Consider the following 115,343-nt stretch of genomic DNA (forward strand, 5'->3'; position numbering starts at 1 on the left):
AGTCTCCAGGATTTTTTGACGAAACTCCGTCGAATAGGCTTTCATAATGGCATTTCTAACCTTCTCTTTGACTGTACCTCACTCACGTGAAAATTGCTATATCCATACTATTAATAAATTAGTCAGTGTTATGTTGCCGAACCCTGCGGTTTAGCACCTTTATAGGTTATTTTATCCCGCCTATTGCTGTTTAGTATCCTTTTTTTTACAGAATTTTCACGCTCGTCATCGCCAATCTGTAGGCTGATGGGGCAAATTTCCGCGATCGCATTCCTCACTTTATTGTAACTCGAAGGAATTTCGGCTCCTCCTTAGTGCTTCGGTATTGAAGAAATGTTTCGAGACTTTAAGAGTGGCGGCTATAATCTAGAATCAACCCCTTAGATCCCAATAAAAAACTGTTCCGGTCGAAAATAAGGAAAATTGCCTCTAGCAGTCCGCCATTTTCCAGCCTAATCTAGGGTAAGCCGCACGAAAAGCCTAGAATTTGTCATGACTGAAACAGACTCGCAATTGTTCGATAAAACCGATCGCAATACGGTTAAGAGACTTCCCCAGCGTAGCAGTTACGATCGCGAGCTTGCCTATCAAATCCTCGATGAAGGGCTAATCTGTCACGTTGGTTTTGCGATCGAGGGGCAACCTTTTGTTATTCCAACCGCTTACGGCAGAATCGGAGATAAAATCTACATTCACGGTTCGCCCGCCAGTCGAATGCTTCGCTCGTTGCAAGGGGGTTTACCCGTCTGCTTGACTGTGACTTTATTAGATGGTTTAGTCCTTGCGAGATCGGCTTTTCACCATTCCATGAACTATCGGTCTGTTGTCATTTTTGGCAAGGCTGAAGTCGTATCGGAATTGCAAGAGAAGCTCATTGCGCTCAAAGCCTTTACAGAACATATCGTTCCGCAACGGTGGGATGAAGTGCGATCGCCAAATCCTCAAGAACTCCAAGGAACTTTGGTGTTAGCATTACCCCTTAACGAAGCTTCGGTAAAAATGAGAACGGGCGATCCGTTGGACGATAAAGAAGATTACAACTTACCCGCGTGGGCGGGTCAAATTCCTTTGGCATTAACGGCAAAAACGCCAATTCGAGATAGCCAACTCCCCTTGGAAATTGCAACTCCAGATTATCTTTTAAGTTACACTAGAGGTTGTTAAATCGAGCTATCTCGAACTTAAAACTAAGATCTGCCCCGTGTTAGAACTGCACTGCCATACGACCTTTTCCGACGGAACCCTGACCCCTACTGATTTAGTTCGCACTGCCCTCAATGCGGGCGTTCGCGCTTTGGCGATTACCGACCACGATACGCTGTCGGGCTGGGAGGAAGCTTATGCAGCGGCGGCGGCGGATTTAGAAATCGTGCCGGGAGTCGAACTGAGTACGGTTCATAACGATCGCTCCCTTCACGTTCTCGGATTTTACCCCAACCCGGAGAAGTTGGAGCCACCCCTGCGCGATCGCGTGGAAGGGAGAAAGCGCCGCGCCCAAAAAATGGCCGACCGCTTGGCTTCCCTCGGCTACCCCATCGAACTGCCCCAACTCGGCGAGGGGATGGCCCCCGGACGACCTCACATCGCCAAAGCCTTACTCAATGCCGGTCACGTCTCTTCAATGGAGGAAGCATTCGATCGCTGGTTGGGCGATAATGGCCCCGCTTATGTCTGCTACGAAAAGTTTTCTGCCGTCGATGGCGTTCGCTTATTGCGAGATTGCGACGCAGTGCCGGTTTGGGCGCATCCTTGTTTATTTCGCGGCGGCAGCGTCGAGGAGGTCTTACCGGAGTTGGTGGCGGCGGGCTTAATGGGGGTTGAGGTTTACCATCCCGCCCATAGTCCCAGCCAGGTTGACAAATTGAAAAAAATGTGCAGCGAGTATGGGTTGTTAATGACGGGAGGCAGCGACTACCACGGCCCTAACCCCGGTATTAGCGGTAAGGAAGAGACGAAACTCAATCAGTTGAAGTTACCGTTGGCGTTGTTGGAACCGTTGCAAGAGGCGGCGCGCGAGTTAGGAAGGGCTTCGCTGGGCGGCTAGGGCGATCGCCAGCGGAAAGATGCGGTGTTCTTGCACCTGAACGCGGGCGTGCAGCGTTTCGGCGGTGTCGCCTTCGAGAACGGGAACGACGGCTTGGATGATAATTGCGCCGCTATCGACTTCGGGGGTGACGTAGTGGACGGTGCAACCGGCAACTTTTACGCGCGCTGCGATCGCTTGTTCGATCGCGTGCAGTCCCCGAAAGCTCGGTAAAATACTGGGATGGATGTTGAGTAGGCGATCGGGGAACGCATCGATGAGGACGGGCGTGACGATGCGCATCCATCCGGCTAAGATTGCCCAGTCTGCCCCGTATTCTGCTAGGGTTTGGATGATGGCGCGGTCTAAGTCTTCTCGCTTTTTGTAGTTGCGGTGGTTGAGAAGCACGGCGGGAATGCCGAATTGTTTGGCGCGTTCTGCTGCTTTAGCGCTGGGGTTGTTGTAGATGAGAACTTGGATTTTGGCGTTGAGTTCGCCGTTTTGAATCGATCGCGCGATCGCTTCAAAGTTACTCCCACTTCCCGATGCGAGTACGCCGAGTTTTAAGGTTTGCGTTTGAGGCAGTTCTTTTAAGGTTATTGAGGGGGAAATTAAGGCGGGCGATTCGGGGTTAGCGGTCATAGGTTAGAATGAGTTAAAACCTCGATTGTAGGGGATTGGCAAGGGTTAAAAAAAGGAATTTTTTTTGAAATTTTGGGCTTTACTTTTTCTCAAAGTTTAGGTATTATATTTTTAATAATGGAGTGGTTGCGTTGTTCAAAAAGTGCCGATATTCCCATTTTCTAGATAATACCAAAAAGTCAAGCAAAAATCAACCAAAAAGCGCACAAAAAAGGCGATTTTTGTGAAGTGATTGTAACAAAAAATAGAGCTAAGCAAGACGAGCAAGACAGCGCAAGCTGCCAGTAAGAGCTTGCAATCATGATGAGTAACGAATTACATTTCGGCAAGCGTTCGACTGAAGTTCGACAGGCTCATACCAATTCTCCGAGTTCGGACGACACATCTTGAGGCTGAAACCCCTAATATATCTAGCTTTTTTAATTTTTAATTTTTAATTGGTATCACTTGCCGAAGTCTCAATGACCGCGAACTACGAATTACGAATTACGAATTACGAATTACATATTACGAATAGCGTTATAATTTTGATTCCTACAAGAAATCGGGTCTTTCCCGTCGAGCAACCATAAACAATCCGGTTATGAGTAAAGGAACGCTGTTCGATAAAGTTTGGGACGCGCATACCGTCAGTATCTTACCTTCAGGACAAACGCAACTATTCGTGGGCTTGCACCTCATCCACGAAGTCACCAGTCCTCAAGCCTTCTCCATGCTACGCGATCGCAGCCTCACCGTACTATACCCCGATCGCACCGTAGCCACCGTCGATCATATCGTCCCCACCGACAACCAAGCGCGCCCCTTCGCCGACGACATGGCAGAAGAAATGATGCAAGCGCTCGAAACCAGCACCAAAAACCACAGCCTGCGCTTTTATAACATCGGTTCCGGCAGTCAAGGCATCGTCCACGTCATCGCCCCCGAACTCGGACTCACCCAACCCGGAATGACCGTTGCCTGCGGCGACTCCCACACCTCCACCCACGGCGCATTCGGCGCAATCGCCTTCGGGATTGGGACTTCCCAAGTCCGCGACGTTCTCGCCTCCCAAACCCTCGCCCTCGCCAAACTCAAAGTCCGCCGCGTCGAAGTCAACGGCACTCTCCCCCCCGGCGTATATGCCAAAGATGTCATCCTCCACATCATCCGTCACCTCGGCGTGAAAGGCGGAGTCGGTTACGCCTACGAATTTGCAGGCAGCGCCATCGAAGCCATGTCAATGGAAGAACGGATGACGATTTGCAACATGGCGATTGAAGGCGGCGCGCGTTGCGGTTACATCAACCCCGATGCCATTACTTACGACTACCTGAAAGGACGCGACTTTGCCCCCAGCGGGGAAGATTGGGATAAAGCCGTCGCTTGGTGGGAAAGCTTGCGCAGCGATCGCGATGCCGAATACGATGACGTTATAATCTTCAACGCCGCCGACATCCCCCCGACCGTCACTTGGGGCATCACGCCGGGACAGGGAATTGGGGTGAATGAAAGCATTCCCGTATTAGAAAGCTTAACCGAAGACGATCGCGCGATCGCCTCCGAAGCCTACCAATACATGAAACTCTCCCCCGGAAGCCCCATCCAAGGCACGCAAATCGACGTTTGCTTCGTCGGCAGTTGCACCAACGGACGCATCAGCGACTTGCGCGAAGCCGCCAAATTCGCCAAAGGTCGTCACGTCGCCAACGGAGTCAAAGCCTTCATCGTCCCCGGTTCCGAGCGCGTCAAACAGCAAGCCGAAGCCGAAGGACTGCATCGCATCTTCACCGAAGCAGGCTTTGAATGGCGTGAAGCCGGGTGTTCCATGTGCCTCGCCATGAACCCCGACAAACTCCAAGGCGACCAAATCAGCGCCTCTTCCTCCAACCGCAACTTTAAAGGACGGCAGGGTTCTTCTACCGGGCGTACCCTGTTGATGAGTCCGGCGATGGTGGTTGCAGCAGCGGTGAACGGTAAAGTAACCGACGTGCGGGAGTTAATAGAAGCCTGAACTGCTGGGGGTGGAGGCGTGCGAGAGAATGGAGACCGACATTTCGATTTGTAAAGTTTAGGTCGATGCTGCGTAAAAATGGCCGCGATCGCCAGAGATACTCATAGCACCTATCATCAGTATCTCCGTAGCAGCCCATGAAACGCGGCAACCTGCATCTCCTCGCTCTCCTTCTCCTTCTGCACCCCTTTAGCACCAACCGTGCTACCGCCCAACTCACCCCCGATAACACCCTCGGTGCCGAAAACTCCATCGTCACCCCCGAAGCAACCCGCCAACTCATCCAAGGCGGAACGACGCGCGGTAGCAATCTCTTTCACAGCTTCACCGACTTCAACGTTGGCGAAAATCAGCGCGTCTACTTCGCCAACCCCACCGACATTACCAACATCCTCACCCGCGTCACCGGAAACAACCTTTCTAACATCCTCGGTACATTAGGCGTAGACGGTGCAGCGAACCTCTTCCTACTCAACCCCAACGGCATTATCTTCGGCCCCAACGCCCAACTCGATATACGCGGTTCCTTCGTCGCTACGACTGCCGACAGTATTTTATTCGATAACAACGTTGCATTTAGCGCCAGCGACCCGCAAGCCCCGCCCTTACTCACCATTAACGTCCCCATTGGATTGCAGTACGGCAGCAACTCCACCGCCACAATTAGCGATCGTGGCAGCTTATCGGCAGGCGGAAATTTAAAACTCGGTGCAGCAAACTTAGACTTACAAGGACAATTGCAAGCCGGGGGAGATTTAACCTTACAAGCTACCGATACCATAACAATTCGAGATAGCGAAACCAGCCCCTTTATCGCCGCCGCCAACGGACAATTATTAGTGCAAGGGAACGAGAAAGTCGATATTTTTGCGCTCAATCATCCTGATAGTGGCTTGTATTCCGGAGGCGATATGGTGTTTCGTTCTGCCAATGCGGTTGGGGGCGACGCGCATTATCAGAGTGGAGGCAATTTTCGGATTGAAGATTTGCAGGGAAAGTTGGGAGGTTTATACAGTCCTTATGACCCGATTATTCTAACAAAAGAAGATGTCTATATAAGTGACTATGTAGGGTCTTCTCTGCATATTTTAGCGGGGGGAAGAGTCAAAATCGGAAACGTCACAATTACGGAAGCAGATCCATCGAGTTTCACAATTTACCCCGGTCATCCCGACCCTGAAATTTCCAAGCTAGCTTCAGTCTCTTTGCCTGATGGAACAACGCAAATTATTGATGGCAGAAATCGTCCTACTCTTGATATTCGTGCGGGCATAAATCATCTAACTATTAATGATATCTCGAATAGCACTATTAATCCCAAATTAGATAGAGCCTTTAATGCAGATTCAAACGTTACACCTCCACCCGACCCATCAGGAGTTGGAAATTTAGATCAAAGATTTACCCCAGAGATTCCAGTGGACAAACGCTCATATGTTGAGATAGGTTCAATCCAAGTAATGGACAAAAACGGTCTTGTTTTCATTAGCAATAATAGTAGGCTTGCGCCTGTATTACCTAATAATAATATTCAAATAAATGGTACTATTACAACGCAAGGCGACAAAAATAGCGACATTATTATCGATAGTCGAGATCGAATAATATTTACTGGAGATGGAACACAACTTAATACAGGAAATATAAAATTATTTTCAACTGGTGGTATACGTGCATTCAATGATGTCAGTTTTGTGGCGAGTGGGAGTGCAACATTAAATGGCAATCTCGATACGAGTTCTCAAGTGTCAAAAGGGCGAAATGTTCAGATCGATACAGGAGAAAGCTTGACTATCAATGGTAATTTAAATACAAGCTCAAAAGCAGGAAGTGCAGGAAGCATTAATTTAGAAAGCGATCGAAATGTTATTCTAAGCGGAAACTTATACGCTCGTTCTTCACAGAGTTATGGTGGTGACATAAAAATTGAAGCTAATAATGACATTTTCATCAATAGCGATAATAAAAGTATTGATTCTTCTTCATCAGCTTCTAATGCTGGAGCAATTGATATTTTCTCGAGATTGGGTAACATTACGATAGATAATAGTCAGCTTTCTGCTGAAGGATTTACTACAGCAAGTGGAAACACAATCACTTTGACAGCAGAACTTGGAAAAATCGATCTTCTTAATGGTTCTCGCATATCTGCCAGCACTTATGGAATAGGCAATGCAGGGAAAGTATCTTTAACAGCTTTAGAAACTATTGGCATTGATAATAGCCAAGTTTTGAGTTCATCATTATCTTCTTCTTCTGGTCAGGCGGGAGATATCGAAATTAACGTCACAGCAGGTACTCTTACCCTCCGTAATGAAGCAGGCATATATACCAGCACTGAAAGTTCAGGAGACGCGGGAAATATCTCGATTTATTCCAGACAATTTAACCTTGAAGAGCGAGCGAGACTATCGGCAAATACTAATCATGATGGCAACGCAGGAAAAATCAACATCCATTCCTCTGAATCGGTCAATCTTGATAGAGGTTTTGTTTTTGTAAATTCTTTTGATAATGGCTTGGGCAATGCAGGACAATTAACAATTAACACTGAAAACTTAACAGTGAAACAAGGTTCTATTATTTCTGCTGCTAGTGATAGTCTGGGATTAGGCGGCGATATTCATCTAAACGTGCCTAATGGAACTGTTAATTTTGTTGGTAATGATTTTATATCTTTATCACCTACCAATGAAATCACTCCGACAGCTTTGGCAGTAGGTTCTTTTGGAAATGGTGCTGCTGGGAGTTTGACAGTTGATGCTAAAAACTTCATCGTTCAGAATGGAGCTTTAATCTATGGCTCCGCTAATCGGGCTTCCGGAGGTAATGCTGCTAATATCACGATCGCAGCATCAGAATCCGTGCAAATTTTGGGGACTACACCAAACGGTCAACTTCCTAGTAGTTTATCATCAGATACATTCGGTGCTGGCAATGCCGGAAACTTAATAATTTCTACTCCGAATTTACTGGTTCGCGACGGAGGTAGGATTTCTGCGGGAACGACTGGAACGGGAAGTGCAGGTACTTTAAATATTACGGGTGCAAACCTAGTTGAAGTTACAGGTACTTCTCTTGACGCTCAGCGCTCAAGCCAGTTACTTTTTAACTCTTTTGGGTCAGGAAATGCGGGAGAGTTAAAAATAGAAACGCGACAATTACTTTTGCAAAATGGTGGTCGAATTATAGGTACAACAGGAGGAAGCGGTCAAGGAGGTATTATCGATGTCAATGCCACTGAGTCGATAAGTATTTCTGGGACATCAGGAAACTTTGCCAGCGGTTTAATCTTCGATAGCAACGGTTCGGGAAATGCGCGAGGGATTCGCCTGCAAACTGCTGGTGATTTAGCCGTGAAAAATGGCGGTCAAATAACCGTGAGCGGTACGGGGGCGGGCGTGTCGGGAGATTTAGATATTGCGGCGCGCAACATCTTTTTAACCAACCAAGGACAGCTTTCTGCTTCGACACGGGCGGCGCAAGGTGGGAATATCCGACTCCAAGCGAGCAAAAATCTGATTCTCAGACACAACAGCGAAATCACCGCAGAAGCATTTGGCGCTAGTACGGGGGGAAATATCCATATGGATGTTGGCGGCGTAATTAGTGCTGTATTATCGGAAAACAGCGATATTGTTGCGAGTTCGGAGTCCGGTCAAGGGGGAAAAATCTATTCGGATGCTCCCGCTTTGGGTTTTCGCCAGTACAACGGTCGCCGCACCCCAGAAAGCGATTTTACTGCGATTTCCGAACAAGGAGGGCCGGATTTGTCGGGAACGGTGGTTGTCACGCGCAACGTACCGCCCCTCGTCGAACTGCCCAATCGTTTCGCTCCTCCACCGCTGAACGAAGGTTGCGATGGAGGTCAGACGAAGGAAAATTCTCGTTCTGGACGTGCTGCCTTATACATTCCGGGGCGCGGCGGATTGCCTCCCCAGCCCACAGATATGTTAGGTAGCACGACAGTGGAAATTCCTTGGCTGATGTCAGAGGAGAACGAACCAACGGCTTCATCGCCAGAATTGGTGGAAGCGACGGGATGGGAAAAGTTGCCGAACGGAAGGATTCGTTTAACGGCCCCTGATTCTGAAAAGTTGGGAAATTTACCGTTGGCTTGTCGGTCTAGAGAAGAAGAATCGAAGAATCGTTAAAGAATGTCAATCCTGTAGGGGCGTTATATATAACGCCCCGATGGGGAAATGCGTAGGGTGCGTTAGGCGCGAGTTGAATTTTCAGGGGAAGGAGTTGATTTTTTGATTGCGCCGTAACGCACCAAAAACTTAAATTGGTGCGTTACGCTTCGCGCTCCACACCCTACAGTTGAAGAATTCATTACCCAATTTTGCCATCTCTAGCGAAAATCCTGGTAGGAAATGCGTAGGGTGCGTTAGGCGCGAGTTGAATTTTAACCGAAGGAGTTGATTTTTTGATTGCGCCGTAACGCACCAATTTAAGCCTTTGGTGCGTTACGCTTCGCGCTCCACACCCTACAGTTGAAAAATTCATTACCAAATTTTTGTTATCCTCAGCGAAAATCCTGGTAGTTCCGGTTCGCAGCTAACGGATTCTGGATTGTCCAAAATTTCGGGTTCTCGGTCAGTTCGATAAGTATGAACTGTACGATTTTTGCGATCGATTAATAACCCCAACCGTACCCCGTTGGCGATATATTCCTCCATTTTTTCTTTGAGACTTGCCAACGTATCGCTGCTAGAGCGCAATTCTACTACAAAATCCGGCGCGATCGGTGCGAAAGAGGCTTGTTGTTCTGGGGTTCAAGCATTCCAGCGATCGCGCCGAATCCAGGCCGTATTGGGCGAGCGAATCGCACCATTCGCCAAGGTGAAACCCGCACTGGAATCAAATGCTTCTCCAGTTGCATCGGCTTCCGACCACACAAAAAGCTGCCCAAAAACCCTACCATTACGGTTTCCTGTATCAGAAAATACCGGAGCCATAACAATAATTTCTCCCCGGGCATTCCGTTCGATTCGCAACTCAGGATTCGTTCGACAAAAATCATAGAACTGCCGATCGCTCATCTCCGACATTGGAGTCAGCGAAGAAAGATCGATCGGCAATGAGATTTGCTCTGATTTGACCAAAAGGCTAGTCATTGGCAATCTAGCTCTATTGAATAAAGTCTGTTCTGATTATAGCGAAGAGCTTTAAAAAAAGGATGTAGGGATGCTTTGGGAAAACCCCTTACCGGCTAGCGCTGGACAAGTACGAAAGTTTACAATTTTGGTCTGCGCCATAGTTTAACACTCAAAGCTGTTACTCCTACAATTAAAAAACTGATAATGGAATTAGGTTCTGGTACAGAACGGGAACTAATTGGCGTAACTTCTATAGAGCCAATTTCTCTTGTGAAACGAGTATTGACACCAATTTTCTGAAAAAATTCCCAGCTTTCTTTCTCGAATCCAGTGATTTTAAATTCTTTCACTCCCAGCTTCTTGGTTATGGGGTCTTCAATTAACAAGTTTCCAAGTTTGTCCTCATATTGACTAAAATCGAGAGGGTTTCCAGGGCTAAAGTTTCCTAGCGTAATATTTCCAACAATAACATCGAATTTGTATGGTGTTTTAGAGGGATTAGGTAAGCAGGGAAAGTTCAATATTTCCGATATTAAAGTGTCACCAGTTCCCTTAACGTTATAACCCATTGAAGGGTCGGGATCGTACCATTGGTTGCTGAGAGTATTCTCAAAAACTTTGATCTCCCCATTTACTCCTTCAGTGCGCGTTGGTCGCAGGAGATAATCTTGGTTTTGTCGAAACGCAATATCGCATAAGAGTGGGGCTGGCGGCGGCGCTGGTGTCGGAGTTGGGGGCGAGACAGTGCCAATCAATGCTACGCCCTCATTAATACATTCTTGGAGCAGCGAGGCGATAAAATCACCTGCCATTTCTGCTGTTTTTTTGAAACTAAACCCGAAGATATTAGCGCCAGTTTGGAAAAACCAATCGGTTTTAAATCCTTGCGTTTGTAATTCGGCTTGACTTCTGATGGTGACATCGCCTAATCTGTTGCCCGTCGCAATAATGTTGGGCATGAGCGTTTGGGGATCGCTCCAACTTCCGCGACTGGTGTAAGGCGCGTAGTAAGGATTATCCCAAGCGAGATCGCCCATCCAGGGTTCTAAGTCGCCGATGTTACCCAGAGTCGGATCTTTGAGAAAGCGGCGGTTTTGTTCGAGGTTCTGGAAGCCTGCATTTTGTCCGGCAACGTTGGCTCCAGCCGTGACTTGATAAACGCCGGTTTCGAGGCGGGAACCGTCAGGCGTTCTGGAGTCGTTGTTGGGGGCAAAGCGCACGCCGAAGAGTTTGTTGGTGTCGAAGGCTTGTTTGAAGTTGCCGGTTCCGGAGAAGTCGAGAAACAAGTCGCCCCAAGCAATACTGTCGTTTTCCACTGGGAAGCAAGGCCCGTCATTCAAACACAATTCCGGGCCGGTTGGGTTGCCGGTGATGGGCATATCGGTGTTGAGGGCAACCCAAATATTGTTATCGGCATCTTCGTGAATAGCGATGCCGTAAGTTTCGTAGATGGTGCCGCCTGCTTTGATTACGCCGTTGACGGAGCCGTAACTGTCGTAGCCCGGATCGATCGCGTATTGCCAGCCATCGCGGAAAACGGCAGCGTTAGTCGGTTGAACGGCAGCAAACATTAACGCGATCGCGCCGAGCAATCCGCTGGCGCGCGCGGGAATAGCCTGTATTTTCATCAGTGGTAGATTTCTCCTTAGATAGGCGATCGCGATAACTTCCTCCAATCGCGACTCTCCTTACAAATCGCTCTCATGCGTTCTATCGTGAGAAGGAAGTATAACAAAATGCTGTTTTCAGATGTAGCATACGCGACTTTAATTTTTCAAGCCCTTCATTAAATCTTTAAACTCTGTGCGAGATTGCACGGAAGTTTAGCCTCATTAAGACTTTCTTCACCTAAAGCCTTACTGAGAATAAATATCACTTTTTTATTAAACGTGAGAATTAAGTTTTGAGGGGATTGGAGTGCGGACAGCGAAGATGGAGCGCTCCCGCAGAGAAGATATCCGCTTCGCGGCGCGCGAGAAATCATTAATATTACAGCGCTGGCAGTAAGAACCTTTAATAAGGCAGTTCCCGAGATTCTTGTTTAACCGCACCACTCATGGCAGCTTGTTGCAATTGCACGAACGCTCGCAAGTCCTCGCCGTCATACTTGGTTTTTTGTAACAACCACCGCAATTGGTTTTCAGCTTCTCTGCTTAAATAGCCCGTCGTCAGCGCTTGATTCACAACTTCACGAATTAAAATCATCTTCAACACCTCGATTTGCTCTGTTTCTCGCTGAAGGATTGTGGAACTTCACGGAATCTTTACATTAGGTTCTCCAAAAGTGTGGGTAGATTTTACGCAAGACAGAGATTTTTGTAATAGAAAGTAATACTCCGTCGCCTGCTTCTCGCTCTAAGCCTCTGCTGTTGGGGGTTTGGGTTATCGGGCGATCGCGCTTTAATGTAAAGAAATATTAAAATCAGCGCGATCGCGCGTAAAAACTCCCTCGAAACCCAGAGACATGAGTAGAAGCAGCCCCAAAACTCTCGATTTTACTTAACATTGAGCGTAAGCCAAACAATGTGCCAACTGAACCAAACACTGAGGGAACTCGCCTTAGAAGCCAAACAGCATCGCTTCGGAACGGCAAAACGAAGAAGGATACTGAGTCTTCTATTCCAAAAAATTCAACAATCCGGGCAACTTCCCCGGTGCAACTACACCTACCTTCCCAGCAAACTACGCGAGGAATGCACTCATGTTGCCACTCAAAAACTCTTCAGTTACCTCAGCGAAAAAATCGAGCTTTATCAACCCGAACGCGAGTTCATGGCTTGGGTAATTTTCTTGATGCAGCAACGATTTTTTGGGGATGCCGAACGAGAATTGCGCGGCAAGAATTTTTCAGAATTTCGGTTTCAAAGTTTGACAGAACTGTTTCAGAGTATTCCCGCCCGCCGACTAGAAGAAATCGAGAGAGAAGAAACAAATCGTAATTTTTTAGAAGAACTTGTGAGAGAAATAAAGGAAGATATGCAGGGTGTCTTTAAAAGCAATTACATCACCAATCGACCCGATGCAAATCTCCAATATATTCTACTTCAGTATTGGGAGGGATACTCCGGTAGCGAAATCGCGCGCGGCTTAGCCGTCCCTATCTCTACTTTAGATTCATTTTTGAAGCGAAAACGTCCTTTATTACAACAATATTTTCAAGATTGGAAAATCCAATAAATTAATGCTAGCCCCTTTATTGTTTTGGTTGAACATCATGACGAACTCCGCCCAAAATCCAGAAATAACCGCTCCCCTAACTTTGACAGTTCACCAAACTGCTAAAGCATTATTCGACCAATATCAGCATCCTAAAAAAGCACAAAAAGTTTACTTAAATGCTTTGGCAGTCGGTGCGGTCGATTATTATCTCAGTTGTTTGGGCATAAAAACAGCAAAACCCACTCCAGAGCTTAATACTATGGTTGATGCGGCTTTCACGGACTCAGCGGTTTTAAATATCGCCTCGAGTGGGAAGATTGAATGCCGTCCTTTACTGCCGGAAGAAACAGAATGTTTCATTCCTTTAGAAGTTCGGGACAATCGATTGGGATATGTTGCAGTGCGGCTGAACGCTGAGTTAACTGAAGCCGCTTTAGTTGGATTTCTATCTCCCCAAAAGTTAGCAGAACTGCCGTTGCAAGAACGCATCGACTTGGAAGAATTTGACCCGGTGGACAATTTATTTGACGCTCTCGAACCGGAACCCATTTCGGCAACTCAGAGGCTGCACAATTTTGCGGAAGAACTGCTAGCATTGGGCTGGAAAAAGTTAGCCGAACTGGTAACGATTCCGGCGAGCGAGCCAGCTTTCAGCGTCAGAAGTCCCACGACGCTTCCAAAAAGTCCGTTGTTGAATGAGTCTTACTCTGGGATTAAGCTGGGGAAGGTTCTCGATTTTGAGAACGATTGTCATGTGGTTTTAGCGATCGGAATTAGACCGGCAGAAAATGAGGAAGTCGAAGTCAATCTCGATTTTTTGCCGGAGGAGAAAAAGCCTTATCTCCCTCCCGATTTACAGGTTAGCATTTTAGACGAACAAAATGAAGTGGTAATGTATAAAAAAACCAAACAACGGCATAAAAATTTCCCGTTTCAATTTTTTGGGGAAGCGGGTGATTCTTTCCGTATCAGAGTGGTATTTGGCGATCGCTCGACTTTAGAATCGTTTTACCTGTAACGCGCATAGAGGGTGCTATGGCAGAGAAGTTGGTGGTATTAAAGTTTTACGGCAACTTACACTCACAAGGGTTTACCGTTGCGTTGGAAGTGAGCGAGGAACGGCAACGCGCTACGACGGATTGTTCCGCAAACTTACCTGCCGATCCGGAATTAGCCGCCGCGATTTCCTCCTACTGGCAGGAGCATTACCAGCCGCTTGCCGGAGACCAGTCTCGGGGGATACGCCCCGGAGCGATGCCTTACGGTGGCTCGATTAGCCCTAAAATTGAGGAGTGCAAGCGCTCTGGAAAAAAGCTCAAAGCTGGCATCAACCATTGGCTGCAATCTTCCAATTTTCGTCCGCTTCTCGACTCTCTCCTGCAACAACTGCAAGCTGAGGATGAAGTTCGCGTCTTAATTCGTACTGATGACGAACTCTTGCACAAATTGCCTTGGGAATGTTGGAAAATCTTCAACGATTACCCAAAAGCTCAGTATTGCTATAGTTCTCATTTTTCCGCGCCCCCTCCCAGACGGCAGGATTTACCGCGTAGAAATAAAGTGAGAATTTTAGCGATTTTGGGAGAGAGCGATCGCATTAATGTCGATGCCGATCTTATGACTTTGGAACAACTCTCCGACGTGGCTGAGATCGTGGTGCTTTGCGAACCGAGGAGCGAAGAAATTAACGATGAGTTGTGGGCGCAACCGTGGGATATTATCTTTTTCGCCGGACATAGTTATACGGAGGGAGAAACGGGCGTTATTCGCATTAATCCCGATGAAGCTCTCCCCATCGAACAGGATAGTCAAGTGTGGTTTGGCTTGCAAAAGGCCGTTCAACAGGGCTTACAACTGGTGATTTTTAACTCTTGCGACGGTTTTGGCTTGGCGAAACAATTGGATATTCTCCACGTTCCTCAAGTCATTTTTATGCGCGAGTTTGTGGTTGATTTTGCGGCTCAGAAGTTTTTGCAATACTTTCTGCGCGCTTATATTGGGGGGGATTCGTTATCTTTAGCCGTTCGGGAAGCGAAGGAAAAATTACGCGGTATAACCGTTGAAATCGACGGTTGCGATGAAAAGATTGAAGTGCCGTATGCGGAATGGTTGCCGGTGCTTTGGCAAAATCCTGCGGTTTTTCCGCCGAAATGGGAAGAGTTGCTTCCTCCAGTGACGAAAAGAACTTTCCCCGCGAGGCGGCGATGTAAGATTGGGACGGTTGCGATCGCGAGTTTGGCGATCGCAGCGCTCGTTTTTGGGGCGCGCTGGCAGGGAAAATTACAACCGTTAGAGTTGAAAGCGTATGATTTTTTTATGCAGCAACGCGCGATCGAACCGCGCGACAATCGCCTCCTCGTCATTCGTATTACCCCCGACGATCGCGATCGCTTAAAACAGTCTCCCGACAAAACAGGACAAGGTTCGAGAACGTTGAGCGATCGCAACTTGGATCGTTTGTTTGAGAAGCTCGAAGGGCTGCAACCCGCCGCGATTGGCTTGCTTATCGCGCGCGAAGGCAGTATTAGTTCCCAATATCCTCACTTTAAAGCAGCGTTAGAGGGCGATCGCACGATTGTGATGTGTCAGTTTAAAACTGAGTCCCAGCAGGGAACAGCGGCTCCGGAGCCGGTGGCGCGCGATCGCGTGGGATTTTTTACCACTGTTCCCGATGCGGACGGTGTATTGCGCCGCCATCTTTTGTCTCAGAAAGTTAGCGATCGCTTCCCTTGTAAAGGCGACTTGATTGATTCTTTTAGCCTTCAAGTTGCCCAGCATTATCTCCAGAAACAAGGCGGCTATCGCTTAGACCTCTCAGATGATAATTTCATTCAAATTGGAAGCACCCGATATGAACCCCTAAAACTGCATCGCGGCGGCTATCACCATCCAGATTCTGGCGTTGAGGGAGGGATTCAAACCATGTTGAATTATCGCCCCTATCGGGATTATCAAACCGATATCGCGCGCGTCGTTTCGCTGACCGATTTCTTCGACGACCAACTCACGCCCAAAGATGTTCGCGATCGCATCGTTTTAATCGGCAGAAACTTCAAAGATGAGGGCGAACTCACGCCCTACAACCCGACAGCAAAAAGTTTTATCGACAAAACTCCCGGTCTTTTTATCGTCGCCCAAGAAATCAGTTCGATTTTAAGCAACGTCGAACAGAAAATCCCCTTAATCTGGGCTTGGGATTGGTGGGGAGATGCGCTCTGGATTTGGGGCTGGTCTTTAACCGGAGGATTACTGTATTGGTTTCTAAACCTGTGGAAAACAAGTCCGATTAAAGGGTTAGCACTCCTAATACTTTCCTATGGTTTAGCTTGGGCTACGCTTTACGGTCTTTGCCTCTTATTTTTCTTCAACGGCGGCTGGCTTCCGTTCGTTCCTGCTACGCTCGGTTTATTCCTAACCGGCGCGACAATTTCACTTTACCAAGCACTCAAAAACATCAAATTCAACCCATGAAAACTCGCTCCACAGTAATTGAGAAACTGGTGATTATTTTGGCGATCGCCGGTATTGCAGCCTTTTTAAAAAATGCTCCAATGCAGGCACAACCCCAGCCCGAAACGAGTCCCGCTTCGACGCTGCCAACGCCAGAACGCGATCGCATTATTTTTACGCCCCGCCCCGAAGCAAAAGATGATGATGAATCGCGCGGTCCCGTTAATCCCCCACCTCCCTACGGCGAATCGCTCTGTCCTATTGCTAAAATTCCGTTAACCGCGATCGCTCCTAATAAAGACGGAAACACTAACATTATTCTCACGGCTCAAACTCATCCCAGCTTATGGTTTTATAACCCTTACGAAAGTCAGTTAACAGGAGAATTTAGTATCAGTCAGCAAGGCAAACAAATTTACCAGCAAACTCTTCAACTTTCAGGAAAAGCTGGATTGATTGGCATTACTTTACCGACCGCGCTTCCGGGTTTAAGCTTAAATGAAGAATACAATTGGAATTTGACGCTGATTTGCAATCCACAAGATCGTGCTGAGGATTTGTATGTTGGAGGAAGCATAAAGCGAGTCAATTCTACGCCAAACTTCACTCCTCAGCTTACCGCAATGCCTCAAGACAAAGCAAAACTTTATGCTCTCGATGGATTATTACCGGAAACATTAACAACCATCGTTCGAGATTTATCTCCAAAAGATAAGGCAACCGCTCAGTTGTATTGGACGCAGGTTATGCAAGAGTTAGGATTAGAAAAATTGAGCGAAGAATCGCCCGCAGAACAAGAAACCAAGCCTTTGTAAAGGTTTTGTAGATCGTTCAAAATCCGACTAGAATCAACGAAGCCCAATAACCAGGACTTTTGACCAAAGTATCTTTTGAATTCGACGTAATGATATCCATCTGAGCGAGACGCAATGCTTCTGCTTTACTCACTTTGCGATCGCTCAGATTTTTGTAGAAATTAATCATTAACTCATTGGCAGCATCTTGTTTAACTTTCCATAAAGAACCAATCGTGCTGTTCGCGCCGGATTTTATGGTAATTCCAGCCATTCCTAATACCGCCCGACGATCGCCCGAAGCCGTTTCGCAGGCACTAAAAACTAATAATTCAAGGGGTTGCGCGGCAGGAGTGTTGTGGAGGATACCACTTAGCTCGTTAATGTCGAGGGTATAATTGCGGCGATCGCTCGATTTATCGTCTGTAAAAATATAAGTCTCTTCAAAGCTGGAACTAAATTTACCGTGAGTGATAATGTGAACGACATTGTAATATAAAGAACTCATCCGCTCTTGCAACGCCTGCTTTGTGAACTGCCCGTTGCTTATCACTTCAAAATTCTTTAAAATTTGACTGAGTTTCTCGATCTGATTGGGAACTGCTGGGGTTAAAGGTTCCCAGCCGGTACGAGTTTCTGTCGCTCCTAAAATCAGCGTTTTTGTCGCTTCAATCTTAAACGGTTTTGGTTCAATTAGTTGAACGCTAGGCGCGATCGATAAACTATAACCGCGCTCGATTAAAAACTTTTCTCCGTCGTGGAAGGCTGCCATCGGCACTGAGCGTAAATTGCTATCTAGCACCGTAACTAAATGAGTTATACCGTTGTTTTGGAATTCTTGTACGAACGGTGCGATCGACCATTTATATAACTTTTGTAAGGGAGCGCGATCTGTGTCAAGAAAATTTGGCTTTTTTGAGCTTTCGGAGGCTTTTTGAAGTGTTTCTTCAAACTCACTTGCTTCAATTTCTTCAACGTGGGATAATAACGCTTGCTTTTGGGGTAGTTTTACGATTGTTGCCAGTTGATGGGGCAAACTAATCGTATAAAGAAAGGCTGAATTTGGGTCAAAACTGCTAATCTTTTCGAGATGTTGGCTGAAATCAGCGATCTGTCCTTGCAGTGAGTTTGTCTCTGAAGAAGGGGTAACTTTTGACTGAAGATTGCAGCGTAGAAAATCCTCCAATTCGGCGACTTGCAGCGCATCGATGTAATAGAGGGCTTTTTTCAAATCGTCTTGAGGGATGTTAGCTTCCTCTCGCGATAACAACAAACTCACTAACTCTCGATAAACGGGTTCCACGTTATCTCGGAAGGTAAAGCGCACTTCCGGATTGGGTAAACTGAGTAACTCTTTCCGAACGCTATCTACGGTTTTAATGGTCTCTTCATAAGCAATAACTGCTTCGCTTTTTTGACCTTGTTTAACTAAAAGTTTGCTTAACTCCCATTCCCATTGATACAAAAGATCGTTAGCGTGGACTTCTTGCGAGCCTAAAATTGCATTCCGAAAAAGCTCATTTGATTGCGCAGTTTGACCTTTAAACTGATAAATGCTACCTAAATAACCTTCGGTGTAAGCAGAGATTTTAGAATCGTTGACTATTTTTGCTTGCGATTGCGTTTCGAGCAATAATTGTTCGACGATGGGGAAGTAAGATTCAAGATTTCGATCGATTAAAAGGGCAGCGAGCTTAATCCGAAATAACAGGGTTTGATGTTGGACGGGAAAGGCATTGAGCCGAGCGAGTAACTCGTTTAAGTTCTGCAATCCCTCGTCGATTTGTTGGGTAGGAGTAGGATTGAGTGGTATATCGGCTTGTTTTTCTAAGTCAATAAGAAGGGAGAGTCGATTGATATTAGCTTGAAACTTGGTGAGTTCGGAAGGAGAACTATCTTGCGCTTTTTGATAAAAATCTAGAGCAGTTTTAGCGATCTCGATTTGTTGAGCGATGGGATATTCTTTGCTATTACTACGCTCGAAAGCATCTTTAGCACGAGAGTAAACGATCTTTTTAAGGTTGCCTAAAAGGAGGTAGGATTCGGCAATGTCTTGGGATGAATTAAGCGATCGCGCGACGGTTAAGCTTTGTTGCAATAACCATTCCGCAATTTCAAGCTCGTTACGCTGTTCTAATCCCAACGAACTAAACAACGGTGTTGATTCTAAGGTTTTGCGATCGCCAGCGATCGCAATAACTTCCCCTAAATGTCGCAGGGCGGTCGCTTTGAAGGTAGAATCGCTAAGCTGAAGAATACCCCCGGCATTATTCAGCGAAAGCTCGAGCATCTCCCGATAATTGCCCGATTCTTTCAGCGCGATGCTGTGGTTAATTTTGCACCTTAACTCTGAGGTGGTATCGTTCAGTTGATGATAAATGTTTGTGGCTTGCTTCCAATCTTCTATCGCGCTTTCAAGCTGGTTCAGGCTGAGTTCGAGTTTACCCCTAACTTCGAGCAGCCGCGCAAAAATTTTATCGCGTTCTTTCCCCCCAATATTCGGGAGAAAACCCGAGCTATTTTCGATCGCGTCTCGAGCCTCCTGCCATTGTCCGACGGCTTGATACACTTGGGATAGGTTAATACAAGCGATCGCGGCTTTCGGGAAATCTCCAGCGGCGGTAGAAGCGGCGAGTGCTGATTGTAAAATCGCGATCGCGTCCCCATATTTCCCTTGCTGGTATAATATCTGACTGCGACGCTGCCAATCGTCTATCGTTTCGGGCTGCGGGGTTGTATCGCCCGACGAAAAAGCACTAGCATTTTCTGGCACAATCGCGATCGCAACTCCCAAACAAAAAAGCAAAAAATATGCGATCGCTCGACGTTTCCCCCTCCCAATCCCTGCTCTCAAACCCCGAACAAATCTCGAAAGTAGATACATATTCCCTTCGTAATTCGTAATTCGTAATTCGTAGTTCGTAATTTTACCCTTTATATAGCAGTTTTCACATGGGTGAGGTACACTCAGCGGGCGAATACCATTCGCCCCTACCGATTTGATTTTTGGAACTGTACCTCGCGCAAACGAAAAACGCTATAACTCATAATTCATAATTTATAATTCCCCCCTCGTCGCGATGGGCAAAATTCAAAATTATCAATTGTCCATTATTAATTATTCATCATTCATTATTCATTAATAACCGTGTTCGGCGAGAAAAGCTAAACTGATTTCTTCCTCTTTCGCTGCTGCGGAAGAATGCCGAACTAAGAGTTTATCGACATACTTCCCTAAAATGTCGGCTTCTAAATTCACCCAACTGCCCGGTTGTAAATACTTGAGGTTAGTGCGATCGTAAGTGTGAGGAATGACGGCGACTTTAAACCAATTGCCGCCGGGATCGCATTCAGCAATCGTTAAGCTGATCCCGTTGACAGAAATGCTACCTTTATCCACTAAATAACGCGCGATCGCGTCTTCCCATTCCAACCGCAACGAGGACACCGAACCAAAAGTCATCTCCCACGCTTGGGCAGTACGAACGCTTTCGAGCAAACAACCCACGCTATCGACGTGACCCGTTACGAAATGCCCGCCGATTTTGCTGCCAACGCGCAAAGAGGTTTCTAAGTTCGCCCAATCCAGCGCCGGATCGATTTGACCGAGGCGAGTGCGGCGCAACGTTTCTGGGGAAACGACAGCAGTAAAGCCGTTCGGCGAAATCTCCTCAGCCGTCAAACAAGCGCCATCCACCGCAACGCTATCGCCGATCGCTAAGTCTCCTAAAATTAGCTCGGAATCGGCGCTCGCGGGCAAAATTTCCCAGCGATCGCTTCCGAGAGGCCGAACTCGTCCTAAAGCTTGAATTAATCCTGTAAACATAGTTTTTCGTTAGAAAGAGATAATATAAGCGGCGGCGCGCCAGGGGAATTTTTCCGATCGAGTACGTCGCATTCACCCCTTAGTGAGGCATACTTGGAGAAGATAGGTTTTTGATTTAGCCTTCAGTTTAGCTCCTAGCCGGAAGCACAACGCGCTCTTTGGCGCTGCCCGAGCGTCGGAAGTAAAGCCACGTATCCTCGCACCTTGCGGACGAGATTCTAGAGACGAAGCCGATGATTGAAATGAAAGTTGCTGGAATTGCGTTGGATGCCATCACTCGCAGTCCCATTGTATTGCTTAAAGATGGCTCCGATCGGCGGGCTTTGCCGATTTATATCGGGCAGGAGCAAGCGAAGGCGATTATCGGCGCTTTGGAAGGACAAAAACCGCCTCGTCCTCTCACGCACGATTTGCTTAATAATTTGCTGGAAACTTGGGAAATGCGTTTGGAGCGCGTGATCATTCACTCCCTGCAAGATAATACGTTTTATGCGGTGCTGTGTCTATCTCAAGGCGAAGTGAAGAAGGAAGTCGATTGTCGTCCCAGCGACGCGATCGCGCTAGCATTGCGAACCGACAGCCCGATTTGGGTGATGGAAGAAGTCGTCGCCGATGCTTCGATTCCCGTCGATCGCGAAGCGGATGAAGAAGAACGCCAAGCCTTTCGCAATTTTGTCGCCAACTTACGCCCGGAAGACTTTACCGAACGAGGGCGCAGCAGTCCCAACGAATCCTAAGCGCTTTTTCCATGCAGTATCGACGCTTCGGAAGAACCAATCTGCGGTTATCGGTTTTTTCTCTGGGGACGATGCGCTGTTTGAGTTCGGCTGCCAACGTCCGCGCTACCTTGGAACGCGCGATCGCCCTCGGCATCAACCATATTGAAACCGCTCGCGGCTACGGCAAAAGCGAGGAATATTTAGGTTTAGCGCTACAAGCCGGACTTTCCGTTCCGCGCGATCGCCTCCACATCACCACCAAACTTCCTCCCGCCCCCGATGCCGCAACAATGCAGACTTGGATCGACGAATCCCTAGAACGCCTGCACCTCGACTCCCTCGACACTTTAGCCATTCACGGCATTAACACCTGGGAACACCTCGAAGCCGTGCTGCGTCCCGATGGCTGTATGCAAGCCGCGCGTGCTGCCGTTGCCGCCGGAAAAGTCAAGCATCTCGGTTTTTCTACCCACGCCCCAGTTGACATTATCCTCGCGGCGATTAACACAGATTTGTTTGATTTTGTCAACCTCCATTATTATTACTTTTTTCAGAGAAACGCTGCCGCAATTCGCCTCGCCGCCGAGAAAGATTTAGGCATTTTTATCATCTCGCCAGCCGACAAAGGCGGACAACTTTATCAGCCCCCGCCCATGCTGCAACAGTTATGCCACCCCCGCACGCCCCTCGCCTTAAACTATCGCTTCCTGCTAGCCGATGCGCGGATTGCCACCCTTAGCGTCGGTGCGGCGAATCCCGAAGAATTGCTCGAACCCCTCTCGGTGGCGGACGAGACACAGCCTTTAACGGAGGCAGAACGGCAGATTTTCCAACGTTTAGAAGCGCGATTGGATGAGGAATTGGGGACGGATTGTTGCCGACAGTGCGATCGCTGTTTGCCTTGCCCGGAAGCGATTAACATCCCCGAAGTCCTGCGCCTTCGCAATCTAGCGGTTGCTTACCAGATGACAGAATTCGGAAAGTACCGCTATCGGATGTTTGAAAACGCCGGACATTGGTTTCCTGGACGCAGGGGCGATCGCTGCACCGACTGCGGCGACTGTTTGCCGCGCTGTCCCGAAAATCTCGATATCCCAAAACTGCTGCGCGATACCCACGAACGCTTACAAGGATCGCCGCGCCGCCGACTTTGGGGTAATTCGTAATTCGTAATTCGTAATTCGTAATTCGTGGTTTCTAGTCAATTTAGTAGGGTGGGCAGCGCCCACCAGCCAAGGCTTTGGTACGTTTAGTAACCTACATTCGCGCTCGAGTAGCACTATAATTCATAGTTCGCGATCTGTATTAGCGGATTTATTTTCACCTTTTAAAAATCGATAAATTCAATAGTGGGTAATGGCTCGTGAATAATCAAGTTTATACAAGCATTCTCTTAAAACGCAATCTTTGCTTTCTGTTGAGCCTTCTCGCCTTTTGTCCTCCTGCCCTCGCTCAAAAATCCCCCAAATTCGCAGCCTGTAACTTTGATGCGACTGCCCTCACTGACGAAGGATTGCCCGCCCGCGAAGGAATTGTAACTGCCTATAGCTTCTCTCAAAATGGGATGACGAACCCTAGCTTGTGGTGGACTCGCGAGCAGTTTGGAGAAGGAAAATTACTGGTTAATTGGATCGCAAAGACCGCAGAAAAACAAATCGATCTGGTTGTAAACTGGCAACTGTGGTCGGTGATGGGTTATGTCGAACGCTACAGTTTTATCAATCATTTCGGGACGGTAGCGCGGGAGTATGGCTATCAACTCCGCGTTTTCAATCAACGCCAAGAATGTTTAGCGATTTATAATTGCGATCCGAATGCTGCTACCCTACAATGCGCGATCGATTTCGATCCCGCTCGCCGCAGCCGATTTCGACTTTAGTAATGAATAGTGAATAGAGAATAGGGAATAATGAATAGAGAATAGTAGTGGGTAGCGCTTTATTTGATGATTATGTTAATGCCACTGTTAATTCTCAATTCTCGGCTATCAATTCCTAATAATTTCCCCGTCTTAGCTCAAGTTCGGACAATGCCTCAAACCCTGTCCCCTCAAGCTGCGATCGCACGATTGTTTACCAGTCCTCAAATTCAGAGTGAATGGTTTGCACCCTCATTTTTATCCGTTGCACCTCTTACACAAATTGAGGAAATTGTCAAGCAAATTAACGGAAGTTTGGGGAAATATCGAGAAGTCCAACAAGAAGGCGATCGCTACCTAATAATATTCGATCGCGGCAGCGTCCCCGCTAGCATACACCTCGACGAGCAGGGGCGCTTTGTCGGACTCTTTTTCGGGCCGCCGCGCCTCAATGCCATCAGGCTAGAAGATGCGATTTCGCAACTGAAAACGCTACCGGGCGATGTTAGCCTGTTCGTCTCCAAAAACGGCACAGAACAAGCCAGTTTAAACCCAGAACGCCCCTTAGCCGTCGGTTCTGCCTTCAAACTCGCCATCCTCAACGCCCTCACCCGCCAAATCGCCGCCGGTCAACATCAATGGTCGGAGGTCGTCGCCTTAAAATCAAACTGGAAAAGTTTGCCCACCGGAATCCTCCAAGATTGGCCCGAAGGTTCGCCCCTAACGCTTTCAACCCTCGCCTCCCTAATGATTTCCATCAGCGACAACACCGCTACCGATGCGCTACTCGAAGTCGTGGGGCGCGATGCTGTCGAAGCATTTTCGCCGCACAACCGCCCCTTTTTAAGCACCCGCGCCGCCTTTATTCTCAAAAATCCCGAAAACGCCGCCCTACTGCAACGCTACCGCCAAGGCGACGAAACCACGCGCCGTCAAATCCTATTGGAACTGCAAAGCTTACCGCTACCGGGAGTTGAGATGTTTGCAGCCGGAAAACCCCTGGCGTTAGATGTGGAATGGTTTTTTTCAACGCGGGAGTTGTGCCAGTTAATGGAGAACGTTGCACCCTTACCGTTAATGCAAATCAATCCCGGCATTGCTAGTCCTGCCGATTGGAAGAGTGTCGCTTATAAAGGCGGTTCGGAACCCGGTGTCCTCAACTTTACCGCTCGCGTTGAAGATGAAGCCGGTCAAAGCTACTGTATCAGTGCGACTTGGAATAATAAAGACGCGATCGACCAAACGCGCTTCCAAGGGATTTATAATGGCATCCTTTTGGGTTTGAAAGTGAAATAACTTAACTGTCCCAGCGCTAATTTCGCCCGAGCGATCGGCAACAGTTGCATATATTCTACTCAATTGTTATTTCTGAGTCGGTCTGTAAGATAATCGCTATACCAGAAATTCCCCACAAACAATAGTGTAACTTTAATAAGCTTTGTCAATTTTTTTTACGGGATTGGCGCTCTGGAGAGCCGCTCATCCAAAATCCAGATTGTCGAGCTTGAAAAAATCTGTTGTGCTTTTACCGAGCAGATCTTTTCTGGCTAAATTTACTCCCTAAGCAGTAAAAAGTCGGAAGTTCGTGAAGTCGGAAAAGTCGGAAGTTCGTGAAGTCGGAAAAGTCGGAAAAGTCGGAAAAGTCGGATCGACCGTATAAACTATTACTACTTTTTTAACTTTTAGTAAAAAAAATCCACCTTTTTCAAAAAACTTCCGCAAAATTCTTGACGTTTATTATTTTGATGGCATACTAAAAATTGAGCATACCCCAAACGCTAGCTTTAAGGCTCTCTGCCGTGGCTGATGAGATAGACAACGATCGCATACCCAAACATCCAAGCCTGCTTTAGAAGGAAGGGTCAAAGTCTGCTTTGTCCTTGCCATTTCCCTTAGTTTTACGATTCAGAAAAGGCACTGTTGTCTATAAATTGTTAAGAACACTTATCGATGAAGACTCAAATTTTTCTTGTGGGTGTATTCTAGGGCGAAATAAAAATGACGCTAAAACCATACTGTGCATACTCAAGACTGTCGCAAGCCAAAAGAAATAACAATTGTATGCCAAATCCCGTTTCCTTTAAACGTGAAAGCCTTTTAAGTCGGGGAACTGGGTGAAGACAAGCTCTCGTTAAGGGATGAGAGCAATAACTCAATAGAGTTTATTAATTCAGTCAATCATTAAGGTTTCAAAGAGCGAGTTTCTTCTAGCAAGAGAGCGGATTAGCTCGGCCATTTTTACGAAGAAGCCGCTTGAGTTCTCAGCTTTAAAGACTCGACAATCGCCTTTTTGTTCCCATGTTAATTTAGTACGCTCGCACATTTGGAGCGTTGCTATAACTTGTCATGCTGGCAAACTATCAGCAGCTTAAATATAACCCTGAAATCGGAAACCTAAATCAAGAGCGACGAACATGACACAAGACCAAAAATCCCAGGTTGCAATTCAAGCCACAGCCGAAGGAAAACGGTTAGCTGAAGATCGCGAGAAAAAGCAAAGCTGGAAACGTTGGGGACCCTATTTAAGCGATCGCCAATGGGGAACAGTACGAGAAGATTACAGCGATAATGGAACCGCTTGGGAATATTTTTCCCACGACCAAGCACGTTCTCGCGCCTATCGTTGGGGCGAAGACGGGATTGCAGGCATCTCCGACGATACCCAAAATATTTGCTTCGCGATCGCGCTTTGGAACGAAAAAGATGCCATCCTCAAAGAACGACTCTTCGGCTTAACCGGGAACGAAGGCAATCACGGCGAAGACGTTAAAGAATACTACTTCTATACAGACAGTACGCCCACGCATTCTTACATGAAATGTCTGTATAAGTACCCGCAAAAAGCCTTCCCCTACGAAGATTTGCTCGAAGAAAATCGGAAGCGAAAAAGCAATACAGCGGCTTTTGAATACGAATTGCTCGATACAGGAGTCTTTAAAGAAAATCGCTACTTTGATGTTGCGATCGAATACGCGAAAAACGATCCCGAAGACATTCTCATCCAAATCTCAGCCAGCAATCGAGGGCCGGAAGCCGCCAAACTTCACCTACTCCCTACCCTTTGGTTTAAAAACACCTGGGCTTTAGGATATCCCAATCATAAAAGAGAGGAACGATCCTTAAAAACCCTTCAATCGTCTCCGGACTTAAGCGTTGTCGAAGTGTTATGTCCAGAAAAAGAATTAAAACTCGCACCTCGCCGACTGTATTGCGAAGCTCCCCAAGAACTTCTCTACACCGAAAATGAAACAAATTTAGAAAGATTTGGCTGGGGGAAAAATACCTCTTATGTCAAAGATGGGATTAACGATTACATCGTCTCTCGCGGCGAGAAAAAAACCGTCAATCCTGAAGGAACTGGCACCAAAGTTTCAGCCCATTACGACCTCACCATTCCGGCAGGAGAAACCGTAACAATTCGACTGCGTTTAAGCACGAGCGAATTAAGTTCTCCCTTCGCAGAATTTAATAACATCGTCCAGCAGCGGCGGCAAGAAATGGACGAATTTTACGACGCAGTTTGTCCGCACAACCTTTCCGATGATATGCGCTCCGTCCAGCGCCAAGCCTTTGCTGGGATGCTGTGGAGCAAGCAATTTTATCACTACGTCGTCTACGATTGGCTCAGTGGCGATCCCCGTCCCCCGAAACCGCCTCAAGTTCGCAAACAAGGCAGAAACCACGAGTGGAACCACTTATTTTGCGAAGATATTATTTCCATGCCCGATAAATGGGAATATCCGTGGTTTGCAGCTTGGGATTTAGCCTTTCATACGATCCCATTTGCCCTCATCGATCCCGACTTTGCCAAGAAACAACTTTATCTCTTCACGCGAGAATGGTATTTGCATCCTAACGGTCAAATGGCCGCTTATGAGTGGAACTTTGGCGATGTTAATCCTCCCGTTCACGCTTGGGCGGCATGGCGCGTTTACAAAATTGAGAAAAAAATGTACGGTCGTGCCGATACAAATTTCCTCGAAGAAGTATTCCAGAAGCTTTCGCTCTACTTTACTTGGTGGGTAAATCGCAAAGATGCAAACGGGAAGAACATTTTCCAGGGTGGATTTCTGGGGCTGGATAATATTGGCGCGATCGACCGGAGTAATATTAATACTCCCGGCGTGAGTATCGAGCAATCCGACGGAACGAGTTGGATGGCAATGTTCTGTCTCAACATGATGAAAATTGCCACAGAACTTGCAAAACGGGATAAAGATTTGACGCAAGTGTATCAACAACTGCGTCAAAAATACGAGCAAGTTGTTTTAGAGCAGAAAGATGAAGAACTGATCGAAACTTATCAAACCTTGATGAGAATTTCGGGCAAGTCTAACTATGAAGATATGGCCTCAAAATTCTTTCAGCACTTCCTCTTGATTGCCGATGCCATGAATAAAATTGGCGGCGAAGACCAGGTTGATATCTGGGACGAGGATGATAATTTCTACTACGATATTCTGAATGCTCCTGAAGGTCGAGTGTCGGATGGAGTCAATACGGGAGGCGCGCTCTCGATGAAAGTGCGATCGATGGTGGGGTTAATTCCTCTGTTTGCTGTCGAAACTATCGACCCAACAGTCGTGAATGACTATTTATCCTCGGACTTTAAAGAGCGAATGATGTGGTTTGTTAACAATCGTCCCCAACTGACGAAACATAACAACATCGAACTTGTCACTACAAAAGGAAAAGGATTGTATCTTTCACTCGTGAATAAAGAGCGACTTAAATATATTTTACAGCGAATGCTAGATCGGAATGAATTCTTGAGCGATTATGGGATTCGAGCGCTGTCTAAATACCACGAAGAGCATCCTTATACCTTATGGGTTGATGGCAATAAAAATGAGGTCAAATATGCCCCGGGTGAATCCATAACTACCATGTTTGGCGGTAATTCCAACTGGCGCGGACCAATTTGGATGCCCGTGAACTTCTTAATTATCGAATCGCTTCAGAAGTTTTATTACTACTGGGGAGACGAGATTAAAGTTAACTGTCCCAATGAAAAAGGCGAAATGCAAGAGATGAACCTCTGGGAAGTCTCGATGGAATTGTCGCGTCGGGTTATCAATATCTTTCTCAAACAAAATCGTCCCAACCCCTTTAATTCCGATCTGAAAGATTGGCGACCCGTTTATGGGGGAACGGCAGAATTTCAAAGCGATCCTCACTGGCGCGACTTGATTCTCTTCTATGAATATTTTCACGGAGATAACGGCGCTGGAGTCGGTGCAAGCCATCAAACCGGCTGGACGGGAGTTGTAGCGAAACTAATCCAACAATACGGACAATATACCCTCTCTAAACAAGCGCCAGAGCGTTAGTCCGTTCGAGATTTAGCGATCGCGCCCTCCCAAATTTGAAGCAAAAATACCCTTTCAAGGAGTCATCCATGAGTGAACCTCAACCCTCGATTACCAATGTCAAACCCGAAACCGTCGCGGAAACGGTTTACGATGCCGTCATTGTCGGTTCTGGCATTGCCGGAGCGATTGTTGCCAAAGAATTAAGCCAACAAGGCAAAAGAGTTTTAATTCTTGAAGCCGGACAAAACAAAGACTTAACCCTCGCCGGTTTTCAAAGCTATGTCGATACCTTCTACGGAGCGACAGAGAAAAACGCCAACGCCCCCTATCCCGAAAACCCCAATGCCCTCAGTCCCACCGACGACGATATCTACTTCGTAGAAAAAGGCCCGATGCGGCTGAGCGGTTCCTATACTCGCGTTCCGGGCGGCACGACCATGCACTGGGAAGGCAAAACCATCCGAATGTTACCGGATGATTTTAAAATCAAAACGCTATACGGACAAGGACTAGATTGGCCGATTTCCTACGAAGATTTAATGCCCTACTACCGTAAAGCCGAGCAGGAAATCGGCGTATCCGGGGATGTTGAAGAACAGAAACAACTGGGCGCTAAATTTGAAGAAGGCTACGTTTTCCCAATGGAAAAACTTCCCCCCTCTTACTTAGACCAAAAAGTAATTGAAAAAGTGGGAGGCACAAAAGTCGAACTGCACGGCGAAACAATCCCGTTAAACTTCAGCACCTTTCCCCAAGGTCGCAACGGCGTACCCAATCCAAAATACGATCGCGGCAACCTCTTCACCCCCGATGGCGTAGCCGCTACCGATCCCGTTCAGTACGGCGAACGCTGCCAAGGAAACGCCAACTGCGTGCCGATTTGTCCGGTACAAGCTAAATACGACGCGCGCCGAACCTTAATTAAAGCCTTCAGAACCGAGCGAGTTCACTTCCTCGCCCAAGCGGTTGCCTCTGCCATCAAATTCGACCCCCAAACCGGTCACATCACTGAAATTCACTACAAGCATTACGACGAACCCCATTCCTCAAAATATACCTGGGGAGTTGCTAAAGGAACCTTATTCGTCCTTGCGGCGAACGCCGTTGAAAACGCTCGGTTGTTGCTCTCCTCCGACCTGCCCAACACCAGCCGACTCATCGGGCGGCATCTCATGGATCATCCCTTCACCCTAGCATGGGCATTGATGCCGGAAGTCACCGGAACCATGCGCGGTCCGCTGGTGACATCAGGTATCGGAAGCTTTCGCAACGGGACTTTCCGTGAAAAACAATCAGCCTTCGCCGTAGATATCCACAACGATGGTTGGGGCTGGGCAACCGGCTCGCCGAAGTCAGAAGTCATCGATGCAATAGACGGCAAAAATAAATACGGCAAAGAACTGCGCCAAACCTTAATCAGTCGGATTTCGCGACAACTCCTGCTGGCGTTTATGTGCGAACTTCCCCCCGATCCCAACAACCGAGTCACTATCGACCCGAATTACAAAGATAAGCTCGGAAATTACCGACCGGTTATTAACTTCAACCTGCCCGATTATAGCCTTCGTACCCTCGCTTATACCCGCAAACTTTCTCGGATTATCTTTCAGCGTTTAGGTGCTGAAGATTATACCCATTACGACGCTTCAGACCCGGCCTATTTTGAATTTGAAGGGGAAGGTTACTTCTATCGCGGCGGAAACCACTTTTCTGGAACCCATATTATGGGAACGGCTAAAGATAACTCTGTCGTCGATCGCAACCTGCGCTGTTGGGATCACCATAACCTTTTCCTCCTCGGTTCGGGGAGTATGCCGACAATCGGTAGCTCGAACACAAGCTTGACCATTGCTGCCCTGAGCTTCATTGCTGCCAAGCAAATGCTCGAAGAATTAAAAGGTTAAACTTGCCCGCCTATACTGCACGGACGTTGCTTGAAGCATCCTTACTCATAACTAAAACGCCCGCAAATACACGATTGAGAGCAGACACTAACAATGACCGAAACCAAAAGTTTAACACCCATTAAAACCATTGACGATTTGCGTTATTACCTAACGCAAGCGATGGCATTAGAACACGCAACAATCCCCCCTTATATCACCGCCCTTTACTCTCTTAAACCCGGCACGAACTTAGAAGCATTTCATATCATCCGGGCCGTCGCCGTCGAAGAAATGCTCCACCTTACCCTCGTGGCAAATATTTTCAATGCTGTAGGGGGGAATATTAAAGGGGTTCTCACGGCAAAGGATTTTATTCCCGTCTATCCAACTTATTTGCCGACAGGAGAAACGGACTTTCAAGTCGGATTAAATAAATTTTCGCCTGAGACCATTAAAACCTTTATCAACATCGAACGAACGGAAGAAGAAGTTGATGAAAGTAAGCCTTTAATTGTCTCCGAACCTGGAAAAAGTAAAGTCGTAAAAATACAAGGGGACGAATCTAAGAGTTTTTATAGCATCGGCTTGTTCTATGCGGAAATTATTCGGGCGCTTTACCAACTCCATAAAGAGATGGGCAGCGCACTATTTTGTGGCGATCCGGCGCGCCAAATTACGCCCGCTTATTACTACAACGGCGGCGGCGATATCATTCCCGTGACCGATCTGCGATCGGCCATTCGCGCCTTAAAAGTGATTCAAGAGCAAGGCGAAGGCGCGCGACTGGGAACAATTTACGATGCCGAACGCGAACTCGGTCATTACTACCGTTTCCAACAACTGGAACTCGGACAATATTACGTTGTTGATAAAGACGAACCCGAACAATCTGACGAGCCAGGTTCCCCATCGGGAGCCTCATTTACCGTCGCTTGGGATGATGTCTATCCGCTCATCGAAAACGCTAAGTTGAGCGATTACCCGGAAGGCTCAGAAGTCTACAACGCCGCCCGTGAATTTCAGGCGGCTTACAGCCAATTTCTCGCTGATATTGAATTTGCTTTTGACGGAAATCCCGATCGACTCATTCCCGCTGTTGGGGGAATGTTCCGCTTGAAAGAACAAGCTAGCGCTCTGATTCGGAATCCGATTCCGGGTGGCAATGGCCTTCATGCCGCGCCGATTTTCCGATTAGACTAATCGGACAATATTGCTCGCACAATCTGTCACTAGAACGGTTCTGCGCTGAAAAAATCAAAGCAACAGAACCGCTCTATCCAGACTCATTACTTTTCTTTACCCTCTAATTTTTGAGAGATTGATAACGCATGGATATAAACGCTTCCAACTCTATGAAATCTTTTCTGGCTCTATCAGCGCTCCTGACGGGTTTTTCCGAATTTCAACTGCAAGGGACAGGACAAGCCCAGCTTTACTTCGATACTGTTCTGAGCGTTGTTGGCGAAGAGATATTAGCAGAACTCTTTCAAACCTTCGATCGCATTAATACCAACTCGGATGCGTCTAATTTAGAGAGTCAGCTTCGGAGCGAAATTTTGGGTTCTGAGAAACTCGGCGCGATCGCGCGTAATATCATCAAACTTTGGTATGTCTCAACCTGGTATCAACTTCCAGCCGCTTGGCGAGACGAGTTTGGAACCAAAGCCAACGATCGCACCTTTATTCCCAGTCCCGCCGCTTACCCAGAAGGGCTTTTGTGGCCTGCAATTGGGGTGAACCCGCCCGGAGCTAAAGGGTTGGGATATGGGGTTTGGAGCGAACCTCCCACCGTCAGTCTGACGCAGAGTTGAAGCCTCGCTCATTCTCTAGAAATCCTAACTTTCTACCTAACAAATATTGCCAAAGTTTTTGAGTTTTAAGGACAAAAATGAAGCTTAAATCTTGCTTTCATGGACTCGCAACAATCGCCCTCTCAATTTTTCTGAGTTTAACCCTCTTTAATTTGCCGGCTAAGGCCTTTGTTACCCCAGAGTACGAGCAATTACTCTCAACGGGGAGTTGCGTTAGATGCGATTTATCGGGAGCCGATTTGTCGAATAAAAATTTGCACGGCAGCACCCTCGATGGCTCAAATCTCTCCAAAGCCAACCTTTCCCACACCGATCTTTCCGATTCGCTTCTCAATGATACCAAATTCGATGAAGCCGATCTGACAGAAGCGAATCTATCGGGCGCTTTTTTAGAAGCTAGCACTTTAACGGGTGCGAACTTAACAAGTGCGAACTTGTCTAAGTCAGATTTGTATAACGCCTTAATGAGTAAGACGAAGTTAATGAAGGCTAATTTAACCGAAGCCGATCTAACCTCCGTTGTTCTCTCTGATTCAGACTTGTCTGAAGTTTTGGGAACGAATGTCAAGTTTCGAGGTGGAGTTCTTTCTCGCTCCAACTTATCAAATGCTAATTTCTCTCAGAGTTTCTTGAGAAATACAAGATTATCGGGAGCCACTCTTAAAGGCACAAATTTATCGGAAGCCGATCTGTCAAATGCAGTCATGCCAGATGGAACGACATACAACGGCGATGTCTCTCGCTTTGGCGCTGTTCAATAAGGCCGAAATCTTTACCCAATCTAATTCAAGAATTTAGGAATCGCTCGCTCATGTTTATAAATCTAGAACGCCGGATGAAAAAATTAACAATTGTTTGGAGCAAAATAGCGCGTTTGTCCGCGTTATTGGGGATATTTCTCTTCGTTGGTTTAACAGGCTTTGCCCTCCCTGTCAATGCAGCCGCCCGCGCTAACGCTTCGGTAGACTCTTCTGTGTTGGTTTCTTTAGTTCCCTCTGCCTCTAAACCCGCATTAAACCCAACTTTTGACCCCAAAAAAGTTGATTTGGGAATTACGCCAACGGGTTGGAGTAACAGCGACGATCTCAGTATCGATCTCAAACCTCCCATTCCCCGCGAACAAATCCTGAGTGAGATTGCACTGTCGGGTTTCAAAGGGACGCAAATGTCGCCGAAATTTCCTCCTTACCCGAAAGAAAAAGACCTCTTAAAAAGCGAGTTGGAGCTTCGAGGATTAAAAATTTCTGAACCTTGGGTCGGCACCGAGTTTACTCAAGGGAAATCGAAAGAAACCCTCGAAGAATTTGACAAGCAAGTTGCTTTCATGAAGGACATGGGCGGTAACAAAGTTGTTGTCGCTGAGTTAGGAGGAGCCGTTCACCAAACTCCTGTAGACCCGTTAAAAAAACGCCCTGTTTTCACAGACGAGCAATGGGCAGATTTAGCGAAAGGGCTGAATCAATTGGGCGCTAAAGCGAAGGAAAGCGGGATGCAATTGGTTTATCATCCTCACATCGGAACGGGCGTTGAAAACTTCGCAGATATCGATCGCCTGATGGCTTCCACCGATCCCGATACGGTTAAGCTGCTGCTGGATACCGGGCATTTATACTATGCGGGAGTCGATCCCCTCGCCGTCGCCGAAAAATATGCCGATCGCATCGAGCACGTTCACTTAAAAAATATTCGCCAACCCGTCTTAGATGAATCGAGAAAAACGGGTCGCAGCTTCTTAGATTCGATTCGTGCTGGTATTTTTACCGTTCCCGGCGACTCAGCGGGCGCGATCGATTTTAAGCCCATTTTACAAGCACTCGCAAAAGCAAAATATGAAGGCTGGTTGATGGTTGAAGCCGAGCAAGACCCGCACAATACGAATCCCTTAAAAGATGCCCTTGTTGCCCGCAGTTATCTCCGCGAAGTGACCGGACTCTAGCAGACTAATCAATCTTGCTACTTTCTGCCTCATCGCAGAAAAAGCATCTCAAATCGATCGGAGTGCGGGGTGACTTCCTCGTTGAATTTACACCCGCACTACTGAATTGTTTCTCAAGTTTATAGGACTAATGAAATCATGTACCGCGACAAAGAAGAAATTCTAGAGATTTTTGAAGAAATCTATGCCCGCAATGTTCAATCGAAAGATGTTGAGGGCTATGCAAATATGTATGTAGAAGATGCCCTCTGGATGGCACCAGATGCCCGCGATCGCTACGGAATTCCCGACATTATTGAAGGGTTTATTGAGATGATTTCCAGCCAAGATATCCACCCAACTTTTACGGCTAGTGAAATTGAAATAATCGCCTATTTTGGTTATGTTATTGGCACATCTGAAGCCACAATTTATCCGCACAATGGCGGCGAGCCGAAAGTGAAAAAGTTTACTGCGATGTGGCTGATGAAAAAAGAGCAAGATTCCTGGAAAATTGCTCGACAAATGTGGAACGGTACGCCTCTACCAACTCCCTGAGACTGAAAAACAAAAAAAATTATCAAAATGGAAGAACAGATGTTAGGTTGCCCGGAGATTTATATTAGCTTCTTTATGTTTACAACGAATCTGAAACCTCACGACTCCGAGGCCAGAAAAGTTGCAATTCACCACATCAAAGCGCTAAAGAAATTTGGTTACAACGGCTTCGAGTTTCCCATCGCACCGGGAGCGCTTGAAGATGCTCCCCAAGAGATTGAAAATTATGCAAACCTGCGCCGGGAGATGGACGCGGCGGGATTGAACGAGGTTCGAGTTGCAACGAATGTCGGTGCGACTCCACAATTCGATCCGAGTTCTTCTAACCCCGCGCAACAACAAGAGGCTTTAACGTATTTAAAATCGCGGGTTGATATTACGGTAGCCCTCGGGGGGGAAATTTTGATGGGGCCGATTGTCGTGCCTTACGGTGCGTATCCGGTGACGGCTTCCGATTCCGATACACCTTTGTGGTCTGACAAGCTACAAGACGAACTTGCTATTCGCTATGCCAACGCGCAGCCCATCCTCAACGAGTTAGGGGAATATGCAGAACAGAAAAAGGTTAAATTAGCGATCGAACCCATCACTCATTGGGAAACGCCGGGACCGAATACTTTAGCGCAACTCATCGAGTTTTTGAAGGGGGTTCCGAGCAAACAAGTTGGCGTTGTTATCGATACCGCTCATGAAATTCTCGATGGTGCTGGGCCGGAAATTTTTCAACAACAGGTTAACTGGTTAGCGGAAGAGAATCGGCTGCATTACGTGCAAGTTTCGCCACCCGATCGCGGTGCAGTTCATACCAGTTGGATTCCTTGGCAAGCGTTACTTAAACCGATCGTTAAAGTGTACGACGGCCCGATCGCGATCGAGGTGTTCAATGCAATCCCAGAGTTTCAACCCTCTCTACGCCTCACCCGTCGCAAGTTCTGGATTCCCGGAGAAGATGCGGAAAATCAGTACCCCAGTGCCTACGACATCGCGCGAGACGCGATCGCGGTTACTCGCCAAGAATTAAATCGGTTAACTCCTAATCATAAAACAGCTTAGATATGGTAAACCTCAGCAAAAATATAACTAAGATTTCCGAAATTATTACCAGTTTTGACGAATTTGAACACGATACTTTACTGGCAGAAATTCAAGGAAATATCCTAAAATCTCACGGTCGCAACCATTCTGTTTATCTATTCTTAAAATTTTCAGACAAAGAAGCCGCAAAGCGATGGATAGGAAGGTTTGCTCACAAATATGTAACATCCGCCTTAGCTCAAGCCGAACAAGCAAAACAGTACCGTCAAAATCAAGCCGCAGAGGGTCAGATCTTTGCAAATTTCTTTTTAACGCGATCGGGTTATGAATTCTTAGGCTATCAAGGCGAACAAATCCCTCAAGACCAGCCTTTTTTGAACGGGATGAAGCATCCGGAGATTCAAAAAGCCCTCGGCGATGATGTCAATCAATGGGAGCCTAGTTATCAACAGGAAATTCACGCGTTTGTTCTACTCGCTGCCGATAAAATTTTAGGGCCGAGAACTGAAGATGCAAAGCACCTCGAGCGCAAGAACCCCGAACTGCTGCGCAAGCATCCCGTACTCCTGGCGCGAAAAGCCGCAAAACTCGAAAAGGAAATAGCTGGATTCGCCGAAGTCGTTCATAAAGAAATTGGCTACGTGCTAAGAAGTGACAAAACGGGAGAAGAAATCGAACATTTCGGCTTCCGCGATGGGGTAAGTCAACCGCTATTTTTTAAACGAGATATCGATCGCGCTAGAAAGCATAGCGATTTTTCCCAATGGGATCCCCGCGCCCCGCTGAACTTAGTCTTATTCAAAGACCCATTAGGGACAAAAGAAGAAAGTTACGGCAGTTTTTTCGTGTTCCGCAAGCTAGAACAAAACGTTAAAGCCTGGAATGAAGATATTAAACAGTTAGCCGAAAAACTCAAAGGGACGGGCGAACCTAACCCCGAACTTGCTGGTGCTTACACGATGGGGCGTTTCCAAGATGGGACACCAGTAATTGTTTCTGAAAAACCCCTTTACAGCGAGTCTGAAAAAGAAGAAGAAGAGGAAGATAATTTTAATTACTCACAGGATACTGAAGGCTTAAAATGTCCTTTTTTCGCCCACGCTCGCAAGGTTAATCCTCGGGGTGATACGGGTAATTTGGAACGGGAAAAAATGAATCGGATCGTGCGTCGCGGCATTAATTATGGCCCCCTCCCCAGTGAGGAACCCGAAACAGATGCAGGTCTACTTTTCTCTTGCTTTCAAGCCGATCTTTTAACGCAGTTCCATGTCATGCAAGAAAAGTGGGCAAATAACTGCGATTTTTACCGCCAGGGTTGTGGAACTGACCCGGTTGTTGGAGTCGAAAAGAAAGATGAAAACGGTCAATTATGTACTGAGACTTATCAATGGCCGAGCAAGTGGGGGGAACCTGAAAAAACTCAAGTCGATTTTATTCATTGGGTTTTAATGAAGGGTGGGGAATATTTTTTCGCCCCCAGCATGAGTTTCCTCAAATCTCTTGCACCCGCACCCAGCCGCAATATCATCTTTCGTGGGGTTCCCAAACAGGAAATTGAAGCAGCACAAGCCACAATCGCTGAACTTGAAAAGTGTCGGGAGACGAATTGTGGGATTGGACTTTGTGGCGACCCGCTCGAGCCGGATGAATTATTGACTTTCTTCTACCAACGAAATCTTCCTTTTAAGGCTTACCTCATTGAAGGGTTAGTTTTAGGAAGTGCTAGCGCTTACCAGCAAAATATTACGACTCTCGAGCAATATATCGAAGATTTGTGCAATCAAGAAATTGAAGCGAGCGAATATAAAATTGCCGAACTCGAAGAATATAAGGAGTTGTATTGGGCAATTGGTCTGCAAGGAGATACGTTAGAACCGGACGATTTTGTTAACTTTTTTGGCGAGCGAGATCTACCCTTTCAGTTTTTTGTGCGAGGCGAAAATGTTTTGTTGGGCGATGAATCTGCCTACGACCAGAATATCAAAATATTGATTGAATACATTCATTCTCTCGAGCGATCGATTTAATGGCAAAAAATGGAGCGAGCAAGGGTTGTTAAACGCTCCATTCGCATTCACAATCCGTTATCAAAAAAAGTGCTATGTTTCCCACTCAACCGCTCGTGAAATCAAAAATTGTCTCAGTTTTTGTGGTTTTTATCTTAACACTTGCGATCGCCTTCTGGGGATGGAAACCCGCGATCGCAGATTCCCTCCCCAATTCCCCAGAAGTGAAGGGCGCGTGGGAAAGTATTCCCCTAGCAGCCCCAAAAGACCGGATGCAATCGGTACATACCATCCTACTTCCGAACGGGAAAGTTCTGAGCGTTAACGGTAGCAGCTTTCGCAATACCCTCACCGAAAACGAAGATGGAACCAAAACCTTCGTTGAAGGCGTTGGCGTGGGCGAATACAGCGCAATTGATAACACTTCTCTGTTCGATCCCGAAACTCAAAAATTCGAGCGCATTCCTTCGCCTCCTGCCATCCAATATAATGAGAGCAATGACTTATTTTGTGCCGGTCATTTGCAACTTGCTGATGGTAATGTTTTATTCGTCAGCGGTACGGGACGATATTATCCCGGCGGGCGCTTTACGGGTTCCAGACAACTCAACCTTTACAACTGGCAAACCGGTAAATGGACGGCGCTCGGTCAACTCAAAGAGGGTCGTTGGTATCCCACTTTAGTATCTCTCGCCGATGGTAAAGTTGTGATTTTTTCGGGTCTTAAAATTAACGCACCCAATCAACTTAACCCTAGCATTGAAATCTACGACCCCAAAACCCAAAAAATTCATTATATCGATCTAACTAAAATTGACGATAGTCCTTTTAACACCTATGTAGAAGGTGCCGATGGTTACGACACGATTGACTTATATCCTCGCGTTTTCCCCACAGCAGATGGGAGACTGTTAATTACAGGAGATGAGGCAGGAATTGGTAATGTTTTAGTCCAGAGTAAGAGCAAAAAAAGTTATTTAATGTCTGTCCATGAAGAGGCGACAGGAGCATTATCGGTCAGCTTTGAAGTGGGGCCGGAACGATTTGAAACCTCAAAAGCTTACGGAACGGCGATTCAAGTTCCTAACTCAGAAGATGTCCTCTTAATCGCTGGGATGATTGGGACGAACGATATTAACTTTGGACGCGGTGGAAAAACCGATAATTATCCCGGCGCTAAAATCGCTTCAAGTTTGCAGCGTTGGGTTCCTTCCGAACGAAGCGGAAAAAAGAATGGTGAATGGAAAACGGTCGAGAAGTTTTTCGATAAACCGCGTGCCAATGTCGAAGCGGTAATTTTGCCCGATAAAGAAATTTTAGTGCTGAACGGCGGCGAATATCCGGAGTACAAACCCATTTACGAACCGCTACTGATGACTCCGAATTCGCAAGTTCCGGGCGGTTACAGCACTCAATCGATGAATCCAGCTAAACTGCCGCGATTATATCATAATGGTGCGATTTTATTGCCGGATGCGCGCGTTTTATCGATTGGAGGAAATGGCAACCGAGCAACATTGGAAAAGGATGGAACGATTCGGGTAGATATCGGTCGCGATGCGAAGAATAATTTCATATTAGCGAAGTTAAACGATAAGTCTGGTAATCCGAAAGAATTCACGATTGAAGAGTATTACAAGTCTCCTCAAAGTTATTTCTCTCCAGACGATAAAGAACAACCTTTTGTACCGGCAGAAATTTGGCAAGCAGAGATATTTAGCCCGCCTTATTTATTCAAACCCGGAGCGAGACCTGAAATTGCTAAAGCACCGAGTAGCCTTAAATACGGTCAGTCGGATAAGGTATTGGTTAAAGATGCAACCCAGAACGGTTCTTTAGTTTTGGTTAAGCTCGGAGCGGAAACTCATTCCTTTGATTTCGGACAGCGTTTAGTTGAGTTACCGATCGCGAATGTTGCGTTAGGCGAGCCGTCAGAAATTGACTTTAAAGCCCCTACGAATGCCAATCTTTACCCGCCGGGATATTACATGATGTTCTACCTCAACGAGGTTGGCAAACCTTCCCATTCCAAAATGGTGAAACTCGAAGCAGCGTAAAATTTTTACTGGAGATAGAAGGAGTTAAAAAGTATGAGTTTAACGGAAGAAGATTTACGCGCTTTACCGGGAGATGGAGAAGGAATCGACCCCGATAATCCCGGTAAATACGCCCCATTGCTGGAAGATTTGCAGGGAAATATCCTGAACTCGCATGGCAGAAATTACAGCGTTTATTTGTTGTTGCAGTTTAAGCCAGAGCGAGTTGCTGAGGTTAAGCAATGGATTAAAAAATTTAGCATCGATTTCATTAAATCTGCGAAACAACAGGCAGAAAATGCGCGGCGATTTCGGGAAGAGGGGATTGATGGAGGCGTTTTTGGTAACTTCTTTTTATCGCGGAAGGGGTACGAGTTTTTAGGCATTTCTCCGGCAAAAATTCCCGGCGATCGCCCGTTTCGGTTTGGGATGAAGAATTCCGCGATCGCGGCATCTTTAGGCGATCCGAAGGTAGACACCTGGGAAACCGGCTATCAGGGCGATATTCATGCCTTAGTTGTCATGGCCGATGACGATCTCGTCTGTTTATTGCAAACCGTTAACAGAACCGTTCAATCGCTGCGGCAAGCGTCAGAAATTCTTAACCGGGAAGACGGCTTTATTCTCAAAAATGCTCGCGGACAAATTGTCGAACACTTTGGCTTTGTTGATAATATCAGTCAGCCCTTATTTATGAAGCGAGAAATTGCCATCGCTAAGGAGAAAGGCAGCGATTTCAGTAAATGGGATTCTCGGGCTTCTTTGGATTTAATTTTAACTAAAGATCCCAACGGTAAAACGGAAGATAGCTATGGCAGTTATTTGGTTTTTCGCAAACTCGAACAAAACGTCAAAGGATTTCGCGAAGACCAGCGACAGTTAGCTGAAAAGTTAGGCATCAATGAAGATTTAGCGGGCGCGCTAGCGGTCGGTCGCTTCTTTGATGGAACGCCTGTTACAGTCCAGGATCGCCCCGTATACGCGAATCCGATCCGATCGCTGGATACAATGAACGCCTTTGATTATAGCGATGATATGCAGGGTTCTCGGTGTCCGTTCCACGCCCACGTTCGTAAATGCAACCCGCGCGGGGACACCGGACGCATCGAATCTTCCGTGAGTTACGAAGAATCGCTCGCAATGGAGCGCGGACACCGTATCATACGTCGTGGCGTTAGTTTTGGGGACAACGATCTGACTCAAGAACCCGAATCCGGCTCGGGAATGCTTTTTTTGTGCTTTCAAGCCGATCTTGAAAATCAGTTTAATTTTATGCAAGCTTCTTGGGCGAATCAGAAGAATTTCCCCAAAATCAATGTGGGACCCGACCCACTGATCGGTCAACCTCAAGGAACTCAAAAATGGCCGAAAAAGTCGGGGGAAAACGATGTTGAAGAACATAATTTTAGTCTTTGGGTAACAATGAAAGGGGGCGAGTATTTTTTTGCTCCAAGTTTGAGTTTTCTGCTCAATTTGTAATTTAAATAATCGCCCAAACTTATTGTTTTTTTTAACAAACTAGGGGGAGTTATTAAGTTCAATGAAAAAAATAAGTTTCGCTCGAAATCAGGTTTTATTGCTAGGTTTTATCCTCCTGTTTTTAGGATGGGAACTGGCAATTCCGTCAAAGGTTTACGCTCAAACCGAAACGCTGACAGAACCCACTCAAATTACGGTGGTGGGGATGCGCGGCACGGTGGTGACTCGCAATCTCTTTTTAAGAACGGCAACCCCAATTACTAAGTTGGATTTAATTCCTTTGGATCTCAATCGGGGCGATGGCGGTTCGGTTTTTCCGGCGCAAGCGATCGCGCTAGAGAATATCTCTCGGGATGAAACCAAACCGAATGCGATCGCGGCCCGCTTGAAGTTCAATCTTCAGCAAACAAGCAGCGGTGAATTCACAGGAAAGTTGAGACTCAGCTATGAAAATGGGGAGGAGGCAATTCCCGTCACAATTAAAGTCAAAGATCCTTGGTTTTTACCCTTATTAATCCTCGTACTCGGGACGATATTAGGAGTCAGCGTTTCTATGTACCGCTCTCAAGGAAGACCGCGCGATGAAATTTTAGTGCGAGTCAGTCAGCTTCGCGCTCAAATGCAAGAAGATGCAGAATTTGCGGAGTTTAAAAGCTTTAAGTCGCGGTTAGATTCGTTCTTAGTTGATGTCAGAATGGCGCTTCAAGGCGAGCGGTGGGAGGACGCACAAAATACGCTGGCACAAGCCGAGTTAGTGAGTAATAAATGGATTAAAGGTCGCGAGGATTGGTCAGCCCAACTCGATTATTACAAGAAAATCGAGCAACGGTTAGACGGTTTGGATGAAAATCTGCCTTTCGTGCAAGGTGTGGCGCGCGGGCTGGAAGATGCGATGCGAGATGCGCCCGATTTAGAGAGTCCGGTAAAATTGCGCGATCGCTTGCAAGAGATTGCCGAACAAGTGAATGTTTATCTCCCCTTGCAAACTCAGTTGAAAGAATTGTTGGATTTAAGCACTCAGTTATCGGAAGAGTCAGCCCAATCTTGGCAGCCTAAAATCCAAAGTTTACAAAAACAGATCGTCAACTTGAAACCCGCAGATTTAGCCCAATCCGCAGCCTTGGAAGCGGAATTAGAAACAGCGATCGCGGAGATCGCAGAACAGATTGCTCGGCAAACCGATTCCCTTTCCTTCGGAATCAATGATATGGAAGACCCCAGAAAAGGAAGTCAATTTCGCAGTGCGGTTGTTAATCTGCTCGCGCCTGCCCCCTCAACTCGCACTCTCAGTTGGGAGGAACAAGCTTCGGGCGCAAATAAACGCTTGCAGATCTTTACCGTCACTAGCTATGTCATCGCGATCGCATTTTTAGCCGGAGCCGGATTCAGCCAACTTTATATCGACAAACCCACCTTTGGCGATAACCCCTGGAAGGATTATTTTGCCCTCTTAGCTTGGGGTTTCGGCGCAGAAGCAACCCGAGATGCTGTCACCAAAGTCGTCCAAGGATGGGGTTTGCCGGGATTAAAGTAATGCCAACTTCCCGCTAAATATTAATGCTTTGCGGGATTCTGGAAGGCAGCAAGAACGGATAAGGAAACTGACGGGAAGCGTTTCGCTTCTTTATCTCCTCTTCCGCCTCGTGGAGTTGGGTTTTAAAAACGTCTAACGCAGGTTTGACCTTTTCATCCTGAAAATATCCTTTTTCATACTGACCGAGTTGGGTGTAGTAAATCGAACCCAGCAAATAAGTAACCCCGATTTGAGTCATCGCTTGCTCTAACGGCGGTAGCACGCTCGCGAGATCGCCAATCGGGGTGTCGCGGGTGGGCGAGGGAGCGTAAGCGGCAAGCGGAAACGCTGGCGCATAACTCATCAGTTCGTTCTGAGGAAAGTTAACGGCGGCGTGTTGGGCGCTAGCGATGAAGATGACGGTGGAAACAGCCTCAATTAAATAATCTAAGGTTTTTATCGCACCCGAGGCATCTTCCCCAAACTGCTCGAGTCTGCCCCCAGCGGGAGAAACTAACTCCTCCGCCCATGCTTGCAAAGCGCTATCCCCGACAATCTGCTCGTTATTTGGGTAATAAATTTTGAGATAGGCGTTAACCCAGGTCTGAATCGCATTCCAAATCAGCAGTCCATCATCCCGATAGGGGTACTCCGGCAATTTTTCGCGATCGCTAACTTGCCGTTTTTCTAAAGTTTTGGGGAAGGCAATCTCATTGAAGTTCAAGAGGCACGCTTTAGCACCTTCAATAGCCAGTTTGCGATCGTCTTGAATGGTTGCCGCCAGGAGAATATCAACTTTTCCTTCATCGGCAATTAGCATTTTATGCGCGCCGTAGTTGATTAAGATCGTTCCTTGCAAGTGAGGCGCAAGTAAGATTCTTAAAGGGTGATTGCGAGGCAGCTTGCGCTTGGTTGCGATCGCGAAAGGTTCGATAACTAAGTGAGTTTGACCGAGGTGAGAAACCAGTTCGTGGTAATTGGCATCCGCCATTTGCACGATGCTCTTTGCTACTGCCCAGCTTTCGCCGCTTAAGGGCGTAAATAGCGATGAATTTCCATCGGTTGAGTCGGAAGGCGGTAAAAATTGAATGGCGACTGGAACTAAGGAACGGGAGGAATGACCCGTTGGAGGAACGGCAAATAAGGTCAAGGGCGCGCCAACATATTTAGACTTATTGGAGGAGTTGGGGTAAGTCCCATTTTTCATATCTCGCAGCTTGGAATAATCTGCCTTATAAAGGCGACCTTCCTGGGCTGCAACTTCCAAGGAATCTGAAGTCTGAATAATTCGCTCGTACTCGCCCTCTTTTAACTGTTCTTTCACAACCTTTAAAAATGCGTCTTCTGCCGAGACTCGTTCGAGCATGATGGGGTTGGGGCCAGCAAGTCGCATATAAGCAAAGATTGAGTCTTCTTGGAACCGTGAACTTAGCTCCGGCACGGGAATTGTGCTAAATAATCGGTTATAATCTTCTAAGTTGAACTCAGCGACAGAACTTCCGATTCCAAAGCTCACTTCCTCCGAATCAGTATCCGATTCTCCTTCTATTTCCGCTAGTTTTGCATTCGCCCTGATTATTTCTTTGAAATCAGACTCTACTGCTTCTAAATTTTCAGGCTCTGCGTCTGAAGATATATCAAAAGAAACATCCGAGGATGTTGGAGTAGAGACCTCAGAGGCAATCCGAGCGTCGATTTCTCGAAGTTCGCTTTCAATCTCAGAGTTTGCAATTTCGTCGGAATGATCGGTCGTACCGAAGGAAACTTCAGATCGATCTGTTGCCGCAATCCGTTCTACAATATCTTTGGTCAAAGAAGCTAGCTTTGCCGTGGCGCGTTGAAGGTCTTCTGGGCTATCGGCTGCTTTAATCTCTTGTTCTAAAGCTTCGAGATGTTGAACTTGTAATTCAACTGGCGAAGGTGGTACTTTTTCTACAGCGTTAACATCAAAAGATAGGCTTTCTAACAAAAATTTTGGTTTATACAAAATTTTATTAAGCGAGAAAATCGTTATCGATTTGAGAACGAGCAGTAGCCATTTTAAGGTCGGAAGCTCTTCGTTAGGGAGCTTGATATTTTCAATCAGTGGAGTGCTTAAAGGCGGCCCAGTCATGGCAAGGCTGGGGACATAATCGTAACAATACTGGTATTCTTTCGCATCAGATTGAGGTTCTTTATGCTTCCTGAGTTTATAGAGTTTATAGATAGAAATTAATATTTTATAGATATCTTGGGGATTTAAAGAAGCCTTTTTTTGTGAAGACGATTCAGTCATATCTTCTATTGCTTTTTCAGAAAACTACTGCCTCAAGGTTACTTTTTGAGGAGAGAGATGTCAAGAGAAAATAGTCGGAAAAAGCAAAATCAAAGTTAAACTCTATTGGAATATTTTTTCTTAAAATAAAAATAATTGTAAATTTTTGTTTCATAATACTACAATCTTTTCAATTATAGGAGAGAAAAAGTGTCATACTCTTGACGCTATCTAGTTCCGATATGCTAGATTGCTGTGACTTAGATACCCAGAATTTGTATGCCAATTGAAACCGTACCGGGGACTTCATTAAAATACTACCTGATTGCGTTTGATAAACACGGCAACGAACGCAACGAGCAAGATGGGAAGAAATTGAGCGAAAAAATCTTAGCAGTGTTGGCTGAGGAGCCGATTTCAGATGTGTTCGTCATTAGCCACGGCTGGCTGGGCGACGTTCCGGCGGCTAAGAATCAATACAACGCTTGGATTGGTGCGATGGCCAAGCAAACGGCAGATCTCGAAAAAATCGACCAGGCGCGATCGGGATTTCGCCCCTTGTATATTGGGTTGCATTGGCCGAGCAAACCTTGGGGCGATGAAGAGTTAACCGAGACAACCGTATCATTCGATGCGAACGAGGAAGATCCGGTCGATCGCCTCATTGATGAATATGCCGATCGCATCGCCGATACTGAATCCTCGCGACAAGCGCTGCAAACCATTCTCCGAGCCGCGCAAGAGGACAGCAGCCCAGACTCTCTACCCCCAGAAGTCTTAAGTGCCTATGAAGACTTAAATCGAGAAGCCGATTTAGGCAGTGAAGGCGAAGCTGGAGCGCCCGGTTCGGACTGGGAAGGTTTCGATCCCGAAGGAATTTATCAAACCAGTCAAGAAGAACAAGAAGAAGTCAGCTTTAGCATCGGCAGTGATTCGCCTTTAAACAAAGTGCTAGAGCCCCTGCGCGTCCTGTCCTACTGGAAGATGAAAGAACGCGCTCGTCAAATCGGCGAGAATGCGGGTTTTAAACTCTTAACAACCTTGCAAGAGAATGCAGCAGAAACAGTACGATTTCACCTCATCGGTCACAGTTTTGGCTGTATCGTTGTTTCTTCAACCTTAAACGGGCCGAAAGGAACGGGCGTTTTAGTACGTCCGGTCGATTCGCTGTGCTTGTTACAAGGAGCCGTTTCGCTCTGGTCTTACTGCGAGAAGATTGCTTACGAGCGCGATCGCCCCGGCTACTTTCACCCCATTATCAAACAAGGGAAAGTCAAAGGCCCCATCGTCGTCACCCACTCCCAGTACGATTACGCCGTCGGTAAAATGTACCCCCTCGCCGGAAAAGTTTCCCTCAGCAGCGTAGACTTTGCACCGGGCAGCTTGCCGAAATACGGCGGCATTGGCAGCTTTGGCATCGGCGGCGACGACCTCGGCACCACAGAAATGAAGATGCTCCCCCGCGATGCAACCTACAATTTCCAACCCGGAAAAATCTACAACCTGGAGAGCAGCCAATTCATTTGCGACGTAGAACAGGGAGGGCGCAGTAGCGGCGCTCATAGCGATATCGCCAAACCAGAAGTCGCTCACGCTTTGTGGGCCGCCGCTTGCACCGTTTAACTCACACCCGCTCTTTAACCCGTTTCTAACCGTAGAGATGTTCAATTGAACCTCCCTATCTCATCTGTTATTTCCGCCCGGTCAAACAACACCGTTACAACCCTTCTGACACAATCGCTAGGAAATTTAGAACGATGAACGAAGAAGATCTACTATTTTTCAATGGCATTAATGGCGCGAGCGGCGATTATTTGCTCCCACCCATGAGCGTCGAGCAAGTCTCCAGAATCGCTCAGGGCGAAGAATTTACGCCCGAACAACTCCAAGAGTTCGATGAAAAAATTAATCCACAAGACCATTTCGCCCCAATGGAAGGGGTAGATGCTAAAGACATTGCACAAACGGGTTGGGGAGTCATTTTTGCCTTCGATGCCAACCCCGCAATCCGCGAAGCCCTCAGCGAACTCCTCGACCATCGCAAAAAACAAGCCACCCAAAACCACGAACATTTCTACAAAGAATACACAGGTCCCCAAGGCTATCGTTACAACAAAGCCAAGAATCAGTACGAGTCGAAACGAGACTTCCTCGCGCGTCAGGGTGCAAGTTCCGGGCCTGCCGACCCGGATAAAGTGCCATACTACCTAATGATTGTCGGCGACCCTACCACCATTCCCTATCGCTTTCAGTCCCAACTCAGCGTTCAGTATGCCGTCGGTCGAATTCACTTCGATACGCTCCAAGAATACGCGCAGTACGCTCACAGCGTCGTTGCAGCAGAAACGGAAGATTTAGCGCTCTCGCCCACCGCCACCTTTTTCGGTGTGTGCAATCCCGGCGATGCAGCCACAAATCTCAGCACCCAAGATTTGATTCTGCCCTTATCGGAATGGGTGACGAAGGAGCATTCCGACTGGGAAGTGAAAACTATCATTAAAGAGGAAGCCACCAAAGCTCGTTTGGGGCAGGTTCTCGGCGGCAGCGAAACGCCGAGCTTGCTATTTACCGGCAGCCACGGGATGGGTTTTCCAAATGGCGACCCGCGTCAGTTAGCCCATCAAGGCGCGCTTTTGTGCCAAGATTGGCCGGGACGAGAATGGGGACGACAACCCATCCCGGAAAGTTTTTATTTTTCGGGGGACGATATCGGGGAAGATTCGCGCTTGCTAGGGCTGATTGCCTTCCACTTTGCCTGTTATGGGGCGGGTTGCCCGCAATACGACGAGTTCGACGGTCACAAAAAAACTCCCGGTCAGCGCCCAGAAATCGCGCCCTACTCGTTTCTCGCCCGTTTACCGCAAAAACTGCTTAGCCACCCGAAAGGAGGCGCTCTAGCGGTTATCGGTCATATCGATCGCGCCTGGGGCTGTTCTTTCTCTTCCTCGGCGATTCGCGGAACCAATGTCGAAAAACGGCAAATCGCTGTTTTCCAAAGCAGCGTCAAGCGTTTGCTCGAAGGTCATCCTGTCGGCTCGGCAGTGGAGTATTTCGACGAGCGCTATGCAGAAATTTCCTCGGATCTCAGCGGGATGCTTGAAGATATTAACTTCGGCGAACCGGCCAACAACACCGTATTAAGCGGGTTGTGGACGGAGAATAACGATGCGCGCAACTATGCGATTATCGGCGATCCGGCTGTGCGGCTGAAGGTTAGTCAGAAGGGTAGCACCGCAGAGCGCGCCACAATTGACACCGTGCATCTAGCTGGCGACCTCGGACAACAGCAAGCAGCAACCACTGGGGAGGCGGCAGCAGCGGCGGCGGAAATCAAGGCAGCGCAGACGCAGCTAACTTCATCATTAGATGCTTTTGTCAATACCTTGCAAAAGGCTCCGCCGGAGAGTACCGCTAACCTGCAAGGGGCGTTGGAACAAGCGATCGCGCTATCGAATACGTTGAAAGGAGTTTAAAACTTGAAGGTAGGGACGCTGTATGCAACATCCCTACCCTCTAAAACGGATTAGATTGCGAATCTAATCCGTTTTTGTAACGTTGTCCATTATCGATTCTCAATTGTCAATTATTCACTCAAAGCCCTACTTCTGACTTGCATCCTCGCTCGGAGAAATGCCATCGCAAATCTCGCGCTCCTTATCCGGGAGTCCGTTATTAGGATTTTTCAGGTAATCGCGCAGCCAGTTACAGTTCATGGCCATCAGTTCGTCCATTCCTTTAATTCTCCACACATGGTCGATGCCATCCTCTCCATAAGTTAAAACTAGCTCGCCATCATAACTCAAGTAGGGATAGTCTTGAGGGGTATCGGCATCAAAGACTGTCAACTCCTGACCAGAAGTCTTCCAGATTGCAACACTGCCGTCCGAGCGTGCTACTGCTAACAAATCCCCCTTTAAGTCATAGCTTCCCTTACTGTTCTGATTGGATGACTCTGCTTCATTTTTCTGTTTGGAAACATCCAACTGTTTGCCTTTGGTATCCCACAAACGATGAGTCCCTTCTGAGTCGGTCGTTATGACCAATTTGCCATCCCCACTGAAGGTAGCATATTCAGTGTTCCGATCCCCTCGGAGGACGCTCAAAAGCTTACCAGAAGCGTCCCAAAGGAAAGTAGCGCTATCGTCTGTTCCGTAAGTGAGAATGAGTTTGCTATCCGGGCTGAACGCTGCTTTTACTTCACCTTTATGCCCTTCCAGAATTTGCAACTGCTGACCCGAACTACTCCACAGGTGGGCAGTCCCATCTCCCCCCAGCGTAATGACACGCTTACCATCAGGACTAAATTGGGCATGGACTTTGCCTTGATGCCCTTTAAGAACGGCTAACAGCTTGCCAGAATTGCTCCAAAGATGGGCATTCCCTCTCTGTCCGAAAGTAACGATGCGTTCCCCATCCGGACTAAACAGACCTGTAGTCTCGCCTCGATCTCCTCTCAGAATCGCTAACTGCTTGCCAGAACTATCCCATAAAAGAGCGCTGTCTTTAGTAAACGTGAGGATGCGCTTGCTATCTTTACTAAATGGGGTCGGGGTCGAGGTCGAGTCTAATAAATACTCTGGATTTAAGACTTCTCCATTGGGCTTTCCTTCTAAAACAGCTAACTGTTTGCCAGAACTATCCCATAGAACCGTCATGTTGCCCCCAAAGGTCAAAACTCGCTGGCTGTCTGGACTAAAGTCACCCCAAACTACGCCTTCATGCCCTTCAAGAACAGCTAGCGGTTTGCCGGAACTCTCCCATAAATGAGCAATACCCTTGTCTTTCCAACTGAGAACGAGCTTGCTATCTCGACTAAATCTACCAAAAGCTTTCCTTAAGTTGTAACGGACTTTGGCATTACGAGTGTCTTCGAGAAGGGTTAACAACGTACCCGCACTATTCCACAAGTTGAGAGAATCTCCTTGTCTAAACGTGAGAATTAGTTGACTGTCATCGCTAAACATACCCCATTCCTTATATTGTTCGCCTTCACCCTCAGATTCCCTCCCCGACTCCACGGGTTGAAACTCTCCGAGAGTCGCTAACAGTTGACCGGAGGATTTCCACAAGCGGTGAACATCCTTCTCTCCCACTGTGAGAATCAGTTTGCCATCTTTACTCAACCAACTGGATAACCATCCCGTTCCCTTGAAAACGGTATACTGCTTACCTGTGCTATCCCAAAGACGAATCTTTTCATCTTCCCCCGCTGTTGCTAAAAACTTCCCGTCAGGACTCGCCGCAATTTGTTTCTGAATGCTCGGCATTCTCAGGGTGCGTAACAGCTTGCCTTTTGTATCCCACACGCGAATGCGTTCGTCATTACCAGCCGTGAAGAGATTGCCTCCTTCTAGGAATCCGACTTGATAAACATCGCCCTTATGCTGTGTTTTGTTATCATCTGCCCCCAGTCTAGCCCCTTCAAATTTATCTTTTACCGGTGTGTTATTGCCTTCAATCGTATTATTTCCTCCAAGTTGGTTATCTTTAACAAGAGCCTGTGGCTCGTTATTTTCCAGATTGGGTTTATCGATTTCAGCCGTTTCCATCAAAATGCCTTGATTATCTTGCCCGCCCGTAACGAGATATTTACTATCTGGACTAAAGGCAACGCTATTGACTCTACCTTGATGAACTTCATGTTCAGTCGGTCGTTTGCTAGCAAGATTCAAGACAACGATGTTTTTGTCGCCGGTAGCCGCGACTAAATATTTGTTATCCGGGCTGAAAGCGAAGCTGTGGATTCCGATACCTTTGTTAGAAGTTTTAGAATTATCGCGCCGTCTGCAATAAATTTTTGTGCCGTTAATCGACCAAAGACAGAAACCATATTTGACCGAGCGGGCAGCGACGAACTGACCATTTGGACTCAGGAGCGCACTGTCAACATTTCCAGGAAGCCCTTTAAAGACTTGATTGAGTTTGATAACAGACTCATTATTTTGCTGGTCTTTTGTCTGTCGCCATAGGCAAACCATCCCCTTGTCTCCGGCAGTAACTAAATTCTGGTTGTTACTGCCGAACGCTACACTATTAAATTGGTCAAGATCGCAGCGAGGTTTGCTATTATCTGAATCAAACTCAGCCTTAATAATTGTTTTGTCATCAATATCCCCGATAATAAGCGCAGGCTTTTGTTGAGAAGAACTATTGCTTCCGGCTACAGCAAGGAACTTACTGTCCGGGCTAAAGGCAATGCTGTTAATCTGGAGTGGGGCTGGAACCTCCTGCAAAATCTCTCCTGAAGTATCCCAGAGAACAATCGACGATGGCAAAGCCGGATCTCCGCTCCCACCGCTGCTCGCTAGCATCTTTCCATCCCGACTAAAGACGAGATTTTGGATGACTTTTTGCTGGCTTTGGAAACGATTCACAAGCTGCCCCGCATACGCTGTGCGGCTCAGTATCCCCGTAACTCGCTCTTCTAAGTCTTCGTCCTTCCATATGGCCAGCAATTTAGCATCTTTGAAAGCTTTAGCTGCCTGTAAGCTCGCCATTTTAGCGTTTAGAGCTCGATTTGCCGTGAAGCTGGCATCAGCAGAGCCGATTAAAGCATCGGTTTGATGGATTTCTGCTTGGCGCGCCTCATATCCAGCGAGGATAGCAAATCCGGTCGAAACAATGGTTCCAATAGTGGCAAGGAGAAGTTTCCGCTTTAAGAGTCGTTTCTCTTTTAAGCGCCGATGCTCTCGCAACGCCACAGACGCTTCGATATAGTCTTTCTCGTCTTGGTTGAGGGCGAGGGTAGAACTGAGCAACAATTTTTCCGCGATCGCTAAGCGCCCTTCCTGAGAGATGAGATAATCGTCGCGATCGCGTTTGCCCTCGTTGGCTTTCCATTGTTCGGCAGCATCGTGGATTTCGTTTCGCAGTTGCAAATCGCTGCGGTTCTCGTTCAACCACGTTTGTAAAGTCGGCCAGTTGCGGATTAAGGCTTCGTGGGTCACTTCCACTTCTTCTTTGCCCGTAACGCTGTTAATCGAAGTCACGACGAGCCTTGCGCCTTCCCCTGCGAGCTTCTGCACTAACTTTTTGGTTTCTGCCGCAGTCTTGCCTGTCGGCACTAAGTCTTCTAACTCTACGCGCTGGCGGGTATCCCGTCGCCGCTCTCCGTCTGTCGCCTTAGCATCCAGGCGAGTTAAGCGCAAAAAGATATTCTGGAACTGCTCTCTTTCAGCAACCGACAAGTCCTCGTAGAAGCGATCTGCTGTTTTCGCGATCGCCTGTTCCACTCTCCCAATCGCTTGATACTCTTCGGCGCACAACCACCGCCCCCGCCGTCGCTGCCACAGTTCTTGCAGCGCATATTGCAGCAGCGGCATCGCGCCCGGTTCCCCCTGCACGTCATCGAAAATCTCGTGGCTCAAGCCGCTTTCAAACGCCAAACCGCCTTCATTTGCCTGCATTGTCATAGCAGAAACGAGTTCGGAGGGTTCCATTGGCCCCACCAATTTCTGTTGGGCTTCAATGCGCTTTCTCAGTTCGGGATAAAACGTACATTCTCCCAAAAAGTCGGCTCGGATCGTAATAATAACTTTCCGTTGTTCTGCTAAATTCAATAACGTTGCAATAAACTCTTTACGCTCTTCCTCTTTTTCACAAAGGGTAAAAATTTCCTCAAATTGATCGATAACCAGCAACAAATACCGATCGATATCCTTAAGGAATTTCTCCAGCTTGGGGAGCGGAGCGCTGCCCGGTTTCATAATATAAGCCTTCTTCAGTCTTACATCTTCTTTTTCCAATTGCGGAATTAATCCCGCCAAAACAACTGAAGATTTTCCACTCCCCGAAGGCCCAAGGACAGCTAAGAAATTATCTTTTTCGAGTTGCTTTTTTAAGTCCTTAATCAGTTCGTCGCGCCCAAAGAAAAATTTGTGGTATTGGGCATCGGCGAAGGAAGATAAACCCGGAAAAGGACATTCGGCAATGTAAAAAGGCGGCTCTTTCCCTAATGCCAGAGCATCGAAACTAATCTCGAGAACTTGCTGACAGAGATTGTTGAGTTCGACTAAAGCATCGTGACGCTCTTCTCGGGCGCTAGCTAATTCAGAACCTCGGGTATTTTTGAGCGTTTTAACCTGAGTCTCGACATTTTTCTGGAGAATAGAGGCATTCGGGGCGCGTTCTTGCAGGAGTTGTTCGAGTTTTTCAATCGCCTCTTCGATTTCGAGGTCGCTCAGTTCCCGCTCGTTCAAGTTATCCGTAAACAGAGGCCGTCCGCCCAAGCGACTGAACAGGGCGGGAACGGTGACATCGTGGCGCGCTCCCAATCCGGCGGTGGCTTCTTGCAAGGCTGTATCGACTTCGCCGGATTCTCGCAAGCGTCGGTAAAAGTTGCGCCCCAAGGTCAAACCCGTTTCGATGCTGACTTTGCGAGTCATAGCGACGACGGCGGGCATTCCCAGGTTTCTGACTAAGCGCTGGGCGAGGCCGCCCAATGCGCCTTCGGCTCTGGGATCTGCGCTTTCGCAGGTACAAAGGAAGGCAAAGTGGGGCAAACTTTTTTGTGCGTTGCCGATATTTTTCAGTTCTCCGATTAAGTTCTCAGCGGTGACAATGGAGACTTGATTGTCGGCTTGCGCCCAATACAGGGCAGTATCGCCATCTTTGAGCAGCATCCCGTGGGAGATGATGTGCAGCAGGGTGTAGGGTTTTTTGGTGTTGGTGAGTTGCTTGGAGAGTTCGATCAGGGTTGGCGGCCCGATCGCGCCGGTGATATCGTTGGCGAGAATGTCGTAAGGGATATCGCCTAGGGATTCGACAATGCCCGAGATTGCAGCTTTAACATTGAAGGGTGCGAGTTGAAACTTGCCGATATTGGAAGGACTGGCAACGATAATCAAAGCGCGCAAATCGCGTCGTCCGATGGTGGGAAAGCGGCGATCGATGATGGTGGGGATATACATCGAAAACGGCACGCGCTGGTTTCGAGCGAGGAGTTGCCATTCGCTGTCGCTATCGAGGGGAGCGCAGAGTCTTTCCCAATGCAAGGTTTTAATTGAGTCGTTTTCGGCGACTTCAATCGAGAGCAAAATTCGCAGGCGGCGATCGCCATCGCTCATGGAGAGGGCGCGCATCAGGGTTTTTTGGACATCTCCTTTAAAAAGGGCTTTTCCTAAGAGGATGCCGTATTGCTTTTCGTTTTCCTGGAAGGCAGTGAGTTGATTGCGATCGCTCTCGCCCAGTTCGAGGGTTTCTTGAACGTGGGTATTGAGTCCGTCGGGTTGTCGGCATCTGACCACAATCGGCCAGCGACCCGCGCCGGGAGATAATTCGCTTTGGATGGTAATCTCAAACTCAAAAGTATTCATTGGGTAGGGGATTGTAGGGTTGAAAACTTAGGTGGAAATCTGGGGTTAAAATCGAGTTTTAGAGCGCCGCAATTTTGCCCGCTCATTTCAGCTTGAGGACATCTATATTTTGGGTTGAATGACCGATCGGAGGAACTCCATTGCAGAGCGCGCGATCGTCTGAGTTATTAGTCTTGTTCAGGTAATCGCGTACTTTCTGACAGTTCATCGCAATGAGTTTGTCCAAGTCTCGTTCGATTTGATAAATATTTACTCTCTGCTCCTCTTTATTCTTTTCGACACTAATGAGTTGTTTACCATCTTGACTGAAGCCGATGTCTGGAACAGAGTCCTGATGGGTTTGAACCTCGAACAATTTGACCAGCTTTCCAGCGGGAGCGTTGCGTAACTGCGCGACGGGGCTGCCGCGATTACTCCATACCTGAATCGAGCCATCGTAGGTTCCTGTAGCGAGGAGATCGTCGTTCGGACTAAGGGCAATTCCCTCGATCCTACTCTTCTGTTTGGCAAGCTCTTTGTTTAACAGGCTGCCTCGATAGTCCCACAACTGGAGCGTGCCATCCTCGCTCCCAGTGACGAGGAACTGACTATCGGGACTGAAGGCAACGCCAGTCGCTTTTACTTTCAATTTGGTTAACGATTGACCTAGAGTCCTCCCCAGCCAGAAGCTGTCCTCATTTCCAATAACAGCTAAATACTGACAATCAGGACTTACGATAAAGTCAGCAATTTCTTCCTGTTCGTCTTCCCGATTCACTAAAAGTTTGACGGTCTGCTTCTTTCCCTTAGCATCACTCAAAATGATTTGAGATTTTTCTTCATTAAGAAGAGCCAATATTTGACTCTTTTGGCAGAATTTCTTCTCAGTATTCTCAAGTGATATCTTCCGAGTTTTGGCATTCCAAAGCTTTATAGTCCCGTCCGTCGAGCGGGTGGAGACAAGGAAATTGCTATCCGAGCTAAACATGACCTCATAGGAGCCATCACTATTCGGAAGTAGGTTGTGCTGATGGGTTTGAGTATCCCAAAGGTAAACTCCGCCTCCACCTTGTTCTCGCTGATTTATGGCGAGTACCCGACCATCAGGACTAAATGCGACCCATTTATCTCCTGTTGAAGATATGTTTTGCAAAAAATCGCCGTTGGGCAATGGCTCCAATTGTTGGTTTTTCGGATTCCACAGACGAACGCCCCGATCGTCGCAGATCGCGACCCGACTATCGGGACTTATTGTTGCGCTTCCTAAATCGCGATCGCTTTCTAAACGATTAACCTCCTGCCCCGAATAGTAAGTATCGAGTAACTTGCCCCAGACGCGCTCTTTTAACTCGGCATCGGGCCATATTTTTTGCGAGATAGCTTGTTGGTAAGATCGAGCGGCTTGCAAACTGCCGACCTTAGCATCCAATGTTTGGTGAATAGCCAAGCTTGTCTCCACCGATTGGAATATAGCCCGAGTTAGCTGAGTTTCCGATCTACGTTGCTGAAATCCAGTAAGAATGACAAATCCTGCCGAGACAAAAACTCCGATGACGACGGCAGCAAGTTGTCGTTTCAGCCGTCGTTTTTCTTGCTTGATAGTGCGATCGCGCAATTCCGCACAAGCCTTAACATACTCCGTTTCTAAGGCGTTAAGTTGCACCAACTTAGGGGATTGGCGCAGCACTTCGGCATCGTCTAAACGTCCTCCTTTATGGATGAGATAATTCTCGCGATCGCCTTGGTCTCGATGCACTTGCCAATCGCGGGCAGCACTGGCGAGACTTTCTCGCAGTTGCAAATCGTTGCGGTTCTGTTTGAGCCAATCTTTCAACGTTTGCCAGTGGCGAATCAAGGCTTCGTGAGCAACTTCTACTTCCTCTTTTCCGGTGGCTTCGTTACGACTGGTGACGACTAAACGCACGCCTTCCCCAGCTAATTGCTCCACTAATTTCTTGGTGGCGGTTAAATCATTGCCGGTGGCAACTAAATCTTCGAGCGCCACTCGTCGCCGCGTATCCCGGCGCGTCTCTCCAGCACTGGTACTTTCATCTAAGCGCGTTAAACGCAAGAAAATGTTTTGGACTTGCTGCTGTTCGCCTTCCGGTAAGCGATGGTAGAATTCATCGGCGGTTTTCGCGATCGCGCGTTGAACCCTCCCAATCGCAATATACTCCTCGCCGCACAACCACCGCCCCCGCCGGCGCTGCCACAGTTCTTGCAGGGCATATTGCAATAGCGGCATTGCGCCCGGTTCTTCCTTCACATCGTCAAGAATATCTTGGCTCGAGCCGCTTTCAAACTTCAATCCGGCTTGATTCGCCTGCATCGTCATCGCCGAGATCAGTTCATTCGGCTCCATTGGCCCGACCAATTTTTGTTGGGCTTCAATGCGCTTTCTCAGTTCCGGGTAGAGCGTACATTCCCCTAAAAAGTCGGCGCGAATAGTAATAATAACCTTACTTTTTTCAGCAATCTTTAATAGGATTTGAATAAACGCTTGTCGATCTTCCTCGTTCTCGCAGAGCGTGAAAATTTCTTCAAATTGATCCACCACTAAAATCGAATTTGGAGTTAAACCTGTTGTCAACTTCCTAATTTGTTTAAGTGCTTCTTTACCCGGTTTAATAGAAACGATCGCTCGCGTTGGTTCTTCCTGCCGGAGTTGCGGAATCAATCCCGCCAGCACGACCGATGATTTCCCACTCCCCGAAGGCCCAATAACGGCTAAAAAATTATCGCGTTCCAGTTGCACTTTGAGGTTTCTAATTAAGCCCTCGCGCCCAAAAAAGAACTTGTGATATTGTTCCTCCGCAAAGGACGATAAACCGGGAAACGGGCATTCGGCGAAGTAAGGGGGCGGCTCTTTCCCCAAGGCTAAAGTCTCGAAACGAATCTCTAACACTTGCTCGCAGAGGTTATCGAGTTCGACTAAAGCATTGTGACGTTCTTCTCGGGCGGTTTTCGACTCCGCCCCCTTCGTTTTTTTCAGAATTTCAACCTGAGTTTGAAAACTGTGCTTGAGAACGGAGGCATTGGGGGCGCGCTCTTTGAGAAGTTGCTCGAACTTGGCAATCCCCTCGTCAATTTCGAGATCGGTTAATTCGCGATTCTCCAAGCGATCGCTAAACAGGGGCCGTCCGCCCAAGCGGGTAAACAGGGCGGGAACGGTGATATCGTGGCGTTCTCCCAAGCTGGCGGTGGCTTGTTGTAGTGCTACATCGACTTCACCGGATTCTCTCAAGCATCGGTAAAAGTTGCTGCCCAGCACCAAGCCGGTTTCGATGCTGACTTTGCGCGTCATGGCGACGACGGCGGGCATTCCCAGATTTCTGACGAGGCGCTGGGCGAGGCCGCCCAATGCACCTTCTGCCCTGGGATCGGCGCTTTCGCAGGTACAGAGAAAGGCAAAGTGGGGCAAGGTTTTAGAACCGCCGATGTTTTTCAGTCGTTCGAGCAGTTGTTCGGCGCGTACCAAGATCGCGCGATCGTCGGCATCCGCCCAAAATAGGGCTGTTTCGCCATCTTTGCTGAGGCTGCCGTGCGAGATAACGTGGAGGAGGGTATAGGGTTGCGTGGCTTCTGTGAGTTGTTTGGAGAGTTCTTCTAGGGTTGGCGGACCGAGGGCATCGGCGATCCCGTTGGCGAGGATGTTGTAGGGGATATCCCCGAGGGCTGTTTTCACGCCGTCGATCGCGGCTTCAACGTCGAAGGGTGCGAGTTGGTATTTACCGATGTTGACGGGGCTGGCAACCAGAATCAGCGCTCGTAAGTCGCGCCGTCCGATGGGGGGAAAGCGGCGATCGATAATGGTGGGAATGTACCTCGAAAACGGCACGCGCTGGTCGCGGGCTAAAAGCTGCCAGCCGCTACTGCCATCAATGGGGGCGCACAGCCGTTCCCAATGCAAGGTTCGGATCTTGTCGCCCTCTGCTGCTTCAATGGAGAGTAAGAGGCGCAGGCGGAGATCGCGATCGCTTTTGGAAAGGGCGTTGAGAAAGGTCGTATAAATTTCGCCTTTGAAAAGGGCTTTGCCTAGCAGGATTCCGTATTGCTTTTCGTTTTCTTGAAAGGCGGTGAGTTGGGCGATCGAGTCATCCGCACCGAGTTCGAGGATTTCTTTGGCGTGGATAGGAAGGCCGTCGGGTTGCTTGCAGCGCACGACAACAGGCCAGCGATTGGCTTCCGGGGCTAATTCGCTCTGGATGGTAATCTCAAACTCGAAGGTCGTCATGCTGGAAAGACACCTGGGCCTCGGACAAATTTAAGTAACAATACAGTTATAACTCCGGCGAGCGATCGCCAAAGCTGACCCGCAGTTACATACTTCTACACTGTATGACGTGAGTTCGATATAAAACCTGAATTTTGGGTGCTGCCCTGAAAGAATAAAGCTTTCAGCTTGCGGTAGAATCGCGATTTTAGGCTCCGTCGAACCTCCCTTGTATGCTATCGCATACAGTGTAAGAACCTCAGTGATTTCCGATATAAGACATTTGTCAAAAACCCGGTTTCTTGGAGAAACCGGGTTTTGAGAATTTAGCGATCGCTTCGTACCGGCAAAGGAGTTTCCAAAATCTCCATCAACAACTCGAGACGAGAAGGACGAGATAAAAGAGGAATCAAGTTCGGTAACGAATAGTAATCGCCGTTGAAAACGAAGGTATCAACTTGCGCTTGTTGTTGCTGCAATTGACGTTCGACGGTCTCAGACGCATAACCCACTTTAACGATAATGACGTTCGGTTGCACGTTCATCTCTTTGCAGTAGGTGGCGTAAGCGTTCCCGAAGTAGGGGGTTGCGTTGTCACCTTCGTCGGTGACGAGGATGAACTGTTCGACGACTTGCTTGCGCAGGCGCATCGCTTCTACCGAACAGCCAATACTGGTTCCGCCGTTCGCTTTCAGATGCGCAAAGGCCTTTTCCCAATCGCTGAGGTTAGTACCGGCTGCTTTAATGGGATAGGGCATAGTATCGAAAGCGTAGACAAATAAGTCGGCGGTGGTGATGCCAGAAATCATGGCTGCTAAGCGTTTGCCGGTTTCAATCGCTTGCGTCATGGAACCGGAGTTGTGACTGACAATACCGTTACTCACAAAGGAATGTTCTCCCGGTACGCAGAGATCGTAGACGGTTTCGTAACCTTCTTCAATTTCAGCGACTGCATCTAAAAACAGTTGGGATTCCACCACTTCTTGGATATCTCCCACTTCACGAAAGGTCGGAAAAACATCCAAAATTGAGGGTAAAAGATCGGTGGGAACGCGATGATTTTTAGCCTTACCTTTAAAGCAAGCAAGGGTGGGAAAGTGTTGGCGCAATTGGTGCTGCGTTCCGCGTCCTAAAACTTGGGTCGCGGTTAAGGCTAACTCCGGGACGGAATCCCACCGGGAAGACCATTCTAAAGAACGGCTATTGGTGACAATTTCGGTCAGAGTTTCTTGCTTGTTATCGGAGGCAAAGCCAATTTCTTGGAGGAGTCGCAAGGCATCGTTACCGCCGATCGCGAGCCGCCAGTAAGAACGGAAAATTTTGTGTCCGTTGGTGGCATGACTCTGCAAGGGTTTGAGACGACTGACAATGCCAAAGTTCAAAAGCATGACTTGAATTTGACGCAGCAGTTGTTCGGAGGCTGAAGTTGCCGCTAAAACGCCGGAAGAGCGATTCATTAAGCCACCGTCTCCGGCTAAGTAACCGCGCAAAAATTGGCGTTGGGTGCGATCGCTGGACATGAGAATGCCGAGCGGAACGATACAGTCGCGCGCCCGCTCTTTCTCGAGAGCGATCGCGTTGTTTAAGAAATGCAGTAGCGCTGCCGAAGCAATACTCGCTGTTTTGCAGTTTCTTTCTTCTGTAACTCGTACCGGTATACCAAAAAGTTCGCCAGTCAGCGTACAAAAATCGGAGATCAGTTGTTCGTCGCGGTTGCAGAATTGAACGGTTGCGGGACGATGTTTGATGTATCCTTCCGAGACAATATAACCCAACCAGCGCCCCAGTTCGGGAGTCATGGTTTGGGGAAGGCGCAAAGGCGCTTCTCCGGGTTGATATGCTTCTTTGGGTTTGTAGTCGGCGAGGGAAACATCTTCGCCAAAGCAGCGGGTATTGCGGCGCAAGACGACATAATCGCCCGCAGTTAAGGTATCTGCTTCTCGCCAAACGAGCGTTGCTGTCTGCGGTTCGTAGCAAAGAATCGGGTGATTGCGGGATGCTCCTAAGCGGAACCCTTTTTCAGTTGCGATATAACGCACGGGCTTTTTCCCGTTCAAAAAGAGGTGCGTTGCGGTAGCAATACCATTTCGAGTCGCAACTTTCAGGTTGAGTCGAACTTCAGTGACTCCAGTTTGTACGGGTGGGACTAAAGACGAGATCGGTAGCAGTCCGCATTCGGTACAGATGAGCGTATCGCCGGTGACGCATTTGTCCACTAGCAATGCGGTAGGCTTTTTGATTTCGCCGCGCTTTTTCACCTGCGCATCCATCGCTTGTTCGACTTTGGCGGCGGTGTCTGCGTCGAGGTTGGCTGCTTCGATCGCAACTTTCCCTTTGAGGGCAGATACGCGCTTATCGGTTTGGGCGGCTACCAGTTTTTCGTCAACGAGTGCCTTGACTTCAGGGTTGTCCATCGCGCCTCGATCTTTGAGGGATTTGAGGTTGTTGATGACTTCCTGGGGTGTCATGGCGTGGATAAGGGTGGCGAGAACGGTAGGCGTAACTTGTTTGACGGCTCCGATCGCGATCGCGTAGGGGATTTTTCGCTCTACAATCAGTTGCGCCTGTTCTACCGGCGTTTCGGCTTTCGCTAACTGTTTGAGCGCGTAAGCTAAGCTATCCTCGGGCGGTGCGTTCTTAAACAGCACGGCGTTGGCGCGTTCGCTGGGTTTGATGTGCAGCGTCGCATAGAGGTGCTTCATCGCTTTGCGTCCTCGCAGCGCGGCGCGATCGAAGAATTCGGGGTTCTGTTCGCGCGCTTGCAAGTAACGACGCACCGCAGTGCGCGCCGAACGCGGCATTTTATTTTTCTGCTGCTTCATGAAGTCTACAATCCGCGCCACTTCGTAGGGCGGAAAGGTTTGTAACATCACGAAACCTGCATCGCGGTGTTCGTCGAGTGGGCTGGCGAGTAAGTTACCGACGAAGACTTCTTTATGGTCGCGCACATCGCCGTTTTTTTGATACCAAACCGCTAAGCAACCATAAAAAATGGGATCGAGATCGAGGATAAGGTTATGCGTTTCGGCGATTTGTTCTAGCTTGCGGTGGGGCGTGACGAGCAAGCTGTTGAGCAGTTCTAGGCGCAAGTCGCGTTCGGTTGCATTCATAGCGGTCATGGTTTAGCCTCCTTGGGATTGTTGCTTTCGCAATCCAAGCGGGTAACGATGGGGAGGCGATCGCCGCATTAGCCTTGTAAGGCTTGCAATCAATGCCGCGCGAGTTTGATGAGCTATGGTTTATTCCGTGACAGGGAAGTATGTAAAGCTCGCTCGATTGGGGCGCGGCGATCGCTGATTATACCCTAAAAAGTTCTTGAAGCTTTCACAGCGTTTAGGATGCTGGGCTTCATATATATCATACTACGGTTATGCTTCAAGCTTGTCAAGCTCTTTCCTATACAATCGGGTGAAACAGCCCCGATGGGGTTGAGAAACCCAAAGAACACACTGATTCCCGACGCACCGATGAATTCTCGCCCGATCGAACTTGCTAAAGTGTTTCTGAAGCTCGGAACGATTGGTTTTGGCGGCCCTGCGGCGCATATTGCGATGATGGAAGAAGAAGTCGTAACGCGCCGCCAATGGTTGACGCGATCGCATTTTCTCGATCTGTTGGGCGCAACAAACCTGATTCCCGGCCCCAATTCTACGGAAATGGCGATTCATATCGGCTATTCCTACGGCGGCTTGTCCGGACTCGCGATCGCGGGAATTTGCTTCATTTTTCCCGCCGTTCTCATCACCGCTTTCTGCGCTTGGCTTTACGTTAAATCGGGTACGCTCTTTTCTGCTGAATTCTTTCTCTACGGCATCAAACCTGCTGTTTTAGCGATTATTTTAAATGCTTTATGGCGCTTAGGGAAAAAAGCGGTTAAAAATCGTCAATTAGCAATCATTGCCCTCGGTGTTGTGCCGTTACTGCTGCTTGGGATGAATGAAGCGATCGCGCTTTTACTTGGAGGCATTATCGGGGCAGTATGGCTCAAAAGTACCCTCCCACCGGATAAAACCGCAGCGTTACTCGTAGCGGGATTGAATGGTAGCGCGATCGCGCGAACTACGGCAGTCTATGCCGCGCAAACAGTCGATCGCGTCGCTCCGTCCTTATGGCAAATTGGGTTATTTTTCCTCAAAGTTGGCTCGGTATTATTCGGAAGCGGTTACGTTTTAATTGCCTTCCTGCAAGGGGAAGTCGTTGATAAATACGGTTGGCTGACGCAACAAGAATTACTCGACGCGATCGCGATCGGACAATTCACTCCCGGTCCGGTACTTTCAACGGCTACCTTTATCGGTTATCTTATCGCTGGAATTCCCGGCGCAATCGTTGCAACAATCGGGATTTTTTTCCCTTCCTTTCTCTTCGTTGCGCTCTTAAACCCATTAATTCCTAAATTAAGAACATCGCAATGGACGGCTGCCTTTCTCGATGCGGTTAATGTGAGTGCGGTTGCTTTAATGGCTGTTGTCACCGTGCAACTCGCGATCGCAATTCTCTTGAAACCCTTCGCCAGTTTGCCCTTCGATCCGCTCGCCTTGTTAATTCTTGTTCTCGCTGCAATTGCTGCTTTTCGCTTTCAACTCAACGCCGCTTGGATTGTTTTAGGGGGAGGTATTCTCGGTTCTATTGCGTTCGGCTTACTCACTCCAGAAAGCCTCAAACCCTTGAAAGAAGCGATCGCATTATTGCATCCCATCCAACCGATGGCGATTGAAACCTGCCTTAACGTAACGGTTGCTATATCATGAGGTAAAGTAGAACTCCCGCCAGAGCGGGACGCTTACCGCTTGTTTCCGCCCCTCTTTTAAATCGCTATGCCTCTCCCCATCGTTGCTATTATCGGCCGTCCCAATGTCGGCAAATCCACCCTCGTTAACCGTTTCGCGGGTTCTCAGGAGGCTATCGTTCACGACGAAGCGGGGATTACGCGCGATCGCACCTATCAACCTGCATTTTGGCGCGATCGCAACTTTCTCGTCGTCGATACGGGCGGTTTGGTGTTCGATGACGATACGGAATTTTTGCCTCTCATTCGCGAACAAGCGATGGCGGCGCTGGCAGAATCCAAAGCTGCTATTTTTGTGGTAGACGGACAAAGCGGGCCGACTCCCGCTGACGAAGAAATCGCCCAATGGCTTCGCCTGCAAAGCGTTCCGGTGCTGTTGGCGGTGAATAAGTGCGAGTCTATCGAAGCGGGTGTGATTCAAGCGGCGCAATTTTGGGAGTTGAATTTAGGGGAACCCTATCCGGTTTCGGGAATTCATGGCAGCGGTACGGGAGAATTGCTCGATAAATTGGTTGAATATCTGCCTCTCCCCGAAGAAATTGAGGAAGCGCCGGAGTTAAAAATCGCGATCGTCGGCCGCCCGAATGTGGGAAAATCGACGCTGTTAAATACGCTAACCGGAGAGTCGCGCGCGATCGTTAGCCCGATTTCTGGGACGACGCGCGATAGTATCGATATGGTGGTGGAACGCAACGGAAAAACCTACCGTTTGATCGATACGGCGGGGATTCGTCGCAAGAAAAATGTCGAATATGGGGCGGAATTTTTTGGCATCAATCGCGCGTTTAAAGCGATTCGGCGCTGCGATGTGGTGTTAATTGTCGTTGATGTTTTGGATGGTATTACCGAGCAAGATCAAAAGCTTGCCGATCGCATTATCGATGAAGGGCGCGCGGCGGTGATTGTGGCGAATAAGTGGGACGCGATCGAAAAAGATTCTTACACGATTTACGACTACGAAAAGAAGATTAAAGATCGTTTCTATTTCCTCGATTGGGCAGAAATTATTTTTATTAGCGCCAAAACCGGACAACGCACTGAAAAAATCCTCGATTTGGTCGATAACGCTGCCGAACAACACCAACGTCGGGTTCCCACTGCTGTGATTAATGAAGTTTTACAAGAAGCGGTTTCCTGGCAGTCGCCGCCCACCAGTCGTCAGGGAAAACAAGGACGCATTTATTACGGTACGCAAGTCACCACGCAGCCGCCAACAATTGCGCTTTTTGTTAACGATCCCAAACGTTTTAACGAAAGCTATCGCCGTTATATTCAAAGTCAGTTTCGCAGACAGCTTGGCTTTAGCGGTACGCCTTTACGCCTAATTTGGCGCGGCAAGAAGGAACGCGAAGTCGAAAGAACTGTTAACCGTGCCACGCGAGTTTAGAGCTTCGGTTGAGCAGCCATTATTGACCGCTCGCTGTTAAACTAATAACCGATCGCTGATTAATTGTTGACTGGATCGATGCTAGGAATTCGGCAAAATTTAGATTTCAAAAGAGAAAAAAGAGATTGGTTTCGCTTAGCCTTGCAACTACGCGGGTCGGTGATTTCCGGAATCTGGCTGAGATTGCTCGTCTGCGTTGCTTTTGGTTATTTTATCTCCTTACTTTACAACCGAGGCTATCCCGTCTATATCTCCGTTTTAAGCGGGTTAGTACCTTCGCTCGTTCTCGGTTTGCTGTTGGTTTTTCGGACAAATACTGCCTACGAACGCTATTGGGAAGGGCGTAAATGTTGGGGTTCGATCGTAAATTCTGCTAATAACATTGCCTCTCAAATCTGGGTAGCAGTAAAAGAAAAGGAACCGGAAGATCGGGAGGAGAAAAAAGCTTTTGTGCGTTTGTTGGTGGCTTTTGCGATCGCGACTAAGTTGCACCTGCGACTGCAACCGCCCGATCGCGAACTGGAACGATTTTTAACGCCGCAGCAATTCGAGGCATTGCAAAGATTGAATAGTCCTCCCCTCCAAATTATCTTTTTGATTCGCCATTACCTCCAAAAACAGCACTCGCGCGATTGTATTAATAGCGAACAATTAACCGCTATCTTTAAACTACTCGACTCTCTTGTTGATAGTTTAGGGGCGTGCGAACGCATTTTAAAAACGCCCATTCCTTTAGCTTATACGATTCACCTCAAGCAGTTATTGATCTTATACTGTTTGGCACTTCCGTTTCAAATGGTGAAAGATTTGGGCTTATGGACGGGGCTAGTGGTGGGTGCAATTAGTTTTGCAGTATTTGGGATCGAAGAAATTGGAATTGAGATTGAAAATCCTTTTGGTTACGATCCAAACGATCTGCCGTTAGATGCGGTTTGCAGTAACTTAGAGCGCAACATCGAGGATTTATTAACTTTGGGTTAGAAAAAAGCAATGGGGAATGAATGGCACTGACTTAAAGCTCATAAAGGGGGGTTTTAAAAGAGAAGATTGCTGTAAAAGCAATCGTTTTTAGGGTAAAACCGCCCCGACAATCCTAACTTAACTTGTCACTCATAATTTAAATGGATTTACTGCGATCGCTCCCCATTGGACTCTATCTCGAAAAACCGACAACTTGGTTGCACCACATCGATCCGCGCGTCAAACTTTTTTGGCTGCTAAGTTTTCTGTTTGCGCCCGTCCTCGCTACCTTAGAATGGCGCATCGGACTCGTTTTGATTCTCGTCGCTTTAACCATTAGTGCAAGAATTCCTTGGCGCGTGTGGAAGCAGCAAATGGGATGGTTGTTGGCGATCGGTTTTTTTGCATTTATTATTACCGCAATTACGCCCGACGGATTGGGAATCGACTATCAACAACGCCTTCCTGCGAGCGGTTTGGAATTGCCCCAACCTACGTCTTACCAATATGTGGTTTATAAGGCCGGAAAAGTGTTAGTAACGCGGCGATCGCTCGATTTAGCCATTCGCCTCAGTACGATTCTGTTTATCTTAATTTATAGCAGCAGCCTTTTTTTACTCACCACAGCACCCGAAGAAATTACCGCAGCCCTGGAATATTTTATGCAACCGTTGAAGCGTTTTAAAGTGCCGGTAACGGAAATTATTCTGACGTTAACGCTCTCGCTGCGCTTCATTCCGTTAGTGTTAGAAGAGATTCAAAATTTAGCGCGATCGATTAATACCCGCGCCATTGAATGGAAAAAACTCGGACTGCGGAAAAGTTTATCTGTTTGGTTGATTGTCGCCGATCGCCTCCTCGAAAATCTACTCGCGCGCGCCGAACAAATCGCAGTTGCAATGGATGTCCGGGGATTCACCAGTCCCAATCGCCATCGCGTTCAGTGGCACATCCTGCGTTTCCGGGCAGTAGATTGGCTCGCGATCGCAGTTCTTGTGGGGTTCTGGAGTGCTAGACTGCTTTGGGGCGGCGTTGAATAATGTGAGTTCGATGGACGAGAAACTACTCTGAATTGACATACTCCCCAACCTCAAGGCACGGGGATTCTAATTCAGGGTTCGCAGAAATCCACTTGCCATATTGGGTTTCCCCTCAATGGTAGAGGCAGTCTTCTCCCCATGCTTTCCCTCTTTCAAGGCAGATTCCCAATGCCCTTGGGTACTGTTATTTTGCCACTCAACGCCTAGTAATTTCATCCCTTTGTACAAAATATTCAAAGCCGCATTTGTATCACGACAAATCTCAACTTTGCAATTAGGGCATGAATGGGGTCTAGTGCTAAAACACTTTTCTGTGCTTATGGTAATTATTTGATTGGAGTTTAGCACCCTTGACTCGTTTTTTACTCAGACGGCATTGAGCTTTTTTGAGTCGCTTTTCTGATACCAAATCCGGTTTTCATACCCAACTTATTCGAGAAGCTATAATTCTTGCAATAGAAAGGATTTGGTCGATTTTAATAAATGGGTTGTGGCAACCGGATTTAGTATGACTTCCGTCATAGTAAAACAGTTCTAATGTACTGATCCAGTACAGCGAGAGGGCTGAAAGCTAGCCAATACATGGGTACTGAAGTGATACTGATTCTTTGCAGTATCACTTCAGTATCAAAATCTCCCCTCATTCCAACTTTCCCAACCTACTTCCCCAAACGCTATAAAGCCCTGGAAGTGCGACGGTTAGGACATTCCAGGGCTTTATAGTTAACGGGTGCGGCAGGACTCGAACCTGCGGCAAACTGCTTAGAAGGCAGCTACTCTATCCACCTGAGTTACGCACCCCTGCGCTCGAGCGAGCTTTGAATATTCTATCCGAATCGATACAGACAAAGCAATTATGATTAAGAATCTCTGAAAAGCTCCACTGTATAATAATTGTGGACTGTCAGCCGAGGAACGGGGGTTCGAGCGAGCGCGCTTGTGGAAAAACTGTGGAAAACTCGGAGCGATCGCGCCACCGGTAGGTGTAGGAGTTATTTATGTTCCTCGAAAGTGCGAAAACTGAAGATTTAAACGCGATCGCACTTTCTCCTCAGTTTTCCACAGGAACGTAAGTAAAGACTCGCTCCCAACCGCTTTAAAAAGTTTTAAATCGTATCGGTTTTCGATCGCCGACAGGCGAGATTGATGCGATCGCTCAATTGTAAGATCGTTTGATTGAGACTCGCATCTTGCTCGATCGCCTGCTCGATCTTATCGCAGCTATACATCACCGTCGTATGATCTTTACCGCCAAATGCTTCCCCAATTCCGGGTAAGCTCATATCCGTATGCTGCCGCATCAAATACATCCCCACCTGGCGCGCAAAACTAATTTCCCGGCGGCGGGAACTACTTTTTAAAGCTTCTATCGAAATTTTAAACGCTGCCGACACTTCCTCTAAAATCACCTCGGGCGAAGCAGGAATCGTCTCGCTGGGCGGATTTAAGATCGGGGCAATATTTTTAACCGTCATCGGCAACCCAGAAATCGAAATATAAGCCACCGTCCGAATCAAAGCGCCTTCTAATTCCCGAATATTCGAGGTGTAACGGCTGGCAATATATTCAATAATCTCGCGCGGCAGTCGCATATTTTCATACTCTGCCTTTTTCTGCAAAATTGCCATGCGCGTCTCTAAATCGGGCGTTTGAATATCGGCAATCAATCCCATCGAAAAGCGAGAACAAAGGCGTTCTTGCAAGCGAGGAATCTGATTGGGAGGACGATCTGCCGCTAATACCACTTGCTTTCCCGTTTCGTGGAGCGTATTAAAAGTATAGAAAAATTCTTCTTGGGTGTATTCCTTCCCTTCAATAAACTGAATATCGTCTACTAATAACACCTCTACGGCGCGGTAGCGATCGCGAAAACTCTGCAAGCTATCTTTACGAATCGCGGCGATTAAATCGTTAGTAAACTTTTCGCAGGAAACATAAAAGACCTTCGTTTCTGGGTCAATTTCTAAGCGATAATGCCCGATCGCTTGCATTAAATGGGTTTTCCCCAAACCGACTCCCCCGCAAAGGAATAAGGGGTTAAATTCGCGTCCCGGCGACTCAGCGACAGCAAGCGCGGCGGCATGAGCCATGCGATTAGTTGGTCCAACGACAAAGCGAGAAAAGACATATTTACTATTAAATTCGCTCCGGCGCTGTTGGCGATCGACAACAAGATCGCTAGAAGCGTTAACAGTCGGTATCGACCAATATAAATCGGCATCTCCTGTTTCCGAAGCGCCCTGAGATCCTGCCGCTATTACGCGAATTTCTAACGGACGCGCGAGAATTTCTTCCACTGTATCGGCGATCGTTTTCAGGTAATGTTTTTGCAACCAATTGCGAGCAAAAGGGTTAAGCGCGCAAATTGTCAAGCTTGTTTCGGTCATTTCGATCGCCGTCGCCGTCTTCACCCAAGTTTCAAACGTAGGCTGAGGAAGTTGAAGTTGCAGGCGTTCGAGGACTTGACTCCAGAGTTGTTGTGGGGACATCGCACTGAGCGGAGGCGGGAGGATAGGGGTTGAAATAGCGATCGTAGCAGGGAAAGTGGCGCACAATAGAAGGGTTGTGACTCTTGCGCAAAGAAAATTGCTTAGCTCGGCGCGCTCTATAAATTATGACCCAACTCCTCGAACTTGCACTCTTGGGAAATCCGATTTTGCGGCAATCCGCCCAAAAGGTAGAGAGTATTGAGACTCCCGACGTTCAACAGTTTATCGATCGCTTAATCGCAACGGCGGCGGCGAGTCATGGCGTTGGGATTGCCGCCCCCCAAGCTCGGACTTCATCGCGCTTGTTTATTGTCGCCTCTCGTCCGAATCCGCGCTATCCCCACGCACCGGAGATGGAACCGACGGCGATGATTAACCCGAAAATCTTGTCTTGGGGCGATCGCGTCGTCAAGGATTGGGAAGGATGTTTGAGCGTACCGGGATTGCGAGGATTAGTCCCGCGCCACGACGAGATTGAAGTAGAATACCGCGATCGCGGCGGCAATTTGCAGCATCAAATTCTCACCGGATTTGTGGCGCGGATTTTTCAGCACGAACTCGACCATCTCGATGGCATCCTGTTTATCGATCGCGTCGAAACGACGCGGGATTTATACAGCGAAGCCGAATATCAGCGATTGTTAAACCTACAGCAGCCATTTGGGGGAAGTCAACCAAAATAATTCGCTTTGCCCCACGAGCGAACTGCTTTCAGGAAGTTTTAGCCCGATAACACCCGATTTTTTCAGAACCAGCTTTTCCCTAATTTCGCCCCACAGCAGCAATTCTGCCCAATTGCCGAGATCGGGCTGATGTCCGACGAGGGCGAGGCGAGTGTCGGATTGTTCGGCCAGCCATTTTAAACCGATTTGGGGATCGGTATCGGGAGCGAGGGCAGGGAATTCTTCGAGGTGGGGGGATAAACCCGCTTTACGGAGAATGACGGCAGTTTCGCGGGCGCGAGGGAGGGGACTGGTGACGATGCGATCGCAGCGCAAACCGAGGGCGGTAAGGCGTTTCGCAACTTTCTTTGTTTTTTTGCGTCCGAGGTTAATTAGCGGGCGTTGGTCGTCGTCAGCGTAAGTGCCGCGTTCTGCGGCAATACCGTGGCGAATGAGGTAGAGTTCTCGCATGGGGATTGAGAAGGAGCAATCTAAAACAGTGATGATAATAATTATTTAATGTAGTGGAATGTTATTTTACATGAGGCTTCGTATTGGGGGAGCCATTGGGTAATATTTCGACCGGAAGCCGAGCTTGCGCCGAAAATGAGGATAAAACATTAGGGAAAGCACGCTACCTCTGACAAGATCGCGAGACAACCGTCCGCTGGAGAAGCTACGATAGGGAAGGGATGCCCCGACAAAACATGGTTAAGATAACATCGAACAATTCTGCTGATTTACCATGCAGGCCACTTCTCATGGATATCGCAACGCACCAATTCATGGCTTTTTTTGAACCCGAGCAAGCCCACGAATTATGTCAAGTGGCGATCGTTGAGACTTACTTGGATGAAGCTGTGATTTTTGAGGAAGGTGCTTTTTCTGACTGTTTGTACCTGCTGCTCGAAGGTGAGGTCGAGTTTCGCAAAAAAATTGGCACCGATCGCTATCGCCCGTTGACGCGCGCCTTACCCGATGCGTTTTTCGGGGAGTTGGGAATGCTGGACGGGCAACCGCGCAGCACGCAAGCGATCGCGCGGGGAGAAAAGACGGTTCTGGCAAAAATTCCGACTGAGGGATTTATGGACGTGCTGGATCGGGCTAAGGGAACGGTAATTACTAAGTTTTGCAGCTACATGGTGCAACGCTTGCGCGATACCACCGAAGAGTATATTCGCCAGCAACTCCATAAAGAAAAAATGGTGTTAATGGGGGAAATGCTAAACACGATCATCCACGATTTTAAGAGTCCGCTGAGCAGTATCAATTTGGCCAGCAGTATGCTCAAAGAGCAGCATCCGGATGAGGAGACAGAGGAATGGTGCGACTTGATTCACGCTCAAACGCAGCGGATGTCGGCGATGGCCGAAGATTTTCTCGAGTTCGCGCGGGGAAATGCGACGCTGAATAAGAAGCCTGTGAATTTGAAAGCTCTGTTACAGCGTTTTGCGACGCTCAATCGCATCTATTTTCAGGAGGCTGAGATTGAGTTTTCAACGCGCTGTCCGCCGGAGTTGGTGTTGGAAGTCGATGAGGGTAAGTTGATGCGGGTGTTGCAAAATTTGGTGGGGAACGCCGTGGATGCGTTTCGCGATCGCGGCGGCCGGATCTCGCTGGATATCGAGGCGGACGATCGCAATGCTCATCTGACGCTGCGAGATAATGGCCCTGGAATCCCTGAAGCCATCCAGGATCGCTTGTTTGAGTCGTTTGTTACCCACGGCAAACCCCACGGAACTGGATTGGGAACCGCGATCGCGAAATCGATTATCGATACTCATGGCGGTAAAATCGCTTTTACCTCCAGTCCGGAACTCGGAACGACTTTTTACATCGATTTGCCCCTTTTCTCGCCCCCTCCGAAGTTGGATAGTGCATCGTGAATCGCGATCGACTTCTGGCTTCTACTCCCGGTAACGCGATCGGCGGACTGCACCATGCCGATCGCGCTTGGCACGATTTACGCTTTAACACCACACAAATTGAGGATTTTGTCAAGGAAAATTCTCAACGTTTAGAAGCCGTAGATTGGGATGCGATTATCTGCGGCGGCACGTTGGGCATTTTGTTAGCCGCAGCCTTGCAGCAGCGCGGTTGGCGCGTCTTGTTGCTCGAACGCGGCAAGTTACGAGGCAGAGATCAGGAGTGGAATATTTCCCGCCAGGAGTTAACCGCCTTCCTCGAATTAGGGTTATTAACGGAAGCAGAGTTAGAAAGCGCGATTGCCACGGAGTACAACCCCGCGCGTGTTGCCTTTCACCAAGGTTGCGAAATTTGGGTGAGAGATGTCCTTAATATTGGAGTCGATCCCGTATTTTTGCTGGAAACCCTCAAGCAGAAGTTTCTCGCGGCTGGGGGGACATTATGGGAAAATACGGCATTAAGTGAAGTCAGCGTTCATCCCGATGGCGTAAAGGCAATCGCCCCGGAAAAATCGGCGACAGCGCGCCTCCTCATCGACGCGATGGGGCATTTTTCCCCCATTGCCCGCCAAGCGAGGGGAAACGAGAAGCCAGAAGGCGTTTGTTTGGTGGTGGGGAGTTGCGCGCGCGGCTACCCGCAGAACGAAACGGGGGATTTAATCGCTTCCTTTACGCCGATTCTGCATCAATGTCAGTATTTTTGGGAAGCTTTTCCGGCGCGCGATGGCAGGACAACCTATTTGTTTACTTATGTCGATGCCGAGCGCGATCGCTTCAGCTTAGAATTTTTCATGGATGAATATTTTCGCTTGCTACCTGAATATCAGCAAGTCGAACTGTCGCAGCTACAATTTCAGCGATTTTTATACGGATTTTTTCCCGCCTACCGCAACAGTCCCCTCAGAACGCCGTGGGATAGAATCTTGCCCGTCGGCGACAGTAGCGGCGCGCAATCTCCCGTCAGTTTCGGCGGATTTGGGGCAATGGTTCGCCATCTCGAACGATTAACATCGGGGATAGAAGAAGCATTGCAAGTCGATGCGTTGAATCGGGATGCCCTGAAATTATTGCAACCCTATCAACCCAATATTGCTGTAACTTGGTTATTTCAGCGGACGATGAGCGTACCGCTTCAAAAAAGCGTTCCGCCCCAACAAATTAACCAGCTAATGAGTGCCGTATTTGAAGTTATGGAGAGGTTAGGGGATGACGTTCTCAAACCTTTTCTTCAAGATGTTATTCAATTTCCCGCCCTCACCAAAACCTTACCTTTAGTTAACCCGAAATACGTGCTTCCGATTTTGCCTCGCGCGGGCTTGCCGATGTTAGGGGATTGGTTGCGTCATTACTTAAATTTAGGGGTTTACAGCAGCCTTAATTCTTTTCAAAAACCCTGGCAAGGAATTGAACGACAATTATCTTTACAACAGCAATATTATTGGCATCGTTGGTTAGATGCTTGGAAGTATGGTTCTGGAGGAGATTTAGATTAATCGAATTGAGGGCTGCGACACTAGACTACACTAAGCTTGAATAAATGGAAACCGCTCGCTTACTTTGTGTAAAGCGTAGGTTTATATACTTTATCGGTTACGAACGCATCTAAAAAAAAGCTGAAGTTTTTTTATTTTGATTATTTTCTAAGATAGATAAAATAACGTTATACCAATTCTCAGTTACGATGCACCAAATTTTTCATCGTAGGGGCATAACATTGTTATGCCCTCTTCGGGAATCGTGCAAAATCTATGAGAATTGGTATTAGAAGTTAAATTCCCTAGTTTTTGAAAACTCCGCTCATCGACACAGCTTTAGCACAATAATCGCTAATCGCGAAGAGAGGAAACCTTTTATTTTAAGCAATCAACCTTTTATCAAGCATGAGTCATTACAGCGCGCGCCAAAACTTTTATCGCGAAATAAACTGTCCCGACGAGCAAATATACCTAGCCAAAGCAGCCCTTTACATCGCTAGGGAAGAATACCCAGAGTTGGAAGTTTCTAAATACTTAAATATGCTCGATCGCATAGCAGAAGAAATCGAAATTCTTTTGCCAGAAAAACGCTATCCTTTAAAAACTATTGAAACGATTAACCAATTCCTTTATGATAATTTAGGATTCAAAGGGAATAAGCAGGATTATTATAACCCGTGCAATAGTTTTCTCAATGATGTTCTCGATCGCCGCACCGGAATTCCGATCGCCCTCTCCTTAGTCTACCTCGAAATTGCCAAACGCCTTAACTTTCCAATGGTCGGCATTGGACTACCGGGGCATTTCCTAATCCGTCCGACGTTTGAAGGTGTAGGAATTTTTGTCGATCCTTTTAACGGGGGGGAAATCTTATTCGAGCAAGACTGCGAAGCGCTCCTCTCAAAGCTTTACCAGCAGAACGTTCAATTAGAATCAAATTTTCTCGCGCCCGTAACCAACCGCCAATTTTTAGCGCGAATGCTCTCCAACCTAAAATTTATCTATCTCAATCAACATCAGTTGCAAAAAGCTCTCGCTACTATCGAACGCATTTTGCTGCTATTTCCCACTGCTGCCAGCGAATTGCGCGATCGCGGGTTATTATTTTATCAGTTAGGCGAAAAGAGTAAGGCCAAGCAAGATTTAGAATTTTATTTGGCGATGGCTCCTCAAGCAACCGATGTCGATGCGATTCGACAGTTTCTCGCCCAGATGGGCTAATATCCCCTAAAACCCAACTTCTTTAAACCTCAGTTCCTTAAAAGAGCAACAATCCGTGCATCGCCTCCTTTTTGTGTTATGCTTCGCAACGCCCCCGAAAAAGTTTATTCATGGCTTGACAGTTTACAGGATTATCTCGAAGCGCGATCTCAACTTTTAAACATTTTAGTTCCCTTCGCCTTTTTCATCTTAACGCTTTTATGGATGCCCGTTCGCACGAATTTGAGCTTTGATACAGACGAAGGACAGGAACTAATTAAAGCTATTCTCTACTCCCGTGGTTTTGCACTTTACCATGAAATTTGGTCCGACCAACCGCCCCTCTTAACCATTTGTTTATCGGCTTGGTTTAAGCTATTTGGTGCATCAATTTTTTCAGGGAGACTGCTTGTTCTCTGTTTCGCAACGCTCCTCATTTGGAGCTTTTTTAAGACGCTACAAATCAGTGTAGGCAGTCCCCTCGCGCTTGTAGGAACAGGACTATTAGCGCTATCGGGTAACTTTTTAAGAATGAGCGTTTCAGTGATGATAGGTTTGCCCGCCCTCAGCTTAGTTACGCTCTCGATTTATACCCTGACTCTCTACTTCAACAGTTTGTCTCTCTCTTATTTACTCTTGTCGGGAGCCGCTTTCGCAGTTTCCCTACAATTTAAAACGTTTGCTGTATTCTTAATCCCTTTAATCTTGTTTTTTATCTTCAGCAACTCGCTATCAACTCTAAAGAGTCCCGATGCTTCGCCCTCCTTCATACAGAAAGGGAGGCTTAGGGCGAGAAAAATAAAAGCATTAAACTTTAAAAACAAAGCCTTAAAGGGAACGATTTTGTCGGGGTTATGGCTGCTCGCTTTCGTCCTAACCTTTTGCGTAATTGAGTTAACACTGGGTTCCTGGCAACTCAATAGTACCTTTAAGTTTCACGTCAACGAAAACTTAAAAAATGTTTTTGTCAAAGAAAATAGTATTTTAGATGTTAGTTGGATGTTACTACAAGATTTCGATCTCGTTCTTTTAGCGGGGTTAGGAGTAGGGACAATTCTACAAAAAAAAGAAAAATGGAACCTTTTCCCCTTGGCTTGGCTGGCAACAGCAACCCTGATGCTTCTGAATCATAAACCGCTTTGGTATCATCATTACCTATTGCTATCAATCCCTCTGGTTTGGCTGGCTAGTTACGGCGTTAAGGTGGCAATTTCGGAAGGACAAAGACTGCGGAAACAAGCTATTATTTTTTGCAGTCTCTGCGCGATCGCGATTCCCATTAAACTAGGCGTTATCCAATGGCAAAATTCTATCTTTCTGGCAGAATCGCAGGAAAAAACAGAAGTGATTCGGCGCGTGACTCAATATCAACAACAAACCCATTGGCTCTTTACAGATAACCCCATTTATGCGTTTCAAGCGAACTTACGGGTTCCGCCCGAAATCGCCGTTCTCTCGCGCAAACGGGTTGCTGCTGGAGAAATGACGCACGATTACTTATATGCTTTGTTCGAGAAATATCAACCCGAACAAGTCATATTAGAACGTTTTCCGGAAGTCTACGAACCTCTAAAACCCTATTTAGAGGCAAACTATGTAAAGGTAGAAGAATCGGGAGCGCGTCGGCATTTTGTCAAACGTAGTTTACTCAGTAAAAGCTTTCTTTAGCACTAAAGTTTGAATTTTAAATTAATAATTTTGAACGGTTAATAATGATAGAATCAACACAACGATGGCTGGGTCTCGATCCGGGACTGGCGAAGTTGGGCTGGGCTGTTTTAGATCCGCCGAGCGACAAGAGTAAATCGCTTCCCTTTCTGGTAGAATACGGTACGATTGCCACTGCGAAATCGCACTCTACCGCACAACGTCTTGTGGAACTCGAACAAGATTTAATTGCTTTATTTGAGGAATTTCAGCCGACGCGCGTTGCTGTCGAAATGCCGTTTTTTGGCCGTCAAATCAAAGCTGCCGGAGTCGTTTTACAAGCGGTAGGAATTATTAACTTAGTTTGCTGCCGGGAAGCAAAAATCACCCCAATCTTCCTGCATCAATCGAGTTGGAAAGCGCATTTAGTAAACGGTCGCGCCGATAAATCTGAAGTCGCAATAACCATTCAAAATTTATTTGAACTGGAGCAATTGCCGAACGATGATGCAGTTGATGCGATCGCGATTGGCTATGCAGGATTTTGCGGTTTAGTCAATAATATTGATTGAGGTAAATAAATAATCGTTAATAGCGAAACCAGAAGCAGAAATAAATTTTGCTTCTGCCTCTGGCTTAGCTCGTGAAAGTAGAGCGATCGAATTATACGGCTCTTAAGGAGATGGATTTTTGCTGTGCTCCGTTGGCGGGAATTTGGCGATCGCTGGGGTTCTGCTGTACGACTTCAATTTTACGCAAAACAACATCGTTGTACATCCGCTCTTGCAGCGCCATATACACGAGTTCGTAACCGTGTTGGACGCAAAATTCATTAACGGCTTCGACTACGCCATACTTACCAAAATCAGACGTACTGAAGTAAATGTAGTCGTTTAAAGCAATTAACCCCTCTGGCTTCATCTTTTCGCGCGAGGCTTCGAGATCGCGTTTTGCACCGCCGTAGGAGTGATCGCCATCGATATAAATCCAGTCTAAGCTGTTATCTTCCCAAGAGCGAATGATTTCGGGCGAATTGCCCAAATAGACTTCTACCTGACCGCTTTCGATTTCCGCTGCGAATTTTTCCCGAGCTAATGCGATCGCATCTGGATCGAGATCGACTAAATACAGCTTTTTCGGCTGCGTAACCTCCAGGATTTTCTCGGAGAATGTGCAGTGCATAATCCCAATTTCCGCACAAACCCCATTTTTGGGCATCTGCTCCAGCATTTTATAGCGATTTTCCAATAACCGGCAGTTGCAAATATGTTCGTCCGCCAAAGTTTTTGCCCCCGGCCACATCGAACGTCGCTCCTCAGCACTTAAATCTTCGAGACTCGAACAACCCGTGATTTTTCTGATAAAAGACCGTACTCGTTCGGATTTTCTTGGGTACATGGTTATTATTTCTTAAAGGGTTTAGGAAGTAGAAAGTGAAGTGCCTTACTCTCTTAATTCCCAATTGCAGAGCGTTAATATCCAAGAAGCTAAAAGCTTCGAGACATCGACTGCAAATTTGCGGATTAGGCACAACCTCATAGCAATATTTTTGTCCGTTCACCGCAATTCTGCGGTAAATACAAGAGAGTTATCTCCGGATTCTAAGCTAAACCTCTAGCTTATTTTTACTAGATGATTATTCTTAAACTATAATGCCATACTCAGTATTGAATTGCCTAGCGTGACTGGCTTTACAGTATTTTTATTTCTTTCGTCAGAGTTTTTTAAAAAGGTAAATACTCTAGATTTTTACTAAATTCAGTGAGGGGTCATACCCCCTACCCCATTATTTTATCTGAAGTCGTTAGGAGCTAACAAACAGCACTGAAATTCAGGTTTTTATCGAACTTCACGCTTACTCTATAGGCTCAAACAAAGCAGAATTAAGGCAGAGCATTGCTCTGCCCCTACCGATAAAATCCTGAATCCGAACAGGGGCTAATTCAACCCCCATCGCTGTCTGGACTTTCAACTTGAAAGCGTTCCAGTAAAAGGCGGAGTAGGATTTCGGGGTCGGTTTCGCTAACGCCAAGTTGACTGGCAATTTGTTGAGCTAAATTTTCATCTTGTTGTATTCCCAACAATAGTTCGTCCGGAGTGACGTACTTGACTTCAGGGGCATCATAGGATTCATCGGCATCGATGCCGCTATATTCCAAAATCGGGTTGCGAGTTGCCCTGCGCTGAAGTTCTTGGGCGATTGCATTCGACATCGCGCCCACTTCCATGATTTTCGGTAAATACTGAGTTTGCTGCGCTAAAAGAGTTAATTTTTGCGCCAATTCTAAGTCTGGAGTGGGGGAAGCTAATACTTTAGGAGCATAGTAACGTTGCAGCCAATGAACCCACGTAACGTGGCTGCCTTGCTCTCCGAGTTGCTCGAAAAACCTTTGGACGCGGAGCGTTTGCCAGCCGTGGGACACGCCTTCAAGCAATTGCTCGAACAGGAATGCACAGTCTTCATCACTTAAGGAAGGAATGGAGCGAGCGTCGCTGGCTGTGGTTGGAGCCGTTACTCGCGCCGTAGTGCTGTTATCTGAGGATTGAAAAAAATTTTTGAGCGATCGCCAAGTCTTATCGAACATTTTTATTCAACATCGTTCATTTCCCCCATTATGGAGGTAATTGTACGACGCTTGCGTAAGTCTAGCATTTCAGCAAGACCCGGTTCGCGGCGATCGAGGGGCATAACCGTTTCCGCTGGGACAACGCTCACTTGCGGTTCTTCTCCCGAGCCTCGGGTGCGGAAAGATACGGGTTTTGAAGGCTGCGCTGGCAGTCGCGCGCGAACGTGCGAAGCCGGTGCAGGTTGCCATGTTACCGCACGCTGGCTATACCCATTCAGTTGCGGTCTTTGGGCGGGGTGAGGGCGAACTGGCGGACGCACCGGTTCTGCTAATAAGTTGCGAGGAACCCGTGCTGAGGTTTGAGAAGAGACGAGGGGTGGGGAGTGACGTTTCTTGGGTTGGGGCGGAAGTGAGGTATTGCTCTTTTGTTTGGAGCGGACTTTACGCTTAACGCGCTGGCGGTTCGGGTTAGGAGCCTCGCCAGCGTGTTTTAACTTATAAGTTATAAACCATCCGCCCGTTGTACTCGCGAGCAGCACGAGCAACCACTTTGCACCCGTTGCTTGGTGTTCGGGTTGAACGGCGGTCTGGTTAGGCGGAGGAGTGGAGGTTGAACTTGTTGCGTCGAGGGCTGTTGAGGATGAGTTATGTTGCAAGTCACTAGGGTCGAAACCCGGGTCGAGTAACCCCACCAGCGCTAAAGCACCGATAATCGTCACTGACAGGAACATCCCACTCCAGATTTTGAGCTTATGCTTGGCGATCGCTTGATGGAGCAGATCGAGATAATACTGTTTTTGACGATAGCGTTCGGATCCATTGACCATTCATGCCCCCAACCCTAGCATTTAGGACTTTAAACTCGGACTAAAGAATTTTAGCACGCTTATTTAATGGGGGAAGAATTCGTTATCCGTACCGGCGACGGACAACCCGCAACTCTTATAAATTCGCGAAAGCCGTCATCATTGCGACGATCGCCAGACTCATCAATGCAAAGACAAGGACGATACCGACCGAAGGCGCAAACGGATTTGAGTTGATGGTTTTCATAGCTCTTTATCGATTCTTTTGAATCGCTTTTAATTCTTTATGCTCTCAATATAACTAAGCCCGATCGCGGCTCTCATAAATGAGATATTTCTTTGCAAAAAGTCAAAAAAAGCAATGTTTTCTTGAATAAAGGATTACTTTTTGCAATGGCAAAGATAGCAGATTTCGTTTTTTCGCGCCCGTAGCCCTCACCTTCAAACTGTAAGATGATTTGAAGACTTGTAAGAATATATAGAGGAACTCAACGAATGACCGTTGCCACCACAACTCCAGCCTTTTGTCAAGGGATTCAACACTTTGGCGAAGACTGGCCTAACTTTAAAGAATATGGAAAAGAAGCCGCGATCGCGCCCGGTCAAACCGCGATCGCATCCCCAAGCGATAAAACCGCCGTTTACCAAACGCTCCTCGCTGCCGACGCACTGCGCTACCTCACCCTACAAACCACAGCCAGCAAAGAATCCGGGCATCCCGGCGGCTTCGCCAGTATTGCCGACGCGATCGCAGCCCTCATCATGCTCGGTTACAAAAACCTCACCACCGAAGTCGGCCACCACGCCCCCGGATTTTACAGCACCATGTTCCTCGATCGCTCCCTCGAAGACATGGGCATCCACACCGTCGCCGACTTAGGCGAACGATTCCGAGAAATGCACGGCCTCCTCGGCCACCTCTCCGGGCAAATCCCCGGACTCCTCAGCCCCGCAGGCCCCCTCGGCCAAGGTCAACACTTCGCAATGGCCGGAGCCAAACTCTACCCCGACACCCTCTTCCCCGTCACCATCGGCGATGGCGGACTCGGCGAACCCTACATCATGAGTAGCTTCGGCCACTTCAACACCGCCTACCCCCAACGCACCAACTTCCTGCCCATCCTCGTCTGGAACGGCTACTCCCAAGAACACCACAGCATGGTGTCCCTCAAAACCAACGAGGAAATGATTGCTTACTGGAAAGGCAACGGCTTCAGCGAAGTCATCCTCATCAACGCCAAAGACTACGACGATGCCAACCAAGCAGGCGAATACATCGATAGCACCAACTTCTCATTCAACAAACGCCTCGAATTTACCCAAGCCATCCTCGAAGCCGTCGATAAAGCCGCCAAATCTGCCCTTAACGGAACCCTCACCGTCCTCATCGTCAAACAACTCAAAGGCGCAGGCGTACACAAACGCGGCGCGCAATCCCACAACCTTTATCCCGGCGACAGCCTCAACAAAGACTACATCGTCGATGCCTTGAAAGCGCGCGCCCTCAGCCCCGAAGCGTGGCAACTCGTCCGCACCAACTTCGAGCGCGCGGGCGGCAGTCCGGCAGCCAAGCACGTCGTCACCGAAACCGAAGCCAGCGTTCCCGACTTAGGCGAACTCCCCTTAACCGAATACCCTGTCGGCGGCGATAAAAAAGTTGCCACCACCGCAATGGGCGAACTTGTCGTTCATGTCGGCAAAAAAGATCCCAACTTCGTCGTCACCAACGCCGACGGAAATGCTGCTTCTGGGATTAACAACATCAACGTCGGCTTGAAAATCATTCATCCCACCACCGACGACACCTACTTCCAAGCCCCCCAAGGTCAAGTTTACGAACCCCTCAGCGAAGATGCTTGCGCCGGTTTAGCAGTAGCCCAAGCTCTTTTTGGCGCGCGTACCCTCTGGTGTTCCTACGAATCCTTCGCCGTCAACGGGCTTCCGATTTGGCAAACCGTTACCCAAGCAATGGCAGAATTGCGCCGTCCGACTCCCTCCACCATTACGCTCTTTACTGCTGGTGCGTTGGAACAAGGACGCAACGGTTGGACGCACCAACGCCCGGAAATCGAGAATTACTTTGCGGCGATGATGCGTAACGGGAATATTTTTCCACTCTTCCCCTGCGACGCGAACAGCATTCAAGCTTGCTACGAATGGGCTTTAAGTACGAAGAATAAAGGGATTACCATCACGGCAAGTAAATCGCCGCTGCCAATTTTCACCACCCTCGAACAAACGCGCCAAGGTTTGCAAGAAGGCGGCATTATCTTGCACGACAGCGAAGGAACGAAAAAAGTCGTTTTTGCCGTTATTGGCGATATGACGTTAGGGCCTGTTTTTGATGCAGCTTCGCAGTTAGAAAAAGAAGGGTTCGGCGTTCGGATTGTTTCTGTTATAAATCCGCGTCGGTTGTATCGTCCCAGCGATGTGGCTTGGGAAAGTTGCGCGCAAGCGGACGGCAACTTCCTTGATGATGCGGGATTCGATCGCATCTTTGGCGGCGATGCGCTAATCGGTGTCAGTGGGGGGACGAGTGCAATGCTCGAACCCGTGATTCTCCGCAGTACGACTCCGCGCGATATTTTTGCCTGGAAGCGCGGCGAAACAACGGCGAGTGCAGGGCAGTTAATGGCGTTTAACGGATTGACGGCGGATGCGCTAACCCAACGCGCCGCAGCGTTGCTTGCCTAAACCTTCACGATCTGAGGTGGGGAGAGGGAAGGCTCTGTTTAGCTTAACTTCTGAGAGAGCATTCCTCACAGAAGTCAGTCGCACTAAACCATTTGGGGATTCGTCCTTTTGAAGATCTGCTTGTAGGTTGCAGCTTGTAGTATTAAAAAGTTAGATTGGGAAAGCACCTGGATTCTGCGTTTAGCAAATAACTCATGATGACTATCGGGACTGATGCTTTGGATCGAACTTCAAACTTGAAGTATGCTCGCTTTTTGCTGGCGGGAACTTTAATTGCGATCGCCTTACAAGCTGCTCCTGCTCGCGCTAGCGAATACGCCCTTCAACCGTCCTGTCCCTCTATTCCCCCTCCCGGCGGCGTAGTCTGTTATACGCCTGCAACGGCTCCTCGCTTGCGACGAAATAGCCAAGGGCAAATGGTGAGAAACTGGCAGAATTTTTTGCAACGAATGGGCTACTTTAAGGGGCCTGTTACCGGATTTTACGGCCCTCAAACTGAAGAAGCGGTCAAACAATTTCAACGGGCTAAGGGTTTGCAGGCGGATGGTGTTGTTGGGCCGGCAACTTGGAGGGAATTAATGCGGGCTAATGCGGGTTAATACGGTTGGCTTGTGCTAGAAACGCTAGTATTTGGGAGATATAGTCCAGTGTCGGGATAAAAGTTAATTAATCATCTGCGCGTCCAATCTACTTTGGTTACTTTGGACGCGCGGAAGAGGGAAGAGACTCTCGGACTATATTTAGGCGTAGTGTTGGCTAAAATCCCGCTATGTTTTTTAAGTTGCGTTTTTTCCAACGTCTTCTGCACCAACAGCGACTGCAAACTGTTCTCGTACTGCCTTTTGTCTTGCAAATTTGTATGGCAGTTGGCTTAACGGGATATTTATCATTTAGAAATGGAGACAAAGCGGTTCGCGATCTCGCTACTCAATTGCAAGCGGAAACGGGGCGACGAGTCGAGCAACACCTCGATAGTTATTTAGCACTTCCCCATCAGATTAATGCTCTGAATTTGGATGCGATCGCGCGTGGAGAAATTCAACTCCAAGATATCAAAGGTTCGGCTCGCTACTTCTGGAAACAATCGCAAATTTTCCCTCAATTTAGTTATATCGGGTATTATCTGGACGACAATACGGGCAGCGGCACGGGACGCTGGTTTAAAGGAGAGGAAATTGTCGCTTCCCTCCATCCCGGCGGTCAACTGAAAGAATTCACCTACGGTATTGACAACAACGGCAACTTGACCGCTATGCTCCAAGAGGGCGAGTATGAAGGCACGAAAGAAGCTTGGTATATCGATACTGTGAAAGCGGGGAGGCCGATTTGGGGGCGAATTTATTCGGCGATGAGCTACGAAGGGTATGTTGCTGCTTCTGCGGATGCTCCTATTTACGATCGCGACGGCCGCCTGTTGGGGGTCATTGGAATCGATCTTTTGCTGTCAGATATTTCTAAATACTTGCAAAGTATTAAAATGAGTCCGAAAAGTCGGATTGCGATTTTCGAGCGCGACGGACATTTGATTGCTAGTTCTAGCCAGCAGCCGGTTTTTTTCCAGGCGCAGGAAGAGGTTTTGCGCTGGCAGATTGAGGATTTTCCCGATCCGACTTTGCAGGCGATCGCGCGCGAAGCAAAAGACCGATTAGGCAATTTCTCTTCAGTTCGCCTTCCCCAAACCCTAACGCTCGCCCTTAACGACCAGCCCTACTTCACGAGTATTATTCCTTGGCGCGATCGCTATGGCTTAGATTGGTTAGTCCTGATTACGTTTCCCGAATCCGACTTTACTGCCCAAATTGAAAGGAACACTCGCACGACCATCCTACTCTGTTTGTCGGCGCTCGTCTTAGCGATTATTCTCGGTTTTTATACCTCCCGCTGGATTGCTACGCCAATCTCTAGCTTAAAAAAAGCCTCTCAAGCCATTGCTGACGGCAATCTCCAACAGCAAATCCCCCCTAGTTCCCTCCAAGAAATCAATGCGGTGGGGCGAGCGTTCAATGGCATGGCAGCCCAATTGCAAGCGTCTTTTGCTGCCTTAGAACGGAGCAATCAAGAACTCGAAACCCGCGTCACCCAGCGCACGGTTGAATTGAGCGAAAAAAATGCTCGACTCAACCAAGCCCTAGCTGAATTGCAGAAGGCTCAAGCAAGAATTATTCAAGCAGAAAAAATGTCTGCTCTCGGTCAAGTTGTGGCAGGAATTGCTCACGAAATCAATAATCCTATTAACTTCATTTATGGCAATCTTATCTATTTCAATACTTACAGTCAGGATCTGCTGAAGTTAGTCCATCTCTATCAAGAAGAATTCCCAAAACCGAGTTTGTCCTTACAGGAATACTTAGAAGAAATCGATCTAGATTTTTTGAGTCATGATATAGAGAAATTGATAGATTCAATGCAGGAAGGGACGCAAAGAATCAATAAAATTGTCGAATCTCTTCGCAACTTTTCGCGCTTGGATGAAACCGATTTAAAATTAGTGAATTTGCATGAAGGAATTGAAAGTACGCTCGCCATTGTCCGAAATCGCTTGGAAGCGACGCGCCAACGCTCGGCAATTCAAACCCTTAAAATGTATGGTGAAATTCCTCCAGTAGAATGTTACGCGGCTCAACTCAATCAAGTATTTTTACACCTATTGAATAATGCGATCGATGCTGTGGAGGAAGCGAACTTGAAGGGGGCGACAGCCGCAGAAATTCGCATCGAGACGGAGCAAGTGAGCGATCGCGTCCGAATTAGCATTAGCGATAGTGGAATCGGGATTGAAGAAAGCGTGCGCGATCGCATTTTCGATCCTTTTTTCACCACAAAACCCGTCGGTCGAGGGACAGGAATGGGATTGGCGATCGCGTATCAAATCGTGACGGAAATGCACGGAGGCGAGTTGACGTGCGATTCCGCTGCCGGACGGGGGGCGCGGTTCGTTATCGAGATTCCCACGCGAGCGGACAGAAGTATAATCGACGAAGGTTAAAATATAAAATAGTCTGTCAAGCTCGATGTTATAGCGCTGCGCGATCGGGGACGGGGTGAGGGGGTGGATGGGTATTTGTGAAATTCTCTTGAGGGCAACGCTCTCCATCGCGGAAACGATCGATAATTTAAGATACTTAACATAAAGTCTGTTCCGAGTCTATTGCTCGTGCCATCTCAAAAAACGACAAAGATCGACCTGAATCGAGAGTATCCCTGTCCGTGTCGGCGACGGGGAACCCTGCAACCGATTGTCCTAACGGAGGCGTTGGGTTGCGATCGCTGCCAGCAAATTTTTGTTGCCGAAGAAAGCGGATCGGGCATCGAGCAACTGTCCGCTACTTATCCTTACAAACGGTCTTGGCGGTGGACGGGCAATCGCTGGGTGGCAGTCAAGGCAGGCTTCGGAGAAAGTTATCTGCCGGTTGCCTTGACGATTGTAGTATTGATGTTAATGGTGTGGTTGCCTTTAGCGTTGCGATCGCCGTCCGCTCATATTATCTTCTGGGTAATTGCCGCTGTTTTACTCGCAATCGTGCCAGTCTTCATGCTTTGGTTATCTTATCGGCGTTAACTGCGATGGTCTCTGAAATTCCTACCGACTTCCCCGATCCGACACTCGCGGTAACGCAAAGTGCTTATCGGGCTTCGGCAATACTGGCAACGCTGAAAGGGAGCGATCGCGTTCGAGGCATTCAAGCCATGTCAGAAGCGCTGCAAAGTGCGATTGAGGAGATATTAGAAGCCAATACCCTCGATTTGGAAACGAGCCGAGAAATGGCGATGCCTGAATTAATTGTGGAATGGTTGAAGCTTACTCCCGAACGCCTCAACGCCGCGATCGAAATCTTAAATCGCCTCAGCGAACTCCCCGACCCAACGCTGCGAACGATCAATGCCTCCTACCAAATCGAACGCTCCCAAACCTACTGTCAACTGATGCCTCTCGGCACCATTGCCCTGATTTATGAAGCTTTTCCGGAATTAGGTGCGATCGCGGCGGGATTGTGCCTGAAAACGGGTAATAGCTTAATCCTGCGCGGTAGCAGCGAAGCGTCTCATACCAATACTGCCATCTATCAAACCTTGCAACTCGCTCTTGAAGATGCAGGTTTGCCCATCGGTTGCTTGGAAACACTGCCCGCCGAGAGTGGTTCCTCAATTAAAGACCTCGTGACCAAAGACCGCTATCTCAATCTCGTCATTCCTTACGGTCGTCCGAGCTTAGTCAAGCAAGTTACCAATCTCGCCACCGCCCCCGTTTTGAGATCGGCAATGGGGAATTGTTACCTGTATTGGTCGGATAGTGGCGATTTAGACGTAGCGCGGTGGGCGATTATTGACAGTCACGCCAGCGAACCGGATCCCGTCAATGCGATTGAAAAAGTGCTGGTTAGCCGATCGCAAAAATCTACCTCTTTAGTTCGATTGTTTAATAGCCTCGCCGAACAGGGATTTCAACTGCGCGGAGACGAACAATTGGTGAGTGACTATCCCAAGCAATTGAGTCCGGCTGACGAGAACGAGTGGGGAGAGACGTATCTCGCTAAAATCGTCGCTTTTAAGGTTGTGGAAGATATCGAAGACGCGATCGCCTGGATGAATCGCTACAGCAGCGGCCATGCCGATTGCCTCGTCTCGGAATCCTATCACGAAAGCCATCTTTTTGCCCGCCGCATCGATAGCGCCCTCGTCTACATCAACACCTCGCCGCGTTTCAGCCGCAATCCTAAAAGTGGCGATTCCGTATTTCTAGGGATGTCCAATCAGAAGGGTTATCGCCGGGGTTTAGTGGGCTTAGAGACGCTTACAACACTAAAACAGGTCGTTCAAGGCGATCGCCGTTTTTGACGGAGAAGGAAACGCGGGCAGGAATTGCAAAGCTCACCTCAAACTCTGGCATAATTACAGTATTATCACTTAGCTCACTGGGGGTCGTAGATTTGCGGAAACGGTAACACAGCCTCATTTCCAGGCTTTCAGTTCATTAAAAGTTTATTAAAATCCGCCCAAACATGAAAATTTCATGAACTACCGGCGCTAAAAATTCAAGATTTCTCCCGATGTATTTATCGCGACAACCTTCTAAAGTAGTAATTAAGGTAAGAGTTAAGCAATCGAAACCAATCGGGAAATGAAAGTAAGCCAGTTTTTCAGAATTAAAAATTCTGCGTCATCAAAGCAGCGCCGACCTCGCCACTAATCTCTCGGCGTTGTTTAAAAACGACTCAATAAAGTTTTTGTTTTACGAATATTGACCCTGCAATTGTCTCTCTACAAGAAATGACAATTGGCTCGCGGCAAACAGTTTTGGGCTAGATCTGGGTTGAGGCGTTGTTGCTAGCGCCTCAACTTTTCTTTTTTAGGTTAAATTACATCCTTTCCAACACTGGAATTCCCAGCAACGAGAGTCCTAACTTTAATGTCCGCGCTGTCAAATCGCAGAGAATCAAACGCGAGGTTCGCAAGGGTTCTTCCGACTTTAATACGGGACAGTTTTCAAAAAACTGGTTGAACTTTTGACTTAACTCAAATAAATACTGACAGAGGCGATTGGGTAATAATTCTCGCTCGACTTCCGCTAGCGTTTCTCCCAATTGTAAAAGATGTTTTGCTAAAATCAACTCTTGCTCTGTATCGAGCATAATCTTAGCGTTAGAATCGAGTTTGTCGAAATCAACTTCGCCCTTACGACTGATGCTTTTAATGCGAGCATAAGCATAAATCAAGTAAGGAGCCGTATTCCCTTTCAAATCTAACATCCGATCGTAACTAAAGATGTAGTTGCTAACGCGATTTTGACTTAGATCGGCATATTTTACAGCACTAATCCCGATCGCCGTTGCGACCTCTTTTTTAAAGGCTTCAGTTTCTTCTCTTTGCTCGGTTTGAAGGCGAGTTTCAAGATCGGAATAGGCGTGAGAGATGGCTTCATCTAATAAATCCCGCAAGCGAACGCTTTCCCCCGATCGCGTCTTGATTTTTCCGCCATCTTCTCCTAAAACTAAGCCAAAAGGAACGTGAACGATTTCAACGCCATCGGGAAGCCAACCCGCCTTTTTTGCAACTTTGAACACTTGCGCGAAATGATTGGCTTGTCCCGCATCAGTGACATAAATAATGCGTTTTGCCCCATCATTTTGAATGCGGTAACGCAGCGCTGCTAAATCGGTCGTTGCGTAGTTATAACCGCCGTTCGATTTTTGCACGATTAAGGGTAACGGATCGCCGGATTTGTTCGTAAACCCTTCCACAAAAACGCATTGCGCGCCCTCATTTTCTTCCAATATTCCCAACTCGGCTAAATCTTCCACAACACCTTGAAGGAGTGGATTATAAAACGACTCTCCCCTCTCCTCAAGTTGAATATCGAGGCGATCGTAAATGACTTGAAATTCCCGCCGGGACTGCTCGCAGAGTAACTGCCACGCTTTGCGACTATCTTCATCTCCCGCTTGGAGTTTAACAACTTCTTGACGGGCGATTTCCTTAAATTCTGTATCTTCATCGAAGCGAACTTTAGCTTTTCTATAGAAAGCAACTAAATCTCCAATATCCAAAGCATCAGCCGCTACCAAAGCATCTGGATAAACTTCCCTAAGATAGGCAATTAACATCCCGAATTGAGTTCCCCAATCGCCCACATGATTGAGGCGCAAGACATCATGACCGCGAAACTCTAAAATACGAGCGATCGAGTCACCAATAATCGTCGATCGCAAATGACCGACGTGCATTTCTTTGGCAATATTGGGGCTAGAAAAATCGACAATTTCTCGTTGGGGTTCTTCGGCTTGTTCTACTCCCAAACGGGGATCGGATTGGATACTGTTTAATTGCGCTGCGAGGTAATCGGGTTTTAGGGTGAGATTAATGAAGCCCGGACCGGCAATTTCCGGCGTTTCGCACATGACACCGACATCGACGCGATCGATAATTTGTTGGGCAATATCTCGCGGTTTTTGTTGAAGCGGTTTTGCGAGGGAGAGGGCGACATTGCATTGATAGTCGCCGAAGCGAGGATTGCTTGCAGCAACGACAACGGGATCGGTATTGCTATATTGAGAACCAAAAGCAGAAACTAAAGCTTGACTGAATTTTTGTTTGAGTTGTTCTTGGATGGAAATCATTGATAATTGATAATTGATAATTGACTGTCACCTCGTCTCCCCGTCTGCCCGTCACACACAGTTTGAAGGCGCGACAACAAACTCTTATCTTAAACGTATTAAACGGCTTATGCGGGCGATCGCGCGATGAAATCTTGGTGTTCTGCCGACTGCAACCCTTGCTGAAGAACCGCAACCACCGACGCTGCATCTCCTCGCTCAAATGCCGTCACCGACAGCCACAATCCCGGAAATACTTCGCTGCGAATAATCCCATCCGCATCGGCTTCTAAGGCTACATATCGACCTTCGCGCAGGCGAAACCAATCGAGGCGCGCTTCGTAACTTTGCCAGACGAGATACTCCTCCACGCCATTGCGTCGATAAGCCTTGAGTTTATCGTTGAGATCGTAGGAGGCGCTGCTAGCGGCAATTTCGACAATCAGTTCTGGCGCGCCTTCGAGGTAATCGTCATTGCTAATGCGGGAATTGCCGCCCGTTTCTCGGCGTAAGTAAGCATCGGGCTGCACTTCGTTGTCGGCATCGAGGCGAACGGTAGCATTATCCCCCAAATCAACTCCCGGCGTTGCAGCCCAATAGACTCCTAACCAAGTCATTGCCAACGCATGGGGTTTAGCATGGTGATTAACGCGAACGGGGGAAGCCACGTAAACAACTCCTTCTACTAATTCGGCTTTTTTGAGGTGGGGCATGGCGCGGTAGCGACGCTCGAATTCGAGGCGCGTCAAGCGATCGCCATTTTCTAGAGGAGGAAGGATTGTTGTTTGCAATAGGACAGTCATAGTCGCGATATTCGGCTTGCGATCGATTCAAACATACTTAGTCGAGAGTGAGTTGCGCGATAAAATCTTGGTGTTCTGCCGACTGTAACCCTTGCTGAAGAACCGCAACCACCGACGCTGCATCTCCTCGCTCAAATGCCGTCACCGACAGCCACAATCCCGGAAAGATTTCGCTGCGAATCATCCCATTTGCATCGGCTTCTAAGGCTACATATCTACCTTCGCGCAGGCGAAACCAATCGAGGCGCGCTTCGTAACTTTGCCAGACGAGATACTCTTCCACGCCATTGCGTCGGTAAGCATTAAGTTTATCGTTGAGATCGTAGGAGGCGCTGCTGGCAGCAATTTCGACAATCAGTTCTGGCGCGCCTTCGAGGTAATCGTCATCGCTAATGCGGGAATTGCCGCCCGTTTCTCGGCGTAAGTAAGCATCGGGCTGCACTTCGTTGTCGGCATCGAGGCGAACGGTAGCATTATCCCCCAAATCAACTCCCGGCGTTGCTGCCCAATAGACTCCTAACCAAGTCATTGCCAACGCGTGGGGTTTAGCATGGTGATTAACGCGAACGGGGGAAGCCACGTAAACAACTCCTTCTACTAATTCGGCTTTTTTGAGGTGGGGCATGGCGCGGTAGCGACGCTCGAATTCGAGGCGCGTCAAGCGATCGCCGTTTTCTAAGGGAGGAAGGATTGTTGTTGGCGATAAGGCAGTCATAATCGCGGTATTCGGCTTGGGTTGATTCAATTGTACGCGATCGCTTTCTCGGTGGGGATTAAAGCTTGCATTCGAGCGAATTAAAGACTTTACGGGCTTTTGTTTCGCGATCGCGCCCCAAAACCAGCAACGAAACTTGATATTGATTGCGGGTTAAACTATCAATCGTAACGCTCGCGTCGTAGAGAAGCGCCGGGACGGAAACGCCCCGATCCGTAAAATTCATCTGTCCGCTAGCGATCCGTACCAGAACCAGATGGCCGCAAAAATATTGCTGTTCGGTTCGCCTTGCTGTCACCTGAAAGCCGTTTTGAGCGCCGGAGGATAAAGCTAAGCTTTTGTCGGCGCGTTCGGGGGCATCTTCTGCGTCAGTTTCTTTTCGCACCGGCACTCGCGCGAGCCACAATTGTACTTCAGCACGGTTGGAAGCTTCGAGTTGCGTCAAATCTTTTAGCTCGGGCGGGATAGCCTTACTGGTGACAAAAGCAGTTTTCGAGCCGCCGATATTGACTCCGATTACGCCTCGGGAGCCGCCGGGAATGTCGTAAGTGATTAAACTTTTAGCGATCGCTTCTGCTCGTTCGGGATCGAAGGAATTATTAAACGCCTTGAGCCACAATCCTGCGAGTGCTGTCGTGACAATTAAGACGGCTCCCGCTGCGATCGCAACGCCTTCCCATACTGTCGGTTTGAATTGTTCGATTTTTTCGCTTGTCATCCCCATTTAATCTTATTGATACTACCGGGTTCAAACCGATGAATTCCGAGTGATTCGTACTGTCGGATAATGAGTAACGGGAAAAGCAACGGAATTTGCAATAAAACATTCTTCGTGAGCTTGTTGGTGCAGCGCGATCGCCTTTTCGAGGTTGTCTCCGGCGCTAATCAAAACTTTGGGACGCAGGATAACTTCCGTAAAGCGCATCTTGTTTTCAATAACGCTCATTTTTCCCTCCGCGCGATCGCAATAAGAAATGACTTGAATTCTCGAACGAGCGCATAAGGCTAAATAGCTCAACAGATGGCAGGCAGACAAAGAAATTACTAATAAGTCTTCGGGATTGTAAAGTTTCGCATCCCCTCTAAAAGTTGGGTCTGCCGAACCCACTAACGTGGGTTTTCCTTCCACCTGAACTGTATACTCGCGAGCATAAGAACGGTAGTCAGTCGTTGCACCTTGCGCGGCTCCCGTCCAAACCGTTGCAACTCGATAGAGATGTTCTTTCATGCCTCAAAATTCATCGAGAGCGCGCTCAATCTTGAACGTATTCTTGACCCGAAACTAAGGCTATTTCGGCTCGCACGAATTCTCGACCTAAATATAAAGCATGATCCAACTTACTCAGCGGGCAAGGTTTCGCTTCTTCAGTTATTTTCATCCCGATTTCCTTCGCGGTTCGTCCGGTAAATTTCACCGTTGGCTTTCGTTCTAATTTGCGATCGCACGGGAAAGGTTCGCCCGTCTCCGGATCGACGGCTAAACCTTTTTCGTTGATATTATTCGTGTAATGTTCGGCGCAAATTAACCCTCGTTCCCGATCCACATAAATGATAAAATATCCTGCCGGATCGAGTTCGATGAAACGGTTAGAGAGTGTATTATCGATCGCGGTCAAATTGTCAAGCGCTCTTATCATGGATTTAGCCAAAATTCAATAAACTTAAAATTCTTCGGGGTAGCCGAACTGTCAAGACCTCTTGATTTTAAACGCACGACAGACCTCCTTCTCGATCCTACAACAGTCGCGAGCATAATCTGTCGTGCTGCCAGGTATAGCGTTTTACCAGTCTATTTTTTAATAAGAAACTCTACTGATAGCGTTTCTAAGGATTAAGTATTAAACTTAACGGCAGTGAAACTTCAGAAAATTCTCCAGACCGAGATTATGCAACAGCCGTCCGTAAAATCTATCGCCGTCCAGCCTCTCTCCACAATGGGTGGCGGTGCAGAAACGCGCTCTTCACTGCCCCGATTTCCCCATACTGAGGGGGTAGTGTCAGGAATTCCCTCTAACGTGCGCGTGATTCGTCGCGATGGTTCGAGGGCAAAGCTGAATATTGCGAAAATTCGCAACGTCGTTGCTTGGGCGACAGCAGATTTAGAAGCGAACCCGATCGCCCTCGAAGCGGGATTGGTAACGCGCCTTCGCGACGGCGTAACTACTAGGGAAATTCAAGATAACTTAATCGATTGCGCGCTGGCGGCGTGCAGCCCAGAAGAACCGGATTGGCGTTACGTGGCGGGGCGGCTGCAAGTTTGGAGTTTGTGGAAAGATACGCTCGTTATCCGCAACGCAGAAGGTGTTATTCGCGGCTACGATGCGATCGAAGAGATATACAGCCACTACCCCGAAGTTGTTGCCGCGCAAGTCGCCGCCGGACGGTATACATCGCGAATTACGGAATGTTACAGCGAAGTGGAACTCGCGATCGCGGGAACCTGGATTAACCCCGACTGGGATAAGGACTACGATTTCGCGGGCATTACCCTACTTTGTAAGCGCTACCTTTTGCCCGACGAACTCCCTCAAGAGGCGCTTCTGACTTGCGCGCTACTCCTCGCCTCTGTCGAAAAGACTGAGAACCGTTTGTGCTGGGCGAAAAAATTCTACGAAGCGATCGCGCAACGCCAAATCTCCCTCGCGACTCCTATTCTCGCCAACCTCAGAATCCCCAACGGTTCCCTCTCCTCCTGCTTTATCGTCGCAATGGAGGACAATCTAGAAAGCATTTACGCAACACTCACCGACACCGCGAGAATCTCTAAGAATGGTGGCGGTGTGGGGGTGAACGTTTCCCGCATCCGCGCGACGGGTAGCTGGGTGATGGGGAAACCAAACGCATCGGGCGGGGTGATTCCTTGGATTAAGTTATTGAATGATACCGCGATCGCAGTTAACCAAGGCGGTCGTCGTGCGGGCGCGGTAACAGTTAGCCTCGATATCTGGCATCTCGATGTACCCGAATTCCTGGAGATGCAAACCGAGAACGGAGACAGGCGGCGCAAAGCTTACGACATCTTCCCGCAACTCGTCGTCTGCGATGAATTTATGCGGCGGGTGGAAGCGAAGGAAGATTGGACGCTAGTAGACCCTTATGAGGTGCGGGAGAAGCTAGGAATCGAGTTGGCTGAGTTGTGGGGGAAGGGTTTCGAGAAAGCTTACCGCCAAATCGAAGCAAGCGCCGGTGATGGATTAATTTTATATAAACGGGTTTCGGCGCGAGAGTTATTCAAGGAAATCATGCGATCGCAGGTCGAAACCGGGATGCCCTACCTCGCCTTCAAGGATACGATTAACCGCGCTAACCCCAACAAGCACGAAGGGTACATTCCAGGGGTAAATTTATGTTGCGAATCCTTCTCCGTCGTCGTTCCTCACAGCCTAGCCCATTGCTGTAACCTTGTCTCGCTCAACTTTGCTAACCTCGATACGGAGCAATTACCGGATATTTGCGCGATCTCCGTCCGCATCCTCGACAATACCATCGATATCACCGCGCCGCCCTTTGCTGACGCGAAAGCCCACAACGATCGCTTCCGAACGATTGGGGTCGGCGCGATGGGGCTGGCAGATTGGTTGGCAAAGCGCCGCCTTCGGTACAGTGACTTACCGGAGATCGATCGCTTATTTGAAGATTTTGGCTATCATTGCACTCGCGCGTCGATGGAACTCGCGAAGGAACGGGGCGCTTATCCGGCGTTTGAGGGTAGCGAATGGAGTCGAGGGAAACTCATCGGCGCTCGCGATGTCGAATGGTTCGTACAATATTCAGAAGGCGGAGAACGCTGGGTGCAGTTATCGCGGGATATCCAAGCGTTTGGCATCCGTAACTCGCATATCACTGCGATCGCGCCCAATACCTCATCCTCTCTCGTCCAAGGGTGTACCGCTAGCGTGTTGCCCGTTTATAGTCGCTTTTTCTACGATAAATGGGCGAAAGGGACGGTTCCGATCGCGCCGCCGTTTATTAAGGAGGCGTTCTGGTTCTATCCTGAAAATAAGACACTCGATCAAAACACGGTTGTTCGCGCGATCGCGGTCATTCAAAAATGGATCGATACCGGAATTTCAATGGAACTACTCTTTAACCTGAATGGTGGCGTATATTTTCCAGAACAACGCGATCGCTCAATTTCTGCCAAAGATATTTTTGAGACATTGCTTCTCGCCTGGAAAGAAGGTTGCAAGGCAATTTACTACATCCGTACCGTCCAGAAGGACGATTTTAAAGAAGGTGCAGCTAATTGCAGTGCTTGCGCGAACTAAAATCATTTGTTATTCGTATTGTTAAAGCTCATAGCTTTCGATACGAATAACTTTTTTCAGAGGTGAATAAAATTAGTGAAATTTTGCCATCCTCAACTTATCCAATCAACACAAACCGACTTTTCGCTAAAGAATGAATTACGAATTACAAATTACGAATTACGAATTAATGTCTGTCAATCCTATCTTTAATCCCAAGGGAGATGACAGCACTGAAACGCGCAAAGCCTGGTTTGGAAATACAACTAACTTAATGCAGCTTAACGATGTTCGTTACAGTTGGGCGATTGGTTTGTATCAACAAATGCGGGAAAATTTCTGGATCCCGCAGAAGCTGGATATTACCCAGGATGTTGTCGATTACTGGAATTTAACGCCCGAAGAACGTAGAGCTTATAATGGTATTTTAGCTTACTTAACTTTTTTAGATTCGGTTCAAACTTGCAACATCCCTCATTTAAAAAGTGCAATTACTGCTCCTGAAATTAGTTTGTGCATGGCCGAACAAATTTCCCAGGAAGGAATGCACAACCAAAGTTATCAATACATTATTGAAACGATCGTCCCCACTGAGAATAGAGCCGCCGTTTATGATTTTTGGCGAACGGATAGCGTCCTTTTTTCGCGTTGCGAGTTTATTGCAGGGTTGTATCAAAACTATGTCGATAAACCGACTCATGAAAATTACTTTGTGGCTTTACTCGCTGATTATTTATTGGAGGGAATGTACTTTTACAATGGTTTTATTTTCTTCTATAACTTGGCTTCAAGAATGTTGATGCCTGGGAGTGCGGATATTTTTAAAATGATCAATCGCGACGAACTTTCTCACGTTCGTTTGTTCCAGAAACTAATTCCCGAAGCGATGCAAGTTTTCCCCCATTCGCGCGATCGCGTCTACGAAATGTTCGATAGCGCCGTGCAGCACGAATGCAATTGGACAAACCACATTATCGGGAACAATATTTTGGGGATTACCGAAGCATCAACCGAGCAGTATACGAAATATTTAGCCAATATCCGACTGCGCGCGATCGGATTGGATTATTTGTACCCGGAGGCGAAATACCTAAAGAGTCCTTACACGCACCTCGAACGTTTTTCTGATACCAAAAAAGAAGCCCACACTAAGGCGAACTTTTTTGAAGCGGGCGTAACGAGTTATGTGATGTCTTCGGGGATTAGCGGTTGGGATGAGATTTAATCCCAATTCCCAGTCTTGATGCACTACATTTTATCTGTAGGGGCATTGCACTGCAATGCCCTAATTCTGCTTCAAACCTACCTTTATATTTCGACTAGATTTCGACAGATATCATTCCCCAGTCTCGATATAATTTTCTGAAATCTCTGAGGGTTCGTTGCTTTGAAGTTTGTTGAACTGAAACTGGATTTCTGAGAAGTAATCGGCGAGATATTGGAGAAGCGTGTAGATCAATAGAATCATCCCTGCCATTTCAAAACTTTCTTCAAGCGTTGTTAGCAAACCGTATAACAAATTTTTCTGTCCGTATGCGTCCGCGTAGCCGCCCGTAATTAATTCCATGCCGAGAGTACCGCCGAGATAAAGTCCCGCAGCCGCTATAATCGCAAGCCTTGTTTTTCGAGGCAAACGCAACAGGAATTTAAGGAAGAATAAGGCGAAAATAGAGACGATAGCGATCCCTGGAAGAACCCAAGCGAAATAAAAAATACCGAGAGACTCTTTACCCAAAGCTCCGCGTATTGGCTCAACTAGCTCCTCGTGCAGCGACCAAGCTTCATCGACAGCCAGAAGGAGAAACCAGAAAGCTAAGATCGCCCATTTCGTCGCGTCGCGCCCTTTTTGTTGCCTTTGTAATAAGGAAATGAGTCCAAGCAGTACAGCCGCGCTTGTTAGGAGAAAGACTGAGAAGAAGGTCGGTATATTTTTTTCAAGGTCAACGTTAAAAAGGGGAATTAACCCGTACAGACTGCCGTGACCGGATGAATAAGTAATCAACTGACCGACAATGCTAGCAAGAATGATGCTAGACGCAATGATTGCTAAAATTTTAGCAATCGATGATGGATTGAGTCTAATTGAATGATTTGATAATGTCATAAGACTTTCTAGAGTTTTGAATTGAAGTCAGTTTTTGTTGAACAATTCTCGCTTCAGTGAAAGTGGGAACTATTTAGGGTTTAAATTTTCTGGCGTTACCTGCATTTTGGGGATTTTTGTAACGCCATCGTATAAGCGTTTAGCTAGCTCTGTATTGGCAGCCTCGGTGAGATGAATGGGATCGAAAAAAGACTGCTCGGCAGCAGGTTTATCGAGCTTATAAAAGTTATAAATGTAGAGGTTATTGGGAAAAGCTTTTTTGAGCGTGTCGTGAACTTTAGCAAGTTCTGCGTAACCTTTTTGACTGCGTTTGAGGTAATCTTCACCCAATTTATTGAGGACGGCTTTTTCAGTTTCGCTCATCGCTTCGGGCGATCGCCCGCTAATTTCCGGTTGCAAAGCGAGGAGGAGGGGAACGCCTGCGGCGGTACACAATTGTAGGAGTTGCTTGGAGTTGTCGCTATAGCGTTGGACGCGCCGTTCTAATTCTGCCTCATTCTCGGCTAAATGGTTCTCGAGGGATTTATCGCGCTCTAATACACCGAAGGTTTTCTCAGCTAAGGGGAGATCGGGCTTCTGCGTCAATCCCCGAACGACGCGATACAAAGCAAAATTGGATAAGAATTTTTGCCACCCTTGACCGAAAGCATCCCAATAATGGGCAGATGGGTCGCTGAGGTACTCTTCGAGTTTGGGAATCGTAGTGGCGATTTCATTGCTTGGGAGTACGAGGTCTGTGTAACCGCCTAAAACGATAATTGCATCGGGTTTGTAGGGGAGAATTTCGAGGGCGAGTTGGGCGAGATAGTTACCGGAGGTATAGCCGGGAACGGCGGCGTTGATGACGCGGTAGCTGCCCGGGCGAACTTTTGGGGGAAGCGCTAGCATTTTAACGCGTTCGGGTTTGTAGAAGCTGAGGGAATCGGGACGGTATTTTTCAGGACTTTGTTGTTGCTGGGAGACTCGTTCTTGCAAGCGCGCTTCTAGTTTTGAGGCGATGGTCGCGGCGTTGTTGGGGCTGCCTTGACCGAAGGCGGTAGAGTTCCCTAAGATGAAAATGCGAACTTCTCCTTTGGGCTTGGCGAGGGGAATGGGTTTGTCGTTGCGAAACCCTTGGTCGTCAATTTGCCAAAGCTGGTTTTTCTGATTTTTTGCGAGTTCGTAACCGGTGTAAGGGCTGGCTTGAGCGAGTAATGCGCCGCTATCGGACAGACCGGCGTAAGGATGTTTGTTGCGATCGAGAAACTTGAGAGCGTAGGCGCTTTGAATGGCGGGTTCGCCTTTGTAGCTGGCAGTTTCTCTACCTTGTCCCGAAACTCCGAGTGCTAATCGAGTCAAAATCTCTAGCAGAATTAAGCTGGGCGGAATTGCAGCCAGAACCATCCATAAAGGCGGTGAATTTCGCTTGCGCTTGCCGTAATAGGAACTGCGATAGGAGGATTTGAAGGAGTTACGGTGAAATTTAAACATCGAAAGATTTTCCGAGCGCTGATATGCAAGGTATGGGGAATTGAGGAGCGTTTTCGTGCAACACCGTCCTCTCTTCTTTGCCTTTAGCTGCGTTAGCTTAGATAGCCGAACCTGAAAGCCACAATATAAATGAATGGTGGATGCCGGACGATGCTATAAAACCTTATCACGCAATTGACAAAAAACCGCAAAATTTGCGCCGATGGTAAAGTTGCACGCGATCGCGCCGATCGCGCCGTTTCTCCTTACTATCGAGCCAACAGTGCAACTCTTAACGTACAATTTTTGAGACGCTTAATACGCTTGCAGGTCAATGCTTTACAAAATCCTCTTTGTCTGCCTCGGTAATATTTGTCGCTCTCCGGCGGCGGAGAATATCATGAATTACGCGATCGAGCGCGCGGGATTGAGCGATCGCATTCTCTGCGACTCGGCGGGAACCTCCAACTATCATATCGGTGCATCGCCCGATCGCCGAATGCAAGCCGCTGCTCGCGATCGAGGAATGATTTTCCAAGGCGCAGCCCGACAGTTTCAAGTCGAAGATTTTGAAGAATTTGACTTAATCATCGCGATGGATAACGAAAATTATCGCGATATTCTCCGCTTGGATCCCCAAGGAAAATATCGCGATAAAGTGCATCTGATGTGTAAATTTGCAACTCGCCATTCCGAGCAGGACGTTCCCGATCCCTACTACGGAGGTCAACAAGGATTCGATCGCGTCATCGATTTGTTGCTGGATGCTTGCGATGGCTTATTACAGCACGTCCTCGAAACCGAATCTTTCTAGCTGCCACCGCGAGAAATTAATTATTGGGCGGGGGCGGATCGACATCATCCCCAATTAAATTCACCATTGCTTCGTTCAAATCTCCCGGATCCATAAACAGAATCTTCGAGTTCGTACTGGTACCAATTTTTTCGTTCGCTTCGACGTAGCGCTGCGCTAGTAAAAAGTTGAGAACTTGTTTGCGAGTGCTGCTGCGATCGAGGGCGTTAGAAATCTTTTCGATCGACTCAACTAACCCTTCCGCTTCCGTCACTTCAGCGCGTTTTTTACTTTTCGCGGCCCGCTCTTTTTCCAAAGATTCCATCACAGCAGGCGTAGGTTGTAATTCCTGAACTTCAACGCGGGTGATTTTAACGCCCCAATTCGATGTTGCTTCGTCTAACTGGCGTAAAAGCGTTTTATTGAGGGAGTCGCGCGCGGCATAAGTATCTTCTAAATCGAGACGACCGATTTCAGAACGCAACGTCGTCAGCACCAAATTTTCAATCGCGTGTTGAATATCTTCGACCACGTAAAAGGTTTTTTCGAGGTCAATAATCTGCCAATAAACGACCGCATCAACTCTCAGCGAAACGTTATCTTTAGTGATGGTATTTTGGGGGGGAACGTCTAGAACCTTTTCTCGATTCGTATCTTCGACTACAATCGTATCGAATAACGGAGTAACGAGATGAAGCCCCGGCGAGAGCTTGCGATGGAATTTACCCAATCGTTCTACGAGCGCTTCGTTACCTTCGCTGACGGTACGCAGTGCCAGCAGGCAATAGCCGATGCCACCTAAAGATACGGTAATCAGGCTGTAGAGAAGATAGTCGAGCATTGTTTTAACCTTTGAGTTAGAATTCGGGACACTCGAAAGCAGTCAGCCCTAAAAGGCGATATGCCCCTAGTTTATCCTTTTTTATGACGGCAGAGCGGGGGAAATGGGGATAATTGAGAACGGATAATCGAGTTAATCGAGGCTTTCACGGTTGATATCGGCCGCTGAGGGGATAAAACGACGATGGGAGATGCGATCGCAGTTTTGGCTAGTATAACCGCGATCGCGCTCCACTGCCCGACCGCAACTCTCAGCATCCGGTAAATTTTAAATGTTGAGTAAAATTAAGGAGTCGTTTATTTTGTCCACTTGTAGCGATCCTTAAAAGCTTCTGCGATTCCGCACTCGACCGGCAGCCTGGAAATGCGCGCTTCTGGCTTGCGGACTGTCGCAAGACATCCGATCGAGATTGCTGTAGCTCCTCAATCTCAACTCGACTACCTTTCACATCAAGGAGAAAACCGCATGACAACAGAAACCATCGTTAAACCGTCCGATTCGACTTCTACCGTTCGCAAACCCGCACCGCGTTATCGCGTTCTGCTCCATAACGACGACTTCAACTCAATGGAGTATGTCGTACAAACGCTCATGCAAACTGTCGCCGGTTTGACGCAGCCCCAAGCCGTCAATATCATGATGGAAGCCCACACCAGCGGTACGGCGCTCGTCATTACCTGCGCCCTCGAACACGCTGAGTTTTACTGCGAAACCTTGAAGAATCACGGGCTAACGAGTACCATCGAACCCGACGAATAAGTTTTAGCCCTCTTGAAACTCAACCTTCATCGAATTGCTACTTACCCAGCCCCTCTACGGCTGGGAATTTTCATTCTCTGCTTGCTGGTGTTGTGGCTTCCCGTCGCCGCCCCTCTCTCATGGCTATTGCGCGACAACCCTAATTTAGCGACGATTGTAACGATGGGTTCCCTGGCGATTCTCTTTCTCCTGTTCGTCCCGAAGTGGGGGCAATGGGTTTACGGCGAATCGGCGATGTACGCGCGCTACGGGCTGCACTGGACGCGCCGCAACGGGGTTGCCCTCGTACAAGGATTGAGCATCGGCTTAAGCTTTGTTTTGGGGCTGTTTGCGCTGATGGCGATGTTGGGATGGGTGCGACTGCAAAGCGCGCCCTATTTATTGCGCTTTGTGGTTGAAGGGCTATTGAGTGCTTTGGGGGTGGGATTTGCTGAAGAATTATTTTTTCGCGGTTGGCTGCTCGATGAGTTAGAACGAGATTATTCGCCCGCTGTTGCGCTTGGAGTCGATGCGGTTATTTTTGCGACGCTCCACTTTATTAAGCCCTTTACAGAAATCCTGCGGACTTTTCCGCAATTTCCCGGCTTAATCTTGTTAGGATTGGCGCTGGTGGGGGCGAAGCGATCGCGCCGCAATTGTTTGGGAATTGCGATCGGACTTCACGCTGGTTTGGTTTGGGGTTACTATATCCTGAATGTGGGTAAGGTGGTGCAATATTCCCAGGCCGTGCCGGAGTGGGTAACGGGAATCGATCGCAACCCGCTATCCGGAGCGATGGGATTGGTGGGCTTAAGCATTCTCGCGTTAGTCTTTTCGAGCAGCCCCAAGTTTCGGAAACCCTAAGAAGACGGGGATAATTCGTAATTCGTAATTCGTAATTCGTAATTCGTAGTTTATCACTCAGAATTCACAATTCCCCTTTCCCCATTCATCACTCATCACTCATAATTCATCACTCATTAACCCAACGCCATCGGCCCCAAATACTTCTGTAAATAGGGCGAAAAGACCTCATAAATGAGCGTTAAGGGTTGTCCGCTATGCCAGAATAAGTAATGCCTGCCCCAAAAGGGGCCTTTTTCTTGAAAGGCAACTTCTAACGCTTCGCAATTGCCGTAATACAGCCCTTGAATATCGCGATATAACTCCGAATGCAAACTCGCTAAATTATCCCAAATCGGAAGGGAACGATTTTGCAAGTATTCATCAACCAAAGCCGCATCCCACCAAGACGTTGCATAAGCTAGACGCTGCCCGGAAGCCGTTCGCAACCAAACTTGCCGCCGCAGTCGCGGGACAGGAACGGCATTAATCAGTTGCGGCGCGCCATCGTCGCTCAAACCGATGTGGGACATATCGATGACATCGACTTCAATTTTCTCGCGAGTTAAAAGCTTGAGGTGGCGAGTGGGCGAACCATCTCCCAGTAACAAAACTTGCCACGGGGGAGCGAGTTGACTATGGGGCAATCCGTCTTGAACGACGGTTTCGCCGCCTTCCCACAAGGGTTCGAGGGCGTGCCAGGTTGGAGTTAAGGTGAGACGATTTTGGGCTTGCAAGGTTGCAGGGGGGACTTTACAAATCTTTACTCTATATCGATGATAGCGCTTATCAGCGAACAGTTGTCAGTTATATCGCCCCCTCACTCATCTCCGCTTTGCATCAGGCGACAAACTACTTCGGGGCTGCGGCTGTCAGCACTTCATGTCCCTGTTCGGTGACTAAGAGGTTGTCTTCGATGCGGATACCAATACCGCGCCATTCTTCGGGAACTTCCGGTTGTCCTTCGGCTGGTTTGATATCCGGGCCGATGTAAATTCCCGGTTCGACGGTTAGAATGTGTCCGGGTTGGAGCGTTTGCCAAGTCTCCTCGCCGTGCTGATACACTCCAGCATCGTGAACATCTAAACCCAACCAATGGCCTGTGCCGTGCATATAGAAGGGTTTATATTTTTTTTCTTTAATAATCTCCTCGATGTCGCCGACAAGCAAGCCGAGGTCGATTAGACCTTGCACGAGGACGCGGACGGCGGTATCGTGGAAGTCGTTGTAGGGGTTGCCCGGTTGAACGCGCGCGATCGCCTGATGTTGGGCTTCGAGGACGAGTTCGTAGAGTATCTGCTGTTGTTTGGTGAAGCTTCCGCTGACGGGGAAAGTACGAGTCACATCGCCGTTATAGTAGTCGTAGCAGCATCCCGCATCGATGAGCAGTAAGTCGCCGTCCTGCATTTGGCGGGTATTTTCGATGTAGTGGAGAATGCAGGCATTGGCACCGGAAGCGACGATGGAAGGGTAAGCAGGGCCGAGTCCGCCGTTCGAGCGGAAAATATGCTCGATTTCGGCTTGAACTTGGTATTCATAGCGTCCGGGTTTGGCGAACTCGCGGGCGCGATTGTGCGCTTCGCAGGTAATGGCGGTGGCTTTGCGGATCAGTTCGATTTCGGCGCTACTCTTGATTTGCCGTTGGGGGTGGAAGATGGGGTTGGTATCTTCGATGGCGATTGGCCCGCAGCCGCGTTTGGGATATTGAGCGATGAAGCGCTGCCAATGGGCGATAATGGTGTCGTTGAAGGCTTTATCGCGGCCGAGATGGTAGTAGATGCGATCGCAATTTTTGAGGTATTCGGGGAGTTTTTCTTCGAGTTCGCCAATCGGATAAACGATATCCGCGCCAAACTGTTCTTTAGCCCGTTCTACACCGACGCGGTAGCCCGTCCAAGTTTCTTTTTCTGCATCTCGCGGTTGCACGAAGAGAATAAAGCGATGTTCTGGGTGATGGGGCGCTAAGACGGCGACGGCTTCGGTTTCGTTAAAACCCGTCAGGTAGTAAAAATCGCTGTCTTGGCGAAAGGCGTATTCGACATCGTGGTGCATGACGGCGAGGGAAGCGCTGCGAAAGATGGCGGTTCCTTTGCCGATTTTTGCCATTAATTGTTCCCGGCGATCGCGGTATTCTGTAGGTTTGATAGTCACGAACATAATGAATAATGAATAATGAGTAGTGAATAATGAAATTTTACGGTTGTTGAGAGCGAATCTGTTGAATGAATTCGCGCTAGCGCGTTCCGAATTTCCATCTCCCTTCCGTTAAAGTGTTAGTGATTGCCGACTCAAACGCAATCCTCCGGTTCCAAAGCGCAAAGATAATTCGGGTCTCCCCACTCCACTTGTAACGTGCAATGGTCGATATCAAAATTATCGTGCAACGCCCGACCCACTTGAGATAAAAAACTATCGCCGGGATGACCCTCCGGCATTACGAGATGAGCGGTAAGCGCGGTTTCGGTCGTACTCATCGCCCAAATATGCAAGTCATGAATTCGTTCCACGCCGGGGCAATTCACGAGGTAAGACCGAACTTCTCGCTCGTCAATATTCTTCGGTACGCCATCGACAATGAGATGAAAAGATTCTTGTAGGAGCGACCAAGTGTTGTAGATAATTAAACCGCTAATCAATAAGCTAAAAGCCGGGTCGAGCCACAACCAGCGCGTTAGTAGAATACCGATTCCTGCAATTACAACGCCGACCGAAACGAGAGCATCTGCCATCATATGCAAAAATGCCGCTCTAATATTAAGATCGCGATCGCGCCCCGACAAAAACATTAAAGCGGTAATCGTATTAATGGCAATTCCAACGATCGCGACTCCAATAATAATATCGCCTTGTACTTCGCCGGGACGCAGAAAGCGCTGTATCGCCTCCCAAGCAATTCCTCCCGTAACGACGAGTAGCGAAACTGCATTCAAAAAAGCAGCGACAATCGAAGACTTACGCATACCGTAAGTTTTACTGCGGCTGGGTTTTCTTGTAACCAGCAGACTCGCTCCCCAAGCTAATAATAAGCCCAAAACATCGCTTAAGTTATGCCCTGCATCGGCAATTAAGGCGATGGAGTTGGCATAAACCCCAAAAATAAATTCAATTAAGACAAACCCTACGTTGAGGACTAAACCGATTATAAAGGCGCGGTTGTAGTTCGCAGGAGCGTGGGAATGATTGTGGTGGGAATGAGAATGAGCGTGATGGTGATGATGGGCGTGGGGGTCGGACATGAACTCGCAAGCGAAAGGCAACTACTGCATTTTTAGTTTACTGCGATCGCAGTTCTCAATGGTAACGCTGTGGTGCGTTACGGCGCGCTTTCAAATTGGCTTTGAACTTTTTCTAAAACCCAACCGCGCCTAACACACCCTAGGAATTGCTCGAAATTGCGGTGCGTTACGGCACGCTTTCAAATTGGCTTTGAACTTTCTCTAAAACCCAATCGCGCCTAACACACCCTACGAATTGCCTGATGATTCAAACGCACGCTAATTTTTAAGGACGCAACCGCCGATAAACTGTTGCTAACCCGGTTTCATCGCCCACGTTCCCCGGAAACAGCACGACCGGCAAATTGGGAAAGCGCGGATGGTTGTCCGAAGTAATAACCATCGAGCAACCTGCTAAGATTTGTCCTAACAATTGCACCGAGCGCAATCCTAATCCCGTACTCAGCACGTCGTTCGAGGTAATCCCGCCCTTACTAATCAAAAAACTAATCTCCGTCGGCAAGTTTTGCACGATTTCCATTAACAAACCCGAAACCGCTTCCCCAAAATCGAGGCGCTGCTGCACGTCGTCAAAGGTTAACTCGGTACGACTGGTGTAAATAACCGCCGTTTTCCCAGCGTTAAACGCTTCTTGGACTCGTTGTAAGGTTTCCTGGCGGACTTCTGCTGTCTGGGTGAAATCGTCGCGAAATCGCGTCACGTCGATTTCAATCGGGGCAACCTGCGACTCTTTCAGCAATTGCTCGAGTTGCTGCGTCGTCTTTTTGACGTGGGAACCGACAATTACTGCGCCCGGTTGTTGCGTGCGCTCGTACTCTGCCATTGCTTCGGGGGCGACGGGTTGCGGCCCGAGTTGGGCGAGGGAGGTTAGCAAACTGGCAGCGCTGCGAAACAGGAAACGCTTTCCCTCTGCGGCTGCGGCTAATAAGTCTTGCGCGAATCGGTCTAAATCTGACTGTATTTCGGCATCTACTGCACAACAAACGTTATTTGTCAAGCCCATTAATCGCTCTTGACTCCCCTGACGGATGTCTTCAAGGGTAAACCGTTCGACTTGAGGTGCGGGGATGCGTCCTTTTGTTTTTTCTTCGACGTAATCGGGTAAATAGCTGGTGCTGTAGCCGAAGACTGAATCGCGGGCGAATTCGGTTTCGTGGACGGGCGTTTCTTTACCGTTAACGACGAGGTAATGGATGCTATCGCGGGTAATGCGGCCGCCTTCAAAGAAAGCAGGGGTGAGGAAGTGTGCGTCGAAGGGGCCTAATTCTTCGGCGATCGCGTCGGTTTCGATGGGATAATGACCGCGTAAGGTGGAGTCAGAGCGGCTGACAACGAGGAAATCTTTAATTCCCTCAGCTTCGATCGCAATCTTAAGATTCTGGCAGACTTCCCGCGTTAATGTCGCTGCTTTTTCAGGGGGAAGGGCGCGGGTATTCGTCAGGATGAAGAAAATCGGGGCGAGATCGCGAAGTCCGAGGCGCAGCGTTTCTACATCCCAACGCATCAGCAACAAGCAACTGTGGACGGTTTGCGATCCGGTGGGATCGTCGTCGAGAACGATAATTTTAGGGCGATCTGCCATTCTGTTTTGCGTTGAATTAGTCCACTTTTTTCTCGACAACTAACGTCAAACGGGCTACCATTGCACCGATCGCGCCTAATGCTGCCGTTACGGGAAAGGCGAGTACCCCGATCGCGCCGCCTACAACCCCAACGGTCAGCGGAATTTCAATCAGCGTATGCCCTTCCTGGTTCTTAATAATAATACGGCGAGCGTTCCCTTCTTGAATCAGTTCCTTGACTTTACTCACTAAACTATCGCCATTGATACTAAATTCTTCGACACGCGTTTCTCCGATGGTGGGCGTTGTCGTTGACTCGACGACTTCGAGATCGGGCTTAGTATCGACCACTGGGGGAATCGGTTCGAGGTCTGGATTTCGATCGAGTTCTGCCATAACTGCACTCCTAATTAATATTAATATCCACACTCAAATTATAACGAGGCTCAATTCGACTCATCTCTTCCGTTAGGAGCAGCTTTAGGCATTAACTCCTGGCTGAAGACATCAGCAAGGCTTCTGACATCTCAAAGTTTGCGGTCACGTTTTGTACGTCATCTAAGGCTTCTAAACTCTCGATTAATTTCAAGAGCGATCGCGCTTGGTCTTCTTCAGTGACTTCGACGCTATTGCTGGGAATCCAGCGTAATTCTGACTCTTTAACGGCTAAACCGCTTGCTTTTAAAGCGCGATCGAGATTCTCTAAACTCGCGATTTCAACAAACACTTCCGCGCCGGGATTTTCGGCATCGTCAAAAATTTCGTAGCTTTCTGCCCCCGCTTCCAAAGATGCTTCGAGGAGTTCTTCTTCGTTGACTTCGCCTTCAATGCTGACGACTCCTTTTTGCTCGAACATCCAGCCGACGCAGCCGGTTTCGCCCAAGTTGCCGCCATTTTTACTAAATGCAGCCCGCAGATCTGCCGCCGTGCGGTTGCGATTTTCCGTAAGCGCTTCGATTAAAACAGCCACGCCGCCCGGTCCGTAGCCTTCGTAGCGAATCTCTTCGTACTGTACGCCACCGGCCTCAAAAGTTCCCGCACCTTTGGCGATCGCGCGATCGATGTTATCGTTAGGAATTCCCGCCGCCTTCGCCTTTTCAATCGCCGTCCGCAGTTGGAAGTTGCCCGCCGGGTCGGGAACGCCATTGCGCGCCGCTACAATAATCGCGCGCGAGATTTGCGTGAAGGTCTTCCCTTTTTTCGCATCAACGACGGCCTTTTGGCGCTTAATATTCGCCCATTTACTATGTCCTGCCATATTCGCATCGAACTTCAGTCTCGAACTTGTAGCTTACCAAAGAAACGGGGCTAAAACTGTTGTATCTTTGCCCCTCACCCTTTCATCATTCAGAATTCATCATTCAGAATTACCCCAAGGGGGTAGCGCAACGTGCGAAAATCCTGTTAAATCGATCCGCAAGAGGTTTTTTTTCAAACTATTTACTGTAGTGAGGAGCGATTGTGAAAGCGTATTCTACCCATAACCCGATCCTAGTCCTCAGTCTAGCCGCGATCGCGGGCTTAGCTCCGGCCATCGCAGTTCGGGCTGAACCCCAATCTCCTGCCCTTGCTAGCCCTTCTAGCGAGATGCTTCCCCCAGAACCCGCAACGGGGAGTGCAATTGACCGACAACTGCTGAATGCTGCCGCAGATTTTTCGACCAGCGATGCCGCCCTCGAGTCGCAATCGACTCTGTTCGCCCAAACCGAACCGCTTGCCCCAGTTAATCCGACTGAATCCCCCGCCGCCGAAGTGCAGCCCGCACCCGAAACGCCCATCGTCGAAGTTGCGACTTCGGCTGAAGCGTTGCAACTTCCGGCTGTCGAACCGCTGCAATCGCAAATCGTTCAGCGCCGTTCTACGGAAGACCGTCGCTTGCTGCTGAACGACCCCTACAGCTATATCGGGATTGGTGGAAATATCGGCATCACCGACAGCGGTAACGGCACAACTGAGAAGGAAACGCCGATTGGTAAGGGTAGTTTTGTTGTCAATGGCAAGATTGGTATCGGTCCATCGTTGTCGCTTCGTCCTGCGATTATTGTCAATAACGATGTTGCCTTTTTAATCCCGATTACTTACGACTTCAGAATTCCGACCCGCGACCCGTTGGAAGTGTCTCCGTTTATTCCGTTTATTGGGGGAGGATTGGCCGTTACTAGCACTGATGACAATCATCTCGGCTTCCTCGTCACGGGTGGCGTGGACTACCGCATCTCGCCCCAGTGGACGGCTAACGGCAGTCTGAATGTGGGTTTCATGAGCGATACGACCGATATCGGCGTGATTTTAGGGATCGGCTATACGTTCCCCGGTTTTGGTTTTTAAAATGACTCTGGCATAAGACAAAGCCGCTGGCTTCGATGGAAGTCAACGGCTTCGATGTTTTTAACTTCTAAGATTGAATTCAGAACGCCGCTGGAAGTTGCTTTCTTTCGTCCTCCAGCGAGTCTAAATTATTACATCGCCGAACCTAATCCCGCGTAAGCACCGTAGAAAAACGTTCCAACTACGGTAATTACACCCAAACCAGCGATCGTAGCAACGACCCATAAAGGAATTCGACCATCTGCAAACATACCAGCGATATCCTCCTAAAATTGCTCCCAAGACAATACAAACTCAATCTTTTCTTTTGGCTCTAACAACTCTTCGGTAGAGTTAGTTAAAGAAGTAACTGGCAAATAAAATACCCAGAACGAAAATGAGCAATAAGCCCAAGAACAGAGATGTTCTGTTTAATTCGACGGGCTGGCGGTTTGGATTTGGGGTCCGCTCCATTGAAGATCTCCTATCTTTGAATAAACTGCATTGAGGCGATCGCGCCTAAAAAGAATACCGTGGGAATTGCCAAGGTATGCACGGCCAACCATCTGACCGTAAAAATCGGGTATGAAACGGGGGTTTGTGTTGCCATTTTTCCTGTTCGTTCGCTTGTTAAAAAATTTACTTTTGTACGGCTGAGTCGATTTGCGACTTACTCGAAAAACGATCCGTAATTACAGGTGCTTCGACGCGATCCTGGGTAAAGTAGGCATCCGGTCGGGGAGTGCCAAACACATCGTAGGCAAGACCCGTACTCACAAATAGCCAGCCCGCTACAAAGAGCATCGGAATCGTGATGCTGTGAATTACCCAATAACGAATGCTAGTAATAATATCAGAAAAAGGACGCTCTCCAGTAGTACCTGACATTGAATGTTCTCCTATTTGTTGACAAAAGTTTGAAACTTGACCGATCCGATCCTATACATTCTAAGACAAATCGGAATTGAGCTAGGAAGAAGTTTTGTTGGCGGCACTCGCTGATGCTGCTTGCGCGCCGACTTGAGGATCGTATTCGAGCAGATAGCCGCGATCGCCCAGAATAAACCCTTTTTGCGGATTAATAAAGACGATTTTGTACAAATTCGAGGGAACCGATTCCACCGCTTGGTCTTTCTGCCAGGTCGTTCCCCCATCCAAACTGACGAGCAAGTTACCGCTGCCGCCCGAAGCCCAAATTTCTTCGGGCGTGCGATAGGCGACATCGAGCAAACCCCAACTGCTTCCGGGTTCGGGATATTTCGCCTCATCCCAGGTTTCGAGATTGTCTGGGGTTGTAAATTGGAGCAAGCCGCCCCGAGCGACTAACCACTGCCGTCCGTCCGGCGTGAAACCCATATTTTGCAAGCGTCGCGAACTGTTCCGCTGGTGGGGAGTCCAGGTTAATTGACCCGGTTCCCAAGTCGAGTAGAAGTTCCCGCGCGAGGACACGGCGACGTAACCGCCTTCTGAGGAACGCGAGAGATTGCGAACGACACCGACTGCGCCTTGGACGAGCGCTTGCCAGGTTTTTGCGCCATCTTCGGTTTTGTAGATTGCGCCGACATCGGTGGTCATTTCCGCGCTGTTCGAGCCGAGGGCGAGGATGGAATAAGGCGCGCCGGGAAGTTTAGCACTCAGCCTAATCCGCGACCAGGTTGCGCCGCCATCGGTGGTGTGCAACAGAATTGACGGTTTCCCGACAATCCAGCCTTCTTGACCGGAAAAACTGATCGAGGAGAGCATCGCGAGGTCGTTTTCTTCCAGACTCAATCCTCGCTCGACCCAACTGTTACCGCCATCGTTGGTTTCAAATAGGGTGGATTTGCTACCGACTAACCAACCGTGCTGCGGATTGTCGGTAAAGGCAACATCGAGCAGTCGGGACTCGGTAGGAAGGGCGATTTCCCGCCAGGGATTAAAACTGGTGTCGGGCAAGTTGCTGCCGCAACTGGCGCAGAAAAACGCGATCGCGACCAATATGAAGATTTGTTTCAGCGTTTTCATTAAAAAATTCATACGTTCGGACAACGGGGGCAAGGAAAGGTTTAGAGGTTTATAGGAGGCGGCTAAAATCGCTTTAAGAGTCCGGCCTCTAGTGGATAGCATAAAAGCTCATGAAAAATAAGAACCCGATAACTAAACCCCCAAAAATGAGCAAATTTTTCTGGCCGGGAGTCATTTGGTTAACCCCGAGGCCGTACTTCAGGTTTTCCTGAAAGCCAGAAGGAGCGCCCTTCGAGCCGATTTCTTTAAACTGGGTGCGACCTACGCCGCAAACAGGGCAACGCCAAGCGGAGGGTAAATCCTCAAACAGCGTTCCCGGGGCAATACTACTGGTGTTATCCCCTTGACTCGGTTCGTAGACATAGCCGCAGGTTAAGCATTCATAGCGCGAAGGCGCTAGCTCGGCTAAGGTTTTCTCTGAGGCTGGCTCGGTCATAGCGATCGCGACGGCAATTCTTAAAATCTTTGTTACAAATTATCGCATAAAGTTGAAAATTAGATTAATTTGACCCCTATAACTTCCTCCGAGCCGGAAAACTCGTTGCCGTTCGCCCTAATTTTTCGATCCCCTCCCAACCCGCACGGCCAAAATTGCTGCGAGGGTGGGGGCCAAGACCTGCTAAATTAACCTCAATACGACCCGAAGGCTGGTGCTAGATCGATAAGGATTTCAGTACCGGTGTCAATTGAAGCAATTGTCTCGTTTGAGAGAAGGCCGTAAGACAAACGGTATCGGCTTGCAGAGCGCGAGGTCGTCTGGAACAATGTGGTCAGGGAAGCTATGGAAGTGTTTTAGACCTCCCGTAGAAGCAAGAATCCTCCGCCTCAAGAGCGTGGGAAGTGTCAACAAGTATTAGCAAGCAGGATTTCAGCAATTTAGTATGAAAGCTTTAGTTATTGGCGGAGATGGATATTGCGGTTGGGCAACAGCACTGCATTTATCTAACCGAGGTTACGAAGTCGGCATTCTCGATAATTTAGTCAGACGTTATTGGGATCTCCAACTCGGCGTTGAAACCCTGACTCCCATCGCGCCCATCGAGCGCCGCATCGAGCGTTGGCGGGAGTTGACAGGAAAATCGATCGATCTTTATGTGGGCGATATCACCGATTACGATTTTCTGATTAAAAGTCTGCGCGATTTCGAGCCGGACGCGATCGTTCACTTCGGCGAACAGCGTTCCGCACCCTATTCTATGATCGATCGCGATCGCGCCGTTGTCACCCAAGTCAATAACGTCGTGGGTACGCTCAATATCCTCTTCGCGATGAAAGAAGAATTTCCCGACGCGCACTTAGTCAAGTTGGGAACGATGGGAGAATACGGTACGCCGAACATCGATATCGAAGAAGGCTACATCACCATCGAACACAACGGGCGGAAAGATACCCTCCCTTACCCCAAACAACCGGGAAGTTTCTACCATCTCTCCAAAGTTCACGACACCCACAATATCCAGTTTGCTTGCAAAATTTGGGGATTGCGCGCTACGGACTTAAACCAAGGTGTCGTCTATGGCGTTCTCACCGAAGAAACGGGGATGGACGAGTTACTCATCAACCGTCTCGATTACGATGGCGTATTCGGAACGGCGTTGAACCGCTTCTGCATTCAGGCCGCGATCGGACATCCTCTCACCGTCTACGGCAAAGGCGGACAAACGCGCGGCTTCCTCGATATTCGCGATACTGTTCGCTGTATGGAACTCGCCATCGCTAACCCCGCCGAACCCGGACAATTGCGCGTCTTCAACCAATTCACCGAAATGTTTAGCGTCGGCGACTTGGCGATGATGGTGAAAAAAGCGAGCGTTTCCCTCGGTTTGGATGTCGAAGTCGAACATTTAGATAATCCTCGCGTCGAACTCGAAGAACATTACTTCAACGCGAAAAATACCAAACTGCTCGATTTAGGACTCCAACCGCACTATCTCTCCGATTCCTTACTCGATTCGCTGTTGAATTTCAGCACGAAGTATAAGGATCGTGTCGATATGAAGCAAATCCTGCCGAAGGTGAAGTGGCGGCGATAATTGATAATGGATAATTGATAATGGATAATTGATAACGGATGGTTTAAAGTTTACCTCTATTTCCCAACATTAAAGAGTAGCTTTTCCCGATCTAATTCGTTATCCATTGTCCATTGTCTATTATTAATTTCGTTATCCATTATCCATTATCCATTGTCAATTATTAAGTTGACATGACTGATATTGCAAGTTATACCTACTATTATGAATTAGTAAGATTTCTTAAGTAGAAATACTATATGGAGAATGTTTCAGGGCAGGGAGCGCTGCCAACGAAGCCGACTCAAGAGCCTTGTTCTGTATATCCTCTCGTACCGGGAATTGACTGTCAGCAATTTCAACTGCCAGCAGAAGGGTTAAGCTCCGAGCAGCGCCAGAAGGCGTTAGAGCAATTCTATCAATACTTATCAACTCAGCGATCTCACTTCCTAGGCTACCAACTCAACCAGCAGCTTGACTACGAAGAAGATATTAGTAATTATCTCAACTTTCAGATTAATAATATTGGCGATCCCTTTGAGAGCGGTTTTCTCACTACTAACACCAAAGTTATGGAGCGTGCCGTTCTCGACTACTATGCTTCCTTATGGAACGCTCGCTGGCCTCACAATAGACAAGAGCTTGAGTCTTATTGGGGTTACTTGCTAACAATGGGTTCCTCAGAGGGCAATCTGTACGGGTTGTGGAATGCGCGGGATTATTTAGCGGGAAAAATGCTACTTGAAGAACCGGGCTGCGAAGAAAAGGCAAAACAAGCGAGTCTTAATGGCAATTCGCGATCGGTGCAACGCCGCCTTATCTTTCAGCAGGCTAGCGTCCCCGAAAAAAATCCCAATGCTTACGCGCCTGTCGCTTTTTATTCAGAAGATACTCACTACTCGATTGTTAAAGGAATTCGAGTTCTCAACATTTCAACTTTTAACGAGATCGGTAGCGGAAAAATTGACTGCCCGTTGAAGTTTCCTGCCGATTATCCGGATGGCTTTTCCGAGCAATACATCGACGAAAATGGTTGGCCTCTAGAAGTTCCTTCTAACACAGAGGGTCAAATTTACATTCCCGCACTCGTCAAATTGGTTGAATGCTTTGCAAGTCAGGGCTACCCAATTTTAGTAAATTTCAACTACGGCACGACGTTTAAAGGAGCCTACGATGATGTGGAGGCAGCCGGTCTGGCGCTAATGCCGATTTTCAAGAAATACGGTCTTGACGAGCGGAAAATCGAGTACAGTCCAGAGCGTTATGACACGCGCAACGGCTTTTGGTTTCACGTAGATGCAGCCCTCGGCGGTACATATATGCCTTTTATCGAGATGGCTTGCAATGACAAAAAGATAGACCGACGCGGGCCTAATTTTGATTTTCGCTTGCCCTTCGTCCACTCGATTGTCGCTAGCGGACACCAGTGGAATGGCGCGCCTTGGCCGTGCGGAATTTATATGACCAAGGTCAAGTTTCAATTGAATCCACCCGATAAGGCGGAATATTTAGGTTCTCTCGATACGACTTTCGCGGGTTCTCGCAACGGTTTTTCTGCGATGATTCTCTGGGATTATCTTGCTAAAAATTCCCACTCAGCCCAGATAGAAAAAGCCCTTCGCGCCCAGAAAATGGCAGAATATGCTTGCGATCGCCTCCAGAACCTCGAACGGCAGTTAACAAAGGACTTGTGGGTCGATCGCACTTCCCTAGCCCTTGCCGTGCGCTTCAAACGTCCTAACGATCGCATTGTATTCAAATATTCCCTGTCCTGCGCAACTTTATATGTTAACGGGGAGAAGCGAATGTACGCCCACATTTTTACGATGCCTCACGTTACCGAGAAATTAATCGAGGAACTGATTGAAGATTTAAGTCAACCTGGAGCCTTTTATGAGCCTGAAGAGGTATGCCAAGCAGACACAGAAAGTGTTATATCTGAAATGAACGCTTGAAAATGGGTTTGTGGACTTCAGACTGGGCGCGGCTTTAAATCGTTGCTTTCAGCTTTGGTTGAGGGTTGCATTTGCTAAAATATTTTTTTGCCCCTCTTGAAGACTTCAATGTCTGCCGACGA

87 protein-coding genes, 1 tRNA gene and 1 pseudogene are annotated in these 115,343 nt (G+C 48.0%); 51 read left to right on the top strand and 38 right to left on the bottom strand.

The window, feature by feature from the left end:
• The first annotated feature begins 492 nt into the window (after positions 1–492).
• Positions 493–1,164: a pyridoxamine 5'-phosphate oxidase family protein gene (locus tag H6G50_RS11830; protein ID WP_190716441.1), complete on the top strand. Its 672-nt coding sequence runs from the start codon at positions 493–495 to the stop codon at positions 1,162–1,164.
• A 37-nt stretch (positions 1,165–1,201) separates the two neighbouring features.
• The gene (locus H6G50_RS11835; protein WP_190716443.1) at positions 1,202–2,044 is read left to right on the top strand and encodes a PHP domain-containing protein; all 843 of its coding nucleotides are present in this window, start codon (positions 1,202–1,204) and stop codon (positions 2,042–2,044) included.
• Here the strand turns inward: H6G50_RS11835 and purN are convergent.
• Positions 2,018–2,665 (bottom strand): phosphoribosylglycinamide formyltransferase, encoded by a 648-nt coding sequence (gene purN / locus H6G50_RS11840; protein ID WP_190716446.1) that lies wholly within the window; start codon positions 2,663–2,665, stop codon positions 2,018–2,020. The two genes, H6G50_RS11835 and purN, sit on opposite strands and share 27 nt — an antisense overlap.
• A gap of 583 nt (positions 2,666–3,248) precedes the next feature.
• Between purN and leuC the strand changes: the two genes are divergently transcribed.
• Positions 3,249–4,658 (top strand): 3-isopropylmalate dehydratase large subunit, encoded by a 1,410-nt coding sequence (gene leuC / locus H6G50_RS11845; RefSeq protein WP_190716448.1) that lies wholly within the window; start codon positions 3,249–3,251, stop codon positions 4,656–4,658.
• 137 nt (positions 4,659–4,795) lie between these two features.
• Positions 4,796–8,812, top strand: a complete 4,017-nt coding sequence (locus tag H6G50_RS11850; protein WP_190716454.1) for a filamentous hemagglutinin N-terminal domain-containing protein — start codon at positions 4,796–4,798, stop codon at positions 8,810–8,812.
• A gap of 354 nt (positions 8,813–9,166) precedes the next feature.
• Here the strand turns inward: H6G50_RS11850 and H6G50_RS11855 are convergent.
• From H6G50_RS11855 to H6G50_RS11865, 3 genes and pseudogenes are all read right to left on the bottom strand, one after another.
• Positions 9,167–9,778 (bottom strand): annotated as a pseudogene (locus H6G50_RS11855) (Uma2 family endonuclease).
• Positions 9,779–9,897: 119 nt separating this feature from the next.
• On the bottom strand, positions 9,898–11,388 hold the full coding sequence (locus H6G50_RS11860; protein ID WP_190716456.1) for an XDD3 family exosortase-dependent surface protein: 1,491 nt from the start codon (positions 11,386–11,388) through the stop codon (positions 9,898–9,900).
• 385 nt (positions 11,389–11,773) lie between these two features.
• A complete protein-coding gene (locus H6G50_RS11865) occupies positions 11,774–11,965 on the bottom strand; it encodes a hypothetical protein (protein WP_190716458.1) in 192 nt (63 codons plus the stop codon).
• 318 nt (positions 11,966–12,283) lie between these two features.
• On the opposite strand from H6G50_RS11865, the gene H6G50_RS11870 reads away from it, so the two are divergent.
• The 4 genes from H6G50_RS11870 to H6G50_RS11885 are packed head-to-tail and all read left to right on the top strand — an operon-like array spanning position 12,284 to position 17,184.
• Positions 12,284–12,937 carry a hypothetical protein gene (locus H6G50_RS11870; protein ID WP_190716460.1) on the top strand — a complete coding sequence of 218 codons (654 nt, stop codon included), beginning with the start codon at positions 12,284–12,286 and terminating at the stop codon, positions 12,935–12,937.
• 4 nt (positions 12,938–12,941) lie between these two features.
• Positions 12,942–13,937 (top strand): DUF1822 family protein, encoded by a 996-nt coding sequence (locus H6G50_RS11875; protein WP_190716462.1) that lies wholly within the window; start codon positions 12,942–12,944, stop codon positions 13,935–13,937.
• A 17-nt stretch (positions 13,938–13,954) separates the two neighbouring features.
• The gene (locus tag H6G50_RS11880) at positions 13,955–16,390 is read left to right on the top strand and encodes a CHASE2 domain-containing protein (protein ID WP_190716464.1); all 2,436 of its coding nucleotides are present in this window, start codon (positions 13,955–13,957) and stop codon (positions 16,388–16,390) included.
• Positions 16,387–17,184, top strand: a complete 798-nt coding sequence (locus H6G50_RS11885; protein ID WP_190716466.1) for a DUF928 domain-containing protein — start codon at positions 16,387–16,389, stop codon at positions 17,182–17,184. The genes H6G50_RS11880 and H6G50_RS11885 overlap by 4 nt, the downstream gene beginning before the upstream one ends.
• A gap of 16 nt (positions 17,185–17,200) precedes the next feature.
• Here the strand turns inward: H6G50_RS11885 and H6G50_RS11890 are convergent, their stop codons facing one another.
• Complete coding sequence (locus H6G50_RS11890; RefSeq protein WP_190716468.1) at positions 17,201–19,969, bottom strand: CHAT domain-containing protein; 2,769 nt, start codon at positions 19,967–19,969, stop codon at positions 17,201–17,203.
• 333 nt (positions 19,970–20,302) lie between these two features.
• A complete protein-coding gene (gene ribE, locus H6G50_RS11895; protein WP_190716470.1) occupies positions 20,303–20,989 on the bottom strand; it encodes a riboflavin synthase in 687 nt (228 codons plus the stop codon).
• A gap of 233 nt (positions 20,990–21,222) precedes the next feature.
• Between ribE and H6G50_RS11900 the strand changes: the two genes are divergently transcribed.
• From H6G50_RS11900 to H6G50_RS11975, 16 genes are all read left to right on the top strand, one after another.
• The gene (locus H6G50_RS11900) at positions 21,223–21,726 is read left to right on the top strand and encodes a bifunctional nuclease family protein (RefSeq protein WP_190716472.1); all 504 of its coding nucleotides are present in this window, start codon (positions 21,223–21,225) and stop codon (positions 21,724–21,726) included.
• Between the two features lie 11 nt (positions 21,727–21,737).
• Complete coding sequence (locus H6G50_RS11905; RefSeq protein WP_190716473.1) at positions 21,738–22,874, top strand: aldo/keto reductase; 1,137 nt, start codon at positions 21,738–21,740, stop codon at positions 22,872–22,874.
• A gap of 197 nt (positions 22,875–23,071) precedes the next feature.
• A complete protein-coding gene (locus H6G50_RS11910) occupies positions 23,072–23,587 on the top strand; it encodes a hypothetical protein (protein WP_190716475.1) in 516 nt (171 codons plus the stop codon).
• A gap of 150 nt (positions 23,588–23,737) precedes the next feature.
• On the top strand, positions 23,738–24,862 hold the full coding sequence (locus tag H6G50_RS11915; protein WP_199302840.1) for a serine hydrolase: 1,125 nt from the start codon (positions 23,738–23,740) through the stop codon (positions 24,860–24,862).
• Between the two features lie 1,118 nt (positions 24,863–25,980).
• Positions 25,981–28,896: a glucosidase gene (locus H6G50_RS11920; RefSeq protein ID WP_190716479.1), complete on the top strand. Its 2,916-nt coding sequence runs from the start codon at positions 25,981–25,983 to the stop codon at positions 28,894–28,896.
• Between the two features lie 68 nt (positions 28,897–28,964).
• Entirely contained in the window at positions 28,965–30,782 is a 1,818-nt protein-coding gene (locus H6G50_RS11925) for a GMC family oxidoreductase (RefSeq protein WP_190716481.1), read from the top strand.
• A gap of 93 nt (positions 30,783–30,875) precedes the next feature.
• Positions 30,876–31,964: a ferritin-like protein gene (locus tag H6G50_RS11930; protein WP_190716483.1), complete on the top strand. Its 1,089-nt coding sequence runs from the start codon at positions 30,876–30,878 to the stop codon at positions 31,962–31,964.
• A 152-nt stretch (positions 31,965–32,116) separates the two neighbouring features.
• Positions 32,117–32,575, top strand: a complete 459-nt coding sequence (locus tag H6G50_RS11935; protein WP_242032801.1) for a hypothetical protein — start codon at positions 32,117–32,119, stop codon at positions 32,573–32,575.
• A gap of 77 nt (positions 32,576–32,652) precedes the next feature.
• Positions 32,653–33,336 carry a pentapeptide repeat-containing protein gene (locus H6G50_RS11940; RefSeq protein ID WP_190716487.1) on the top strand — a complete coding sequence of 228 codons (684 nt, stop codon included), beginning with the start codon at positions 32,653–32,655 and terminating at the stop codon, positions 33,334–33,336.
• A gap of 74 nt (positions 33,337–33,410) precedes the next feature.
• Positions 33,411–34,511: a myo-inosose-2 dehydratase gene (gene iolE / locus H6G50_RS11945; RefSeq protein WP_190716488.1), complete on the top strand. Its 1,101-nt coding sequence runs from the start codon at positions 33,411–33,413 to the stop codon at positions 34,509–34,511.
• A gap of 138 nt (positions 34,512–34,649) precedes the next feature.
• Positions 34,650–35,048, top strand: a complete 399-nt coding sequence (locus tag H6G50_RS11950; protein WP_190716490.1) for a DUF4440 domain-containing protein — start codon at positions 34,650–34,652, stop codon at positions 35,046–35,048.
• Positions 35,049–35,123: 75 nt separating this feature from the next.
• Positions 35,124–36,101, top strand: coding sequence for a sugar phosphate isomerase/epimerase family protein (locus tag H6G50_RS11955; RefSeq protein WP_190716492.1), 978 nt, complete (start codon positions 35,124–35,126; stop codon positions 36,099–36,101).
• A gap of 2 nt (positions 36,102–36,103) precedes the next feature.
• Entirely contained in the window at positions 36,104–38,110 is a 2,007-nt protein-coding gene (locus H6G50_RS11960; RefSeq protein ID WP_199302844.1) for a Dyp-type peroxidase domain-containing protein, read from the top strand.
• Between the two features lie 74 nt (positions 38,111–38,184).
• Positions 38,185–40,146 carry a galactose oxidase early set domain-containing protein gene (locus H6G50_RS11965; protein ID WP_190716494.1) on the top strand — a complete coding sequence of 654 codons (1,962 nt, stop codon included), beginning with the start codon at positions 38,185–38,187 and terminating at the stop codon, positions 40,144–40,146.
• 33 nt (positions 40,147–40,179) lie between these two features.
• Complete coding sequence (locus H6G50_RS11970) at positions 40,180–41,604, top strand: Dyp-type peroxidase (protein ID WP_190716496.1); 1,425 nt, start codon at positions 40,180–40,182, stop codon at positions 41,602–41,604.
• A 61-nt stretch (positions 41,605–41,665) separates the two neighbouring features.
• Positions 41,666–43,138, top strand: a complete 1,473-nt coding sequence (locus H6G50_RS11975) for a hypothetical protein (protein WP_190716498.1) — start codon at positions 41,666–41,668, stop codon at positions 43,136–43,138.
• Positions 43,139–43,151: 13 nt separating this feature from the next.
• On the opposite strand, the gene H6G50_RS11980 is transcribed toward H6G50_RS11975, so the two are convergent.
• Positions 43,152–45,392, bottom strand: a complete 2,241-nt coding sequence (locus H6G50_RS11980; protein ID WP_190716500.1) for a lipoxygenase family protein — start codon at positions 45,390–45,392, stop codon at positions 43,152–43,154.
• Positions 45,393–45,650: 258 nt separating this feature from the next.
• Here H6G50_RS11980 and H6G50_RS11985 point away from each other — a divergent pair, with 258 nt between their 5' ends.
• Both H6G50_RS11985 and H6G50_RS11990 read left to right on the top strand, forming a co-directional pair.
• Positions 45,651–46,994, top strand: coding sequence for a hypothetical protein (locus H6G50_RS11985; RefSeq protein WP_190716502.1), 1,344 nt, complete (start codon positions 45,651–45,653; stop codon positions 46,992–46,994).
• Between the two features lie 134 nt (positions 46,995–47,128).
• Complete coding sequence (locus tag H6G50_RS11990; protein ID WP_190716504.1) at positions 47,129–48,844, top strand: hypothetical protein; 1,716 nt, start codon at positions 47,129–47,131, stop codon at positions 48,842–48,844.
• A gap of 126 nt (positions 48,845–48,970) precedes the next feature.
• On the opposite strand, the gene H6G50_RS11995 is transcribed toward H6G50_RS11990, so the two are convergent.
• The 3 genes from H6G50_RS11995 to H6G50_RS24135 all read right to left on the bottom strand — a co-directional run bounded on the left by H6G50_RS11995 (position 48,971) and on the right by H6G50_RS24135 (position 61,996).
• Complete coding sequence (locus H6G50_RS11995; RefSeq protein ID WP_190716506.1) at positions 48,971–54,685, bottom strand: CHAT domain-containing protein; 5,715 nt, start codon at positions 54,683–54,685, stop codon at positions 48,971–48,973.
• A gap of 82 nt (positions 54,686–54,767) precedes the next feature.
• Positions 54,768–58,898 carry a CHAT domain-containing protein gene (locus tag H6G50_RS12000; protein WP_190716507.1) on the bottom strand — a complete coding sequence of 1,377 codons (4,131 nt, stop codon included), beginning with the start codon at positions 58,896–58,898 and terminating at the stop codon, positions 54,768–54,770.
• A 305-nt stretch (positions 58,899–59,203) separates the two neighbouring features.
• Positions 59,204–61,996, bottom strand: a complete 2,793-nt coding sequence (locus H6G50_RS24135; protein ID WP_190716510.1) for an LAGLIDADG family homing endonuclease — start codon at positions 61,994–61,996, stop codon at positions 59,204–59,206.
• Positions 61,997–62,344: 348 nt separating this feature from the next.
• On the opposite strand from H6G50_RS24135, the gene chrA reads away from it, so the two are divergent.
• The 4 genes from chrA (at position 62,345) to H6G50_RS12025 (ending at position 67,053) form a co-directional block, all read left to right on the top strand.
• Positions 62,345–63,628, top strand: a complete 1,284-nt coding sequence (chrA, locus tag H6G50_RS12010) for a chromate efflux transporter (RefSeq protein ID WP_190716511.1) — start codon at positions 62,345–62,347, stop codon at positions 63,626–63,628.
• Positions 63,629–63,694: 66 nt separating this feature from the next.
• The gene (gene der / locus H6G50_RS12015; RefSeq protein ID WP_190716513.1) at positions 63,695–65,053 is read left to right on the top strand and encodes a ribosome biogenesis GTPase Der; all 1,359 of its coding nucleotides are present in this window, start codon (positions 63,695–63,697) and stop codon (positions 65,051–65,053) included.
• A 78-nt stretch (positions 65,054–65,131) separates the two neighbouring features.
• Complete coding sequence (locus tag H6G50_RS12020; protein ID WP_190716515.1) at positions 65,132–66,034, top strand: bestrophin family ion channel; 903 nt, start codon at positions 65,132–65,134, stop codon at positions 66,032–66,034.
• A 140-nt stretch (positions 66,035–66,174) separates the two neighbouring features.
• A complete protein-coding gene (locus H6G50_RS12025; RefSeq protein WP_190716517.1) occupies positions 66,175–67,053 on the top strand; it encodes a CbiQ family ECF transporter T component in 879 nt (292 codons plus the stop codon).
• A gap of 727 nt (positions 67,054–67,780) precedes the next feature.
• On the opposite strand, the gene H6G50_RS12035 is transcribed toward H6G50_RS12025, so the two are convergent.
• Both H6G50_RS12035 and dnaA read right to left on the bottom strand, forming a co-directional pair.
• Positions 67,781–67,854: transfer RNA gene (locus H6G50_RS12035), tRNA-Arg, on the bottom strand.
• A gap of 305 nt (positions 67,855–68,159) precedes the next feature.
• Positions 68,160–69,542, bottom strand: coding sequence for a chromosomal replication initiator protein DnaA (dnaA, locus tag H6G50_RS12040; RefSeq protein WP_190716519.1), 1,383 nt, complete (start codon positions 69,540–69,542; stop codon positions 68,160–68,162).
• 125 nt (positions 69,543–69,667) lie between these two features.
• Between dnaA and def the strand changes: the two genes are divergently transcribed.
• A complete protein-coding gene (gene def, locus H6G50_RS12045) occupies positions 69,668–70,225 on the top strand; it encodes a peptide deformylase (protein ID WP_190716521.1) in 558 nt (185 codons plus the stop codon).
• Here the strand turns inward: def and sixA are convergent.
• A complete protein-coding gene (gene sixA, locus H6G50_RS12050) occupies positions 70,190–70,675 on the bottom strand; it encodes a phosphohistidine phosphatase SixA (RefSeq protein ID WP_190716523.1) in 486 nt (161 codons plus the stop codon). The two genes, def and sixA, sit on opposite strands and share 36 nt — an antisense overlap.
• 290 nt (positions 70,676–70,965) lie before the next feature.
• Here sixA and H6G50_RS12055 point away from each other — a divergent pair, with 290 nt between their 5' ends.
• The 5 genes from H6G50_RS12055 (at position 70,966) to H6G50_RS12075 (ending at position 77,023) form a co-directional block, all read left to right on the top strand.
• On the top strand, positions 70,966–72,090 hold the full coding sequence (locus H6G50_RS12055) for an ATP-binding protein (RefSeq protein ID WP_190716525.1): 1,125 nt from the start codon (positions 70,966–70,968) through the stop codon (positions 72,088–72,090).
• Positions 72,084–73,622: an FAD-binding oxidoreductase gene (locus H6G50_RS12060; protein ID WP_190716677.1), complete on the top strand. Its 1,539-nt coding sequence runs from the start codon at positions 72,084–72,086 to the stop codon at positions 73,620–73,622. The genes H6G50_RS12055 and H6G50_RS12060 overlap by 7 nt, the downstream gene beginning before the upstream one ends.
• Before the next feature lie 387 nt (positions 73,623–74,009).
• Positions 74,010–74,825 carry a transglutaminase-like domain-containing protein gene (locus H6G50_RS12065; RefSeq protein ID WP_190716527.1) on the top strand — a complete coding sequence of 272 codons (816 nt, stop codon included), beginning with the start codon at positions 74,010–74,012 and terminating at the stop codon, positions 74,823–74,825.
• Between the two features lie 78 nt (positions 74,826–74,903).
• The gene (locus H6G50_RS12070; RefSeq protein ID WP_190716529.1) at positions 74,904–76,472 is read left to right on the top strand and encodes a glycosyltransferase family 39 protein; all 1,569 of its coding nucleotides are present in this window, start codon (positions 74,904–74,906) and stop codon (positions 76,470–76,472) included.
• Positions 76,473–76,516: 44 nt separating this feature from the next.
• On the top strand, positions 76,517–77,023 hold the full coding sequence (locus tag H6G50_RS12075; protein ID WP_190716531.1) for a crossover junction endodeoxyribonuclease RuvC: 507 nt from the start codon (positions 76,517–76,519) through the stop codon (positions 77,021–77,023).
• Positions 77,024–77,114: 91 nt separating this feature from the next.
• Here the strand turns inward: H6G50_RS12075 and H6G50_RS12080 are convergent, their stop codons facing one another.
• The 3 genes from H6G50_RS12080 to H6G50_RS12090 all read right to left on the bottom strand — a co-directional run bounded on the left by H6G50_RS12080 (position 77,115) and on the right by H6G50_RS12090 (position 79,845).
• Positions 77,115–77,849, bottom strand: coding sequence for a class I SAM-dependent methyltransferase (locus H6G50_RS12080; RefSeq protein WP_190716532.1), 735 nt, complete (start codon positions 77,847–77,849; stop codon positions 77,115–77,117).
• A 545-nt stretch (positions 77,850–78,394) separates the two neighbouring features.
• A complete protein-coding gene (locus H6G50_RS12085) occupies positions 78,395–79,036 on the bottom strand; it encodes a hypothetical protein (protein WP_190716535.1) in 642 nt (213 codons plus the stop codon).
• Between the two features lie 2 nt (positions 79,037–79,038).
• Positions 79,039–79,845 (bottom strand): hypothetical protein, encoded by an 807-nt coding sequence (locus H6G50_RS12090; protein WP_190716536.1) that lies wholly within the window; start codon positions 79,843–79,845, stop codon positions 79,039–79,041.
• Between the two features lie 474 nt (positions 79,846–80,319).
• On the opposite strand from H6G50_RS12090, the gene H6G50_RS12095 reads away from it, so the two are divergent.
• The 5 genes from H6G50_RS12095 to H6G50_RS12115 all read left to right on the top strand — a co-directional run bounded on the left by H6G50_RS12095 (position 80,320) and on the right by H6G50_RS12115 (position 87,354).
• The gene (locus H6G50_RS12095) at positions 80,320–82,518 is read left to right on the top strand and encodes a phosphoketolase (RefSeq protein WP_190716538.1); all 2,199 of its coding nucleotides are present in this window, start codon (positions 80,320–80,322) and stop codon (positions 82,516–82,518) included.
• 194 nt (positions 82,519–82,712) lie between these two features.
• Positions 82,713–83,117: a peptidoglycan-binding domain-containing protein gene (locus H6G50_RS23870; protein WP_199302846.1), complete on the top strand. Its 405-nt coding sequence runs from the start codon at positions 82,713–82,715 to the stop codon at positions 83,115–83,117.
• Positions 83,118–83,287: 170 nt separating this feature from the next.
• Positions 83,288–85,504, top strand: coding sequence for an ATP-binding protein (locus tag H6G50_RS12105; protein ID WP_199302848.1), 2,217 nt, complete (start codon positions 83,288–83,290; stop codon positions 85,502–85,504).
• Between the two features lie 168 nt (positions 85,505–85,672).
• A complete protein-coding gene (locus H6G50_RS12110; RefSeq protein WP_190716540.1) occupies positions 85,673–86,077 on the top strand; it encodes a hypothetical protein in 405 nt (134 codons plus the stop codon).
• Between the two features lie 5 nt (positions 86,078–86,082).
• Positions 86,083–87,354, top strand: a complete 1,272-nt coding sequence (locus H6G50_RS12115; RefSeq protein WP_190716542.1) for a glutamate-5-semialdehyde dehydrogenase — start codon at positions 86,083–86,085, stop codon at positions 87,352–87,354.
• A gap of 521 nt (positions 87,355–87,875) precedes the next feature.
• Here H6G50_RS12115 and argS read toward each other — a convergent pair.
• From argS to H6G50_RS12145, 6 genes are all read right to left on the bottom strand, one after another.
• Entirely contained in the window at positions 87,876–89,633 is a 1,758-nt protein-coding gene (gene argS / locus H6G50_RS12120) for an arginine--tRNA ligase (RefSeq protein ID WP_190716544.1), read from the bottom strand.
• A gap of 107 nt (positions 89,634–89,740) precedes the next feature.
• Entirely contained in the window at positions 89,741–90,415 is a 675-nt protein-coding gene (locus tag H6G50_RS12125; RefSeq protein ID WP_190716546.1) for a Uma2 family endonuclease, read from the bottom strand.
• A gap of 37 nt (positions 90,416–90,452) precedes the next feature.
• Positions 90,453–91,130 (bottom strand): Uma2 family endonuclease, encoded by a 678-nt coding sequence (locus H6G50_RS12130; RefSeq protein ID WP_190716548.1) that lies wholly within the window; start codon positions 91,128–91,130, stop codon positions 90,453–90,455.
• Between the two features lie 58 nt (positions 91,131–91,188).
• Entirely contained in the window at positions 91,189–91,848 is a 660-nt protein-coding gene (locus H6G50_RS12135; RefSeq protein WP_190716550.1) for a hypothetical protein, read from the bottom strand.
• Between the two features lie 30 nt (positions 91,849–91,878).
• Entirely contained in the window at positions 91,879–92,358 is a 480-nt protein-coding gene (locus tag H6G50_RS12140) for an OsmC family protein (RefSeq protein WP_190716552.1), read from the bottom strand.
• A gap of 25 nt (positions 92,359–92,383) precedes the next feature.
• Positions 92,384–92,767: a DUF4346 domain-containing protein gene (locus tag H6G50_RS12145; protein WP_190716554.1), complete on the bottom strand. Its 384-nt coding sequence runs from the start codon at positions 92,765–92,767 to the stop codon at positions 92,384–92,386.
• A gap of 216 nt (positions 92,768–92,983) precedes the next feature.
• On the opposite strand from H6G50_RS12145, the gene H6G50_RS12150 reads away from it, so the two are divergent.
• Together H6G50_RS12150 and H6G50_RS12155 are read left to right on the top strand one after the other, a co-directional pair.
• On the top strand, positions 92,984–95,398 hold the full coding sequence (locus H6G50_RS12150) for a ribonucleoside-diphosphate reductase subunit alpha (protein ID WP_347239925.1): 2,415 nt from the start codon (positions 92,984–92,986) through the stop codon (positions 95,396–95,398).
• 133 nt (positions 95,399–95,531) lie between these two features.
• Positions 95,532–96,602: a ribonucleotide-diphosphate reductase subunit beta gene (locus H6G50_RS12155; RefSeq protein WP_242032802.1), complete on the top strand. Its 1,071-nt coding sequence runs from the start codon at positions 95,532–95,534 to the stop codon at positions 96,600–96,602.
• 111 nt (positions 96,603–96,713) lie between these two features.
• Here H6G50_RS12155 and H6G50_RS12160 read toward each other — a convergent pair whose 3' ends face one another.
• Both H6G50_RS12160 and H6G50_RS12165 read right to left on the bottom strand, forming a co-directional pair.
• Positions 96,714–97,481: a hypothetical protein gene (locus H6G50_RS12160; protein ID WP_190716556.1), complete on the bottom strand. Its 768-nt coding sequence runs from the start codon at positions 97,479–97,481 to the stop codon at positions 96,714–96,716.
• A 69-nt stretch (positions 97,482–97,550) separates the two neighbouring features.
• On the bottom strand, positions 97,551–98,951 hold the full coding sequence (locus H6G50_RS12165) for an SGNH/GDSL hydrolase family protein (protein WP_190716558.1): 1,401 nt from the start codon (positions 98,949–98,951) through the stop codon (positions 97,551–97,553).
• A 174-nt stretch (positions 98,952–99,125) separates the two neighbouring features.
• Here H6G50_RS12165 and H6G50_RS12170 point away from each other — a divergent pair, with 174 nt between their 5' ends.
• Together H6G50_RS12170 and H6G50_RS12175 are read left to right on the top strand one after the other, a co-directional pair.
• Positions 99,126–99,299, top strand: coding sequence for a hypothetical protein (locus H6G50_RS12170; protein WP_190716560.1), 174 nt, complete (start codon positions 99,126–99,128; stop codon positions 99,297–99,299).
• Positions 99,265–99,744 carry a low molecular weight protein-tyrosine-phosphatase gene (locus tag H6G50_RS12175; protein WP_190716561.1) on the top strand — a complete coding sequence of 160 codons (480 nt, stop codon included), beginning with the start codon at positions 99,265–99,267 and terminating at the stop codon, positions 99,742–99,744. The genes H6G50_RS12170 and H6G50_RS12175 overlap by 35 nt, the downstream gene beginning before the upstream one ends.
• 16 nt (positions 99,745–99,760) lie before the next feature.
• On the opposite strand, the gene H6G50_RS12180 is transcribed toward H6G50_RS12175, so the two are convergent.
• Entirely contained in the window at positions 99,761–100,564 is an 804-nt protein-coding gene (locus H6G50_RS12180) for a stomatin-like protein (RefSeq protein ID WP_190716563.1), read from the bottom strand.
• A 71-nt stretch (positions 100,565–100,635) separates the two neighbouring features.
• Positions 100,636–100,821, bottom strand: coding sequence for a hypothetical protein (locus H6G50_RS12185; RefSeq protein ID WP_190716565.1), 186 nt, complete (start codon positions 100,819–100,821; stop codon positions 100,636–100,638).
• Between the two features lie 208 nt (positions 100,822–101,029).
• On the opposite strand from H6G50_RS12185, the gene clpS reads away from it, so the two are divergent.
• Together clpS and H6G50_RS12195 are read left to right on the top strand one after the other, a co-directional pair.
• On the top strand, positions 101,030–101,323 hold the full coding sequence (clpS, locus tag H6G50_RS12190; RefSeq protein ID WP_190716686.1) for an ATP-dependent Clp protease adapter ClpS: 294 nt from the start codon (positions 101,030–101,032) through the stop codon (positions 101,321–101,323).
• A gap of 12 nt (positions 101,324–101,335) precedes the next feature.
• The gene (locus tag H6G50_RS12195; RefSeq protein WP_190716568.1) at positions 101,336–102,166 is read left to right on the top strand and encodes a type II CAAX endopeptidase family protein; all 831 of its coding nucleotides are present in this window, start codon (positions 101,336–101,338) and stop codon (positions 102,164–102,166) included.
• Positions 102,167–102,282: 116 nt separating this feature from the next.
• Here H6G50_RS12195 and H6G50_RS12200 read toward each other — a convergent pair whose 3' ends face one another.
• From H6G50_RS12200 to H6G50_RS12210, 3 genes are all read right to left on the bottom strand, one after another.
• Positions 102,283–102,882 carry a chorismate lyase gene (locus H6G50_RS12200; protein WP_190716570.1) on the bottom strand — a complete coding sequence of 200 codons (600 nt, stop codon included), beginning with the start codon at positions 102,880–102,882 and terminating at the stop codon, positions 102,283–102,285.
• 115 nt (positions 102,883–102,997) lie between these two features.
• On the bottom strand, positions 102,998–104,296 hold the full coding sequence (locus tag H6G50_RS12205) for an aminopeptidase P N-terminal domain-containing protein (RefSeq protein WP_347239926.1): 1,299 nt from the start codon (positions 104,294–104,296) through the stop codon (positions 102,998–103,000).
• A gap of 137 nt (positions 104,297–104,433) precedes the next feature.
• Positions 104,434–105,381 (bottom strand): cation diffusion facilitator family transporter, encoded by a 948-nt coding sequence (locus H6G50_RS12210; protein ID WP_190716573.1) that lies wholly within the window; start codon positions 105,379–105,381, stop codon positions 104,434–104,436.
• On the opposite strand from H6G50_RS12210, the gene H6G50_RS24410 reads away from it, so the two are divergent.
• Positions 105,380–105,514 (top strand): hypothetical protein, encoded by a 135-nt coding sequence (locus tag H6G50_RS24410; protein WP_277882684.1) that lies wholly within the window; start codon positions 105,380–105,382, stop codon positions 105,512–105,514. The two genes, H6G50_RS12210 and H6G50_RS24410, sit on opposite strands and share 2 nt — an antisense overlap.
• Positions 105,515–105,646: 132 nt before the next feature.
• On the opposite strand, the gene H6G50_RS12215 is transcribed toward H6G50_RS24410, so the two are convergent.
• The 3 genes from H6G50_RS12215 to H6G50_RS12225 form a co-directional block, all read right to left on the bottom strand.
• Positions 105,647–106,963, bottom strand: coding sequence for a four-carbon acid sugar kinase family protein (locus tag H6G50_RS12215; RefSeq protein ID WP_190716575.1), 1,317 nt, complete (start codon positions 106,961–106,963; stop codon positions 105,647–105,649).
• 16 nt (positions 106,964–106,979) lie between these two features.
• Entirely contained in the window at positions 106,980–107,339 is a 360-nt protein-coding gene (locus H6G50_RS12220; protein WP_190716577.1) for a DUF4342 domain-containing protein, read from the bottom strand.
• Between the two features lie 91 nt (positions 107,340–107,430).
• Positions 107,431–108,201, bottom strand: coding sequence for a YebC/PmpR family DNA-binding transcriptional regulator (locus H6G50_RS12225; protein ID WP_190716579.1), 771 nt, complete (start codon positions 108,199–108,201; stop codon positions 107,431–107,433).
• A 203-nt stretch (positions 108,202–108,404) separates the two neighbouring features.
• On the opposite strand from H6G50_RS12225, the gene H6G50_RS12230 reads away from it, so the two are divergent.
• The gene (locus tag H6G50_RS12230; protein ID WP_190716581.1) at positions 108,405–109,271 is read left to right on the top strand and encodes a hypothetical protein; all 867 of its coding nucleotides are present in this window, start codon (positions 108,405–108,407) and stop codon (positions 109,269–109,271) included.
• A gap of 131 nt (positions 109,272–109,402) precedes the next feature.
• Here the strand turns inward: H6G50_RS12230 and H6G50_RS12235 are convergent, their stop codons facing one another.
• From H6G50_RS12235 to H6G50_RS12260, 6 genes are all read right to left on the bottom strand, one after another.
• Positions 109,403–109,522 (bottom strand): photosystem II reaction center protein J, encoded by a 120-nt coding sequence (locus H6G50_RS12235; protein ID WP_190716583.1) that lies wholly within the window; start codon positions 109,520–109,522, stop codon positions 109,403–109,405.
• Between the two features lie 82 nt (positions 109,523–109,604).
• Entirely contained in the window at positions 109,605–109,724 is a 120-nt protein-coding gene (locus H6G50_RS12240; RefSeq protein ID WP_190716585.1) for a photosystem II reaction center protein L, read from the bottom strand.
• Between the two features lie 10 nt (positions 109,725–109,734).
• Positions 109,735–109,860 carry a cytochrome b559 subunit beta gene (gene psbF, locus H6G50_RS12245; RefSeq protein ID WP_190716587.1) on the bottom strand — a complete coding sequence of 42 codons (126 nt, stop codon included), beginning with the start codon at positions 109,858–109,860 and terminating at the stop codon, positions 109,735–109,737.
• Positions 109,861–109,889: 29 nt separating this feature from the next.
• Positions 109,890–110,138 carry a cytochrome b559 subunit alpha gene (gene psbE / locus H6G50_RS12250; RefSeq protein WP_190716589.1) on the bottom strand — a complete coding sequence of 83 codons (249 nt, stop codon included), beginning with the start codon at positions 110,136–110,138 and terminating at the stop codon, positions 109,890–109,892.
• A gap of 81 nt (positions 110,139–110,219) precedes the next feature.
• Positions 110,220–111,266, bottom strand: coding sequence for a photosynthesis system II assembly factor Ycf48 (locus tag H6G50_RS12255; RefSeq protein ID WP_190716688.1), 1,047 nt, complete (start codon positions 111,264–111,266; stop codon positions 110,220–110,222).
• A 76-nt stretch (positions 111,267–111,342) separates the two neighbouring features.
• Positions 111,343–111,690 (bottom strand): rubredoxin, encoded by a 348-nt coding sequence (locus H6G50_RS12260; RefSeq protein WP_190716591.1) that lies wholly within the window; start codon positions 111,688–111,690, stop codon positions 111,343–111,345.
• A 445-nt stretch (positions 111,691–112,135) separates the two neighbouring features.
• On the opposite strand from H6G50_RS12260, the gene H6G50_RS12265 reads away from it, so the two are divergent.
• Positions 112,136–113,287 (top strand): NAD-dependent epimerase/dehydratase family protein, encoded by a 1,152-nt coding sequence (locus H6G50_RS12265; RefSeq protein WP_190716593.1) that lies wholly within the window; start codon positions 112,136–112,138, stop codon positions 113,285–113,287.
• Positions 113,288–113,526: 239 nt separating this feature from the next.
• A complete protein-coding gene (locus tag H6G50_RS12270) occupies positions 113,527–115,221 on the top strand; it encodes a pyridoxal-dependent decarboxylase (protein WP_190716595.1) in 1,695 nt (564 codons plus the stop codon).
• Positions 115,222–115,343: the final 122 nt, after the last annotated feature.

This window comes from Oscillatoria sp. FACHB-1406 (assembly GCF_014698145.1).
Lineage (GTDB): Bacteria > Cyanobacteriota > Cyanobacteriia > Cyanobacteriales > Spirulinaceae > FACHB-1406.

What these genes read in the sequence shown, in the direction of transcription:
- H6G50_RS11900 (WP_190716472.1), top strand. Translation starts at nt 21,223, where the DNA reads ATGATTGAAATGAAAGTTGCTGGAATTGCGTTGGATGCCATCACTCGC.
- H6G50_RS12065 (WP_190716527.1), top strand. Translation starts at nt 74,010, where the DNA reads ATGAGTCATTACAGCGCGCGCCAAAACTTTTATCGCGAAATAAACTGT.
- H6G50_RS12215 (WP_190716575.1), bottom strand. Translation starts at nt 106,963, where the DNA reads ATGGCAGATCGCCCTAAAATTATCGTTCTCGACGACGATCCCACCGGA.
- clpS (WP_190716686.1), top strand. Translation starts at nt 101,030, where the DNA reads ATGACAACAGAAACCATCGTTAAACCGTCCGATTCGACTTCTACCGTT.
- H6G50_RS11905 (WP_190716473.1), top strand. Translation starts at nt 21,738, where the DNA reads ATGCAGTATCGACGCTTCGGAAGAACCAATCTGCGGTTATCGGTTTTT.
- H6G50_RS12225 (WP_190716579.1), bottom strand. Translation starts at nt 108,201, where the DNA reads ATGGCAGGACATAGTAAATGGGCGAATATTAAGCGCCAAAAGGCCGTC.
- H6G50_RS11980 (WP_190716500.1), bottom strand. Translation starts at nt 45,392, where the DNA reads ATGACTGAATCGTCTTCACAAAAAAAGGCTTCTTTAAATCCCCAAGAT.
- H6G50_RS12185 (WP_190716565.1), bottom strand. Translation starts at nt 100,821, where the DNA reads ATGCTGAGAGTTGCGGTCGGGCAGTGGAGCGCGATCGCGGTTATACTA.
- def (WP_190716521.1), top strand. Translation starts at nt 69,668, where the DNA reads ATGACCCAACTCCTCGAACTTGCACTCTTGGGAAATCCGATTTTGCGG.
- H6G50_RS11830 (WP_190716441.1), top strand. Translation starts at nt 493, where the DNA reads ATGACTGAAACAGACTCGCAATTGTTCGATAAAACCGATCGCAATACG.
- H6G50_RS12180 (WP_190716563.1), bottom strand. Translation starts at nt 100,564, where the DNA reads ATGCTCGACTATCTTCTCTACAGCCTGATTACCGTATCTTTAGGTGGC.
- H6G50_RS12090 (WP_190716536.1), bottom strand. Translation starts at nt 79,845, where the DNA reads ATGGTCAATGGATCCGAACGCTATCGTCAAAAACAGTATTATCTCGAT.
- H6G50_RS11875 (WP_190716462.1), top strand. Translation starts at nt 12,942, where the DNA reads ATGCTAGCCCCTTTATTGTTTTGGTTGAACATCATGACGAACTCCGCC.
- argS (WP_190716544.1), bottom strand. Translation starts at nt 89,633, where the DNA reads ATGATTTCCATCCAAGAACAACTCAAACAAAAATTCAGTCAAGCTTTA.
- H6G50_RS24135 (WP_190716510.1), bottom strand. Translation starts at nt 61,996, where the DNA reads ATGACCGCTATGAATGCAACCGAACGCGACTTGCGCCTAGAACTGCTC.
- sixA (WP_190716523.1), bottom strand. Translation starts at nt 70,675, where the DNA reads ATGCGAGAACTCTACCTCATTCGCCACGGTATTGCCGCAGAACGCGGC.
- H6G50_RS11960 (WP_199302844.1), top strand. Translation starts at nt 36,104, where the DNA reads ATGGTAAACCTCAGCAAAAATATAACTAAGATTTCCGAAATTATTACC.
- H6G50_RS12220 (WP_190716577.1), bottom strand. Translation starts at nt 107,339, where the DNA reads ATGGCAGAACTCGATCGAAATCCAGACCTCGAACCGATTCCCCCAGTG.
- H6G50_RS11925 (WP_190716481.1), top strand. Translation starts at nt 28,965, where the DNA reads ATGAGTGAACCTCAACCCTCGATTACCAATGTCAAACCCGAAACCGTC.
- ribE (WP_190716470.1), bottom strand. Translation starts at nt 20,989, where the DNA reads ATGTTTACAGGATTAATTCAAGCTTTAGGACGAGTTCGGCCTCTCGGA.
- H6G50_RS12125 (WP_190716546.1), bottom strand. Translation starts at nt 90,415, where the DNA reads ATGACTGTCCTATTGCAAACAACAATCCTTCCTCCTCTAGAAAATGGC.
- H6G50_RS12175 (WP_190716561.1), top strand. Translation starts at nt 99,265, where the DNA reads ATGCTTTACAAAATCCTCTTTGTCTGCCTCGGTAATATTTGTCGCTCT.
- H6G50_RS11850 (WP_190716454.1), top strand. Translation starts at nt 4,796, where the DNA reads ATGAAACGCGGCAACCTGCATCTCCTCGCTCTCCTTCTCCTTCTGCAC.
- H6G50_RS24410 (WP_277882684.1), top strand. Translation starts at nt 105,380, where the DNA reads ATGAACTCGCAAGCGAAAGGCAACTACTGCATTTTTAGTTTACTGCGA.
- dnaA (WP_190716519.1), bottom strand. Translation starts at nt 69,542, where the DNA reads ATGTCCCCACAACAACTCTGGAGTCAAGTCCTCGAACGCCTGCAACTT.
- H6G50_RS11870 (WP_190716460.1), top strand. Translation starts at nt 12,284, where the DNA reads ATGTGCCAACTGAACCAAACACTGAGGGAACTCGCCTTAGAAGCCAAA.
- H6G50_RS12075 (WP_190716531.1), top strand. Translation starts at nt 76,517, where the DNA reads ATGATAGAATCAACACAACGATGGCTGGGTCTCGATCCGGGACTGGCG.
- H6G50_RS11995 (WP_190716506.1), bottom strand. Translation starts at nt 54,685, where the DNA reads ATGAATACTTTTGAGTTTGAGATTACCATCCAAAGCGAATTATCTCCC.
- H6G50_RS12055 (WP_190716525.1), top strand. Translation starts at nt 70,966, where the DNA reads ATGGATATCGCAACGCACCAATTCATGGCTTTTTTTGAACCCGAGCAA.
- purN (WP_190716446.1), bottom strand. Translation starts at nt 2,665, where the DNA reads ATGACCGCTAACCCCGAATCGCCCGCCTTAATTTCCCCCTCAATAACC.
- H6G50_RS11940 (WP_190716487.1), top strand. Translation starts at nt 32,653, where the DNA reads ATGAAGCTTAAATCTTGCTTTCATGGACTCGCAACAATCGCCCTCTCA.
- H6G50_RS11965 (WP_190716494.1), top strand. Translation starts at nt 38,185, where the DNA reads ATGTTTCCCACTCAACCGCTCGTGAAATCAAAAATTGTCTCAGTTTTT.
- chrA (WP_190716511.1), top strand. Translation starts at nt 62,345, where the DNA reads ATGAATTCTCGCCCGATCGAACTTGCTAAAGTGTTTCTGAAGCTCGGA.
- H6G50_RS11935 (WP_242032801.1), top strand. Translation starts at nt 32,117, where the DNA reads ATGAAATCTTTTCTGGCTCTATCAGCGCTCCTGACGGGTTTTTCCGAA.
- H6G50_RS11885 (WP_190716466.1), top strand. Translation starts at nt 16,387, where the DNA reads ATGAAAACTCGCTCCACAGTAATTGAGAAACTGGTGATTATTTTGGCG.
- H6G50_RS11975 (WP_190716498.1), top strand. Translation starts at nt 41,666, where the DNA reads ATGAAAAAAATAAGTTTCGCTCGAAATCAGGTTTTATTGCTAGGTTTT.
- psbF (WP_190716587.1), bottom strand. Translation starts at nt 109,860, where the DNA reads ATGGCAACACAAACCCCCGTTTCATACCCGATTTTTACGGTCAGATGG.
- H6G50_RS12255 (WP_190716688.1), bottom strand. Translation starts at nt 111,266, where the DNA reads ATGAATTTTTTAATGAAAACGCTGAAACAAATCTTCATATTGGTCGCG.
- H6G50_RS11955 (WP_190716492.1), top strand. Translation starts at nt 35,124, where the DNA reads ATGTTTACAACGAATCTGAAACCTCACGACTCCGAGGCCAGAAAAGTT.
- H6G50_RS12265 (WP_190716593.1), top strand. Translation starts at nt 112,136, where the DNA reads ATGAAAGCTTTAGTTATTGGCGGAGATGGATATTGCGGTTGGGCAACA.
- H6G50_RS12085 (WP_190716535.1), bottom strand. Translation starts at nt 79,036, where the DNA reads ATGTTCGATAAGACTTGGCGATCGCTCAAAAATTTTTTTCAATCCTCA.
- H6G50_RS11950 (WP_190716490.1), top strand. Translation starts at nt 34,650, where the DNA reads ATGTACCGCGACAAAGAAGAAATTCTAGAGATTTTTGAAGAAATCTAT.
- H6G50_RS12240 (WP_190716585.1), bottom strand. Translation starts at nt 109,724, where the DNA reads ATGGAGCGGACCCCAAATCCAAACCGCCAGCCCGTCGAATTAAACAGA.
- H6G50_RS12020 (WP_190716515.1), top strand. Translation starts at nt 65,132, where the DNA reads ATGCTAGGAATTCGGCAAAATTTAGATTTCAAAAGAGAAAAAAGAGAT.
- H6G50_RS12270 (WP_190716595.1), top strand. Translation starts at nt 113,527, where the DNA reads ATGGAGAATGTTTCAGGGCAGGGAGCGCTGCCAACGAAGCCGACTCAA.
- psbE (WP_190716589.1), bottom strand. Translation starts at nt 110,138, where the DNA reads ATGTCAGGTACTACTGGAGAGCGTCCTTTTTCTGATATTATTACTAGC.
- leuC (WP_190716448.1), top strand. Translation starts at nt 3,249, where the DNA reads ATGAGTAAAGGAACGCTGTTCGATAAAGTTTGGGACGCGCATACCGTC.
- der (WP_190716513.1), top strand. Translation starts at nt 63,695, where the DNA reads ATGCCTCTCCCCATCGTTGCTATTATCGGCCGTCCCAATGTCGGCAAA.
- H6G50_RS12165 (WP_190716558.1), bottom strand. Translation starts at nt 98,951, where the DNA reads ATGTTTAAATTTCACCGTAACTCCTTCAAATCCTCCTATCGCAGTTCC.
- H6G50_RS12095 (WP_190716538.1), top strand. Translation starts at nt 80,320, where the DNA reads ATGACCGTTGCCACCACAACTCCAGCCTTTTGTCAAGGGATTCAACAC.
- H6G50_RS11920 (WP_190716479.1), top strand. Translation starts at nt 25,981, where the DNA reads ATGACACAAGACCAAAAATCCCAGGTTGCAATTCAAGCCACAGCCGAA.
- H6G50_RS12235 (WP_190716583.1), bottom strand. Translation starts at nt 109,522, where the DNA reads ATGTTTGCAGATGGTCGAATTCCTTTATGGGTCGTTGCTACGATCGCT.
- H6G50_RS11930 (WP_190716483.1), top strand. Translation starts at nt 30,876, where the DNA reads ATGACCGAAACCAAAAGTTTAACACCCATTAAAACCATTGACGATTTG.
- H6G50_RS11880 (WP_190716464.1), top strand. Translation starts at nt 13,955, where the DNA reads ATGGCAGAGAAGTTGGTGGTATTAAAGTTTTACGGCAACTTACACTCA.
- H6G50_RS12080 (WP_190716532.1), bottom strand. Translation starts at nt 77,849, where the DNA reads ATGTACCCAAGAAAATCCGAACGAGTACGGTCTTTTATCAGAAAAATC.
- H6G50_RS12140 (WP_190716552.1), bottom strand. Translation starts at nt 92,358, where the DNA reads ATGAAAGAACATCTCTATCGAGTTGCAACGGTTTGGACGGGAGCCGCG.
- H6G50_RS11915 (WP_199302840.1), top strand. Translation starts at nt 23,738, where the DNA reads ATGCCTCAAACCCTGTCCCCTCAAGCTGCGATCGCACGATTGTTTACC.
- H6G50_RS12070 (WP_190716529.1), top strand. Translation starts at nt 74,904, where the DNA reads ATGCTTCGCAACGCCCCCGAAAAAGTTTATTCATGGCTTGACAGTTTA.
- H6G50_RS12145 (WP_190716554.1), bottom strand. Translation starts at nt 92,767, where the DNA reads ATGATAAGAGCGCTTGACAATTTGACCGCGATCGATAATACACTCTCT.
- H6G50_RS11970 (WP_190716496.1), top strand. Translation starts at nt 40,180, where the DNA reads ATGAGTTTAACGGAAGAAGATTTACGCGCTTTACCGGGAGATGGAGAA.
- H6G50_RS12155 (WP_242032802.1), top strand. Translation starts at nt 95,532, where the DNA reads ATGAATTACGAATTACAAATTACGAATTACGAATTAATGTCTGTCAAT.
- H6G50_RS12135 (WP_190716550.1), bottom strand. Translation starts at nt 91,848, where the DNA reads ATGACAAGCGAAAAAATCGAACAATTCAAACCGACAGTATGGGAAGGC.
- H6G50_RS12210 (WP_190716573.1), bottom strand. Translation starts at nt 105,381, where the DNA reads ATGTCCGACCCCCACGCCCATCATCACCATCACGCTCATTCTCATTCC.
- H6G50_RS12260 (WP_190716591.1), bottom strand. Translation starts at nt 111,690, where the DNA reads ATGACCGAGCCAGCCTCAGAGAAAACCTTAGCCGAGCTAGCGCCTTCG.
- H6G50_RS12105 (WP_199302848.1), top strand. Translation starts at nt 83,288, where the DNA reads ATGTTTTTTAAGTTGCGTTTTTTCCAACGTCTTCTGCACCAACAGCGA.
- H6G50_RS23870 (WP_199302846.1), top strand. Translation starts at nt 82,713, where the DNA reads ATGATGACTATCGGGACTGATGCTTTGGATCGAACTTCAAACTTGAAG.
- H6G50_RS12000 (WP_190716507.1), bottom strand. Translation starts at nt 58,898, where the DNA reads ATGACGACCTTCGAGTTTGAGATTACCATCCAGAGCGAATTAGCCCCG.
- H6G50_RS11990 (WP_190716504.1), top strand. Translation starts at nt 47,129, where the DNA reads ATGAACGAAGAAGATCTACTATTTTTCAATGGCATTAATGGCGCGAGC.
- H6G50_RS11985 (WP_190716502.1), top strand. Translation starts at nt 45,651, where the DNA reads ATGCCAATTGAAACCGTACCGGGGACTTCATTAAAATACTACCTGATT.
- H6G50_RS12160 (WP_190716556.1), bottom strand. Translation starts at nt 97,481, where the DNA reads ATGACATTATCAAATCATTCAATTAGACTCAATCCATCATCGATTGCT.
- H6G50_RS11865 (WP_190716458.1), bottom strand. Translation starts at nt 11,965, where the DNA reads ATGATTTTAATTCGTGAAGTTGTGAATCAAGCGCTGACGACGGGCTAT.
- H6G50_RS12130 (WP_190716548.1), bottom strand. Translation starts at nt 91,130, where the DNA reads ATGACTGCCTTATCGCCAACAACAATCCTTCCTCCCTTAGAAAACGGC.
- H6G50_RS12025 (WP_190716517.1), top strand. Translation starts at nt 66,175, where the DNA reads ATGGATTTACTGCGATCGCTCCCCATTGGACTCTATCTCGAAAAACCG.
- H6G50_RS11860 (WP_190716456.1), bottom strand. Translation starts at nt 11,388, where the DNA reads ATGAAAATACAGGCTATTCCCGCGCGCGCCAGCGGATTGCTCGGCGCG.
- H6G50_RS12115 (WP_190716542.1), top strand. Translation starts at nt 86,083, where the DNA reads ATGGTCTCTGAAATTCCTACCGACTTCCCCGATCCGACACTCGCGGTA.
- iolE (WP_190716488.1), top strand. Translation starts at nt 33,411, where the DNA reads ATGAAAAAATTAACAATTGTTTGGAGCAAAATAGCGCGTTTGTCCGCG.